General features: G+C 73.3%; 99 protein-coding genes, 2 pseudogenes and 1 riboswitch (1 of these 102 cut by a window edge). Of the genes and pseudogenes, 40 read left to right on the top strand and 61 right to left on the bottom strand.

Annotated elements, in window-relative coordinates:
• Positions 1–419: 419 nt before the first annotated feature.
• From TK50_RS04960 to TK50_RS04945, 3 genes and pseudogenes are all read right to left on the bottom strand, one after another.
• Positions 420–884: pseudogene (locus tag TK50_RS04960) on the bottom strand (transposase); the annotation flags it as partial.
• A 431-nt stretch (positions 885–1,315) separates the two neighbouring features.
• Positions 1,316–1,666 carry a DUF190 domain-containing protein gene (locus tag TK50_RS04950; protein WP_043961671.1) on the bottom strand — a complete coding sequence of 117 codons (351 nt, stop codon included), beginning with the start codon at positions 1,664–1,666 and terminating at the stop codon, positions 1,316–1,318.
• Positions 1,663–5,883, bottom strand: a complete 4,221-nt coding sequence (locus tag TK50_RS04945; RefSeq protein ID WP_063838546.1) for a putative inorganic carbon transporter subunit DabA — start codon at positions 5,881–5,883, stop codon at positions 1,663–1,665. Before TK50_RS04945 ends, TK50_RS04950 begins: the two co-directional genes overlap by 4 nt.
• Positions 5,884–5,978: 95 nt before the next feature.
• On the opposite strand from TK50_RS04945, the gene TK50_RS04940 reads away from it, so the two are divergent.
• The gene (locus tag TK50_RS04940; protein WP_043961670.1) at positions 5,979–6,509 is read left to right on the top strand and encodes a carbonic anhydrase; all 531 of its coding nucleotides are present in this window, start codon (positions 5,979–5,981) and stop codon (positions 6,507–6,509) included.
• A gap of 13 nt (positions 6,510–6,522) precedes the next feature.
• Here TK50_RS04940 and TK50_RS31990 read toward each other — a convergent pair whose 3' ends face one another.
• Positions 6,523–6,975 carry a DUF6671 family protein gene (locus tag TK50_RS31990; protein ID WP_338390901.1) on the bottom strand — a complete coding sequence of 151 codons (453 nt, stop codon included), beginning with the start codon at positions 6,973–6,975 and terminating at the stop codon, positions 6,523–6,525.
• Between the two features lie 22 nt (positions 6,976–6,997).
• Here TK50_RS31990 and TK50_RS04930 point away from each other — a divergent pair, with 22 nt between their 5' ends.
• Positions 6,998–7,393: a hypothetical protein gene (locus TK50_RS04930; protein ID WP_082106371.1), complete on the top strand. Its 396-nt coding sequence runs from the start codon at positions 6,998–7,000 to the stop codon at positions 7,391–7,393.
• Between the two features lie 348 nt (positions 7,394–7,741).
• Here the strand turns inward: TK50_RS04930 and TK50_RS04925 are convergent, their stop codons facing one another.
• The 3 genes from TK50_RS04925 to TK50_RS04915 all read right to left on the bottom strand — a co-directional run bounded on the left by TK50_RS04925 (position 7,742) and on the right by TK50_RS04915 (position 10,291).
• Entirely contained in the window at positions 7,742–8,347 is a 606-nt protein-coding gene (locus TK50_RS04925) for a TetR/AcrR family transcriptional regulator (RefSeq protein WP_043961669.1), read from the bottom strand.
• A gap of 77 nt (positions 8,348–8,424) precedes the next feature.
• A complete protein-coding gene (locus tag TK50_RS04920; RefSeq protein ID WP_043961668.1) occupies positions 8,425–9,249 on the bottom strand; it encodes an enoyl-CoA hydratase/isomerase family protein in 825 nt (274 codons plus the stop codon).
• A 40-nt stretch (positions 9,250–9,289) separates the two neighbouring features.
• Positions 9,290–10,291: an NAD-dependent epimerase/dehydratase family protein gene (locus tag TK50_RS04915; RefSeq protein WP_043961667.1), complete on the bottom strand. Its 1,002-nt coding sequence runs from the start codon at positions 10,289–10,291 to the stop codon at positions 9,290–9,292.
• Between the two features lie 341 nt (positions 10,292–10,632).
• Here TK50_RS04915 and TK50_RS04910 point away from each other — a divergent pair, with 341 nt between their 5' ends.
• Positions 10,633–11,892, top strand: a complete 1,260-nt coding sequence (locus TK50_RS04910) for a barstar family protein (RefSeq protein ID WP_241773924.1) — start codon at positions 10,633–10,635, stop codon at positions 11,890–11,892.
• Positions 11,893–12,046: 154 nt separating this feature from the next.
• Here TK50_RS04910 and TK50_RS04905 read toward each other — a convergent pair whose 3' ends face one another.
• The 4 genes from TK50_RS04905 to TK50_RS04895 all read right to left on the bottom strand — a co-directional run bounded on the left by TK50_RS04905 (position 12,047) and on the right by TK50_RS04895 (position 15,482).
• A complete protein-coding gene (locus TK50_RS04905) occupies positions 12,047–12,751 on the bottom strand; it encodes a pentapeptide repeat-containing protein (RefSeq protein ID WP_043961666.1) in 705 nt (234 codons plus the stop codon).
• Between the two features lie 10 nt (positions 12,752–12,761).
• Positions 12,762–13,343, bottom strand: coding sequence for a helix-turn-helix transcriptional regulator (locus tag TK50_RS32770; protein WP_241773923.1), 582 nt, complete (start codon positions 13,341–13,343; stop codon positions 12,762–12,764).
• A gap of 47 nt (positions 13,344–13,390) precedes the next feature.
• Positions 13,391–14,566, bottom strand: coding sequence for a metallophosphoesterase (locus TK50_RS04900; RefSeq protein WP_043961665.1), 1,176 nt, complete (start codon positions 14,564–14,566; stop codon positions 13,391–13,393).
• 307 nt (positions 14,567–14,873) lie between these two features.
• Complete coding sequence (locus TK50_RS04895) at positions 14,874–15,482, bottom strand: TetR/AcrR family transcriptional regulator (RefSeq protein WP_043961664.1); 609 nt, start codon at positions 15,480–15,482, stop codon at positions 14,874–14,876.
• 98 nt (positions 15,483–15,580) lie between these two features.
• Here TK50_RS04895 and TK50_RS32765 point away from each other — a divergent pair, with 98 nt between their 5' ends.
• The 3 genes from TK50_RS32765 to TK50_RS04880 all read left to right on the top strand — a co-directional run bounded on the left by TK50_RS32765 (position 15,581) and on the right by TK50_RS04880 (position 18,448).
• On the top strand, positions 15,581–16,189 hold the full coding sequence (locus TK50_RS32765; RefSeq protein ID WP_241773922.1) for a hypothetical protein: 609 nt from the start codon (positions 15,581–15,583) through the stop codon (positions 16,187–16,189).
• Positions 16,186–17,163 carry a CPBP family intramembrane glutamic endopeptidase gene (locus tag TK50_RS04885; RefSeq protein ID WP_043961662.1) on the top strand — a complete coding sequence of 326 codons (978 nt, stop codon included), beginning with the start codon at positions 16,186–16,188 and terminating at the stop codon, positions 17,161–17,163. The genes TK50_RS32765 and TK50_RS04885 overlap by 4 nt, the downstream gene beginning before the upstream one ends.
• Positions 17,164–17,272: 109 nt before the next feature.
• Positions 17,273–18,448, top strand: a complete 1,176-nt coding sequence (locus TK50_RS04880; RefSeq protein ID WP_043961661.1) for an SGNH/GDSL hydrolase family protein — start codon at positions 17,273–17,275, stop codon at positions 18,446–18,448.
• A 24-nt stretch (positions 18,449–18,472) separates the two neighbouring features.
• Here TK50_RS04880 and TK50_RS04875 read toward each other — a convergent pair whose 3' ends face one another.
• Together TK50_RS04875 and TK50_RS04870 are read right to left on the bottom strand one after the other, a co-directional pair.
• Positions 18,473–18,940 carry a DUF6326 family protein gene (locus TK50_RS04875; RefSeq protein ID WP_043961660.1) on the bottom strand — a complete coding sequence of 156 codons (468 nt, stop codon included), beginning with the start codon at positions 18,938–18,940 and terminating at the stop codon, positions 18,473–18,475.
• Positions 18,941–19,033: 93 nt separating this feature from the next.
• Positions 19,034–20,002: an NAD(P)-dependent alcohol dehydrogenase gene (locus TK50_RS04870; RefSeq protein ID WP_043963840.1), complete on the bottom strand. Its 969-nt coding sequence runs from the start codon at positions 20,000–20,002 to the stop codon at positions 19,034–19,036.
• Between the two features lie 188 nt (positions 20,003–20,190).
• Between TK50_RS04870 and TK50_RS04865 the strand changes: the two genes are divergently transcribed.
• Positions 20,191–20,865 carry a TetR/AcrR family transcriptional regulator gene (locus TK50_RS04865; RefSeq protein WP_043961659.1) on the top strand — a complete coding sequence of 225 codons (675 nt, stop codon included), beginning with the start codon at positions 20,191–20,193 and terminating at the stop codon, positions 20,863–20,865.
• Positions 20,866–21,016: 151 nt separating this feature from the next.
• Here TK50_RS04865 and TK50_RS04860 read toward each other — a convergent pair whose 3' ends face one another.
• From TK50_RS04860 to TK50_RS04825, 8 genes are all read right to left on the bottom strand, one after another.
• Positions 21,017–21,385, bottom strand: a complete 369-nt coding sequence (locus tag TK50_RS04860; protein ID WP_043961658.1) for an MmcQ/YjbR family DNA-binding protein — start codon at positions 21,383–21,385, stop codon at positions 21,017–21,019.
• An 88-nt stretch (positions 21,386–21,473) separates the two neighbouring features.
• Positions 21,474–22,739, bottom strand: coding sequence for a glycosyltransferase family 4 protein (locus tag TK50_RS04855; RefSeq protein WP_043961657.1), 1,266 nt, complete (start codon positions 22,737–22,739; stop codon positions 21,474–21,476).
• Positions 22,740–22,786: 47 nt separating this feature from the next.
• Positions 22,787–23,590, bottom strand: coding sequence for a phytanoyl-CoA dioxygenase family protein (locus TK50_RS04850; RefSeq protein ID WP_043961656.1), 804 nt, complete (start codon positions 23,588–23,590; stop codon positions 22,787–22,789).
• A gap of 195 nt (positions 23,591–23,785) precedes the next feature.
• Positions 23,786–24,601, bottom strand: a complete 816-nt coding sequence (locus tag TK50_RS31985; protein WP_144420160.1) for a response regulator transcription factor — start codon at positions 24,599–24,601, stop codon at positions 23,786–23,788.
• Positions 24,602–24,919: 318 nt separating this feature from the next.
• Positions 24,920–26,728, bottom strand: a complete 1,809-nt coding sequence (locus TK50_RS04840) for an ABC transporter ATP-binding protein (protein ID WP_052503610.1) — start codon at positions 26,726–26,728, stop codon at positions 24,920–24,922.
• On the bottom strand, positions 26,725–28,587 hold the full coding sequence (locus TK50_RS04835; RefSeq protein WP_052503609.1) for an ABC transporter ATP-binding protein: 1,863 nt from the start codon (positions 28,585–28,587) through the stop codon (positions 26,725–26,727). Before TK50_RS04835 ends, TK50_RS04840 begins: the two co-directional genes overlap by 4 nt.
• Positions 28,588–28,590: 3 nt before the next feature.
• Positions 28,591–29,493 (bottom strand): hypothetical protein, encoded by a 903-nt coding sequence (locus tag TK50_RS04830; protein WP_144420159.1) that lies wholly within the window; start codon positions 29,491–29,493, stop codon positions 28,591–28,593.
• 237 nt (positions 29,494–29,730) lie between these two features.
• Positions 29,731–30,327, bottom strand: a complete 597-nt coding sequence (locus tag TK50_RS04825; RefSeq protein ID WP_043961654.1) for a helix-turn-helix domain-containing protein — start codon at positions 30,325–30,327, stop codon at positions 29,731–29,733.
• A gap of 189 nt (positions 30,328–30,516) precedes the next feature.
• Between TK50_RS04825 and TK50_RS04820 the strand changes: the two genes are divergently transcribed.
• Together TK50_RS04820 and TK50_RS04815 are read left to right on the top strand one after the other, a co-directional pair.
• Positions 30,517–31,164 (top strand): class I SAM-dependent methyltransferase, encoded by a 648-nt coding sequence (locus TK50_RS04820; RefSeq protein WP_043961652.1) that lies wholly within the window; start codon positions 30,517–30,519, stop codon positions 31,162–31,164.
• A gap of 76 nt (positions 31,165–31,240) precedes the next feature.
• Complete coding sequence (locus TK50_RS04815; protein ID WP_043961651.1) at positions 31,241–32,833, top strand: MFS transporter; 1,593 nt, start codon at positions 31,241–31,243, stop codon at positions 32,831–32,833.
• A 139-nt stretch (positions 32,834–32,972) separates the two neighbouring features.
• Here the strand turns inward: TK50_RS04815 and TK50_RS04810 are convergent, their stop codons facing one another.
• Genes TK50_RS04810 through TK50_RS04790 form a run of 5 tightly spaced genes read right to left on the bottom strand, consistent with a single transcriptional unit; the run spans position 32,973 to position 38,160 of the window.
• Entirely contained in the window at positions 32,973–33,668 is a 696-nt protein-coding gene (locus TK50_RS04810) for an ABC transporter ATP-binding protein (RefSeq protein WP_043961650.1), read from the bottom strand.
• On the bottom strand, positions 33,665–34,660 hold the full coding sequence (locus TK50_RS04805) for an ABC transporter ATP-binding protein (RefSeq protein ID WP_043961649.1): 996 nt from the start codon (positions 34,658–34,660) through the stop codon (positions 33,665–33,667). Before TK50_RS04805 ends, TK50_RS04810 begins: the two co-directional genes overlap by 4 nt.
• Positions 34,657–35,544 carry an ABC transporter permease gene (locus TK50_RS04800; protein ID WP_043961648.1) on the bottom strand — a complete coding sequence of 296 codons (888 nt, stop codon included), beginning with the start codon at positions 35,542–35,544 and terminating at the stop codon, positions 34,657–34,659. The genes TK50_RS04805 and TK50_RS04800 overlap by 4 nt, the downstream gene beginning before the upstream one ends.
• A complete protein-coding gene (locus TK50_RS04795) occupies positions 35,537–36,541 on the bottom strand; it encodes an ABC transporter permease (RefSeq protein ID WP_043961647.1) in 1,005 nt (334 codons plus the stop codon). The genes TK50_RS04800 and TK50_RS04795 overlap by 8 nt, the downstream gene beginning before the upstream one ends.
• The gene (locus TK50_RS04790; RefSeq protein ID WP_241773921.1) at positions 36,538–38,160 is read right to left on the bottom strand and encodes an ABC transporter substrate-binding protein; all 1,623 of its coding nucleotides are present in this window, start codon (positions 38,158–38,160) and stop codon (positions 36,538–36,540) included. Before TK50_RS04790 ends, TK50_RS04795 begins: the two co-directional genes overlap by 4 nt.
• Positions 38,161–38,476: 316 nt before the next feature.
• Between TK50_RS04790 and TK50_RS34095 the strand changes: the two genes are divergently transcribed.
• Complete coding sequence (locus TK50_RS34095) at positions 38,477–39,715, top strand: COG1361 family protein (protein ID WP_158499155.1); 1,239 nt, start codon at positions 38,477–38,479, stop codon at positions 39,713–39,715.
• A gap of 162 nt (positions 39,716–39,877) precedes the next feature.
• On the opposite strand, the gene TK50_RS04775 is transcribed toward TK50_RS34095, so the two are convergent.
• The 3 genes from TK50_RS04775 to TK50_RS04765 form a co-directional block, all read right to left on the bottom strand.
• Positions 39,878–41,269: a poly(ethylene terephthalate) hydrolase family protein gene (locus TK50_RS04775; RefSeq protein WP_082106165.1), complete on the bottom strand. Its 1,392-nt coding sequence runs from the start codon at positions 41,267–41,269 to the stop codon at positions 39,878–39,880.
• A 319-nt stretch (positions 41,270–41,588) separates the two neighbouring features.
• Positions 41,589–42,815 (bottom strand): hypothetical protein, encoded by a 1,227-nt coding sequence (locus TK50_RS04770; RefSeq protein ID WP_043961643.1) that lies wholly within the window; start codon positions 42,813–42,815, stop codon positions 41,589–41,591.
• Entirely contained in the window at positions 42,802–43,335 is a 534-nt protein-coding gene (locus TK50_RS04765; protein WP_043963830.1) for a SigE family RNA polymerase sigma factor, read from the bottom strand. Before TK50_RS04765 ends, TK50_RS04770 begins: the two co-directional genes overlap by 14 nt.
• Before the next feature lie 448 nt (positions 43,336–43,783).
• Here TK50_RS04765 and TK50_RS04760 point away from each other — a divergent pair, with 448 nt between their 5' ends.
• The gene (locus tag TK50_RS04760) at positions 43,784–45,094 is read left to right on the top strand and encodes a CE1 family esterase (RefSeq protein ID WP_043961642.1); all 1,311 of its coding nucleotides are present in this window, start codon (positions 43,784–43,786) and stop codon (positions 45,092–45,094) included.
• A gap of 48 nt (positions 45,095–45,142) precedes the next feature.
• Here the strand turns inward: TK50_RS04760 and TK50_RS04755 are convergent, their stop codons facing one another.
• The gene (locus tag TK50_RS04755) at positions 45,143–46,732 is read right to left on the bottom strand and encodes a glycoside hydrolase family 43 protein (protein WP_043961641.1); all 1,590 of its coding nucleotides are present in this window, start codon (positions 46,730–46,732) and stop codon (positions 45,143–45,145) included.
• A gap of 531 nt (positions 46,733–47,263) precedes the next feature.
• Here TK50_RS04755 and TK50_RS04750 point away from each other — a divergent pair.
• The 6 genes from TK50_RS04750 (at position 47,264) to TK50_RS04725 (ending at position 56,001) form a co-directional block, all read left to right on the top strand.
• Positions 47,264–50,140 (top strand): family 43 glycosylhydrolase, encoded by a 2,877-nt coding sequence (locus TK50_RS04750; RefSeq protein ID WP_043961640.1) that lies wholly within the window; start codon positions 47,264–47,266, stop codon positions 50,138–50,140.
• A 100-nt stretch (positions 50,141–50,240) separates the two neighbouring features.
• Positions 50,241–52,631, top strand: a complete 2,391-nt coding sequence (locus TK50_RS31980; protein ID WP_241773920.1) for a family 43 glycosylhydrolase — start codon at positions 50,241–50,243, stop codon at positions 52,629–52,631.
• 40 nt (positions 52,632–52,671) lie between these two features.
• On the top strand, positions 52,672–53,298 hold the full coding sequence (locus TK50_RS04740) for a hypothetical protein (protein WP_043961639.1): 627 nt from the start codon (positions 52,672–52,674) through the stop codon (positions 53,296–53,298).
• A 60-nt stretch (positions 53,299–53,358) separates the two neighbouring features.
• Positions 53,359–54,402: a hypothetical protein gene (locus tag TK50_RS04735; protein WP_043961638.1), complete on the top strand. Its 1,044-nt coding sequence runs from the start codon at positions 53,359–53,361 to the stop codon at positions 54,400–54,402.
• 187 nt (positions 54,403–54,589) lie between these two features.
• Positions 54,590–54,784 carry a hypothetical protein gene (locus tag TK50_RS04730; RefSeq protein ID WP_043961637.1) on the top strand — a complete coding sequence of 65 codons (195 nt, stop codon included), beginning with the start codon at positions 54,590–54,592 and terminating at the stop codon, positions 54,782–54,784.
• Between the two features lie 89 nt (positions 54,785–54,873).
• Positions 54,874–56,001, top strand: a complete 1,128-nt coding sequence (locus TK50_RS04725) for a glycoside hydrolase family 53 protein (protein WP_043963826.1) — start codon at positions 54,874–54,876, stop codon at positions 55,999–56,001.
• 65 nt (positions 56,002–56,066) lie between these two features.
• Here TK50_RS04725 and TK50_RS04720 read toward each other — a convergent pair whose 3' ends face one another.
• The gene (locus TK50_RS04720) at positions 56,067–57,437 is read right to left on the bottom strand and encodes a permease prefix domain 1-containing protein (RefSeq protein ID WP_043961636.1); all 1,371 of its coding nucleotides are present in this window, start codon (positions 57,435–57,437) and stop codon (positions 56,067–56,069) included.
• Complete coding sequence (locus TK50_RS04715; RefSeq protein WP_043961635.1) at positions 57,434–57,808, bottom strand: PadR family transcriptional regulator; 375 nt, start codon at positions 57,806–57,808, stop codon at positions 57,434–57,436. Before TK50_RS04715 ends, TK50_RS04720 begins: the two co-directional genes overlap by 4 nt.
• A 173-nt stretch (positions 57,809–57,981) precedes the next feature.
• Between TK50_RS04715 and TK50_RS04710 the strand changes: the two genes are divergently transcribed.
• On the top strand, positions 57,982–59,562 hold the full coding sequence (locus TK50_RS04710) for a bifunctional NAD(P)/FAD-dependent oxidoreductase/class I SAM-dependent methyltransferase (RefSeq protein WP_043961634.1): 1,581 nt from the start codon (positions 57,982–57,984) through the stop codon (positions 59,560–59,562).
• Between the two features lie 49 nt (positions 59,563–59,611).
• Here the strand turns inward: TK50_RS04710 and TK50_RS04705 are convergent, their stop codons facing one another.
• Entirely contained in the window at positions 59,612–61,258 is a 1,647-nt protein-coding gene (locus tag TK50_RS04705; RefSeq protein WP_052503607.1) for a cellulose binding domain-containing protein, read from the bottom strand.
• Positions 61,259–61,468: 210 nt separating this feature from the next.
• On the opposite strand from TK50_RS04705, the gene TK50_RS04700 reads away from it, so the two are divergent.
• From TK50_RS04700 to TK50_RS04680, 5 genes are all read left to right on the top strand, one after another.
• On the top strand, positions 61,469–62,020 hold the full coding sequence (locus TK50_RS04700; RefSeq protein WP_043961633.1) for an RNA polymerase sigma factor: 552 nt from the start codon (positions 61,469–61,471) through the stop codon (positions 62,018–62,020).
• Entirely contained in the window at positions 62,017–62,811 is a 795-nt protein-coding gene (locus TK50_RS04695; protein WP_043961632.1) for a zf-HC2 domain-containing protein, read from the top strand. Before TK50_RS04700 ends, TK50_RS04695 begins: the two co-directional genes overlap by 4 nt.
• A gap of 95 nt (positions 62,812–62,906) precedes the next feature.
• The gene (locus tag TK50_RS04690; protein ID WP_043961631.1) at positions 62,907–63,710 is read left to right on the top strand and encodes an ABC transporter ATP-binding protein; all 804 of its coding nucleotides are present in this window, start codon (positions 62,907–62,909) and stop codon (positions 63,708–63,710) included.
• On the top strand, positions 63,707–65,083 hold the full coding sequence (locus TK50_RS04685) for a hypothetical protein (protein ID WP_144420158.1): 1,377 nt from the start codon (positions 63,707–63,709) through the stop codon (positions 65,081–65,083). The genes TK50_RS04690 and TK50_RS04685 overlap by 4 nt, the downstream gene beginning before the upstream one ends.
• On the top strand, positions 65,080–65,694 hold the full coding sequence (locus tag TK50_RS04680) for a hypothetical protein (RefSeq protein ID WP_043961630.1): 615 nt from the start codon (positions 65,080–65,082) through the stop codon (positions 65,692–65,694). Before TK50_RS04685 ends, TK50_RS04680 begins: the two co-directional genes overlap by 4 nt.
• Before the next feature lie 92 nt (positions 65,695–65,786).
• Here the strand turns inward: TK50_RS04680 and TK50_RS04675 are convergent, their stop codons facing one another.
• The 3 genes from TK50_RS04675 to TK50_RS04665 form a co-directional block, all read right to left on the bottom strand.
• Positions 65,787–68,798: an Ig-like domain-containing protein gene (locus tag TK50_RS04675; protein ID WP_241773919.1), complete on the bottom strand. Its 3,012-nt coding sequence runs from the start codon at positions 68,796–68,798 to the stop codon at positions 65,787–65,789.
• 380 nt (positions 68,799–69,178) lie between these two features.
• Complete coding sequence (locus TK50_RS04670; RefSeq protein WP_043961628.1) at positions 69,179–69,964, bottom strand: FkbM family methyltransferase; 786 nt, start codon at positions 69,962–69,964, stop codon at positions 69,179–69,181.
• Between the two features lie 227 nt (positions 69,965–70,191).
• Positions 70,192–71,733 carry a glycosyltransferase family 2 protein gene (locus TK50_RS04665; RefSeq protein WP_043963821.1) on the bottom strand — a complete coding sequence of 514 codons (1,542 nt, stop codon included), beginning with the start codon at positions 71,731–71,733 and terminating at the stop codon, positions 70,192–70,194.
• A gap of 494 nt (positions 71,734–72,227) precedes the next feature.
• Here TK50_RS04665 and TK50_RS04660 point away from each other — a divergent pair, with 494 nt between their 5' ends.
• Both TK50_RS04660 and TK50_RS04655 read left to right on the top strand, forming a co-directional pair.
• Positions 72,228–72,683 carry an ATP-binding protein gene (locus TK50_RS04660; protein WP_043961627.1) on the top strand — a complete coding sequence of 152 codons (456 nt, stop codon included), beginning with the start codon at positions 72,228–72,230 and terminating at the stop codon, positions 72,681–72,683.
• Between the two features lie 169 nt (positions 72,684–72,852).
• Entirely contained in the window at positions 72,853–73,620 is a 768-nt protein-coding gene (locus TK50_RS04655; RefSeq protein ID WP_082106164.1) for a GAF and ANTAR domain-containing protein, read from the top strand.
• 72 nt (positions 73,621–73,692) lie between these two features.
• On the opposite strand, the gene TK50_RS34090 is transcribed toward TK50_RS04655, so the two are convergent.
• Entirely contained in the window at positions 73,693–74,088 is a 396-nt protein-coding gene (locus TK50_RS34090; protein ID WP_052503605.1) for an STAS domain-containing protein, read from the bottom strand.
• 152 nt (positions 74,089–74,240) lie between these two features.
• The gene (locus TK50_RS04645; RefSeq protein WP_338390895.1) at positions 74,241–75,101 is read right to left on the bottom strand and encodes a DUF3152 domain-containing protein; all 861 of its coding nucleotides are present in this window, start codon (positions 75,099–75,101) and stop codon (positions 74,241–74,243) included.
• Positions 75,102–75,336: 235 nt separating this feature from the next.
• Between TK50_RS04645 and TK50_RS04640 the strand changes: the two genes are divergently transcribed.
• The 3 genes and pseudogenes from TK50_RS04640 to TK50_RS04630 form a co-directional block, all read left to right on the top strand.
• A complete protein-coding gene (locus TK50_RS04640) occupies positions 75,337–76,626 on the top strand; it encodes a DUF2786 domain-containing protein (protein WP_043961626.1) in 1,290 nt (429 codons plus the stop codon).
• A 19-nt stretch (positions 76,627–76,645) separates the two neighbouring features.
• The gene (locus TK50_RS04635) at positions 76,646–77,005 is read left to right on the top strand and encodes a YciI family protein (protein WP_229406629.1); all 360 of its coding nucleotides are present in this window, start codon (positions 76,646–76,648) and stop codon (positions 77,003–77,005) included.
• Between the two features lie 155 nt (positions 77,006–77,160).
• Positions 77,161–78,366, top strand: a pseudogene (locus TK50_RS04630) (RNA polymerase sigma factor); the annotation flags it as partial.
• Positions 78,367–78,524: 158 nt separating this feature from the next.
• Here the strand turns inward: TK50_RS04630 and TK50_RS04625 are convergent.
• From TK50_RS04625 to TK50_RS04590, 8 genes are all read right to left on the bottom strand, one after another.
• Entirely contained in the window at positions 78,525–80,051 is a 1,527-nt protein-coding gene (locus TK50_RS04625) for an alpha/beta fold hydrolase (RefSeq protein ID WP_082106162.1), read from the bottom strand.
• A gap of 125 nt (positions 80,052–80,176) precedes the next feature.
• On the bottom strand, positions 80,177–80,455 hold the full coding sequence (locus TK50_RS04620; protein ID WP_052503604.1) for a hypothetical protein: 279 nt from the start codon (positions 80,453–80,455) through the stop codon (positions 80,177–80,179).
• Complete coding sequence (locus TK50_RS04615) at positions 80,452–80,790, bottom strand: ArsR/SmtB family transcription factor (protein ID WP_043961624.1); 339 nt, start codon at positions 80,788–80,790, stop codon at positions 80,452–80,454. The genes TK50_RS04620 and TK50_RS04615 overlap by 4 nt, the downstream gene beginning before the upstream one ends.
• A gap of 145 nt (positions 80,791–80,935) precedes the next feature.
• Entirely contained in the window at positions 80,936–81,460 is a 525-nt protein-coding gene (locus TK50_RS04610) for a hypothetical protein (RefSeq protein WP_043961623.1), read from the bottom strand.
• A gap of 168 nt (positions 81,461–81,628) precedes the next feature.
• Entirely contained in the window at positions 81,629–81,802 is a 174-nt protein-coding gene (locus TK50_RS04605; RefSeq protein ID WP_043961622.1) for a CsbD family protein, read from the bottom strand.
• Positions 81,803–81,876: 74 nt separating this feature from the next.
• A complete protein-coding gene (locus TK50_RS04600; protein WP_043961621.1) occupies positions 81,877–84,150 on the bottom strand; it encodes a heavy metal translocating P-type ATPase in 2,274 nt (757 codons plus the stop codon).
• Between the two features lie 12 nt (positions 84,151–84,162).
• A complete protein-coding gene (locus TK50_RS04595) occupies positions 84,163–85,173 on the bottom strand; it encodes a hypothetical protein (protein ID WP_043961620.1) in 1,011 nt (336 codons plus the stop codon).
• A 31-nt stretch (positions 85,174–85,204) separates the two neighbouring features.
• Complete coding sequence (locus TK50_RS04590) at positions 85,205–85,414, bottom strand: heavy-metal-associated domain-containing protein (protein WP_043961619.1); 210 nt, start codon at positions 85,412–85,414, stop codon at positions 85,205–85,207.
• 148 nt (positions 85,415–85,562) lie between these two features.
• On the opposite strand from TK50_RS04590, the gene TK50_RS04585 reads away from it, so the two are divergent.
• A complete protein-coding gene (locus TK50_RS04585) occupies positions 85,563–85,865 on the top strand; it encodes a metal-sensitive transcriptional regulator (protein ID WP_043961618.1) in 303 nt (100 codons plus the stop codon).
• A 205-nt stretch (positions 85,866–86,070) separates the two neighbouring features.
• Here TK50_RS04585 and TK50_RS04580 read toward each other — a convergent pair whose 3' ends face one another.
• The 3 genes from TK50_RS04580 to TK50_RS04570 all read right to left on the bottom strand — a co-directional run bounded on the left by TK50_RS04580 (position 86,071) and on the right by TK50_RS04570 (position 89,655).
• A complete protein-coding gene (locus TK50_RS04580) occupies positions 86,071–86,727 on the bottom strand; it encodes a DUF305 domain-containing protein (protein WP_043961617.1) in 657 nt (218 codons plus the stop codon).
• An 84-nt stretch (positions 86,728–86,811) separates the two neighbouring features.
• A complete protein-coding gene (locus tag TK50_RS04575) occupies positions 86,812–87,477 on the bottom strand; it encodes a hypothetical protein (RefSeq protein WP_144420157.1) in 666 nt (221 codons plus the stop codon).
• Between the two features lie 156 nt (positions 87,478–87,633).
• Positions 87,634–89,655: a heavy metal translocating P-type ATPase gene (locus tag TK50_RS04570; RefSeq protein WP_043961615.1), complete on the bottom strand. Its 2,022-nt coding sequence runs from the start codon at positions 89,653–89,655 to the stop codon at positions 87,634–87,636.
• Positions 89,656–90,009: 354 nt separating this feature from the next.
• On the opposite strand from TK50_RS04570, the gene TK50_RS04565 reads away from it, so the two are divergent.
• On the top strand, positions 90,010–91,449 hold the full coding sequence (locus TK50_RS04565) for a YibE/F family protein (protein WP_043961614.1): 1,440 nt from the start codon (positions 90,010–90,012) through the stop codon (positions 91,447–91,449).
• Between the two features lie 166 nt (positions 91,450–91,615).
• Positions 91,616–91,746: riboswitch (cyclic di-AMP (ydaO/yuaA leader) on the top strand.
• Between the two features lie 4 nt (positions 91,747–91,750).
• Entirely contained in the window at positions 91,751–92,776 is a 1,026-nt protein-coding gene (locus tag TK50_RS04560; RefSeq protein ID WP_043961613.1) for a coiled-coil domain-containing protein, read from the top strand.
• A gap of 117 nt (positions 92,777–92,893) precedes the next feature.
• Here TK50_RS04560 and TK50_RS04555 read toward each other — a convergent pair whose 3' ends face one another.
• Positions 92,894–93,604, bottom strand: a complete 711-nt coding sequence (locus tag TK50_RS04555; protein ID WP_082106368.1) for a carbonic anhydrase — start codon at positions 93,602–93,604, stop codon at positions 92,894–92,896.
• 193 nt (positions 93,605–93,797) lie between these two features.
• On the opposite strand from TK50_RS04555, the gene TK50_RS04550 reads away from it, so the two are divergent.
• Together TK50_RS04550 and mycP (TK50_RS04545) are read left to right on the top strand one after the other, a co-directional pair.
• Positions 93,798–94,196: a helix-turn-helix transcriptional regulator gene (locus TK50_RS04550; RefSeq protein WP_387163778.1), complete on the top strand. Its 399-nt coding sequence runs from the start codon at positions 93,798–93,800 to the stop codon at positions 94,194–94,196.
• Positions 94,193–95,389 carry a type VII secretion-associated serine protease mycosin gene (mycP, locus tag TK50_RS04545; RefSeq protein WP_241773917.1) on the top strand — a complete coding sequence of 399 codons (1,197 nt, stop codon included), beginning with the start codon at positions 94,193–94,195 and terminating at the stop codon, positions 95,387–95,389. Before TK50_RS04550 ends, mycP (TK50_RS04545) begins: the two co-directional genes overlap by 4 nt.
• Positions 95,390–95,479: 90 nt before the next feature.
• Here the strand turns inward: mycP (TK50_RS04545) and TK50_RS34085 are convergent, their stop codons facing one another.
• The 10 genes from TK50_RS34085 to TK50_RS04495 form a co-directional block, all read right to left on the bottom strand.
• Positions 95,480–96,793: a WXG100 family type VII secretion target gene (locus tag TK50_RS34085; RefSeq protein ID WP_052503603.1), complete on the bottom strand. Its 1,314-nt coding sequence runs from the start codon at positions 96,791–96,793 to the stop codon at positions 95,480–95,482.
• 17 nt (positions 96,794–96,810) lie between these two features.
• Positions 96,811–97,350 (bottom strand): hypothetical protein, encoded by a 540-nt coding sequence (locus TK50_RS04535; protein WP_043961612.1) that lies wholly within the window; start codon positions 97,348–97,350, stop codon positions 96,811–96,813.
• 37 nt (positions 97,351–97,387) lie between these two features.
• A complete protein-coding gene (mycP, locus tag TK50_RS04530; protein ID WP_052503602.1) occupies positions 97,388–98,764 on the bottom strand; it encodes a type VII secretion-associated serine protease mycosin in 1,377 nt (458 codons plus the stop codon).
• 81 nt (positions 98,765–98,845) lie between these two features.
• Entirely contained in the window at positions 98,846–99,127 is a 282-nt protein-coding gene (locus TK50_RS04525; protein ID WP_043961611.1) for a WXG100 family type VII secretion target, read from the bottom strand.
• A gap of 28 nt (positions 99,128–99,155) precedes the next feature.
• Positions 99,156–99,464, bottom strand: coding sequence for a WXG100 family type VII secretion target (locus tag TK50_RS04520; protein ID WP_043961610.1), 309 nt, complete (start codon positions 99,462–99,464; stop codon positions 99,156–99,158).
• Between the two features lie 200 nt (positions 99,465–99,664).
• On the bottom strand, positions 99,665–99,922 hold the full coding sequence (locus TK50_RS04515) for a hypothetical protein (RefSeq protein ID WP_043961609.1): 258 nt from the start codon (positions 99,920–99,922) through the stop codon (positions 99,665–99,667).
• A gap of 11 nt (positions 99,923–99,933) precedes the next feature.
• Entirely contained in the window at positions 99,934–100,659 is a 726-nt protein-coding gene (locus TK50_RS04510; RefSeq protein WP_043961608.1) for a hypothetical protein, read from the bottom strand.
• Between the two features lie 31 nt (positions 100,660–100,690).
• On the bottom strand, positions 100,691–100,984 hold the full coding sequence (locus TK50_RS04505) for a hypothetical protein (RefSeq protein WP_043961607.1): 294 nt from the start codon (positions 100,982–100,984) through the stop codon (positions 100,691–100,693).
• 18 nt (positions 100,985–101,002) lie between these two features.
• Positions 101,003–101,422 carry a YbaB/EbfC family nucleoid-associated protein gene (locus TK50_RS04500; RefSeq protein ID WP_229406532.1) on the bottom strand — a complete coding sequence of 140 codons (420 nt, stop codon included), beginning with the start codon at positions 101,420–101,422 and terminating at the stop codon, positions 101,003–101,005.
• An 84-nt stretch (positions 101,423–101,506) separates the two neighbouring features.
• Positions 101,507–105,469 carry a type VII secretion protein EccC gene (locus tag TK50_RS04495; RefSeq protein ID WP_043961606.1) on the bottom strand — a complete coding sequence of 1,321 codons (3,963 nt, stop codon included), beginning with the start codon at positions 105,467–105,469 and terminating at the stop codon, positions 101,507–101,509.
• A gap of 201 nt (positions 105,470–105,670) precedes the next feature.
• Here TK50_RS04495 and eccD point away from each other — a divergent pair, with 201 nt between their 5' ends.
• Positions 105,671–107,068 carry a type VII secretion integral membrane protein EccD gene (eccD, locus tag TK50_RS04490; protein WP_043961604.1) on the top strand — a complete coding sequence of 466 codons (1,398 nt, stop codon included), beginning with the start codon at positions 105,671–105,673 and terminating at the stop codon, positions 107,066–107,068.
• A gap of 17 nt (positions 107,069–107,085) precedes the next feature.
• Here the strand turns inward: eccD and TK50_RS04485 are convergent, their stop codons facing one another.
• A complete protein-coding gene (locus TK50_RS04485; RefSeq protein ID WP_043961603.1) occupies positions 107,086–108,279 on the bottom strand; it encodes a type VII secretion protein EccE in 1,194 nt (397 codons plus the stop codon).
• A 250-nt stretch (positions 108,280–108,529) separates the two neighbouring features.
• On the opposite strand from TK50_RS04485, the gene eccB reads away from it, so the two are divergent.
• The 6 genes from eccB to TK50_RS04455 form a co-directional block, all read left to right on the top strand.
• Positions 108,530–109,942: a type VII secretion protein EccB gene (gene eccB / locus TK50_RS04480; RefSeq protein WP_043961602.1), complete on the top strand. Its 1,413-nt coding sequence runs from the start codon at positions 108,530–108,532 to the stop codon at positions 109,940–109,942.
• Positions 109,943–110,081: 139 nt separating this feature from the next.
• On the top strand, positions 110,082–110,450 hold the full coding sequence (locus tag TK50_RS04475; RefSeq protein WP_043961601.1) for a hypothetical protein: 369 nt from the start codon (positions 110,082–110,084) through the stop codon (positions 110,448–110,450).
• Positions 110,443–111,654 (top strand): WXG100 family type VII secretion target, encoded by a 1,212-nt coding sequence (locus tag TK50_RS04470; RefSeq protein WP_043961600.1) that lies wholly within the window; start codon positions 110,443–110,445, stop codon positions 111,652–111,654. Before TK50_RS04475 ends, TK50_RS04470 begins: the two co-directional genes overlap by 8 nt.
• A gap of 104 nt (positions 111,655–111,758) precedes the next feature.
• Positions 111,759–112,283, top strand: a complete 525-nt coding sequence (locus TK50_RS04465; protein ID WP_043961599.1) for a PadR family transcriptional regulator — start codon at positions 111,759–111,761, stop codon at positions 112,281–112,283.
• Entirely contained in the window at positions 112,280–113,050 is a 771-nt protein-coding gene (locus TK50_RS04460; RefSeq protein ID WP_241773916.1) for an ABC transporter ATP-binding protein, read from the top strand. Before TK50_RS04465 ends, TK50_RS04460 begins: the two co-directional genes overlap by 4 nt.
• Positions 113,047–114,515: the 5' portion of an FtsX-like permease family protein gene (locus TK50_RS04455; protein WP_199485967.1), read on the top strand. Its footprint extends 826 nt past the window's final position; 1,469 of the gene's 2,295 nt are visible here — the first part of the coding sequence; its start codon is at positions 113,047–113,049; the stop codon falls past the right edge of the window. Before TK50_RS04460 ends, TK50_RS04455 begins: the two co-directional genes overlap by 4 nt.

Raw genomic sequence — 114,515 nt, 5'->3', positions numbered from 1 at the left:
CTTCGCTAGACCCAGAAAAGACAGATCGAAACGATCGGAGGACGGCTTGAGCAGTGCTTACGTCCGCTCTACTGATCTTCAGCAAGCGGGCACAACATTGCCCGAGCGCGACCCCACTGAAATAGAGAAGTAATAGATACCCGCAGGTCATTGCCCTGCGGAAAGAGATAGAGCACCGCCTTAGGAAACCGATGCTCTATCCCCTGAGCTACGGGGACGCGAGGGCCTAGTCTCGCGACCTGGGGGTTCACCTGGGGTGGCAGGGAGTGGCCCACGTCCACCCACGGCACCCGGACCCCCCGTTCACCCAGCCCAGGACCACAGCTCAAGCACACGAAACCCCCGTTTGCGACCACGATCGGCTGTGGTGACCCGCGTTGGCGTCGGTTGACCCGGGCTGGCATCCGCTGGCGGAGTCTCTACGCGACTTCGCACAGCGCCAGCTCAGCTAATCTTGGTTGTCTGGGCTGGTAGGGGGTCTTGTCGCGGATGCAGGCCCAGAGGACGTTGAGGCGTTGTCCGGACAGGGCGGCGAAGCTGGACATACTGAACACCCGGCGCAGGCCGCGATGGTAGCGGTGGGGTCGGATCTGGTGGCCCTGCCGTCGTCCGGAATCACGGGAGATCGGGGCGAGGCCGGCGTGGGCGGCAAGTGCCGCGGGGCTGGCGTAGGTGGTGAGGGTCCTGGCGTGGGCGAGGAACTCGGCGGCGAGGGTGGTGCCGATGCCGGGCAGACTTGTGACGATCTCCCCCGGGTCGGCGAGGGCGGCGAACGCGGCGAGGAAGAAGGCCCGTTTGAGCTGCTTGTTGCCTCCGCGAGGTGGGTGTTCGCCGCGGATGCTGCTGCCGGATCGTCGGGTCACTGGGGCGAGGCCGGCGTAGGTCAGCGCCTCACCGCCGACGACCACCCGCGGCACCGCGGCCAGTGCCTGCGGCTTGGCGACGTCGGCGAGCAGGTGCGCCGGGGTCAGCTTGACGAAGCCGAGCCGGCCACCAGCCAGCGTGGCGGGCGGCGCGCCGCGCTGGTCCGCACCTGCCCGACGGCCGGCTCTACGTCGATCTCAGGGCATGGCCACCACGTCGTACTGATCACGAGCAGCGCCCACCTGCCGGAGCCGAACCCGCACCACCAGTTCGACGTCTGTCCGGTCACCCGCGCCGACTCCACGGCCTATCTGCGGTGCACCGCACGGCCAGCCCGGATGGCCGCCGAGGCCCAGGCTCTTGCGGCACCGTAATCAGCGGCCGGCTGGGTCGCCGCGGCCCTGATCCGGCCCGGTGGCGGGCGGCTCCCCGCCACCGGGCCGGATGCGGGTCAGCCCGCCGTACCGGCCGGCTCGGCGGCGCCGAAGTAGTCGGGCCGGCTCACCCAGGCCTCGCTGACGAACATGACGCCCGGACGGTGGGCGAGGATGTCGCGCAGGCCGGTCACGACGGCGGTGGCCCGGTCGTACGGCAGCACGACGATGACCATCACCAGCCCGGCCCGGTCGTTGAAGAGCAACCGGCCCTCGTGGGTGCCGTGGTGGCCGAAGCCGGAGACGCCGCTGAGGCTGGTCCAGCCGCTGACGCCGGAGGCGTGCAGCAGCGTCCGGACGGCGTCGGCGTCGTCGGCGCGGGTCACCACCTCGACCTTGACCATGCGGGTCAGTCCCAGCTCGTTCATGCGGTCGGCTCCTTCTCTGCGATGGGGGACGTGGATCGGACCTGGACCGGCTCGACGGTCCGGGGACGGGTGGCGGGGAACGCGGGCACGGCCTGCCAGGTGCCCGCCGGTCCGGGTTCCCACCAGCGGTCGCCGTGCGGGTCGCGGACGGTCAGCGAGATCCAGCTGCCGTCGACCAGCTGGCGCAGGGCGGGATTGCGGTTCAGCACGGCGTCCACCAGTGCGGTCGGGGCGTACACCACGCCGAGCAGGCGCAGTGGCTCGTGGACCAGCTCCTCGCCGGCGCCGACGGACTGCCAGGGCAGGCCGGTACGCAGGTCGCCGCCGGTGCCGGAGAGGACGCCCAGCCCGTCGCCGAGCACGGTGTGCACGGTCTTGGTGCCCGCGCCGAGCCGCTGCGGCTCCACGCTGGAGAAGTAGTACTGGAGATTGATCCAGGCGGCGACCACCAGCGGCCCGGTCATGATCGCCTCCAGCGCGGCGGCGTCAGGGTCGGTGGACCAGTCGTACGAGTGCAGGAACGTCCGGCAGCCGAGGTCGAGTCCGGCGGTACGGTCCCGGGGCGCGGCGACGAAGGCGGCATTGCCGGCGAGCGCCCACTCCGGCCGGACCTGCGCCCAGTCCAGCGCCCGGCCGGGCAGCCGGGTCGGGCCGGGGCGGTCGGGCAGCCGGGTGGCCCGTTCGGCCCGCAGCCCGGCGCTCGCACCCGCGAGGTAGGTCGACAGCGCGTCGACGACCGGCCGGTGGGTGGCCGGGACGGCGTCCGCGTCGAGCAGGCGTACCTCGTCGGTGACGGTGTCGTGTTCGCCGGCCAGGACCAGCGTGTGGTCGGGGATCTCGATGCCCCGGGCGGTGAGCGCCGCGCGTACCCGGGGGTTGTTGAGCAGGGTGGCGGCGAGGCGGGCGCTGACCCCACCACGGTTGCCGCCGCAGGCGCCACAGTCGATGGCGGCGGCGTACGGGTTGTTGCTGCTGGTCGCGCCGTGGCCGCAGAGCAGCAGCAGCGGGGCGAAGTCGGCGGTGAGGCCGATCGTGCGCAGGGTCGCCTCGGCGTAGTAGACCTGCTCGTCCAGGGTCAGCGCGGCGTCCAGCTCGGCCGTGGTGGCCGCGGTGTCCTCGACCGCGGGGGCCAGTCGGCGGGGTGTCGCCAGCCGCAGCAGCAGGGCGGCGGTGGCGAGCAACCCGGCCACCTCGACGAAGGCGAACGCGCCGGCCGGGCTGGCCTTGGCCCCGCCGAACGCCCGTCGCCAGGCCTGCCGTACCCGTCGGGGTTCGGTGCCGGCCGACGGTTCGGTGACCGTGGCGACCGGCGCCATCAGCACTGGGCAGCGGTCCCGGCCGCGGCGGGCGCCGTCGGCCAGGGTGCGGACCGGCAGGCCGAAGAAGCCGGCGAAGCCGAAGGTCCACACCGGTCCGGCCGCCTCCATGTGCCGGCGCAGCCCCTCGCTGCGCACGTCGATGCAGAACACCGCCTGGGCCAGCGGCGCGCCCGGCGATGCCGGGGCGGACCCGGCGCGGCTGAGGCGGTGCCGCAGCCGCCGCCGGTAGGCGTGTTCGGCGGCGGCCAGCCAGACCTCCGCCTGCCGCTGCGGGGACAGCTCGGTCAGCGTGTCGTGCAGCGCCGACAGGACGTCCTGCGGGAGGGCGGCCACGGTGGCGGCGTCCAGGCCGAGCAGCGCCGCCAGCCGGGCCAGCGCGGCGGCGTCGGCGGCGTCCGGTTCGACCGCCACCGGGGCACGCGTCGCCGCGGCGACCAGGTCGACGGCCGGGCCGACCCCGAGCCGCCGCCGGGCGGCGGCGCCACCCAGGGTGAGCTCGTAGCCGAGGCGTACGGCGAGCAGGTCGGTGACGGTCAGTGCGGGCCGCTGGCCCGGGTGGCCCTGGGACCAGCGGGCGTAGCCGGCCCAGCCGGGCAGCCGCAGCAGCGACCGGGACAGGTAGGCCGCCCACCGCTCCGCCGGCACGCCGAGGGCGCGCAGCAGAACGGCGAGGGCCCGCTCCGGGGCGGCGGGCAGGGCGTCGACCAGGTCGCCCAGGCCGGGGACGCCGGACCGGTCAGCCGCCGCGACCTGCCGCCACCGCGACCAGCAACCCTGCTCCTCGGTGCCGGGGACCGGCCAGGACGCGGCCGGCCGACCGCAGTGCGCGGCGCACCAGCCGGCCACCAGGTCGTCGACGTCGGCCCCGATCCGGGTGCCCAGGGCGTCGTCGAGCAGCTCGGCGAGGGTGCGCTCGCCCACCAGGTCGGGGGACGACGGGGTGCCGGTGGGTCGGGTGGCGAGGCGGCGCCGGGCCGCGTCGAGCAGGTCGGCTTGGGGCAGCGGCCCGTCCAGCACCGGGTGGCGCAGCACCAGCATCCGCAGCTCGGCGCCGTCGACCAGCCGGCCGTCGAGCGGCACCGCACCGGTCGCGGTCGCCGCCGGCAGGGTGGCCAGCGCGGCGGCCAGGTCCGCCTCGCCGATCTCACCGTCGCGGAGCCGCTGCCGCCACTGCGCGGCCGGCAGGTGGGTGCGTACCCCGCCGAGCTCGCGCAGCCGGGCGGTGGCCGCCTCGAACGGCGTGCGCTCCAGGCCGGCGAGCGGGTTGACGGCGATGAAGCTGTCCAGCGGCCAGGTCGCGGCGACGTGGTCGGCGGCGACGGTCACGGCGGCGGCGGCGCGCGCGGCGTCGGACGGGCCGGCCCCGGCCAGCCCCGGTCCGCTCACCGCTTCGGCCGCCCGGGCCGGGAGGGCCGGGCGGCGAGTCGGCAGCCGGCCGTCCCGCCACGCCCACCACCACAGCCCTGCGGCCCGGCGGCGCCGGACGACCACGCAGAGCAGGGTGACGGCGGCCAGCACCGCCGCCGCACTTGCCACGGCGCCCGGCGTCACCGCCGAGGGCAGGGCCAGCCAGTCGGTGGCCGCCCGCCCGGCGACCAGGTAGCCCCCGGCCAGGGCGACCACCGCGCCGGTGACGGCCGCTGCGGTCCGGGCCGGCAGCCGGCGGTCGGCCAGGGCGGCCCGCAGGGCGGCGATCCCGGCGGCGCCGGCGAGGGCTGCGGTGAGCAGCCCGGTCGCCGTGGCGCCGAGCAGGGTCTCGGTGAGCCCGAGGACGGCGACCAGGACGGCGGTGGCCACGATCATGCGCTGGCGGGGGGCGGGGCCGACCGGCTGTGGCGCCTCGGCCGCCTGCGATCGGGCCTGCACGGTCCCGCCGGCGGAGAGGAACGCGTACGCCTTGTAGACGCCATGCCCGACCAGGTGCACGGCGGCCAGCCCGAAGGCGCCCAGCCCGCACTGGGCCAGCATGAAGCCCATCTGCGCGACGGTGGAGCGGGCCAGGGCGCCCTTGACATCGGTGCGTACCGCGGCGAACAGCGTGCCGGCGGCGGCGGTGACCAGCCCCACCAGCAGGGCCGCCGGGAGCACCCCGGGCGCGGCGACGACGACCGGCGCGAACGTGATCATCAGGAAACCGGCCACGTTCACCATCCCGGCGTGCAGGAAGGCCGAGACCGGGGTGGGTGCATCCAGGGTGCTCGGCAGCCAGCCGTGCACCGGCACCTGGGCGGAGCGGACCATGCCGGCCACCAGCAGCAAACCGCCGGCGGTCGCCAGCAGCCAGCCGGGGGCGTCGCCGGCGACGGCCCGCACGTCGGCCAGGTCGGCGCTGCGGGCGGCCGTCGCCAGCAGGGCGAAGCCGGCCACCAGGGCGAGGTCGCCGAGAAGGAACAGCCGCCGGATCCGGCGGACGGCGGCGCGGACGCGGTGCTGGTCACGGTGGTAGCCGATCAGCCCGACGAGGAGCCAGCCGGCGCCGATCCAGCCGGCCGCGAACTGCACCAGGCTGGGTGCGGTGGCCATCACCAGGGTGGCCACCGCCGCGCCGGCGACCCGGGCCTGGAAGCCGGCCATTCCCGGCTCGCCGTCGAGGTAGCGCCGGGCGTAGCCGGCGACCACGGCGGCGATGCCGCTGACCAGCAGCATGAAGAGCGCATCGAAGCGGTCGACTCGTACCCCGATGCCGAACGGCACGCCGGCGATCTCCGGGCGGGCCGCCACCCCGGCGGCGACGGCTCCGGTGGCGACGCTGACGAGCAACCCGGTGGCCGCGACGGCGGCCAGGGCGAGCAGCAGCCCGGCCGCGCGGGCAGCCCGCCGCGAATCCGGTACGACCAGTGCGCAGACCGCTGCGGACGCGGTCGCGAACAGAACTCCTGTGGCCAGTGCGACGGACATCGCCACCTCCCTCTAATACACGCACTGTAGAACACGATTTGTAATTCGTGTATCGTGAGGCGTACGACAAGTCGGCTGACGATGCAGGAGCGGCGATGAACGTCCCCGATCCCCCCGACCGCACACCCGACCCTGGCGCCACCCTCGCCGCCCTGCGCGCGGGCCACGCGCGCTTCCGCGCCGGCCACCCACCGGCACCGGGGTCCGGACCGCTCGCGGCGGTCCTCGCCTGCGCCGACCCGCAGCCCGAGCCCGGGATGCTGTTCGGCGGCAGCGAGCTGTTCACCGTGCGCACGGCCGGACTGAGCGTCGGCCCGGCCGTGCTCGGCAGCCTGGAGTACGCGGTCACCCAGTTGCACCTGCCGCTGCTGGTCGTCCTCGGTCACCAGTCCTGTCGACTGGCCTGCGGCAACGGCGACGGCCGGGTACGCGCCGTGGTCGCCGCCCTGCGCCACCGGTCCCCGCTGCTCGACGCGGCCGTCCGGTCCGGCCGGTGCGCGATCCACGGCATGACGTGGGACGAGAACCGACAGCTGGTCAGGTCGGTCCGGCGCAACGAGCCGGCACCCGTACGCCGGCCGGCCCGGTCCCGGCCGCCGAGCCGCCGCGCCGCGGGGATCCCCTGACCGGCGGGTCGATTCAGGGGTTGCAGCGCGGGCACCACCGCGGATCCGCCGGCGCCTCCGCCGGGCTGGTCAGCCGGTGCCCGCACAGCGTGCAGCCGAGGATCCGCCCGGCGGCCAGCTCGGTCGGGGTGCGACAGTCGGCGCACGGCAGGCCGGTCTCGACCCCGGCCACGCCGAAGCCGGGCGCTCCGCAGGCCGGGCAGGGGATGGCCAACCGTTCGGCCAACCGGCCCGCCGCCTCGGCGATCACCGCCATCCGGCGCGGATTGTGGTGGGCCCGCAGGTCCGCCGCCACCCTGACGCGTCCGTCCGTGCTCGCCTCGACCGCGCCGGCCACCGCCGCCAGCAGTTCCGACACCCGGACGATCCCCTTCACCACCGGGTACGAGGCACCGTCCGGCACGGCTGCGGGTCGGACCGTCACCGCGTGCCCGGGCAGCCCGATCGTGCGGGCGAAGCCGAGCAGCGCGCTCCGGTCGGCGCCGTCGGTGACCAGCTCCCCGTGGTTGGCGACGCGGGCGCAGGCATTGACCGAGCGGGACGAGCAGCTACGGGCGTTTCACGCCGCCGGCTGGCGGCCGGTGGATCTGCAGCGCGTCACCGGGTACAGCCGGGAGACGATCCGTCAGGCGCTCCGACCCGAAGTCCGGCGTCACCTCGACCGGTCCGGGCACGCCGAGCACGACCTGAACCGCCCCGCACACCTGGCCAGCATGTACAAGGTGGTACTCACCGAAGCCAGCACGGTCGAGGACCTGAACACCTGGCTCGACGCCGACCTCCTCCGGCGAGTCTGGCCCACCCTCTGGCTGCCACCCCAACTCCGCCGGCGATGGGAGGAGGCCTTTCCCGAACTCGCCGCGACCCGAAGCAACGCGGCATAGCGGTGGACCCCTTCCACGAACGACTCGCCCGTACCGGGCTCGCTCGAAGCCGACCGTGAGCGAGTCGACCATGCGAGCGGGCAGCGGGCTGCGGTCGACGGGGCGGTGGCATGCAACGAGAGGCGTACCTCGACGGCGACGAGTACTTCGGCGGCTTCTACGACACCAGCCTCGCCGACCTGGAGGTGCCCTACGACGACCACAGGTACCTCGTCGTCGACAGCTACCCCCGACGCATCGATCTTGGTCGACTGCTGTCTTACCCGGAGCCTCACCCTCATCGATCTCCGAGCCTGCCGCACCCCCTCCGACCTGCAAGGTCAGCTTGGAAGAGGCTCAGGGAACGTGTCAGGAACTGCCCGCCGCTTCCGTGGCGCTTCCGCGGGTTTGAGCGGCGACCATGGTGACGAGGGTGTCGATCAGCTCTTCGGCGGTGGTGTGCCATTTGTCGCCTTCGAGCTGGCCGGTGAGTTCCATGCCGGCGATGCCGTCGGCGCTGGCGAGGAGTAGGGCGGCGTATCGGCGGGCGTGGTGTTCGCCGGTCACGGCGGCGACTACTTGAAGGGATTCGTCCTGCGTTGGCTGGGCAGCCCGGGCGAACGCGGTGGGATCGCTGGCGGGGCTGCTGAACATCAGACGGTAGAGATGGGGTTGGCGGCGGGCGAGGTTGATGAAAGCGGCGAGGAGGGCCCGCAGCTTTGCGGCCGGTGTAAGGCTGGGGTCTCGGTGGATGGCGCCGATTCGTTGACCGAGTTCGTCCCAGGCATGGCTGCCGACCGCGATCATGAGGTGTTCTTTGTCCGGGAAGTGCCGGTAGGGGGCTCCACGGGTGACCCCTGCCCGCGCTCCAACGGCACGGAGGGTCACGGCTTCGAGGCCGCCCTGGTCAAGCAGCTCGGCCGCCGCTTCGAGCAGGGCCTGGCGTGTCGCAGCGGCGGTTTCAGCCCGGATCATCCGTTCATCCTATGGCCGGGTTAGGACGCCTTTGCCGACCGTAGGCGATGGGTTGTGGCTACCGGCCCCTGAGGGTGCTACGGCTGTTCGGCCAACGACTCAAGGTGGTGGCCCAGGTTTCGCTCGAGGTCGTCCATCCCGATCTGGGCGATGAGTTTGCCGACGGCCCGCCGTCGAGCCTCGACGCCAGGTCCCGTGGTGGCTCGGGCGGACTCCACGAACGACGCCAGCAGGTTCTCCTCCGGCGGCAAGGTGGAGCGGTTCACCTGGGTTTTGACCGCCGTGATGGCTTGCTTGTCGAAGCTGGCGATACGCCGGGCCACAGCGTTGACGAAGTCGTCGAGTTCGGCGTCGGGGATCGCCCGGGTGACCCAGCCGTACTGCGCGGCGCGGTCCGCGTCGTAGTCCTGGCCGGTCAGGAGTACCTCCAAAGCCCGGTCGCGGCCGAGGAGGTGCGTCAGTCGTTCGGTACCGCCGGCGCCGGGGACCAGACCGAAGCCGACCTCGGGCTGGCAGAAGATCGCCTGTTCCCGGCTGGCGTAGCGCAGGTCGAAGGCGGCGGTGTACTCCGCGCCGCCGCCACGGGTACGTCCCCGGATCGACGCGATGCTGACGAACGGTGCGGCAGCCAAGCGCATGCCGAGTTCGACGAACCCGGGCAAGGGCCCGCTGCCGGCCATGTCCGCGATGGCCGGGATCTGGTCGCTGTCGACGTGGTTGAAGAAGTATCCCGGCGTTGCGCTGTCGAAGATGACGACGCTGACCTGTTCCTCGCCGCTCAGACGGTCGACGATGTCCAACAGCTCAGCCACAGTGTCCGCGCCGATCAGGTTGAACGGTGGACTAGCGAAAGTGACTCGACGCACCTTCGACGTCTGGTCATCCACTGTGAACTGCTTCATGGAGATTCCTTCCGCTGGTCGGACGGCGTAGACGCGAGATTCAGCGGCCCATGGTGTGGGAGAGCGCCATCTGCCGGAGTCCTTCTTCCACGGTGATCGCCGGCTGATAGCCCAGTCGAAGTCGTGCTCGGGTGATGTCGTAGACGCGGTCGCGGCCCATGAACGAGATGATCCAAGGGGTGAGCGGTGGTGCGGTGGCGCTGCGACGCGCCTTCGCGGCGGTCTGCATGAGCGTGGCCAGAGGTGAGGCGACTGCCCGGGGAACGCTGTTGGCCGCGCTGACGTCGATGCCGCGGGTGGCCAGCAGAGGGGTGAAGAAGTCGCGGGCGGGGCGAGGGCTGCCGTCGGTGACGTAGCAGATCAAGCCGTGGTCCCCACGGTCGAGTGCCAGCGTGATGATGTAGGCGAGGTTGTCGACGTGGCAGAAGTCGACCATGTGCCGCCCTCCGTCGATCCAGGAGAATCGGCCGGCTTCGACGGAGTCGATGAATCCCTGCAAGGTGTGGGTCATGCCCTGGCCCCACAGGAACGGCGGCCGGATGACGACCAGGGACGTGTTCCCGTGCGGCAGGACAAGCAGTTCCTGCTCGGTGCGGAGCTTCACGCGGCTGTAGGCGATGTTCGCCTTGCCCGTGTCGGAGTTCTCGTCGACGGTGTGGTCGTGATTGGTGCCGGTGGAGACACTGGCCGCGGACACCAAGACGAATCGCTTGACCCGTGCGTCCACGGCGGCCTGGTAGAGGGCGCGGGTCGGCAGAAGGTTGCGGTCGACGAAGACCTGGTCGGGTCCCCAGAAGGCCATGAAGGCCGCCGAGTGCACCACGGCGTCGACCTCGCCGAGAATCTGTAGCCATGCAGGCCCGCTGCCGGGCTTGACCAGGTCCAACAGGTCGCCGCTGACCGGGAGCCCGCCGGCCGATGTGATCGCGTCCGCGGCGGTCGCGGACCGCGCGAGCGCGTGCACCGTGTGCCCGTCGTTGACCAGCCGCCGGAGGACTGCTCCTCCGGCGAAGCCCGATCCGCCCGTGAGAAAGACTTTCATCGATACTCCTCGACGATTGCGTAACGCCCATGGCATACGTGCGGATGTCGACCCCTGCAGACCGAGGGCCCGGCGCTGCAAGGTGACGGCGTCATCACAGCCAGCGTAAGCAATCGAGATGACACCGTCAACGCTTTGGGATGACTTTGTCATCAGCGGGATGGCTCGTTGCCGACTCACGCCTCCTCGAACGCCGACAACCCGTCGAGGAAAGCAGCCGCCAGGGCGACCCGGGTTGGCATCCGCCGGCGAGCACCCACCGCGCACTTCATCGAGGTTCATCCATAGATTTCCGCTCCAGCGGCCCCTGTCGTGCCGTTGTCAGCGGGTAGGGTCTCGGCGTGACGTCGAGCGTCGGCCCCGGGGCGGACTTGCCGCCCGAGTGGCGGCGGTGGACGTGGGAGCATCCCGTTGGTCCGCGTTGGCTGCTGCTGGGCGACGTCGACCTTGAGGGCTCCTGGGCAGACGATGCCCCGCTGGCGCTGTGCGCGGAGATCGAAGGACTGTTCGTGGACCTGCCGCCGCGGTCTCGGGAGCGGTTCACGCTCGTCGGCTGTACGCCGGTCGGCGCGCTTGCCGCCCTTCTCGATCGGCTGCCCGCCGAGGCGCTCGGCACGGATCATGCCTGGCTGGGCGGCCTCGTCGTGACAGCGTCCCCGCCACCGTACTGGTGGGGCGAGCATCTCGGCGACGTCGTCGTGCTGGCGCAGCGCCCGAACGCCACCGTGCCGGGAACCGTAGACATCGACCTCAGCGGTTTCGTCCGCGTCCACGACCGCACGGAAGCCGTGATTCGTCCCGGGCAGGTGACCGAGTTCGTGCTGCAGGGCCCGGACGAGGAGCCTTACGGCACGTGTCGGGACGTCACCGGGGTGTTCCGCGATCAGGCCGCGCCCACGGTGACGCAGGTGCGGCTGCTCGGCTGCCGGCCGGAATCTGCCCTGCTGACCAAACTCGATGCGCTCGGCCAGTCGACCAAGGCCGGTCTGCGTCGCCGTCGGATCAGCGCCGACGTGCACGCGGTCGCTGCCGACGGTTCCGCCAGCCGGGTCATCGGGGCGATGGTGTCCGGCACGATCGACACCAGCGAGCCGTCGCGGATCGGGACCGGGCTCCTCGACGTGACGGTCAACAGCGAGATCGGGGAACCGATGCCGACGGGGATCCTCGGCATCCTGGAGCGTTGGCATAACGGAAGGCCCGCTGAGAGGAATCTGTGGGCTGGCTACGGCCGGGAGTTACGCCATCATTGGGCCGGCGTGGCTCTCGCCCACCGATCTGTTGCGCCGGATCGGCCGGCAGGTGTCACGTACGACCTCGACGGTCGTTTCGTGACCGACATCGAGGGGTTCTACTGCGCGATCGGTGAGGCGATCAACGGACCGGGCGGATACTTCGGGTGGAACCTCGACGCCCTCGATGACTGCCTATCCGGAAGGTTCGGTGCTCAGACACCGTTCCGGCTGGTGTGGCACGACTCGGCCGTCGCCCGTGAACACCTCGTTACCGGCTACGATCGGCGTCTACTGGGTCCGGCGACCACCCTGGAGTACCTGCTCGACATGCTTGCGGCGCATCAGGTCGAGATCGACTTGCGGTGAGCTGACAGTCGACGCCGACAACCGCCGCGTCACCCAGCCGAGCCCGACGAGGGAGTTGGACACACGGTGGCAGGCCACCGCCACAAATCTCCCATGACCGGGCGTGCTCATGTCGCGGCCATCCTTCCGGCAGCAGGCGGGAGGCGGCTTCGGGTCAGCGGGTGCGCTCCTCGTCGGGGTTGTCGATGTGGACACCGAGCGCTGCGGCGAGGGTGTATGACAGGGCGATGAGGTCCTGGTGGGCGAGGATCGCGCCGGTCATGCTGGTCACGCCGCCGATACCGGTGAGGTCGCAGCGGGCGAAACGCGCACCGTCCATGCTCGCCTGGGAGAACTGCGCGCCGGTCAGGTCGCAGTCGGTGAAGCGGGCGCCGCGCAGGTCCGCGTTCTGGAAGTCGGCCCGGGTCAGGTTGCAGCCCTCGAACGCCACGCTCGAGAAGGTGGTGAACCGCCACGACGACAGGTCCAGCCGACTGTCCGAGATCGTGACGTCCCGCAGCGCCCCGTTGACCCACTGCAGGCCCGTCATCCGCGCCGTCGACACCCGTACGCGGAGCATCGACGACCTCTGCGTCCGTAGGTTCGCCAGGTTCGCGCTCTCGAACACGCAGTCGGCGAACCGCGCCGCCTCCAGCCGGCTGCCGCTGACGTCGGTGCGGGTGAAGCGGCATCGCGCGACCTCGATCCCGTCCGCCGTCCGGCCGGACAGGTCGAGGTCGCCCAGGTCCAGCCGCTCGAACGTCACCTCGTCCCCGATGGTCAGGTCCCCGCCTGCGGTCAGGTCCGGTGACGCCGGCAGTTTCGGTGCCGCCGGAGTCCGCCATCGGGCGGCACCACGAGCGGACGTACGCGCGACCATGCCGCGCACGCTAGCCGAGCCGGCAGCGACCCGCCGACGGCGGCACGCGGGCGGCTACGCGGTTCTGGGCCGCCGCTGCCGGATCTTCTCGTCGGCGGCTTCGGCGGCGTCGTGGCGCATCTTCCTCGTAACGCTCTGGTAGGTGTCGCGGGTGAGGGTGGTGGTGGGAGTGGCCGAGTTGTTCGGAGGTGTGTTCGTCGTTGCCGCGGATCACGACCTCGATGCGGCCGTCGGCCGTGGAGCCTCCCACCTCGAGCCGACCGCCGAATCCCATCCGGAGCACGCCTGTCCCGTGTGGCGCGCACACCGCCCGGGCCTCGATGGGCGTTCGCTTGCGGTCGACTTCGTCGGCGATCGCGCGCCAACTCTCGGCAAGGTCGAAGTCCGCGGGCCGGTGCACGGGATCGCCGGTCGGGTCGGCGGACGACACGCGGTCGATCCGGAAGGTCCGCCGACCGGCCTCGGTGTTGGCGACGAGGTACCACGACGGGCCTTTGACGACGCTGCCGCCTCGGCCTGCACCCGGAAGGGTTCCGGCAGGGCTTGGACGAGCTTGCGCAGCGCCGGCAAGCCTGCGGATGGCGCTCCACACCCTGCGGGCATCCCGGCCATGGTCAGGTGGGTGCCGGCCTGGTCGGGCTACCCCGCCCGGAGGGTGAGCAGGGTGATCTCGCTCGGCGCGAAGATCCGGAATGGCGGACCCCAGAAACCGGTCCCCCGGCTCGTGTAGAGCTGGGTCCTGCCGTGCCGGCTGAGGCCCTGCACGACCGGCTGGTCGAGCCGGACCAGGTAGTGGAAGGGCCACATCTGGCCGCCGTGGGTGTGCCCGGACAGTTGCAGATCCACGCCGGCCGCGACCGCGTCGTCGATCTGCTTCGGCTGGTGCGCCAGCAGCAGCACGGGCAGCAGCGGGTCGGTGCCGGCGAGCGCCGCGGCGTGGTCGGCGCGGTGACCGGCGACGCCGGACGAGGCGGCGGTCACGTCGTCCACCCCGGCGACGACGAGCCGGGCGCCACCGCGCTCCACCACGAGGTGCCGGTTGTGCAGGGGCTCCCAGCCGAGTGTCCGCATGTGGTCGACCCAGCCCTGCGCCTGGCCGTAGTACTCGTGGTTGCCCGTCACGTACACCCGGGCCAGCCGGGCCTGCACAGTGCCCAGCGGCGCCGCCTGCTCCCGGCGCTGGTCGACCGTTCCGTCAGCGATGTCGCCGGTGTGGCAGACGATGTCGGGGGCCAAGCCGTTGACCACCTCGATCGTGCGGGCGGACCAGCGGGCCCGGTCGATCGGGCCGTAGTGGGTGTCGGTCAACAGCACCACCCGGACCCCGTCGAGACCGGCCCCCAGCCGGTCGATGGTGACGTCCACCCGCCGGACCCGGGGCACCCGCATCGCCTCGGCGTAGCCCCAGACGGCCAGGACGACCGAGACGACCGCCGCACCGGCCGCCACGTATCGGGACCGCACCGGATCGGCGACCCCCGCCGCGGCCAGCGGGAGCCGGGCCACATTGCCGATCAGCGCCCAGACGAACAGGATCCACACCAGGCCAAGCAGTGTGTCCCCCGCGCGGGCCGCCGCGTCCAGCCGCCGGCGGCCGTGCCCGAGATACATCAGAACGGGGAACGCGACCAGCGCGACGACGAACACGCTCGTGCCGGCGGCCACCACCGCCGTCGGCCACCGCGCCGCCACCGTCAACGTCCACCATGGCAGCCCGAACAGCAACGCCAGGACCGCGATCAGCGTCGCCCCGGACACCAGCGGTCGCAGCGACCCTCGCGTCGGCCGAACCTGTACGGCATCGCCAGCAGCCATCGCCGTCCTCCCGTCGGGTCCGTGCAGCATGACACGGTCCGGGCCGGATCGACCACGCCCGAGAACCGGGACGGATCCGGCCCGTGGGTGCCGATCCGCGACCCGGGGGCGCCTCGACTCGGGTACGTCAGCGGATGGCGTACGACGCCCGGGCAGAGAGCCTGCGCCTGATCGTCTACTGCCAGGTCCAACCCGACGAGGACGTGCTACCACCAGGGCTGGTCCGCGAGTGACGGCCCACAGCTGACCAGTTCGGGAACGTTGCCGGGGGCGCATCTCAGGATGCGGAGGATCGACACGGGAGGCCTCATGTGTGCGGGGCGTCGAGGACGCAGTCCACGGCCGTGTAGAGGGTTTCGGTTTCGGACCTCAGGATCGAGTCCTCGGCGGGCAGGGCTCGTTCGACGGAGAGCCCTTGGAGGAGGGTGAGCAGAAACCTTACTCGGCGTGCGTGGTCTTCCCGGGGGATCGCGCCTTCGTCGGCGAGAACAGTCAGCCAGTACTCGACACGGCGCCCCCCTTCCCGCTCCAAGGCGAGATACGCCGCGCGTACCTCCTCGGTCGGTTCGGGTGCGATGAACATCTGGTACGCCTTGCCCCACGCCTCACGCGCCTGCTTCCCGACGCCGGTGGGAGCGAGCACCTGCCGGAGGCAGTTGACCAGTCGATCCCGGGCGGGTAGCGACCGGTCGTGGATCGGGTCATCGGGGAAGACGTGGTCGTAGATCCTGGCGAGCACCGCGTCCTGCAGCGCCCGCTGGGTCGGAAAGTGGAACCTGAGCGAGCCCGTGCTCACCCCGGCCCGTGCCGCGACCGCACGCACGCTCAACCGCGCAGTCAAGTCTTCCGCGAGCATCGCCGCCGCAGCCGCGAGGATCCGTTCCCGTGAGCCGGTGCTCCCGTCGTCCCGTGCCATCTGCCACCTCCTAGTACATCGTACTAGCACGCCGTGCTAGCGTTGCCACTAGTACAGCGTATTAGTGGGAAGCGGCGATCGACGGCGAGTGAGGAAACATGATCGAGGAGTGGCGGCGACAGCGGGCAGTCAAGCGCATCACCGGCGGAGACGGGCGGGCGTTGAAATGCCTCCGATGGTGGCAGCTGCCCTTCCGCGCGCTGTTCCACCTACCGCTGCCGCACGGGGGCGGCCGGCAGGCGGTCTACGCCGTCGACATCCCACGCCGGACCGACCCGGAAGGCGGCAAGGCAAGAGCGCACCTCTATCTCGACGGCAGGCACCACGCCGAGTCCGTACTCCCGGCCGCCTTCCCCGTCCAGGGCGGCACCATCGAGGTGGCGATCAGTGCATTCGGGCTCAAGCGCTGCCTCTACGTCACCACCGCCGGCGCGGAGCACCAGCTCATCCCTGATCCGAAATCCGCCGAAGGTCGCCGCGCCCGCATCGAACGCGAGCACCCGACGCTGAGCCGCTCGATCAGTTACCTCTCCGTGCTGTCGCCGAGAACATCGGAACTTTCGAATCGCCCGTCCGGCTACCGGTCTGGCTCAACTTCGCCCTCGCTGTCGGGGCCGTCCTGGGGAGCACCGAGCGGGCACTCCGCCTGCGTCACAGCGTGCTCGACCAAGCCGGGAAGTAACCACATCCACCAGAGGAAGCCATGACCACGATGAACAAGCCGACCTCGCTACTCACTTCGGCCGAGCCCCGAAACGGGCCGTCAGTCCCCACCGGAGTGGAGTACCACCGGGTCCTCGCCGGCGACAAACGCCGGATCGGTCGCGGCGTTCTCGCCATCATCCTCCTGCTGGCAGGGCTCGTCATCTTCCCGACGGTCCTCGGCAGGGCGGCTGCGCTGATCGACGTACGGATGGGCAACACCCCGCCGATCCTGGGCGGCACCGACTACACGCCGCTCTACCATGCCAGCTCGATGCTCTCCCTCGGCCTGCTGATTCCGTGGAGCATGCTCATCCAGCGGTGGCTCTACGGGGTGCCCGGCGCGTCCCTGCACTCCGTGACGTCGCGGTTCCGCTTCGGCCTGCTCGGCAGGTCGCTGCTCATCTTCGGTCCCGCCTGGCTGGTGGTCAACGCCCTCGGAGCCCTTACGCCCGTCGAGGAGTTCCCCTGGTCGCAGACCGACCTCATCGCCATCCTCCTCGCCACGATGCTCCTCACCCCGCTGCAGTCAGCCGGCGAGGAGTACGGCGTGCGTGGGCTGATCTTCCGCGTGATCGGAAGCTGGACCCGCAGCCCACGGGCGGGACTGGTCGCCGGGGTGCTGCTCTCGAGCGTGCTGTTCACGGCGGCACACGGCGCGACGGATCCGTACATCATCGTCTGGTACTTCGTACTCTGGACCGGACTGGCCATCATCACCTGGCGCACCGGCGGGCTGGAGATCGCGGTCATGCTCCACGCCGTCCTCAACACGTTCACGTTCGTCCTGGCCACAATCCTGCGGGTGGACCTCGGTAGTGCACTGCAGGACCGCTCAGCCGGAGTCGGCACGCCGTATCAGCTCGTACCCACCTTCACTGTCATCGTCATCACCGCAATCATCTGGTGGCGCACCCGCGAAACAGGGCCAGCGGTTGCCTCAGACCGCAGTCGAACGCCAGGTCACGCGCGGTCGTGACGTGGGATCGCCGACGGGTGGTTCCGAAAGCGGCTGTCGTCGAACTGTGTCCACCACGCCAACAAGCAGCCGGAGTGCAACCACACCTCGACTCTGGATTGAGAGCACGATGTCCTCCTGGATCACCACCCCGATCACCGCCGACCTGCTGCGCGGAGCGCTCGACGTGCAGCGCACAGCCTGCGGTGTGCTGCCGCACCGGCTGCCCGCCTGGGCGCGCGCCCAGAACACCGACGGCCAGCTCGCCATGGTGGAGGCTCAGCCCGCCGGCGTGCGGCTGGCCCTGCGCACCCGCGCGACCGTGGTCGAGGTGGACACGCTGCCCACCCGATGGACCTACATCGGCCTGCCGTCCCGCCCGGACGGCGTGTACGACCTGCTCGTCGACGGCCAGCTGACCGACCAGGCCAGCGTGACCGGCGGGGACACGGTGACCATCGACATGACCAACGGGACCATGGAGCGCCGCTCCGGTCCTCCCGGCACCGTCCGCTTCACCGGGCTGCCCGACCGGGTGAAGGACCTGGAGATCTGGCTGCCGCACCATGAGACCACCGAACTGGTCGCCCTGCGTACCGACGCCCCGGTAGCGCCCGTACCGGCATCGGGCCGCCGGGTGTGGCTGCACCACGGCAGCTCGATCAGTCAGGGTTCCAACGCCACCAGTCCCACCGCCACCTGGCCGGTTGCCGCCGCGCGCCTCGGCGGCGTGGACCTGGTGAACCTCGGCTTCGGCGGCAGCGCGCTGCTCGACCCGTTCACCGCCCGCACGATGCGGGACGCCCCGGCTGATCTGATCAGCGTGAAGATCGGCATCAACCTGGTCAACGCCGACGTGATGCGGCTGCATGCCTTCACCCCGGCGGTGCACGGCTTCCTCGACACCATCCGGGAGGGCCATCCCACCACGCCGCTGCTGGTGGTCTCCCCGATCTATTGCCCGATCCACGAGGACACCCCCGGCCCAGGCACGTTCGACCTCGCAGCCCTCGCCACCGGCGAGGCGCGGTTCCGGGCCACCGGCGACCCGGCCGAGAAGGCGAGCGGCAAGCTCACGCTCAGCGTCATCCGGGAGGAACTGGCCCGGATCACCGCGCAGCGGTCGTCGGACGACCCGAACCTGCACCACCTCGACGGCCTCGACCTCTACGGTGAGGCCGACTTCGCCGCGCTGCCGCTGCCCGACCAGCTCCACCCGGACACCGCCACCCACCGGCGCATCGCCGAACGCTTCGCGAAGCGGGTGTTCAGCGCCGACGGCCCCTTCGCGGGACCCACCTCCTGAGCGTGCTCGTCGTTCAGGTCGGCGCTACACGCCGGCTGCCGTGGTCACCGGCGATGCGACGCGGCGGGGCCAGGTCCAGGCGGAGCGCAGGATGAAGGCCAGGAGCACCACCTCGATTCCGATGGAGAGGCCGTAGAAGGAGGCCCAGTCCCAGGACTCCCCCACCGCGTTGAACACCGTGACGGGGATGTACAGCGATGCCACGACGAGGTTCGTGGTGCGGTTCGCCCGGGCGGGTAGCGTCATGGAGAGCATCACCATCAGGGCCGGGATCGAGATCAGCGCGAGGAACACGGTCATCAACGCCGGGCTGATGTCGAACTCGAAGACGACGCCAACCAGGATGCCGTCGATGGTCCCGGGCTTGTAGAGGTGGAAGTAGTCGACGTAGATGTAGAGGAACATGAAGCTGGTCCATGCGGCGGCGAGCTTGGCCTGCACGGGGACCGGCGGGTTGTCGAGCAGGTTCGGGGTTGTCGTTCGGATGGTCATCGGTTCTTCCTCCGAGAGGAGTGGTCCGTCCGCCCGAGTGGCGGCAGGTCTGGGTCGTACGCACGGGGTGAGTCGTGCTCGCCGGTCCGGTCGTCAGACGGTGACGACGACCTTCCCTCGGGTGTGGCCGGCCCCGACGTACCGGAGGGCGTCGGCTGCTTCGTCGAGGGGGTAGGTGCGGTCGATGACGGGCGTGATCTGCCCGGTCGCGAGCAGGTCGGCCAGGGTGAGCAGGTCCTGGCGCTTCCCGACGGACGTGAAGGGCTTCAGCCGCTGACGGGTGAACCCGGACAGCAGGCGCGCCTTGGCGATCCGGCCGAGGGGGCCGAGCCAGCGGCCGCCGCGTCCGCTGTTGGGGATGAGGGTGCCGGTGGGCGTCAGCGCGCGGCGGACAGCCGCCAGGGGCTGTGCTTCGACGTTGTCGAGGATGACGTCCCAGCGCTTCTCGGTGCGGGTGAAGTCGGTCCTCGTGTAGTCGACGACGTGGTCGGCGCCGAGCGACCGAACCAGGTCGACGTTGCGGGGGCTGCATACACCCGTCACCTCGGCGCCGAACGCCTTGGCGATCTGCACGGCGAAGGAGCCCACGCCGCCCGACGCGCCCGTGACCAGCACCGTCTGGCCCGGTCGAACGTTCGCGATGTCGCGCAGTGCCTGCAACGCCGTCATGGCCGACGTGGGCACCGCTGCCGCGTCCACGGCCGACAGGTTGGCGGGCACGGGCACGAGGTTGTCCGCCGGGACGCACGCGTACTCCGCGAGCGCTCCAGCGGTGCTCCAGCCGAACACCTCGTCGCCGGGGCGGAGAGCGGCGACGTCCTTTCCGACCGCTGCCACGACGCCGGCGAGGTCCCTGCCAGGGATCCCGTTACGCGGCCGGCGGAACCCGAACACCAGGCGCACCACGTACGGCTTTCCGGTCATGACGAAGTAGTCGCCAGGATGCACTGAGGCCGCGCCCACCTGGACGAGCACATCGTTTCGACCGGGCAGCGGAAGCCCGACCTCGGACGACTCGAGCACCGAGGGCGGGCCGTAGCGGTGCTGGACGGCGGCCCGCATCGTCGCCGCCTCGGCCGGACCGGCCCCTGGCACCAGGCGTGCTGAGGCGTTCGATCGCTGTTCGTTTCCCACAGGACCTCCTCGCGTCCGAGCTGCGGCCCGCGCCGACTCGTACACCGTACGTCGTACACCGTACTATCCTCGTACGGTGTACGATTGTCAAGCCGTCCGAGGGAGCGAGGAGACCCGTGTCTGCCAGGAAGCAACGCCAGGTCGCGTCAGACGCGGGGCTCAGCAAGCAGCGGGTGGTGGTCGAGGCGATCCGGCTCGCCGACCGCGAGGGGGTCAACGGGCTGAGCATGCGCCGGCTGGCTGGCGCGCTCGGCGCGGGAGCGATGTCGCTCTACCACTACGTGGCGAACAAGGAGGAACTGCTCGACGCGATGATCGACGTCGTGTTCGAGGAGATCGAGCTCCCGCCCGAGGAAACCGACTGGCAGTCGGCGATGCGACGGCGGGCGGTATCCGCCCGACAGGTTCTCGCACGCCATCCGTGGGCGATCGGCCTGATGGAGTCCCGGACATCCCCGGGGCCCGCGCACCTGCGCCACCGCGAAGCGGTCACCGCCTGCCTGCGGAGGGCCGGCTTTTCGGTTCTGATGGCGACACACGCCAACTGGCTGCTCGACGTCTACGTCTACGGGTTCGCCCTGCAGGAAGCCAGCCTGCCGTTCGACACCGCCAACGAATTCGCGGACATGGCCAAGGACGTCTTCCTCCCCCAGCTTCCTCCCGACGAGTTCCCCTACCTCAACGAGTCCGCCGCGGCGCTCGTCGCCGCCGGCTACGACCCGGCAGAGGAGTTCATGTTCGGGCTCGACCTCGTCCTGGCCGCCCTCGAACCCCTGAGAGCCTCCGCATAGCGACGCCGACGGACCGTCGCGCGCCCTCTTGTGGGCGGAGCTCCGCCAGCGACAGGGTCGGGCCGCTACAGGAGTTCATCCCGTCGCCCGAGCGTTCGGGATGAAGACCCATCAGATTGCCGCCCGCACCAGGATGCCCCGCCCCGCGCGGTCACCCGCCCTGCAGGGTCCCCTGCAGCTCAGCTGGCGCCCGCATCCGCCACGCATCGGTGATCAGTTCGGCCAGCCGCTCGACCGACACCTCGGTGAGGCGCAACATCACCAAGGGAAAGCCGTCGTAGCCGGTCGCCGTGAAGAACAGGTCGGGCTCGCCGAGGAGCAGCGCCTGCTTCTCCGCCTCATCGCCGACGTAGAGCACCGCGATGTCGGTGCGGATGACCCGCGGTCTCCCCGGCAGGCGTTCCGGATAGGACCAGACGAATCCCTTGTTCTCCACCCGGAAGTCGAAGCCGTCGCTGTCGATCTCCACCACGTGGGGCAGCGCGAGCGCCAGACGGCGCACATCGTCGGCATCAGCCATCCGCAGAGGCTACAACGACGCCTGAGGACGAACGTCCTTCCCCAAGCATCCAACACTGGCGATCCCGGGGTCGCCCGGTGCCGCGAGGTCACCTGTCGCCTCCGGTGTCGGTCGGACGTACCGCATCCACCGCCGCCACGGCGTCCAGGTCGGCGACAGGCCGGCGGGGCTGCCCTGCCGCAGCGAAGGTTTCCCGAGCCACCTGGTACTGCCGCAGGGTCGCCTCCGCGATACGGTCCCAGGAGTACGCCGCCCGCGCGTGGGAGCCGGCTCGTTCGCCCAGGGTGCGGGCGCGGTCGGGATCTGCCAGCACCCAACGGATCCATCCGGCCAGCGCGATGTGGTCCTCGGGCGGAGTGAGGATCCCGGTCTCCAGGTGGTCGATCTGCTCGGGGATCCCGCCGATCCGCGCCCCGATGACCACCTTGCCGACGGCCTGCGCCTCGCAGACGGCGATGGGGAAGGGATCGAACCTGCTCGGCACCAGCGCGATCTGCGCGTCCGCGTACAGCGTCTCCAGCCGGCTCCTGGCCACGTAGCCGAGGAAGGTGACCCGGTCGCGCACGCCGAGCGACCGTGCGAGACCTTCCAGTTGGGGCCGGGCCGGGCCGTCGCCCGCGACCACGAGACGGACGGGAAGATCGCGCAGCAGGCTCAACGCCGCGATCGACAGGTCACAGCCCTTCTGGTGGACCAGTCGTCCCACCTGGAGAAGTTCGACCTGTCGGGTTCGCGGCCCGCCGAGCGACGACGCCGGGGCGTCCCGGGCGGTGTCGTGGAACTCGGTCCCGTTGGGGATGACGACGAGGTTCTCGACCGCCCGGCCGACGGACGTACGGACCCCCCGCGCGAGGGACTGGCTGACCGCGATGACGACGGTGCTGCGCTCCAACCCCCACCGTTCGAGCCGTTGTTCGTAGTCGAGCATGACCCGGTCGGAGGTGTCCTCGTCGAGGTGGGTGCCGCCCGCCGAACGGTCGTAGTGTTTCGTCATGACCAGCGGGAGATCCCACAGGTCGGCGACGGCACGTGCCGCCAGGACGGCTCGCGAGTCGTGGCAGTGGACCAGGTCGAAGCCGGCGGGCAGCTTTCCGGCGGCCGCCGCCATGCCCACGTTGCGGTGCAACATGCTCAACGTGGCCGACGCCTCACCGGGGAGGGACAGGATCTCCGCGCCGAGCGTCCCGCAGTAGTGGTCGTCACCGTCGCGGCCGCTCTCCGGTTTCGACCCCGTCGTGATGACCGTTACCGAGACGCCCAGCCTGCGCAGAGCCCCGGCGAGGGCTGCGGCATGCACTCCGATGCCGCTGCGGGGCCGGGGAGGGTAGTCACTGCTGATCATCAGTACACGCATGCCGTCAACCGCCGGGGAAGGAGACGAGGGCTCTTGAGGGGGCGAAGCTAGTAGTGACCCAGCCGCTGGATGTCGTCCGACCGGGGATCGAGGCGCTTCCAGTCCGTCACGAACGACGGGGCGAAGCCCAGTGCGGTCAGGATCCGTTCGCCCCCGGACGCCTTCTGGAGCGAGCCGTGCAACAGCGCCTCGTTGATCACCAGAGCGTCCCCGGCCCTCGCCCGGACGAATTCCAGCGACGGGAAGTTCTCCCTCGTGAGGGCCGCCCTTGGGTTGCCTGTCTCCGAGACCCACGCATTCGGCGAACCCGAGTCACCGTCCGGAAACCAGGCGAAGTTGGCCTTGTGCGATCCCTGCAGGTAGCAGAAGGGTCCATCGTCGTCACTCAGGACGTCGCTCAGATAGATCAGAACCTTGACGAACATGCAGTAGAGCTTCCCGTCATGGAACGTGTGCATATAGCTCATGTTCCGTCGGGCAACCCGGTCCCCCGCGTAATGCAGCACCTCGCCGCTGCCGTTGTGGAGATAGAAGACGCTCTGCCGGGTGCGCCGCAGCGCATAGCTCTCGATGAGCCGGTACGGCTGGTTGACGAGCGGTTCCACCAGCGCCCGCACCGCCTCACTGGCCGCCAACTCGGCGAAGTGGGCGCTGTTCCCCACCAGGTCTTCGACCTTCTCCTTCTCACCGTCGCCGAGTGCCGCCGTCGACGACAGACGCCGCACTTCGGCCCGGCACACCTCGACGGCGTCAGGGGAGAGGAACCCGGGTATCCGCAACAGCCCCATGGTGTCGAACAGGTACAGCTCGCGAGTGGACATCGGCTGCGTCTGCGACGGAGGGATGAGCATAGGGCCTCCTGAGGTCACGACCTCGGTACGGTCACCCGGCAATTCGCCGCGCCGCTGGACAAGGGCCTCGTGGAACTCTGGGTGTGGTCCGGCGACCCCGGACCAACTCCGAGCGTAGGAGGGGGCAAAGTCCGGACGGCGACACTGGCAGGTTCATGCCAGCCCGCCCGCCCAGCTCGGCGTGGACGCAAAGGGCTAACCGGCGAATTCCCCGGGCACCGCCGCGCCCTCGTTCGGTCCACCGTCTCGACGCGTCCGGCTGAAGAGGAGGCCCTGAACAGCCGCCTCGTATCCCGCCTGGAAGCGGCTCTGCGCGCCGAGACGGGTCATCCACCGCGCCAGGCTCCGGCGATAGGTGCGCAGGGACATGCCGACCCTGCGTGCGGCGGCCTCGTCCTTGAAACCGCTGACGAGCTGGTGCAGCACCTCCCGGCTCAGCGACTCGGTGGACTCGTCGCCCGGGAACTCGGCGGGCAGGGCCAAGGCATGCGCGTGCATCGACCGAAGCATGAGCCCCAGGAAGGGAAGTTCCCGGCCGGCGAGGCCGCCACTGTCATACCCGCGCTGGTTCAGGGCGGACATCAGCAGTCTTCCATCCACCACACTGAGTCGCGGCAACGATTCCGAAGTCGTGAAGACGGATGCGCCGGAACGGATGAGCCGCCGGACCGCCCCGTCGATGGTCGTCTCACCGACCCGGCACTCGGCACTGACGTATGCCTTGACCCGAATTCCCGCCCGCGCCAGCCGGCACCCGGCGATAACATCCAGCGCCGGCCCCGTTCGCTTCCACTCGACGGGCAACGCCAGCAGAAGCTCGTGCCTGCTGCCGGCAATGGCCCGGTAGACGACCTCGGGACCGACCATCCTCATTTCCAGCGGACCAATGACGTCGCCGAGAACGGACCGCCCTCCAGGCGGCGCAGGAAGAAAGTCGGCAGACCCGCCATCGTCGCGACGGCGACCTCTCGGAAGTGCGGAATCGTTGATCAGATTGCCGTCAGCGCGCACTTCTCCTCTTTTCATCCATGCCGCGACTCATCATGGATCCCACTGCGACCTCGGCAACGGCGCCCAACGCGCCGAGCCGCGGATCGGCTTTATCGCCCAGCACCGACAGTCAGCCAGCGGCAAGCGTTCTTCCCGGCCACCCGCATAGCGGATATACCTTAGACGCAGTGACGAACACCGATCTTTCCATACGTCGACGCGTGATGTCCACAGTCCTTGTCGGAAGGTCATTCCACGCTGGCTGGATGCCCGACGTCACGGGTGGTGAGTTCGGAAGACGTCTGCGGCCCGCACCGGGCGTCTCCGGCGACGACGGTGCTATGCGGGGCGGCGACGAGGGCGGGCCCGGTGCCCATATGCCTCCGCCTGGAGGCGGTAGAGGCTCGCGTACTCGCCCCCGGCCGCCAACAGCTCCGGATGCGTGCCCTGCTCGATGATCCTGCCGCCGGAGACGACGACGATGCGGTCGGCCAGGTGGACCGTCGAGAAGCGGTGGGACACCAGCACCGTGATCGCCCCGTCACCGCCGTACTCGCGAGCCTGCCTGGTGAAGAGTTCGAACAGGTCGTGCTCGGACTGCGCATCGAGGGCCGCGGTCGGCTCGTCCAAAACGAGGAGCAACGGGCTCGTGCGCATCAGCCCTCGCGCGACGGCGAGTCGCTGCCACTGCCCGTGCGACAGCTCGATCCCGCCGAAGATCCTGCCGAGGAGGGTCTCGATGCCCTCGGGAAGTTCGTGGACGAACTGCGCGGCGGCGGCACGCCGCAGGGCACCGTCGACGGCGACGACGTCCCCGATCTTCCGCAGGTCGCCCGCGCCGACCGATTCCCGCACCGGGACCTGGAGCTTCAGGAAGTCCTGGAGCGTACCGGTGCTCGCCGCCGCCCATCCGGACGCGTCCAGTCGCGTGAGGTCGACCCCGTCGACGGTGATGGTGCCTCCGGTCGGACGAAGCACCCCCATGAGGAGCTTGATGAGGGTGCTCTTGCCCGCCCCGTTCTCCCCCACGACAGCGATCGAGCAGCCTGCGGGAACGACGAGGTCCACCCCGTCCAACACGCGCTCCTCGGTGCCGGGATAGGTGAAGGAGACCCGATCCAGGACGATTCCCCGGGTCAACCGCGTTGGCGGCGGCAGCACCCCGGCACGGGACGCCGACGCGTATCTCGTGAGCCAGAGATGATGTTCGGCGATCCGCCCACCGGCAGCGACCTGGGTGATCGCATCGACCACCGCCTGCTGCTGGGTGCGCAGTTGACCGGCGAGCGAGATGAGCAGGACGGCACCACCCGCGGTGGTCCGCCCGGACGCCATCAGGTGCCCGACGAGGACGAGGGTGACGGCCAGGGCTCCGTAGTAGAGCGCCCAGCCGGCTGCCTCGATGCCCAGGCCCCGGAGCCGCGCCGCCCCCTCTTCGCGGGCGGCCCTCGTCCACAACTGCTGCGCGAGCCGGTTCAGCCTCTCGGCGTTCCCGCTGATCCGCACTTCCTTCGCAGGGCCGGGTCGCAGGCACAGCTCATGCAGCGCGGCCTCCTGCCGCAGCGGCTCCGCAGTCGCGTCGAACGCCTGCTGCTGGATCTTCCGGGCCCGGTTGGTCAGGACGAGGATCGGCAGGGCGCACGGCGCCAGAATGGTGAGCAGCGGGTGGAGATCCGCCAACAGCCAGACGCTCAGGCACAGTCCGACTCCGGCGGACACGGCGTAGGCCGCCGCCCAGCCGGTGGTGGTCAGGGCAACCGTTCCACGCCGCAGCATCGTGATCTGGTTGAGGAACTCGGCGCGCTCCAGGTGCTCGATCGTCGGGATCCGGGCCGCTGTCTCCGTGATCTCCTGCTCCATGGCCATCTGGACGCGGTTGACGAGGTCGTTGCGAAAGTTGAGGGCCAGCCGCTGGCCCACGACCTGCATGACGTAGGCGAGGATGCCGACCACGACGGCCTCGACGAGCCCGGCGAGCATGCGGGTGCCCGCCGCATCGACCAGCCACCGTTGGGCGCTCGCAGTGGCGGCGACGAGGCCGGCCTGGAGAAGGACGAGGACCCCGACGAAGCAGGTCACCCGGGGATCCGCGCGGTAGCTGAGCCGCAGGGTGTGGAGCGCCATCCGCAGGCTCGCCGGCACGGTCACCCCGGGGACTCCCGATGCGGGTGCCGGGCCGTGAACCTCGACGCCTGGAGCGTGAAGAGCCTGGCGTACGTCCCGCCGTCGGCCATCAGGGAGTCGTGATCACCTTCTTCGGTGATCCGCCCACCGTCGAGGAGCACGATCCGGTCGGCCGCCCGGACGGTGGAGAACCGGTGTGAGATCACCACCACCGAGGCGGCCGGTATCGACCCCAGGATCCGCTGGTGGAACTCCGCCTCCGCCCTGACGTCGAGGTGCGCCGTCGGCTCGTCGAGCAGCACCACCTGCCGCCCCTTGTCGACCGCGTGGAGCGTTCGTACCATCGCGAGCTTCTGCCACTGCCCGCCCGAGAGGTCGGTGCCGGCGGTCCCCGTACGCCACAGCGACGTGTCCAGGCCGCGGGGCCGGCCCGCCAGCAGAGCCCCCGCCCCGGCACGCCGGATCAACTCGTCGAGCTCGGCGTCGTCGGTCTCCACCTCCGGGGCGGCCAGGGTGATGTTGTCGCGGAGGGTCAGCGGATAGTGGACGAAGTCCTGGAACAGCGCGGTGACCCTGCGCCGCCACGCCTCGGGGTCGAGGTCGCGCAGGTCGACCCCGTCCACCGTGATCCGTCCCCCCGTCGGCTCGTACAGGCCCGCGAGGAGCTTGATCAGGGTCGTCTTCCCCACCCCGTTCACCCCCACCAGGGCCAGCCGCTCCCCCGCCCGGATGGTCAGGTCGAGTCCGTTCATGACAGGGCGGGGCTGACCGGGATACGAGAAGAACACCTCCTCGAACCTGATGGTCGGGATCGTCGCGGGCGGCGGCTGCAGCTTCCGCCGCGGTTCGACCTGCACGCGCTCAAGGACGGCCAGCGCCCGCATCGGATCCTTGCCGTACTCGATGTCGTGTGCCTCGGCACCGAGGGCGGCGACGGCGAAGATGCCCCAGGCAGCGACCAGACACGACGCCAACGCCCCCACGCTGATCCGACCGTCGAAGGCCGCACGGCCGGGGACCCCGAGTGCCAGACCGGCACAGACCACGGCCAGCACGGCCGCCGTCTTCTGGCTACGGAGAACCCTCCGCCGCAACTTCCAGTAGTCGGCCAGCCAGGCGAGGTGGGCAGCGGCCCGGCGTTCGACCACCCACCCGGCGAGACCGAACAGGCGGACCTCCTTCGCGGCCTCGGGCCCGGCCGCCAACTCCGCCCAGTAGTCGACCTTGCGCCGCTCCGGCATCGCCGCGTCCTTGACCGACTCGAGGTGCATCCACTGCCGGACGGCGATCCACCGCGAGGTGACGGAGAGCAGGAACAGCACTGCCGCCAGGACCGGGAAGTAGGCGCCGAGCGCCACGGCCATGGCCGCCGCGGAGAGGATCCGGCCGGTCAGCGACAACTGGCCCACGGCCGCCAGACCGGCGGACCTGTCGCGCCACGCCACGCCCTGGTCCGCGGCGCGCAGCGCCACGTCCTGGAAGGCGGGATCCTCCAGGTGGGCCATACCGGGCGGCCGGGAGGCGATACGTCGAAGCTCGGCGCGCACGGCACCGTCGACCTGCCTGGCGATCGAGGCCCGCAGGGTCGATCCGGCGATCTCCGCGAACTGCCGGACGAACATCAGGAGGGCGACGGCGACGGCCAGCCGGACGAACTCTCCCGACCTCGAGAGCATGGCGTCGACGAGTCCGCGGGTGGCCGCGACGGTGATCGGGCCGACCGCCACGACGACGACGAGGGACGCGACCAGGGCAGCCAGCCACCGTCGGTCCGCGTGGCGTAGCAACCCGAGCAGCCTGCGCCGTTCGACGTACACCGCCCGCACACCGGACGGGTTCACGTTCTCCCACAACGGCGGCGTGCGCAGGGCCGCGCCGCTCATGGGTCAACCACGCTGTTCCGCGCCTTCGAGCTGCTGGAGCGCACGCCGGAACAGCTCGGGGAGCCGGCGGATGTTGTCCTCGGCCTCCGCCGACTCGATGGATGCGAAGTAGTGGCACAGGACGCGGTTCTCCGCAGGCGGCAGCCTGCTCCACGGCCCCGAGCGATAGGGCTCACCGAGCGGCTGGGCCGCGTCACCGAGCCGCCCGCCCAGCACCGAGTAGAACATCTGGGTGACATGGCGGGGGCGGAAGAGGATCTCCCGGGGCGTCCGATCCATCATGACCTCCAGGTAGTCGAGGTCGAGGAAGCGGCGACGGTGCGCGCAGACGAAACCGCAGCACATGTGCGGCACGTACGGCACGTCGGGTAACGCCTCGGGAATCCACCGCACACCGCCCGGCAGTCGCCCCGACGCGAACCGCTCCTGCGAGTACATGAAGGCCGGCTGCCGCTCGGTGGCGGCGGCCCACCGCACCACCTCCAGCGGTTCGCCGAAGAAGAGGATGTCGCTGTCCATGCCGATGACCAGGTCGGCGTCGCCGAGCAGGAAGTAGTCGACGAGTTGCAGGATGCGGACGTTCCTCCGCCGGACCTCCGCGAGGAGTGGATGGTCCCCGAGCATGGCCTGGACCATGTCGTCGGCGTCGGGCCGCCGGATGACGCGGACGCCCAGGACCTGTTCCTCCAGCAGCGCCCGGTCGGCGTCGGTCAACGAGCCGTCGTCGTGCACGACCGCCCCCACCTGGCGCCAGTAGCCGGCGAGTGACTTGATGGCGAACAGGTACAACGGAACGTGCTTGTGGGAGACCAGGGAGTGGACCTGCACCGGAGCGGCACCGTCGAGTTCGGCCGGAGGTGCCTGGAGCATCCGACGGTGCAGTTCGTCAGGCGAGGAATGCGGCATCAGCGTCACCTTCGCCGGAGACGGATCTGCCGGGCCACCCGCTACCGGCGTCGCGCCCATCAGACCTCCTCGACACGATGTCGCAAACGGTCTCGTCGTCCGACGACGGTAACGCGAGGACGGCCGGCCGCCGGCTCGTCGGCCACATCCTGCCAACCCGGGCTCAGCCGGCGGAGCCCCGACCGACATGATCAGCCGGCGTCGACGGGTCGGAGGTCGGTCAGCGGTTCCCGCCGCTCAGTGCGGCGTCCCCGGTTTCGGCGTGACGCGTACGTGTGCGCGTTCTCCCTGCCTGCCGACGAGGCTGAGGAACTCGACGGGCCCGGCGCTGGTGGCGCCGAACCAGTGGGGGGTGCGGGTGTCGAACTCGGCGGCTTCCCCGGGTTGCAGGGTGAGGTCGTCGTCGCCGAGGACCAGGCGCAGGGTGCCGTTGAGGACGTAGACCCAGTCGTAGCCCTCATGGGTGCGCAGCTCGGGTACGCGGTTGTCGTCGCCTGCGGGCAGGACGAACTTGTAGGCCTGGATGCCGCCGGGCCGGCGGGTCAGCGGCAGGATGGTGGAGCCGTCGCCGGTGGCGATCGGACGCAGGTTGATGCGGGGATCGCCGGTCAGCGGGGCGTCGACGAGTTCGTCGATGGTGACGTTGTGGGCGCGGGCGAGCGGGAGCATCTGCTCGAGCGTGGGGCGCCGTAGGCCGGCTTCGAGGCGCGAGAGGGTGCTGGCCGAGATGCCGGTCTCCTCGGCCAGATCGGTGAGGGTGATGTTGCGGCGCTGCCGCAGCTGCTTCAGCCGCGGGCCGACCGCGTCGAGGGTGCGGTCCAGGTTCTCGTCCATGCACCCACTTTGCCATTCGGCAAGAAACTTTGCGCATCTTCGCCGGGGCGCCCAGGATCGGGTCACGACCGGAGTAGACCGCGAAAGGGCAGGTCACATGCTAGATCAGACAGAGCTGGTGCGGGACGAGATCGTCGGCGAGGACACCGACCGGGCCGTCGCCCGGCTGACGAACGCGCAGGCCGTCCGATGACGCACAGCTTCGACAAGGCCTACTGGCAACAGCACTGGCAGCAGACCCACGCCGGTCGGCCCGGCTCCATGGCCGGCAACCCACCCAACCCGTACCTCGCCCGAGAGACCGCCGGCCTGGCACCGGGCACCGCCCTGGACGCCGGATGCGGCGCCGGTGCCGAGGCGATCTGGCTCGCCTCCCGTGGCTGGCAGGTCACCGCCGCCGACATCTCCGCCGACGCCCTCGCCCACGCTGCCGTCCGCGCCGCCGCCAGCGGGCCGACGGGGCCCATCCGGTGGGTCGAGGCGGACCTGACCGGCTGGGAACCGGGCCGGCGCTTCGACCTGGTCACCACCCACTATGCGCATCCCGCGATGCCGCAACTGGCGTTCTACCAGCGCATCTGCGACTGGGTGGCACCCGGCGGCACCCTGCTGATCGTCGGGCACCTGCACACCTCGCAAGGCAACGGCCACGACCACGGTCACGGCCACGGTCATCCCGCCGAGGCGACGGTCACCCTCACCGACATCACGACCGGCCTCGACGAAGCCGACTGGGAGGTCGTCACCGCCGAGGAGCACCAGCGCCCGATCCCCGGGCCCGGCGGCCAACCGGTCACGCTGCACGACGTCGTCGTACGCGCCACCCGCCGCCGCTGACCCCACCCTCTCCCGACGCCGGGGACCGAGGTCCCTCCCGGCGTACCCCATCGCGCCCCTTGGAAGGAACCCGCGCATGCCCGCCCCCGACAGATCCCCGAGCGTGAGCGTCCCCGACGCGACGATCCGCGACCCGCGCCAGCGCCGCGCCATCCTGATCGCGGTGTGTATCGCCCTGATGGCGGTCATCGCCTCGGTCTCCGGGCTCAACGTCGCTCAGCCGCAGATCGCTGTCGCGTTCGACGCCTCCCAGAGCACCGTCCTCTGGATGATCAACATCTACACCCTCAGCCTGGCCGCGCTGCTGCTCCCACTCGGCGCCCTCGGCGACCGGGTGGGCCGCAAACCGATCCTGCTCGCCGGGCTGGCCCTGTTCGGCGTCGCCAGCGCGGCGGCGGGGCTGGCCACGTCCTCCGAGATGATGATCGCCGCCCGGCTGCTCGCCGGCGTCGGGGCCGCCATGATCATGCCGGTCACCCTGGCCGTGATCACCTCGACGTTCCCCGACGGGGAACGCTCCAAGGCGATCGGCGTCTGGACCGGCGTCGCCGGCGGCGGCGGCATCCTCGGCATGTACCTGTCCGCGGTCCTCGTCGACTGGGCGAACTGGCGGTGGCTGTTCCTGCTGCCGGTCGTGCTCGTCGCCGCAGCCACCGTCGCGGCCCTGCGAGCTGTCCCGAACTCCCGCGAGAGGTCGCAGCACGGTTTCGACCTGGTCGGGTCACTGACCTCGGTGATCGCCGTGGTCGCGCTCATCTACGTCCTGCACGAGGGCCCGGTCCACGGTTGGACCGCACCCGTCACCCTGGCCAGCCTGCTCGTCGGCGTGGTCGCCGCCCTCGGGTTCGTGGCCTGGGAACTACGCCGGGTGGCACCCCTGCTCGACGTGCGCCTGTTCCGCGACCGGCGCCTCGCCAGCGGCTCACTGGCACTGCTGGCCCTCTTCGGCGTCCAGGCCGGGATCTTCGTCGTGCTGTTCCCCTACTTCCAGGCCGTTCTCGGCTGGTCCGGACTGCGCTCCACCCTCGCGCTCATGCCCATGGCAGCGATGATGATGCTCGCCTCCGGACTCGCCCCGCGCGTGGCCGCCCGGGCCGGAGCCCGCGCGACGATGGCGGCCGGGATCCTGCTCGGCGGCACCGGCCTGGCGCTGATGGCCGCCCTCGTCTCCGTCGACGGCGGCTACCTGACGATCCTGCCCGGCATGCTCGCCATGGGACTCGGCATGGGCCTGACCCAGACCCCCTCCACCGAGGCCATCACCTCCGCTCTGCCCCGCGAACGCCAAGGCGTCGCGTCCGCCCTCAACGACGTCACCCGCGAGTTCGGCACCGCTCTCGGCGTCGCCCTCCTCGGGGCGGTCCTGACCGCCGGCTACCGCGACGCCATCACCCCTCGCCTCGCCACGGTCCCCACCGACACCGCCGACACCGCCCGCGAGGGCATCGCCAACGCCATCGACACCGCCGACACCGCCGGCGCCCAGGCACCTGCCCTCATCCGCGCCGCCCAGGAGTCGTTCGTCGACGGCTGGCGTCAGGCCATGTGGGCGGGAGTCGCCGTCATGACGATCCTCTTCGTCTACGTCCTGGCCCGGGGCCCGCGACGGACCATGCCCACCACGCCGGCCACCCCGTCGCACTCGACCAGCGACGCCATCGCCGCGTAACGCCCGATCCACCCCCGGCGAACGCCGGGCCCGCCAGGCGGCCGGCGGGCCCGGCCGTGACGCCGACAAGCGTTCGGGTGCGCCGGCGTCCGCGGCCGGGACGCCGCGTCCGACTCCATCGTGGCGCAGGACGCCCTCGTCATGGCGGCGGGAGCTCCACCACCCGCGTCGCCCAGCGGCTCATCAGGGCGGGGTCGTGGGTGATGAGCAGGACCCCCGCCGAACTGCGGCGCTGGTAGTCGGTGACGACGGCGGCGACGTGGGCCTGGGTGGAGGCGTCGAGCATGGCGGTGGCCTCGTCGCAGAGCAGGTAGTCGGGCCGGTGCACGAGGGCGCGGGCGAGGCAGGCGCGTTGCAGTTGCCCGTCGCTGACCGCGTGGGGGCGGCGGGCGAGCAGGTCGGGCGTGAGGCCGACCAGGTCGGCCAGGTCAGCGGTACGGGCGGAAGCCTGGTCGCGGGACGCGCCGGTGGCGCGGAGCGGTTCGGCGATGAGGTCGGCGAGGCTCAGCCGGGGGTCGGTGGCGGAGCGGGGGCTCTGGAACAGGATCGCGACGCGGGTCCGCAGGGCGACAGGCAGCCGGTGCCGGGCACCGCCCACGGGGCGCCCGTCGATGGTGACGTGCCCGCTGTCGGGGGCGTGCAGGAGGGCGAGCACGCGGGCGAGGGTGGACTTGCCGCTGCCGGAGGGCCCGCGCAGTCCGACCGTCTCGCCGGGGGCGATGTGCAGGTCGACCCGGTCGAGGACGCGCTGCCGGCCGTACGCGACGGTGACCCGCTGCGCGGCGAGCCCGCCGGCTGCGGCCCCGTGCACGGTGTCGTCGGTGGTGACGGTCATGCGGGCGCTCCGGGGGTGAGCCGGTGGTGGCAGGCGACCTGCCCCGCACCGTCGGGCAGGAGGCGGGGTGGGATGTGGCAGGCGTCGGTGGCGCGGGGGCAGCGTGGGGCGAAGGCGCAGCCGTCGGGCAGGTCGGTGAGCATGGGCGGATGACCGGGCACGGGCGTGAAGGCCCGGTCGGGCAGGGCGTCGAGCAGTCCGGCGGTGTACGGGTGGGCGGGTGCGTCGAACAGGGCGGCGGTGGGACGGTGTTCGACGATGCGGCTGGCGTACATGACGGCGACGGTGTCAGCGACGCGGCGGGCGGCGGTGAGGTCGTGGGTGATGAGCAGCACGGCCGCTCCGGTGTCGCAGCGGCGGCGCAGCAGGTCGAGGGTGTGGTCGACCAGGGGCCGGTCGAGGCCGGTGGTCGGTTCGTCGGCGAGGAGCAGCGGCGGATCGGGGGCGAGGGCCAGGGCGGTGGCCAGCCGCTGGGCCATGCCGCCGGACAGCTCGTGGGGGTAGCGGTCCAGGTCGCCGGGGTCGAGTCCGACGTCGGCGGCGATCCGGTCGGCGGCGGCGGGGGCGGTGCGGCGGGTGTGTCCGTGGGCGCGCAGGGTTTCCTCCAACAGCCGCCGGCCGCTGCGGACCGGGGTGAGCGCGGTGGCGGGGCTCTGCGGGACGAGGCCGACGGCGCGGCCGCGTACGTGGCGGGTGAGGTGTCGTTCACCGGCTTCGACCAGGTCGACCGGATGGCCGTCCGGCGGGTGCAGGTGGGCGCGTCCGGTGACGGTGGCGTTGCGGGGCAGCAGACCGAGCAGGGCGTGGGCCAGGACGGACTTTCCGCAGCCGGATTCGCCGACGACGGCCAGCAGTTCGCCCGGGTGCAGGGTGAGGCTCAGGTCGGTGACGGCGTGCACGACGGCGCCCCGGAGGTGGAAGCGGACGGTGAGCCCGTCGACGCCCAGCAGGGCGTGAGCGCGGCGGGTGTCGGTGGGGACGGTGGTGGTCACAGGTGCAGCTCCGCTCGGACGCGGGGGTCGAGGCGGTCGCGCCAGCGGCCGGTGAGCACGGCGAGGGCGAGGGTGACCGCGACGAGGAGGAGGCCGGGGACGATGCTGGCCCACCAGGCTCCGGTGAGCAGGGACCGCTGCCCGTCGTTGATCATGTTGCCGATGGAGGCGAGGTGCGGGGGCAGGCCGAGGCCGAGGAAGGACAGGGCGGTCTCGTGCCAGACGGCGTGCGGCACCATCAGGGTGGTGGCCAGGGCCAGTCGCGGCAGGACGTGCGGCAGCAGGTGCCGGGTGAGCACGCGGGTGCGGGAGGCCCCGCCGGAGATGGCGGCGTCGACGAACGGGCGGGTGCGCAGGCTGAGCAGCTCGGAGCGGACGATGCGGGCGGTGGACAGCCAGTGCGTCAGCCCGATGGAGGCGATGACGGCGCCGAGGCCGGGGCGCAGCATCGCGACGACGAAGATGCCCAGCAGCAGGTGCGGCAGGGCGGCGACGGTGTCGACGACGCGCATGAGGGTCCGGTCGACCCGGCCGCCGAGGGTGCCGGCGACCGCGCCGACGAGGCCACCGACGACGGTGGCGACTCCGGCGGCGACCGCGCCGACCAGCAGCGACACCCGCAGGCCGTAGAGGCTGCGCAGCGCCACGTCGCGGCCGAGGTCGTCGGTGCCGGCCAGGTGGTCGGGCGAGGGCGCGAGGCGGGTACGGGCGAGGTCGACCGCGCTCTGGTCGAGTGGCCACAGCAGCGGCGCGAGCAGGCACACGGCGACGGCGGCGGCGAGGACGCCGACGGCCACCCCCGCGCCCAGGCGACCGGTGCGGAACCGGGTCGGCGGGTGGGTGCGGGCCGGGGTGGTGGCCGGGGGCCGGGCGAGGTCAGTCATCGAGGCGTACCCGGGGGTCGGCGGCGGCGTAGGCGAGGTCGGTGGCGAGGCTCGCGGCCAGGACCACGACGGTGGTGGTCAGGGTGGTGGCCGCCAGCAGCGGGAAGTCGGCGCCCAGCGCGGCCGCGACGGTGACCGCGCCGAGGCCGGGCAGGGAGAACACGGTCTCCACCAGGACCGCGCCGCCGACCAGTTCGGGCAGGTGCGTGCCGACCAGGGTGAGGAACGGCAGCAGCGCGGTGCGCAGCGCGTGGCCGAACAGGACGGTGCGACCCGGCAGGCCGCGGGCGCGGGCGGCCAGGACGTGGTCGTCGCGCAGGCTCTCGGCGACGGCGTCGCGGACGAACAGCACGAACCACGGGGCCTGGGAGATGGCCAGCACCGTCACGGGCAGGATCAGGTGCCGGGCCACGTCGGCGGGGTCGGTGCCGGTCGCGGTGATGTCGGTGAGCCCACCGGCGGGCAACCAGCCCAGGGCGAGGGCGAACACGGCGATCGCCGCGAGGCCGATCCAGAACACCGGCATCGACTGCACGGCGTACGCGGCGGCGCGCAGCGCCCGGTCGAACCAGCCTCCGCGCCGGTACGCGGCGAGGGTGCCCAGCAGCACGCTGGCCACGAGGACCAAAGCGAGGGCGGTGCCGACGAGCAGCAGGGTCCAGCCGGCACGGGCGGCCAGCACGGAGGTGACCGGCTCGTGCCGGCTGGTCGACCAGCCCAGGTCGCCGCGCAGCAGGTTGCCGATCCAGCGGGCGTACTGCACGGGCAGCGGGTCGTCGACGCCCCAGTTCGCGCGGATCTGCGCGAGGTTCTCCTCGCTGGCGGTGAACGCCGCCGCGCCCGCGTACTGCTGCGCGGGGTCGATCGGGGAGGCCGCGCCGAGGGCGAACATGCCCATGCTGGTCGCGGCCAGCACGGGTACGGCCACCAGCAGCCGCCGCCGGACCACCGCCCCGGCCCCGGCCAGCCGCCGACGCCCGGTCGTCGCCGCGGTCACGGCTGCTTCGTCCAGGTGTACACGTTCCACCAGAGGCTGTTGGCGACGTCGTGCTCGTGCGGCTCCACCCGCGGCGTCACACCCGCGACGGTGTCCCTGACGACGTAGGTGTGCTGCAGGTAGGTGAGGAACACCCACGGCACGTCGGCGGCGAGCTGCTTCTGGAAGGTGGCGTAGGCGGCCTTGCGGACGGCCGGGTCGGCGCTGTCGCGCCCCTGCTGCAACGCGCCGTCGGCGACGGCGGACCGGTAGGAGCCGGGGTTGAAGAAGCCCTGCCCGGCGAGGGCCGAGCCGAACAGCTTGTAGGAGACGAAATCCGGGTCGTACGGGGTGCCGTAGCCCATCACCAGCGCGTCGGTCTTCATCCGTGGGGTGATCGCGTCCCAGGTCAGCCCTTCCGGGGTGACCCTGATGCCGACCTTCTTCGCGTCGGCGGTGACGGCGAGGGCCAGCTCCTTGCGCAGGCTGTCGGTGGCCGGGTACATCAGCGTGAACGCGGCCTGCCGGCCGCCCCTGGCCCGGATGCCGTCCGGGCCCGGCCTCCAGCCGGCGGCGTCCAGGGTCGCGGTCGCGGCGGCCGGGTCGGCGGCAGCCCTGCCGACGATCGACGGCTCGGCGAACTCCGAGGAGGGCGGCACCGGCCCGAACGCCGGCTCACCCGCCCCGCCGAGGACGCCGGTCACCATGGCCTGCCGGTCCACCGCCGTGTTCAGGGCCCGCCGGATCGCCAGGTCGCCGGTGACCGGGTTGCCCATGGGCAGCATGACGCCCCGGTAGTCGGCGGTCGGGACCCGCTGCACCCGGTAGCCGCCCTGCCCGTCGAAGCCGGTGGCCAGCTTGGGTGCCAGCTCGGCCGCGTCGAACTCCCCGGCCCGCATCCGCTGGGCGCGCACGTTGTCGTCGGCGACGAACGCGACCACGACACCCGGGTTCTTCGGCCGGCCGCCCCAGTGCTTGTCGTAGGCCGCGAGCACGAGCCGGTCCCCCGGCGTCCACGCCGTCACCCGGTACGGGCCGGTGCCGACCGGCCTGCGGTTGAACTCGGCCTTGTTGACGTCCTGCCCGGCGAACGCCTTCGCCGGGACGATCCCCAGCGCCAGCCGCTGCAGGAACGGCGCGTACGGGTGTTTCAGGGTGAAGACCACGGTGGCCGGGTCGGGCGCGGTCACGGAGGCGAGCATGTCCAGGTCGGAGCGCAGCGTGGAGTCGACCTTCGGGTCGAGCACCGCCCGGTAGGTGAAGACGACGTCCTGGGCGGTGAGCGGGGTGCCGTCGTGGAACAGCACGCCCTCGCGCAGCCTGGCCGTCACGGTCCTGCCGTCCGCCGACACGGTCGGCAGGTCGCGGGCCAGGGCGGGCACCAGCCGGTTGCCGGCGTCCCGGGCGACCAGCCCGTCGAAGATCAGTGACGCGCCGTCGACGCCGTAGTTCAGCACCGGGTTGAGGGTGTCCGGTTCACCCGCGGTGGCCACCACCAGCGTGCCGGCGTCGCCCGCCCCGCCGGACGACGCCGTCGGCGACGAGCAGCCGGCGACGGCGAGCAGGGCGGCGACGGCCGCCGCCGTCACGCGCGCGGGCAGGGGCTTGACCATGACGTACTCCAGGCATCGTGCGGCCACGGGCGGCGGCTCCTCGAACGTTCGTCGTCGCATGCGCTGGGCGGGCACCCCGGCACTGGTTCGGATCATCGCGCCGCCGGAGCACCCGCCCACTGATGCCACTATCGCGCAGTTGCCAACGATTGGCAATAAGCCCCCATCGGGGTGCCGGTGACACCGCTCCTCGCCGGTGTCACCCCCGGCCTCGCACGGGCGCGATCCTCCGCCACGCGACTCCAGCGCCTCCCCGGTTTCGCTGGCGCGACGGGCGCTCACGGAAGCCGATTGCCGATAGTGTTCTCAACCACCCTGTCCGCTCGTCCTGAAGGGTTCTGCCATGAGCTTTGGTCGTCGGCGGCTATCGCGAACTGTCGCCGCCGCGCTGCTCCTCGTCGCCGGGGTGGCTGTCCCCGCCGGCCCCGCCGAGGCGGCGAAGAGGGGCCCGGACCTCGCGGTCGCCGCATCCGGGACAAGAGTCCCGCTGGGGGTCGAGAGGAAGGTCGTCCATCTGAAGGTCAGCAACCTGGGGGACGAGACCCCGACCGACGTCGTCGTCAGGGTCCGCCAGCCGCAGGAGGGCCCCGGCCCCCTGCCGGTCGCCCTGATCTGGCACTCAGAGGGTGGTGTGGGCGAGTGCGACGGCGATTTCGGCGGGTTCTACTGCCGACTGTTGCCGGAGCTGATCCCGGGGCCGGGTGAGACAGTCGACGTTCCCGTCGACGCGACCGTCTACGGGGCTGCGGGGCCCTACGAGGGCAAGTTCGAGGCTTCGGTCACCATCGGGCCGGAGAAGGACGCGAACCCGGCCGACAACACCGGATGGTTCCCGCTGGAGCTGGTCGACCAGTCCAGTGCCGACCTCTCGGTGGTCGCCCCGGACGTGAAGCAGTCGGTGCGGGTCGGGGCCGACGACACGCCCGAGCCCGCCGGGACGCTGCACCCGGGCGAGACGGGTGCGGTCCGGCACACCGTCGCCAACCAGGGCCGGAAGGCCGTCAGCGGAGTGCGGGTCACGCTGCGCCTGCCGGAGGGGGCGACCTTCACCAGCCAGCCGACCGAGTGTGTGCTCGCCGACGCCGGGCGGTCGGCGGTCTGCACCTACGAGAGCCTCACCCTCGTCCCGGCCGTCGAGGACACCGATCCGAACGACACGACCTACTCGGCGGTCGAGCTGTTCAACCTGGTGAAGACCGCGGCCTCCGCCACCGCCCCGGCGACGTTGCGGGGCGGAACCGTGCAGGTGGAGGGCCTCGCCGAGCGGTCGACGGACGACCGCTCCAAGCCTGCGCGCACCGCGCTGCCCGCGAACGCCGTCGCCGTACGGGTGGCCGACACGGACGACAGCGACAACGAGGACGGGTTCGCCGTGGTGCTGGCCGCGAAGAGCGGCGGCGACGATGGTGGCGAGAATGGTGGCGGCGGCGGTGACGGCGGGTTGCCGGTCACCGGGCCGCAGGCCGGTCTGATCGGCGGGATCGGCGTCGCGGCGCTGGCGGTCGGAGCCGCGTTGTTCCTCGCTGCCCGGCGTCGCCGGATGATCCTGGTGAGCCCCGGGGACGAGAGGTCGGCAGGCTGATCCGCCCCGCCGGCCGGTGCGGCCGGACTGGCCCCGCTCGGGGGACGAGCGGGGCCGGTCGGCGATCGCCACCGCGTCAGGCGGTGTGGCCGGGTCGGGCGGTGTGGCCGGGTCGGGCTGCGACGGCCTCCGAGGCCGCCCGGGGCCCGTCGGCCGTGAGCATCACGCGAGGGGCGTGAGGTTGAACCGCTGGTTGGTCTGTCCGTGGCAGTCGTAGAGCTGGATCTGCGCCCCGTTGGCCGTGCTCCAGACGTCCAGGCAGCGCCCGGACTGCACGTTGCTGATGGTGCCGTTGGAGTTGACGTTCCACTGCTGGTTGGCCTGGCCGTGGCAGCCGTAGATCTGGACCGCCGCGCCGTTGCCCGTGCCCGCCGCGTCCAGGCACATGTCGCCGTACACCTGTAGTTGCTTGGTCGAGGTGTACGTCCACGACTGGTTGGACTGCCGGTTGCAGTCCCAGAGCTGCACCCGGGTGCCGTTGGCGCGGGAGGCGTTGGGCACGTCGACGCACCGGCCCGACTGCGCGCCGACGAGCTGGCTGGCGGTGCCCGGCGGGCTGGTGGGCGGAGGGGTGGTCGGGGTGGTGGTCGGGGTCGCCGTCGGGCTGGTCGGCGGGGTGGGCAGCAGCGGGCACGTGCTGCGGTAGGTGACCACGCCGCTGGTGTCGAGCAGCGGGCAGAGGAACTGGCTGTAGCGGGCGTCGTTGTCGACGAAGATCTTGAGGAACGGCAGCATGGTCCGGATCAACACGGGGTTCGACCGGCCGACCATGAACCCGTGGTCGGCGCCCGCGACCTCCAGGTAGGCGCTCTCCGTGGTGGTCGGGAGGCTGTTGTAGAGGCCGGTGGCGTAGGACGGGGTGACCACCGTGTCGGCCTGCCCGGAGAAGACCATCGTGGGCACCCGGTCGGTGGCCAGGTTCGACGACGGCGAGTACGGCGCGATGCCGACCGCCGCCTTCAGCGACGAGCGCCGCATGGCCGCGCTCAACGCCCCACCGCCGCCCATGGAGTGACCGGCGACGGCCAGCCGGCTGGAGTCGACGCGGTCGCGTACCGGGCTCTGCTGGGTCAGGTAGTCCAGCGCGGCGAGCAACTGGGTGCCCCGGGCCGTGTCGAAGTCGTTGCGGCTGTTGGTCTCGATGCCGATCACGACGAAGCCGTGGGAGGCCAGCCACGGCCCCATCCAGGCCAGCTCGACGGAGAACAGCGCGGTGTAGCCGGGCGAGATCGCGATCGCGCCGAAGGTGCCCTGGCTGGTGTCGGTCGGGTAGTAGATCCGGCCGCCGTTGAAGCCGTAGCCGGTCGGGACGGCGACCGACGTGTTGGCGAAGGGGCCGTTCTCGGACGCGACGCTGGCCCGGGTGGGGTCCGGGCCCCGCTGGTACGGGTTGTCGGCGGCCGACGCCGACCCCGTCGCCACCGCGATGGTGAACAGCCCGACGGCGGCGGCGATGCCGGCTGCGGCCAGCTTGGCCAGTCGTCCCCGCAGGCCGGGGGCCACCCGGCCGGCGCTGGTGTTCCCCGGGGGCGGGGGGTGCGCGTGTCCTCGCACTGTCGGTTCCTCCTGGTGGTGGGGTGGGTGTGGTGGGTCCGGCCGGGCCGGGACGGGGCCAGGTCTACGTTCACATCGATCGATGGTTACCAAGGCTGACAGACAACCCCGGGCGTTTCAACCGGTAGTTTCGAACGAAGTGCCCGAAAGTTTCGACCACGGCCGACCGCTGACCTGGACCCGAAACGGCGACAACGGCACTGCCGGTGACGCGCAGTGCCGTTGTCGCCGTGGCGATCAGGCCAGCCTCAGCTCCCCGCCCCGCCCCCGGGAGCCGGCCCCGCCGAGCGGGGCGCCGCCACCTCCAGGTGCCGATTCCTCACGGACGCAGGGCCTTCGCGGCGGGGGTCCAGGTCGACTCGTCCGCGACGTCGGCGACCGTGATCCCCTTCGCGACCTTCTCCACCTCGGCCAGCGGCAGCCTGTTGCCGAGGCCCTGGCTGCTGACCTGGAGGACGACGCTGCCGTCGGCGCTCCAGACGTTGCAGAAGCCACCCCGCGCGGGGCCGTCGGTGGTGCGGTAGCACTTCGTCGTGCCGGGCTCCGGCGACTGGTTCGAGCTGGTGTTCGGCGTGACGAAGATGTGGAAGCCGTCCTTGATGGCACCCTCGCCCTGGTCGTACGGCGCGGTGAGGCCCGAGGTCGGCATGGCCGGCCTGGTGTACGTCGCGCCGCCGTAGTCGCCGGCGCGGGCCGAGGCGACGCCGTCGAGGCCGGGCATGGCGTGCGTGCCGCTCTGCAGCGGCACGTAGCCCGCCGGGACGTAGCCCACCGTGAACGGCACCGGGGCCGGCTTCGGCTTGCTGGGCTTGAGGCCCTCGACCAGGCCCCCGAGGTCCTGGAAGCTCGGCGTGGCCTCGTCGCCGGAGATCGACGTGACGGCCGCCCAGGCGTCGCGGGCGTACTCCCAGGCGAAGAGCTTGTTGCCCGCGACCGCTGGGCCCTGCGGGTCGAGGCCGACCGGCAGCGTCGCCTGGACGGCCTTGCGACCGGCCACGGTGACCTTCTTGCCGTCCTTGATGCGGGCGGGGTCGAAGGCACCCGGCCGGTAGACGGTCAGGTACGCCCACAGGCTCGGCTTCCCCTTGGCCGCCCTCTTCTTCCACTCGATGATGTCGCCCCGCGTTCCCGCCTCCTCCTCGGCCGTGACGGGCTTGTCGTTCGAGGTGTGGCGGTCGGAGTAGACGGGGGCGATCTGGTAGGTGGTGGACGCGACGATCGGGTCTTGCACGTGCAGCGTGCCGGCGTCGTACCCCTGGAAGGTGAAGGTGAACGGCGCGGCGTCGGGCCACGTGGCCTCGGCGGGCCCGGCCGCCGCCGCGCCGGCCCGTGCCGGCGCGGCCGGGGTGTTCCGCTCGGTGCCGGAGGTCGGCAGCAGGAACGCGCCGGTGACCGCGACCACGACGAGACCGGCCGCGCCCGCCGACGCGAAGCCGGCCCGGCGGCGCCGCTCGGCCCGCCGCCCGGCCGCGACGATGTCGTCGACGGTGCGGGCCATCGGCGGCTCCTCGCCCGTCACGGCATCCACGAATTCACGCAACTGCACTGGTCCACTCCTCCATCTGCTTCCCGGTGAGACCGATGTGTTCGCCGGCGAGGGCCTCGCGCAGCTTCGCCAGGCCACGGGAGACCTGGCTCTTGGCCGTGCCCACCGTGCAGTCGAGCACGCCGGCCGTGTCCTCCAGGCTCAGGCCCAGGTAGTGCCGGAGCACGACTGCGGCCCGCTGCCGGGCCGGCACGGCGTCGAGCGCCGCCCGCAGGCGCATCCGCTCGTCGGCCGCGGCGGTCGGGTCCCGCAGCGCCACGTCCGGCATGGCGTCGCCGGCCGACCGCTCGCGTCGCCAGGGCCGGCGGGTCTCGTCGATCGCGGCCCGGTAGACCATGGTCTTGGCGTAGAGATCGGGCCGTTCCAGCTTCCGCCAGCGGGGGTAGAGCTTGACCAGCGCGTTGGCCACGGCGTCCTCCGCCGTGTGCCAGTCGCCGCAGGTCATGTACGCCAGCTTGCGCAGCGACGCCATCTCTGACGTCACGAACTCGCGGAACGCCTGCTCGTCTTCGGCTCTCAAGTCGACTGCCTCCTCGTGACGGAGGTAGAACGGAGCCACCCGTCCGGGGAGTTGCACCGCCCGGGGAAGTAGTCGTCCGAGGACTCTGCGCGACCGCGCCGCATGCCCGAGGGGACGGGGAGCGCCGCCACCGCAGCGCGGCGACCCAAGATCGAAACTATCGCTTGATGAATCCGCAACTTTCTGAAAACATATGACCATCAATACGTGAGCGTTAACACGGGCTGGTGGCAACCCCACGACTCCGGGAGGTGCTTCCGTCGACCACGCGGAGGAAGCCCGGACGCCCGTGGCCGCCACCACCCCGTGGCCCGGTCGGGCAGCCGGGCCGCTCACCCCTAGCGGCAACCCGCCGGCCGCACGCTCCGACACCCCTCCTGCCGGGCCGGCCGACGGGCGGCAACACGACCCCACCACGCACATGACGACCGATGAAAGGAACCAGGCAATGGTGAGGCAGTGGAAACACAGATACGTCCTCTCGTCCGTCGCGGCCGCGGCGGCGCTCGTCGTCGCCACCGCCGGCGGCGTGCTGACCGGCAGCCTCGGCCAAGCGGCGGAGGCCGCGACGAACGGCACGCTCGCGGCGACCGCCGGCTGTGGGAAGGCCCCCACGCTGACCAGCGGCACCCGCACGATCTCCAGCAGCGGGCAGAACCGCAGCTACATCCTGCGGATCCCCGACGGGTACGACAGGAACCGCCCCTACCGGCTGATCTTCGGCTTCCACTGGCTGAACGGCTCGGCCAACAACGTCGCCTCGGCCGGCTACTACGGACTGCTGCCGCTGTCGAACAACAGCACGATCTTCGTCGCGCCGCAGGGCATCGACAACGGCTGGGCCAACACCAACGGCCGTGACCTGACCCTGTTCGACGACATCTCCCGGGTGATCGAGAACGACCTCTGCGTCGACACGACGCAGCGCTTCGCGCTCGGCTGGAGCTACGGCGGGGCCATGAGTTACGCGGTGGCCTGCGCCCGGCCCACCGTCATCCGGGCGGTCACCGTCCTGTCCGGGGCCAACCTCAGCGGCTGCAACCCCGGCACCCAGCCGGTGGCGTACTTCGGCATCCACGGCATCTACGACAGCGTGCTGAACATCTCGATGGGCCGGTCGCTGCGCGACACGTTCGTCAGGAACAACGGCTGCACCGCGCAGAGCCCGCGCGAGCCGAGCCGCGGCAGCCTCACCCACATCACCACGCTCTACTCGGGCTGCCGGGCCGGCTACCCCGTGCAGTGGGCCGCCTTCGACGGCGACCACACCCCCAGCCCGGTGGACGGCTCCTCCAGCCCCAACGACTCCCGGACCTGGACCTCGGGCGAGATCTGGAAGTTCTTCAGCCAGTTCGCGTCGACCACGCCCCCGACCACCGCTCCCCCCACCAGCACGCCGCCGACCACCCCGCCCCCGACCACCCCGCCGCCGACGACTCCGCCGCCGACCGGCGAGCCCGGCACCTGCACCGCCACGTACCGCGCGGTCAACAGCTGGCCCGGCGGGTTCCAGGGCGAGGTCACCGTGGCCAACAACACCACGGCCACGCTGAACGGCTGGACCGTACGCCTGACGCTGGGCAGCGGCCAGGCCATCAGCAGCGTCTGGAACGGCGTCAACACGGGCACCACCGGCAACGTCACCGTCAAGAACGCCGCCTACAACGGCACCTTGGCCGCGAACGGCTCGACGACGTTCGGGTTCACCGCCACCGGCGACGGGCCCGCGCCCAGCAACGTCTCCTGCACCAGCCCCTGAGCACGGCACGACCAGGGCCCGGAGCCACCCGGCTCCGGGCCCTGGTCGTCAGCGCCCCGGCTCGGTCCCGGACAACACCGTCCCGTCCGCGCGCACGGCGTCGCCGGGCTCGTAGTCGAACCAGTCGAAGCTAACGCTGCCGGCCCCGGCGTACATGCCGATGACCCGGCCGGTGAAGCCGCCGGCGACCTCCGTGGACAGGTAACGGCCGTCGAGCGTGCCCAGCACGTCGTACGTGCCGTCCGCCGCCTCGATGCCGAACCGGAGCACGTCGGGTTCCTTGGCCGGGTGCCAGTCGCCCGGCGACGGGGCGACCACGTCGACGCGCAGACACACCGGGCCGGCACCGACGGGCCGGGTGGCCACCGTGGACAGCACCGAACCGATCCGCGCGAGCACCCGCACCTCGCCGTCGCCCGCCTCGATCTCGTAGTGGTGCCGCTCGTCGAGGCGTACGGCGAGGCCGCCGCGCCCACCGGTCGCGTCGACCAGCGTCCGCACCCGGCACGACAGGTGCTGCTGGCGGCGGCCGACGAACGTGACGTCGGGCTCGTTCAGCGACGCGCCGCGCGCCCGCAGCGTGAGCCAGCCGGGCCGCTCGGTCAGCGACCAGCTTTCGGCGGGTCGGGACCGCACCGACACCCAGCGCGGGTGCAGCCCGTCGGCGTCGAAGTCGTCCCGCACGGCCGACGCCGGCACCGGGTGCGCGGGCCACGGCGGCGCTTGCATGACCGGCTCGACCGCGCCCACCACCGGCCAGTCGTCGACCCAGGTCACCGGGGCCAGGAACGTCTCCCGCCCGAGCACGTGCCAGCCGGGGGTGCCGCCGCCGGGGCGTACGCCGAGCAGCACCATCCACCACGTTCCGTCGGCCGCCTCGACGAGGTCGGCGTGGCCGGTGTTCTGGATCGGACGGTTGGTGCCCCGGTGGGTCAGGATCGGGTTGGCCGGGCACGGCTCGTAGGGGCCGTCGGGCGCGGGGGCGCGGGCGATCGAGACGGCGTGCCCGCGTTCGGTGCCGCCCTCGGCGATCAGGAGATACCAGTGGTCGCCGATCCGGTACAGGTGGGGGGCCTCCGGCGCCTGGGCACCGGGCGCGCCGGACCACAGGCGGCGGGGCGGGCCGAGCGTCCGGCCGGTGTGCGGGTCGATGCGCACCTGCTCGATGCCGGCGTAGGTGCACCAGCAGGTGCCGTCGTCGTCCCAGGCGAGGTCCGGGTCGATGCCGGCGATGCCGGGCAGCCGGACGGGATCCGACCAGTCGCCGGCGGGGTCGGTGGCGGTGCAGATCAGGTTGCCGCCGCCGTCGGCGCAGTTGGTGACGATCAGCCAGAAGCGGCCGTCGTGGTGGCGCAGCGTCGGCGCGTAGATGCCGGCGGACGACGGCATCGTCGCGGGCAGCACCAGTTGGCCGGGCCGGTCCAGCACGTTGCCGATCTGTTCCCAGTGGACGAGGTCGCGGCTGTGGAAGATGGGCACCCCGGGGAAGTACTCGAAGCTGGAGCAGGCCAGGTAGTAGTCGTCGCCGACCCGGCAGACGCTCGGGTCCGGGTGCAGACCGGCGAGCACCGGGTTGGTGAACGCGCCGTCGCTCCAGCCGGCGGCGCCGGGGGTGGGGTGGGCCTGGGCCGGAGTCATCTGCTGCCTCCCGGGGTCGAGGTGGCCCGCGCGGTGCGGGCCGTACCGCAGTCTCCCCGGCGGCCGGGTTCCGGGTCAGCCCCGGGCAGCGTTCGACCGGCGACCCGGAACACCACGAACAATGTATCGGCATCGACATGACTCATTCAGAATTGCGCCTGCCGAGCGATTGTGAGCGGCCCTCACCGCCAATTCGGTTCCCCCTCGGGGCAGGGACGTGTTAGCGCAAACATGGTGACCCGGTATTCGGCACTCGCGGGCCCTTGCCCCATAGGTCGCGCTCACGTGATTCGCCGCGAACTGGGCGACTTGCACCTGATCGGAGCGCGCCTGATCTGCCGCTACGGGAGCGCTTCCACGCCGGGCGGCGACTGTTTCACGAAGATTTCCGGCAAGTCTCGGGAACGCCTTGACAGCTCATGTGAGCGATAACACTATGAACTTCCCGTTACGTTGGCGGCAGGAGTTCGCATGAAAGTAACCGTGGGTCGTGGTGCCTCCGGAGGGCTACGACGGGTCTCACTGGCGGCCGTGGGGGCACTCCTCCTGTGCGCCGGCGTCGTGACGATCGGCACAGCGGCGCAGGCGGCCGACGAGTGGTCCCCGGAGTCGTCGCACACGTCGACCGACCGGGGCGACGGCACGTACACCGTGCCGCTGCTGCGCTCCGACGTGCCGGACATCAGCGTCGAGCGGGTCCCGGCCGCCGAGAACGACGAGGGCCGCGACATCTACTACATGATCAGCACGACGATGCACCTGAGCCCGGGTGCGCCGATCATGAAGTCGTACGACCTCGTCAACTGGGAGACGGTCAACTACGTCTTCGACCGGGCCAGCATCGGCGACTCGTTCTCCCTGCGCAACGGCCAGAACTCGTACGGGCAGGGGCAGTGGGCGTCGTCGCTGCGCTACCACGACGGCATGTACTACGTCGCGTTCAACACCAACAACCTCAACGGCGCGTACATCTACCGCACCGACGACATCGAGAACGGCGCGTGGCAGCGCACCGCCCTCGGCCGTGGCCTGCACGACCCGTCGCTCTTCTTCGACGTCGACGGCACGCCGTACATCTTCTACGGCTCCGGCGGCACCAGCGCCGTACGCCTCAACGCCGGCCTGACCGCGATCGAGCAGGACTACCCGAACATCTTCACGGCGGCCGACTACGCCGGCCAGCCGTTCATCGGCGGCCTGTTCGAGGGCGCGCAGTTCTACCACATCGACGGCTGGTACTACGCCGTCATCATCACCTGGCCCTCCGGCCAGGGGCGTCAGGTCGTCATGTTCCGCTCGAAGGACCTGCTCGGGCGGTACACCTCGGCCGGCGGGGTCAACACGTACGAGGCGCGCGGCGTGCTCAACTCCAACGGCTTCGCCCAGGGCAGCCTCGTGCCGGTCGCGCGCGCCGGCGGCGGGACCGACTGGCACGGAATGTTCTTCCGCGACACGTTCCCGATCGGCCGCATCCCCGCCCTCATCCCCGCCACCTGGTCGGGCGGGTGGCCGACGTTCGGCAACAACGGCGTCGTGCCGGTCGACGGCGCGTTCGCCAAGCCGATCCGGCTCAGCCCGGCCGAGGAGGCCCTCGAACGGCAGAAGAGCATCGTCGCCTCGGACGACTTCGCCAACGACGCGCCGCACAAGGCGTACCAGGACGAGGAGTGGACGATCCCGACGCCGCCCGACCTCGACGAGTCGCTCCTCGGCGTCGAGCTGCTCGGCAACGCCGGCTTCGAAGCCGGCAGCGTCTCGCCGTGGGCCGCGCAGTTCGGTGCGACCCTCGCCCTGGAGCCGGCCGACGCCGCCTCGGGCTCGGCGGCGCTGCGGGTCGGCAACCGCACGCTCAACGGCTCCGGCCCCAACCAGAATCTCGCCGGCAAGCTCCAGCACGGTGTGACCTACACGGTGTCGGCGAAGATCAAGTACACCTCGGGCCCGGCCAGCGTCCGGTTCAACCTGGCCGCCGACTGGGGCTCCGGCGTGCAGGTGATGACCTTCGGCACCGTCCCCGTCGGCCAGTGGACGACGGTCACCGGCCAGTACACGTTCCCGGCGACGGCGAACCTCGCCAACGTCAAGTTCGCGGTGGAGACGCCGTGGGGCAACCCGCAGCCGGCGTCGTCCACGGTGGAATACCTGATCGACGACGTCTCGGTCGTCGGGCAACCCGTCACCACCGAACACCCGACCGAGGCGGAGATCGCCCCGAACGGCTCGCGGCTGGACCTGGCCTGGGAGTGGAACCACGCCCCGGACAACCGGTACTGGTCGCTCACCGACCGGGAGGGCTGGCTGCGGCTGACCACCGGCAAGGTGGTCACCGGCCAGTACGTCTACACGAAGCTGTCGAACCGGGCGGAACTCGCCTGGTTCGAGGAGGCGCGCAACACCCTGTCGCAGCGCACCTTCGGCCCGCGCCAGTCGGCCGAGACCCGGATGGACATCTCCGGCATGCGCAACGGCGACGTCGCCGGCCTGGCCGCCTACAACCGGGGCTTCTCGTACGTGGCGGTCAAGCGCGTCGACGGCCAGAACACCCTCGGCGTGGTCAACCGGGGGCAGCCGTTCGCGGTCGACCTCGACCAGGCCGCGCTGGAGAGCTTCCTGCCGGGCACGACGGTGCCGCTGGGCGACGCGACCGTGGTGCACGTGAAGGCCGACCTCGACTTCGCCTCGCCGGTCGGTCAGCTCTGGACCACGTTCTACTACAGCCTCGACGGGCTCACCTGGACGCAGCTCGGCAACCGGGTCGGCCCGCAGACGCTCGACGGCAGCCTCGCGCACTTCATGGGCCACCGGGTCGGCCTGTTCAACTACGCCACACAGGCCACGGGCGGGCGGGTCGACTTCGACCACTACCTGCTCAGCGACACGCTGACCGCGCAGGGCCAGCCGCTGGACACCGGCGCGCTCGACGCGGCCATCGCGCACGCCGAGACGCTCGACAGCCGGCACTACCCGGCGGACGCCTGGACGGCGATGCGGGCCGCACTCGCCAGCGCCAAGGCGGCCCGGGCCGGCCGGTTCGGCACCCAGAACCAGATCGACGCGCCGCAGCGGTCGCTCAGCTTCCAGTTGGCGCGGCTCGGCGTGCTCCGGGCCGAACCCGAGCTGCCGGTGACGGCGAGCGCGCAGGCACGGTGCGTCGGCGGCCGGGCCTACGTCGCCGTACAGGCCACCAACGGCCACACCGCACCCGTCGACATCACCCTCGAAACCGCGTACGGCACCCGCACCGTCACCGGCGTCGCACCCGGCGCCAACGCCTACCAGTCCTTCACCACCCGCGCCACCTCCATCCCCGCCGGCACCGCCACCATCCGCGCCACCGGCACCATCGACGGCACCACCGTCACCACCGTCACCACCGCCAACCACCCCGCCCTCAGCTGCGGCGCATAGCCGACCGGCCCGAGAGGGGCCGGCGACCCACCACCGTGCACGTCCGAACGAAGGAGCACACCGAGTGAGACAACGCTTGCGAGGGGCTACCCGGCGACGGGTGACCGCGATCGCGGCAGTCGGCGCCATGCTGGCCGCGGGGCTGGTCGCCACGTCGGCGCCGGCCCAGGCCGCCGAGGAGAACCTCATCGTGAACGGGGGGTTCGAGGCCGGCGTCGCCAACTGGTTCGTGAACAACGGCAACTCGACCGACGGCGCGACGCTGTCGGCGACGCCGGACGCCTACGCCGGGTCGGGCGCGGCGCTCGTCACCGGCCGGGCGACGACCGGTTCCGGGCCGATGCAGGATCTCAGCGGCAAGGTGCAGGCCGGGCAGACCTACGCCCTGACGGCCCGGATCAAGTACGAGAACGCCGCCGGGCCGGCGACGAAGCAGTTCTTCGCCACCATGCACTACGGCGGGTCCACCTACACCAACCTGGTGAGCGTGGTCGCGACGAAGGGGCAGTGGGCGCAGTTCAACGGGACGTTCACCATTCCGGCGGCCCAGAACGTGTCGACGGCCCGGATCTTCTTCGAGACGCCGTGGACGAGCACGCCGTCCACGGACCCGGCCCTGCACCTCATGGACTTCAAGCTCGACGACGTGTCGGTGATCGGCGCGCCGCCGCCCCCGCCGCCGTCGAAGACCATCGAGGTCGTCGGTAAGCTGCCCGGCGAGCACAACCCGTTGATCGGGCACAAGTTCGGCGCCGACGGCTTCGGCTTCGTGCACAACGGCCGGGTCTACCTGTACCTGACCAACGACACCCAGGGCTACGCGCCCGACCCGGTCACGGGCATCTCGCCGAGCATCAACTACGGCAACATCAACCAGATCACGCTGATCTCCTCCGAGGACCTCGTGAACTGGACGGACCACGGCGAGATCCAGGTCGCGGGCCCGAACGGCGTCGCGCCGTTCACCGGCAACTCGTGGGCGCCCGGCATGGCGAAGAAGACGGTGAACGGGAAGGAGAAGTTCTTCCTCTACTACGCCAACGGCGGCGGTTCGAGCAACGTGCTCACGGGTGAGTCGCCGCTCGGCCCGTGGACCAGCGAGCGGACGAGCACGCTGATCAACGGCAGCACCCCCGGCGCCGAGGACGTCGCGTGGAAGTTCGACCCGGCCCCGCTGGTGGACGACGACGGCCAGGCCTACCTCTACTTCGGTGGCGGCCCCGCGTCGACGAGCATGCCGGCCGCCGAGCGCTTCAACAACCCGAAGAACATCCGGGCGATCAGGCTCGGCGACGACATGGTCTCGACCCAGGGGTCGGCCGTGGTGGTCGACACCCCGGTCTCGTTCGAGGCGGCCCAGGTCTTCAAGCGCCAGGGCAAGTACTACCTGTCGTACTCGTCGCACTTCGGCGGGGCGGACTTCGGCGGCAACCAGACCCCGCTGCCCGGCTACCCCGGCGGCGGCCAGATCGGCTACCTGATCTCGGACGACCCGATGTCCTGGCCGAAGGAGACCTACGCGGGCGTGCTGTTCCCGAACCAGTCGCAGTTCTTCGGCGCCGGCACGGGCGGCAACAACCACCAGTCGGTGTTCGAGTTCGGGGGCAAGTACTACTTCACCTACCACGCCCCGACGCTCAACAAGCGCATCAACGGCAACACCACGCAGGGCTACCGCAGCCCGCACATCCAGGAGCTGACGTTCAACCCGGACGGCACGATCCAGCAGGTCGTGGGCACCTACGCGGGCGTGGACCAGGTCCGCGACTTCGACCCGTACCGGGTGTTCGAGGCGGAGACCTTCGGCTGGAGCAAGGGCATCGCGACCGCGAAGGTCGACGGCGGCTCCGCCCAGTTCGGCACCTCCGCGCCGAACCTGGTGGTGCGTGACGTCGACAACGGCGACTGGACGGCGCTGTCGTCCGTCGACTTCGGCACGGCCGGCGCGGCGAGCGTGACGGCGAAGGTGCGGGCGCTGGCCGCCGGCGGCCGGATCCAGGTGCGCCTGGACGACGTGGCGGGCCCCGTGGTCGGCACGGTCGAGGTCGACACGCCCGTCGGCGAGTGGGCCGAGGTGACCGCCGCGCTCCAGGGCGTCAGCGGCGTGCACGACGTCTACTTCACCTACTCCGGCCCCGCCGGGGCGGACCTCTTCGAACTCGACTCCTGGAAGTTCGCGGCCGCGACCGGTCAGCCGGAGCTGTCGGTGACGGCGAGCGCGCAGGCGCGCTGCGTCGGCGGCCGGGCGTACGTCGCCGTACAGGCCACCAACGGCCACACCGCACCCGTCGACATCACCCTGGAGACCGCGTACGGCACCCGCACCGTCACCGCCGTCGCACCCGGCGCCAACGCCTACCAGTCCTTCACCACCCGCGCCACCTCCGTCGCCGCAGGCACCGCCACCATCCGCGCCACCGGCACCATCGACGGCACCACCGTGACCACCACCGTCACCACCAACCACCCCGCCCTTAGCTGCGGCGGATGACCATCAACCCCCACCAACCACGGACGTCAACGGAGATCGCATGAACACATGGAAGCGTAAGCGGCTGTACGCGGCGGGCGCCGCGGCCGCCATCCTGGCCGGGACGGCGGCGCTGCCGGCACCGGCGCTGGCCGAGGACGGCGCCGACGTCCGGGTGACGGTCGACATCGAGGAGATCCGGGAGCCGGGCGTGCTCGCCCTGTCGGTCGCGGGCGACTCGGTGGCGCTGGCCGAGGACGGCTCGACCCTGCTGGTACGCCAGTTCGTCGGCACCCTGCCGACGGTGACGGTCACCGACACCCGCACCGCCGACGAGGTGCCGGCCGGCGCGGCCTGGGCCGTGGTCGGCAGCGCGAGCGACTTCGTCGGCAGCTCCGGGCAGGCCCCGATCAGCGCCGGTCACCTCGGCTGGAAGCCGCGGCTGATCGACGGCGGCACCACCGGCTCGGTGACCGAGGGCGAGGAGGTCGTGACCGTCCTGGACGAGCCGACCCAGCCCGGCAACAATGTCGGCCTGGCCGACCAGGAGCTGCTGATGTCGACGTACGACTCCGGGGCGGTCGCCGGTGACTCGTACTCGGTCAACGCCGACCTGTACCTGCGCACCCCGGCGGACGTCGCCGCGGGCGCGTACACCTCGACGTTGACCCTGTCCCTGTTCGAATGATCACGCGCGGGGGCGGGGCCGGCAGCGGTCCCGCCCCCGCACCCCGCCGGAGGACGCCCGATGATCCGTTCCGTGCCGCAGGCGCTGCCGAGGCTGCTCGCCGTGCTGGCGGCGGTGCTCGTCACCGTGCCGGTCGCGCCCACCGGCGCCGGCGCGGAACCCGCCGCGCCGAAGCTGACCTGGGCGGTGCAGCCGGCCGGCCCGGACGGCCCGGACGGCCGGCGGTGGATCGAGCGCACCCTCGACCCCGGCCAGGTGGTGACGGAACACCTGGCCGTGCGCAACTTCAGCGCCACCAGGGCGGTCTTCCGCCTCCAGGCCGCCGACGGCTACCTCACCGACAAGGGCCGCTTCAACATGCTGCCCTCGACCGAGACGTCGAAGGACGGCGGCACCTGGATCTCGGTGCGCGACACGGTCACCGTCGGCGCGAACGAGACGAAGGTGGTGCCCTTCACGATCACCGTGCCCGCCGACGCCGCGCCCGGCGACCACCCGGCGGGCATCGCGGCGTCGGTCACCAGCACCGGCGGCACGGTCGCCGTCGAGAGCCGGGTCGGCTTCCGGGTCATGCTGCGCGCCAGCGGCACGGCCACGGCGGCCCTGGCCGTCGACGACGTGACCGCCACGTACGCCCGGTCCTGGAACCCGTTCGCGCCGGGCACCCTCCGCCTGCGGTACGCGGTGGCCAACGGCGGCAACGTCTGGGCCTCCGGCAAGGGCCGGGTGACCGTCTCGGAGGCGTTCGGCCTCGCCAGGCGGGACACCACCGTCGAGGTGGAGGAGCTGCTGCCCGGCGGCAGCCGCGTGGCCCGGGCCAGCGTCGGCGGCGTCTGGGGGCTGGGCCCGCTGCGGACGACCGTGACGGTGACCCCGGCGGCGCTCGGCGACGGGACCGTCGCCGACGTCCGGCAGGCCACGGCCACCGTGACGGTCTGGGCGGTGCCGTGGCCACAGCTCGGCCTGCTGGTCGTTCTCGTCGCGGTCGCCCTGCTGCTGCGGGCCGTTTGTCGGCGGCGGCAGCGGCGGCTCGCCCTGCTGCTCGACCGGGCCCGGCAGGAGGGCCGGGCGTCCGCGACCACGGTGGGGCCTTCGACGGACTGAGGCCGGCGACGTCCGGCCGGCGTGGACGGGGGCGTCGCCGGGTATGGTGCGGGGTGACGGTGTCGGCAGGAGGTCCCTCCGCCGTCGGGCATCGTGATCGGGCGCCGGTGTGAGCGCCGACTGGGACCATGCGGCAACACCACCCGCAGCCGCCCAGGTTCTTCCTCTCCAGAAACGGGATCCCCGCATGACTTTCCACGACGACGATCGATCGGCCCTGTTCCTCGTCACGCCGACCGCCGACGACCTCGACGACCGGGGCGTGACCTTCGACGGCAGCGAGGAGGCGATGCGGCGGCTGCGCCATCCGTTCGCGGTGAGCCCGGTCGACCAGGCAGCCGCCCCGACGGAGGCGGGCGACCGCCCGGGGCGGAACGCCTGACGGGCCCGCCACCTGTGGTATATATGGACATCGATTGATGTCCGGCGGTGCCGCGCCCCGGCCCCGCGCCCGCCACCGAGGAGGTCGGGATGACTCGGCACCGCTCCCGCCCGCACGCCTGGATCGCCGCGTTCCTCGCGCTGGTCGCCCTGCCGGCCGCCCTGCTCGTGCCGCCCGCGCCGGCCTCCGCCGCGAACACGCTCACCATGCTGGGCGCGGACGTCTCCAGCGTGCAGCGCAGCCTGGACCTCGGCGCGCGATACTACGACGCCGCCGGCACGGCGCGGGACCCGCTCGACATCCTCAAGGGCCTCGGCGTCAACTACGTCCGGCTCCGGGTCTGGAACAACCCCGCCAGCGGCTGGAACAACAAGGCCCGGGTGCTGGCGTACGCGCGGACGGTCAAGGCCAAGGGCCTCAAGCTGATGATCGACTTCCACTACTCGGACACCTGGGCCGACCCGGGCAAGCAGTACAAGCCCGCCGCCTGGGCCAGCCACGGCATCGGCCAGTTGCAGACGGACGTCTACAACTACACCTACGACGTCTGCTCCAGCCTGAAGGCGCAGGGCACCACGCCGGACAGCGTGCAGATCGGCAACGAGATCAACGTCGGCATGCTGTGGAACGACGGCAAGGTCGTCAACAACGACTTCACCAACCTCAGCTTGCTGCTCAAGGCCGGCTACCAGGCGACGAAGCAGTGCAACGGCGGCACGCAGGTGATCATCCACACCGCCAACGCGGACAGCATGGCCAACGCGCGCTGGTTCTACGACGGCATCCGGGCCAAGGGCGTCCAGTGGGACCTGACGGCCCTGTCCTACTACTGCATGTGGCACGGCAGCCTGGCCAACCTCTACAACGTCATCACCGACGTGCGGTCCCGCTACGGCAGGCCCGTCGTGCTCACCGAGACGGCGTACCCGTTCACCGCCGCGAACGCCGACGGCGAGCCGAACTCGATCAACGGTGGTGAGCCCTGCGCCGGCCACCCCGCGAGCTGGAGCGGGCAGGCCACCGAGTTCGCCTGGGTGCAGAACACCGCCCGCGACGCCGGTGCCGTCGGCGTCTTCTACTGGGAGCCGACCTGGTACGCCGTCCCCGGCAACGGGTGGGACCCGGCGAACATCAACGGCACCGGCAACCAGTGGGACAACATGGCCATCTTCAACTGGACCGGCCAGGTGAACCCCAACATCCGCTGGACGCCGTAGCCGGCCCGGCCACCGCGCGGACGGCGACCGGACCGGCTCAGGGCTCAGGGCTCAGGGCTCAGGGCTCAGGCGAAGTCGAACACGAGGGGGAAGGCGAGGACGACGACCCAGGCCCAGCCGGCGTACACGGCGAGGTAGCGGGTCTGCCAGCGTTCCAGGCGGGCGAAGGGTGCGCGGCCCCGGACGAAGCCGAGGAACAGCCACGCCGACCAGGCCAGGTTGGTCAGCAGGACGATGTTCTCCCCCAACGCCGCCGTCTTGTTGGGGCTGAAGCCCCACTCGCCGATCCGGCTGGTGATCGCCACCAGCACCAGGACGTCGATGACCAGGGCGCTGACGACGAGCGCCAACTGGAGGCGGTCGAACAGCCCGGGCCGGGCGGCGGGGTCGCGGGCGGAGATGGCGTACAGCAGCAGGCCCAGCACGACGACGAGCAGCAGGTCGAACAGGATGAGCACGTCGCGCTTGACGTCGATGCCGCTGTTGGTCCAGACGACGGCGACCAGGAACGCCAGCAGGGTCGCCGCGAACAGCGGCGTGAAGACGCGGGTCAGCACCGGGGCCATGTTCTCGATGACGCTCTGCTTCGCCTCGACCAGCCACGCCGACACGACGACGGCCGCCATCGCGCCGCACGGCAGCAGCCACGAGCTGATGAACCTCTCGGCGTCGATGCCGATGGCCTGGAAGGTGCCGGCGGTGAAGGCCGTGAGCACGCCGCCGCCCAGGGCGAGGAGGCTGAAGTAGATGACCCACTCGCCGGTGAACCGGATGAAGTCCATCCGGCGCCGCTCGGAGCGCCAGTCGCCGCCCACGTAGGCGACGCCGACGACCAGCCACAACGCCAGCGGCAGGTGGATCGCCGTGAGCCCGAAGGACTGCGAGTCCCCGGCGAGCGGGTACGCGTTCGCGGCGACCCCGCCGAGGGCGAACAGCGCCACGAGCGCCCCGACGACGCGGACGCCGACCCGGCGCTGCCAGGCGAAGTACGCGGCCAGCGCCGGCAGCGCGAACAGGCTCAGGTTGCGGGCGTAGAAGGCGGCGTCCTCGTCGGCCAGGTCGAGCCCGAACCAGCTCGGCACCTTGATCGCGAGCGCCGCGAGGGCCGCGCAGAGCACCATGACGGGCAGCTCGCGGCGGGTGCGGGCGGCGGCGGGCGCGTCCGGCTCCCCCGGCAGCACGAGTTGCTTCCACAACCGCTCGGAGTGCTCGCGGGCGAACTCCCGCGACAGCTCGTCGAGGCTGCCCATGCGCTTGACGGCGATGAGGAACGCCTCGTCGCTGCGCAGGCCCGCCTCGGTCAGCTCGGTGATCCGGCTGCGCAGGTGGTCCTCCAGCTCCTCGGTGTCGGCGTGGTGCAGCTCCCGGCGGCGGCGCGTGTAGGCCCGCCACTGGGCGATCTGGCCTTCCAGGTCGCTGTCGCTGTCGAGGGTCATCGTCCCGCCTCCCAGGCCGGTGCCGCGATCGGGTTGATGGACCGGGTCGTGTTCCAGACGCCGCGCAGGGCGTCGACGACCGCGGCCCACTGGCGGTGCTGCTCGACCAGCTCGGCCCGGCCCTGGTCGGTGATGCGGTAGTACTTGCGGCGGCGCCCCCCGGGCGGGGTCTGCCAGTACGACTCGACGTGCCCGAGTCGCTCCAGGCGGTGCAGCAGCGGGTAGAGCAGACCCTCGGTCCACTCCAGCCGGCCGCCCGATAGCTCGTTGACCTGCTTGAGGATCGCGTAGCCGTAGCTCTCGCCCTCGGCGAGGATCCCCAGCACGAGCGGCGTCGCCGAGGCGGCGACGAGGTCCTTGGTGATGTGCATCCGACCGCCTATCCCTAGAACTGCAATGCATAGTAGTTCTAGGTAACACGCCCCGCAATCCCCTCCGGCGGGGCCACCCGGCCAGCCGGCCTTTTGCCGTTCCGGCAACTTCTCTTGTCGGATCGGCGGGCCGCGCGGCACGGTGGGCGCACGACGAGCGGAGGAGGCGCGCGGTGGACGAGGCGTACGACGTGTTGGTGGTCGGCGGGGGCGCCGCCGGGCTGAGCGGGGCCCTGGCCCTCGCCCGGGCGCGGCGGTCGGTGCTGGTGGTGGACGCCGGGCAGCCGCGCAACGCCCCGGCCGGGCACGTGCACAACTACCTGGGCCGGGAGGGCACCCCGCCGGCCGAGCTGGTGGCGGCCGGGCGCGACGAGGTGACCCGCTACGGCGGCGAGATCGTCGCCGGCCGGGTCGAGGCGGCAGCCCGGGAGGACACCGGCTTCGTGGTCACGCTGGACGGCGGGCGGGAGGTGCGGGCGCGGCGGCTGCTGGTGGCGACCGGGCTCGCCGACGAGCTGCCCGACCTGCCGGGGCTGGCCGAGCGGTGGGGGCGCGACGTGCTGCACTGCCCGTACTGCCACGGGTGGGAGGTCCGGGACCGGCGCATCGGCGTCCTGGCCACCGGGCCGACGGCCGTGCACCAGGCGGAGCTGTGGCGACAGTGGAGCCCGCACGTGCTGCTCCTGCTGCACGACACGACGCTCGCCGTCGAGGACGCCGAGCGGCTCGCCGCGCGGGAGATCACCGTCGTGGCGGACCGGGTCGCGGCGGTCGAGGTCACCGACGACACCCTGACCGGGGTACGCCTGGCCTCCGGCGAGGTCGTCGCGCTCGACGCGGTGGTCGTCGCGCCCCGGTTCACCGCCCGCGCCGAGGTGCTGGAGTCGCTGGGGTGCAAGCCGGTCGACGTCGAGTTCGGCGGGCAGGTGATCGGCAGCCAGGTGCCCGCCGACCCGACCGGGGCCACCGCCGTGCCCGGCGTGTGGGTCGCGGGCAACGTGGCCGACGTACGCGCCCAGGTCGTCTCCTCCGCCGCGGCGGGCCTGGCCGCCGGCGCGGCGATCAACGCCGACCTCGTCGCCGAGGAGGGTCGCGCCGCCGTGGACGCGTACCGGGAGCGGACGCGGACGATGTTCGAGGAGGCCGCCTGGGAGGAGCGCTACCGCGCCCGGCCGGCGGTGTGGAGCGGCCGACCCAACCCCCAGCTCGTCGCGGAGGCGACCGGGCTGCCGGCGGGCCGGGCGCTCGACGTCGGCTGCGGGGAGGGCGCCGACGCCGGCTGGCTCGCCGGGCGGGGCTGGCGGGTCACGGCGGTCGACATCTCCGCCACCGCCCTGGAGCGGGCCGCCGCCCACGCCGCGGCGGCGGGCCCCGAGGTCGCCGACCGCATCGAGTGGCTGCACGCCGACCTGCGCGTCCGGCCGCCGGCCGAGGGCGCGTACGACCTGGTGTCGGCGCAGTTCATGCATCTGCCGGGCGCGGCGCGGCGGGAGCTGTTCGCGCGGCTCGCCGCGGCGGTCGCGCCGGGCGGGACGCTGCTGATCGTCGGGCACCACCCGCGCGACCTGCGCACCACCGCCCACCGGATGCACTTCCCGGACGCGATGTACACCGCCGAGGAGGTCGCCGCCGCCCTCGACCCCGCCGCCTGGCAGGTGCTGACCACCGAGACCCGGGCCCGGGCCACGGTCGACCCGGAGGGCCGCGAGGTCACCATCCACGACGCCGTGCTGGTCGCCCGCCGCCGGGCGTGACCGGCCCCGCCCGGTGCGCCGCACGCGCGCACCGGGCCGGGCCAGGGCGTCAGGCGCGGGAGCAGGGGCTGCCGTTGAGGGTGAAGGCCGCCGGTGCGGCCGAGTCGCCGGTGTGGTTGGCCTGGAAGCCGATGGAGACCGAGCCGCCGGGCGGGATCGCCGCGTTGTAGCTGACGTTGGTGGCGCTGACCTGCCCGCTGGTCGGGGCGTAGGTGGCGTTCCAGCCGCCGGTGATGCTCTGCCCGGCCGGCAGGGTGAACGCCAGGGACCAGCCGTTGATCGCCGAGCTGCCCGTGTTGGTGATCGTGATGTCCTCGGTCAGGCCCGTGCTCCACGCGTTGACGGTCGCGCCGACCCGGCACCCGGCCGCCGGCGGGCCCGTCGTGGGCGGCGGAGAGGGCGAGGGCGGGGTGGGCGGCGGGGTCGTGGTGGGGGGCGGGGTGCTGCCCGGGCCGCTGACCCGGTAGACGACCGTGCCGTGGCTCGGGACGCTGGCCGAGATCGTCCCGGTGGTGGTGGTGCTGGTGCCGTTGGTCCACGCGTCGCGCAGGGTGAGGGTGCCGGGGCTCATGCCGATCGCGGGGGCCGTGATCGAGACCGTCGTGGTCGCGCTGCCCTGGTTGAACAGCGCCACCGCCACGTCGCCGTCGGCCAGCTTCTTCGCCAGCACCCGGCGGGTGCCGTCGTTGGACACCTGCACCCCCTGGAGGCCGAGGGGGTCCTGGTTGATGGCGATCAGGTTCTGGTTCTTGAGGATGGTCTGCGTCGCCGCGTCCATCGACCGGATGTCGTTGCCCGCGATGAGCGGCGACGCCATCATCGCCCACATCGCGAAGTGGCTACGCATCTCCGTGTCGGTCATCCCGCCCCGACCGACCTCCATCATGTCCGGGTCGTTGAACGCGCCCGGCCGGGCGTACGACGCCAGCGGCACCGTCACGTTGATGATGTTCTGGATCCCCATCGGGTAGCCGTTGGTCTGCCCGGTGTTCCACGCGTTGGTGATGTCCTCCGTGGTCCGCCACATGTTCGCCACGTCGCCCCAGTTGCGCTGGGGACCCGTCTTCGCGTGGATGCTGTTCGGGTTGATGCTGAACACGATCGGCCGACCCGTCGCCGCCAGCGCGTCGCGCATCTTCGCGAACGTCGCCACCTGGTCGTTGATCGTGCCCTCCGGGGAGCACCAGTCGTACTTGAGGAAGTCGACCCCCCAGGCGGCGAACTGCCGCGCGTCCTGGACCTCGTGCCCCCGGCTGCCGGTCGCCCCCGGGTACCCGCCGAAGTACTGCGCGCAGGTCTTGTCCACCGGCACCTGGTAGATGCCGAACTTAAGGCCCTTGCCGTGGATGTAGTCGCCGAGGGCCTTCATCCCGCTGGGGAACCGGGTCGGATCGCCCTGGAGGTTGCCGGCGGAGTCCCGGTTGGGGTTGAACCAGCAGTCGTCCACCACCACGTACTGGTAGCCCAGGTCCCGCATGCCGCTGCTGACGATCGCGTCCGCCATCTGCCGGATCAGCGCCTCGTTGATGTTGCAGCCGAACGTGTTCCAGCTGTTCCAGCCCATCGGCGGGGTGCGGGCGACCCCGTTCTCCAATGCCTGGCCCGCCGGGGCGTGCAGGCCCACGGCGGCGCCGACCAGCAGGAACCCGGCCGCCAGGGCGGTCACCCACCGGCGGCGGGAAGCGGTACGTCTCATCGTTGTCTCCTCTTCGGCGGCGGAGCCGACGCCGCGGACGCTGGGCCGGGGCTACTCCGGCCAGGAAACTATAAGCGTCGATGTTATCGGTAACGACGGCCACCGCCGGCCCCGTCGACCGAGACCACCCCGGCAACGACCCCCGCCAGCTGTGACGTGGATCACCACAGATGGGAAACCGGGGCGGGCCCGGGGATCGTCTTGCCTGTTGTGAGACAGAGCCTGGAGACCCTCGACGAGGGTGCGCTGCTGCGCCGCGTCGCCCGGGGCGACCGGCGGGCCTTCGACGAGCTGTACCGCCGCACGTCGCCCTGGTTGACCGCCCGGCTGCGGCGGCGCTGCGCCGACGACGACGTGGTCGCCGAGGTGCTCCAGGACACCTACCTGGCGGTGTGGCGGTCGGCCGGCAGCCAGGCCCGGCACTCGGGCAGCGGCAGCGCGGTCGGCTGGCTGTGGACGATCGCCGCCCACCGGCTGGTCGACGCGTTCCGCGCCCGCGCCCGCGCCGAGCGGGTCCCGGCGGTGCGGACCTTCGCCACCGTCGCCCCCGCCGCCGAGGAGGAGGCGCTGGCCGGCGGGATGGACGCCGACCTGGAGCAGGCGCTGCTGGCGCTGCCGCCCAACCTGCGCCGGGTCCTGCGCGCGATGGTGCTCGACGGGCTGACCACGCGGGAGACCTCGGTGCTGCTCGGCATGCCGGAGGGAACCGTGAAGACGTACGCGCGGCGGGCCCGCATCGCGCTACGGGAGGCGCTGTCATGACCGACCACCCCACCCCCGCCCTCATCTCCCGGTACGCCACCGGCGACGACGGCGTCGACGACGTCACCGTCTGGGCCGTCGAGGCGCACCTGGAGTCCTGCGCCGGGTGCCGGGCGCTGCTGGCCGACGCGGCCGACCCGGCCGCCCGGCAGCTGCTGGACCGGGTGGCCGTCGGGATCGCCGCCGGCCTCGACGCCGGGCCCGGGCCGGTGCGTCGCCGCCGGCTGCGGCGCACCGGTGTCGCCGCGCGGCTCCTGCCCTGGCTGGCCACGACCACCGCGCTGGTGGTCGTCGCGGTCCTGCTGGAGATGGTGTCGGGCCGGATGCCGTCGCCGGTGCTGCTGGTCGCGCCGTTGGTGCCGCTGCTGCTGGTGGCCGCCGCGTGGAGCCGACGCACCGATCCGGCCTGGGAACTGATCGCCACCGTGCCCCGCGCGGGGCTGCCGCTGCTGCTGCGCCGGACCCTGGCGATCCTGACGGCGGTCGTCCCGGTGCTGGCCGTGGCGGGCTGGTGGACCGGGCACTCGCCGGCGCTGTGGCTGCTGCCGTGCCTGGCCTTCACCGCCGGCGCCCTGGCGCTGGGCGGGCTGGTCGGGGTGGACCGGGCGGCGCTCGGGTTGGCGATCGCCTGGTCCGTCGGCGTGATCACGCCGAGCCTGGTCGGCCAGGAACTGCCGGTCGTCCTCCAGACCCGTAGCTGGCCCGGCTGGGCGCTGGCCACCGTTGCGCTGAGCGCGGTGGTGCTCCTGCGGGCCACCGACCACCGCCGGCTGCGCGCCGACCGGAGCTGACCGGCCCGGTCGTCACCGGCGACCCCGGTCGTCCGGCCGGCACATCCCCTTCTCCGTCGGCGGGCACCGCCGACGACACGACGAACGGAGAGATCATGATGCGTGCCGTCAGCGCGGCGGAGACCGCACCGACCACATACGCGTGGACGGTGCACGCCGAGAACCTGGCTGTCCGCGCCGGCCGACGCCTCGCGGTCAACGGGCTCGACCTGGCGCTGGGCACCGGTGTGCACGGGCTGCTCGGCCCGAACGGCGCCGGCAAGACCACCCTGATGCGGGCGCTCGCCACCGTGGTGAGGCCCGCCGGTGGGCGGCTCGACCTGCTGGGCGAGAACATCAGCGGGCGCGCCGACCTGCGTCGGGTCCGCCGCAGGCTGGGCTACCTGCCGCAGCACTTCGGCTTCTATCCACGCTTCACCGTCCGGGAGTTCGTCGAGTACATGGCCTGGCTCAAGGAGATGCCGAAGGCCGACATCCCCGGCGCGGTCCAGCGGGCCGTCGACCGGGTGGGCCTGACCGACCGGGCCGACGCCCGGATGAAGACGCTCTCCGGCGGCATGGTGCGCCGCGCCGGGATCGCCCAGGCGATCGTCAACGACCCGGAGCTGCTGCTGCTCGACGAGCCGACCGTCGGCCTCGACCCCGAGCAGCGGCTCGACTTCCGCGAGCTGCTCCGCGACATCGGGTCGGACAGCTGCGTGCTGGTCTCCACCCACCTGGTCGAGGACGTCGCCGTGGCCTGCACCGACGTGGTGCTGGTGCACGAGGGCCGGCTGGTGTGGCAGGGCACCACGGCGCAGCTCGCCGCGCAGGGCGGCACCGGCGACGCCGGGGACAGCGCCGCCGAGCGCGGCTACTCGGCGCTGCTGCGCTCCCACCGGGAGCGGGTGGCGGCATGATCGGGAGGATCATGCGGACCGAGGTGCGCCGGTCGGCGGTCCCCGGCATCGTCCTGCTGTTGGTGATCGTCGGCGCCGCGCTCATGCTGACCGTCACCGGGGGGTACGCGGGGCGGTGGACGCAGTTGGCGGTGTACGCCCGGTCCACGCTGATGATGCTGATGCCACTGGCGCTGGCCGGCGGCGCATGGTTGGGACGCCGCGACCGGCGGCACCGGGTCGACGAGCTGTTCGGCACCACCGTCCGCCCCCGGTGGCAGCGGAGCGTCCCGCTCGCCGCCGGCTACGCGGTCGCGCTGGCCACCGTGTACCTGCTGACGTTCCTCCTCGGGATCCCCTGGGTGGCGCCGACCGCCGGCTACTTCCCCGTCGCGACGATCCCGATCACCGCGGTCGGCGTGCTCGCGCTGGTCGCCGCCGGCTGGCTGGGCATGGCCGCCGGCCGGGCGGTGCCCCGGGTGGCCACCGCCCCGATCCTCGCGGTGGTCGCGTTCGCCGTGCTGACCTTCGTGCCCGACTACGTCTCGATGTCGGGCTACGACGAGAACTTCACGAAGGTCCGGCCCGACCCGGCGGCGCTGCTGCTGGCCCCTGCCATCAGTTCGTTGAACGACTTCAAGACGATCCCGTCGTCGGTCAGCCTGCTCCAGGCGCTGTGGCTGGCGGCCCTCGCCGCGACCGGGCTGCTGCTGCTCGGGGCGGCCGGCCGCCGCACCGTCGCACTGGCCGCGCTTCCGGCCGTGGTCGGTGCCGCCGTGGCGGTGCCGTTGCTGCCCACCGGCGGATACTCCGGGTCGGCCGTGCTCGATCCGGCCGCCGTCGAGCTGGTCTGCGACGACGACGGCCCCCAGGTCTGTGTGACCCGGGCGCACGCCGCGCTGCTGCCCAAGGTCGTCGGCCCGGCCCGGAAGACGCTGGCCCTCATCGACGCGAAGTTGCCCGGCGCCGCCCCCACCCGCGTGGAGGAGAGCCGGCAACTGCTCGACAACACGGTCCGGTCGGACGCGAACCATGTCCGCGACGACGGAACCCTGGTCTTCGACGCCCTGTCGGTCGGCTGGACCGGCTTCGCCGACGTCTCGCCCGACGAACTGTCGGCAGCGCTGCTCGACGCCGCCTGGTGGCGGGAGTGCGGGACCGAGCACACGACCTACCTGGCCCGTGCGGTCGCCGTCGCCTGGCTCACCGGCGGGCAGCCGGACCTCGGTCGGGGGTCGGCCCCCGAGGAGCAGCAGAAGGTGGACGCCGCCCTCCGGGAGCTGCGGAACCTGCCCTCCGACGAGCAGCGGAAGCGGGTGCAGGCGGCCCGTGCCGCCGCGCTCGGCTGCGAGATCGACCGGTTCCACTCGCTGCTGTTCCTGGCGCAGCCGTGAGGTGGCTCCGCCTGTACCTGCGGGCCCGCCGGGTTCCCCTGGCGCTGGCCGGCACGGTCTGCGCGGTCGGGTCGCTCTGGGCGAGCTGGCCGTACTTCTCCGCCGGGCAGACCGTCAACGCCCGGGTGGTCAGCGTCGCCGCCCTGGTCGCGGCGGTCGCCGTCGGCACCACGCTCGGCGGCGCCGACGACGCCCTCGACCACACGGCGTCGGTCAACTGGCCCGCCCGCCGGGCCGGGCACGTCCTGCTGGCCGCCGCCGCGATCGTCGCGCTGCTCCTGGCCAGCACGCTCACCGACGTGCGGTTCGAGCCGCTGGGTGTGGTGGCGCGCAACACGGCCGGCCTGCTCGGGCTCACCGCGCTCGGTGCCGCGCTGCTGGGTGCCGCGCTATCCTGGATCGCCCCGCTGACCTGGACCCTCGTCGCGATGCTGCCGTGGCTGGGGCCGAGCGACCAACTGCGGCTGCAGGTCGGTGCCTGGCTGGTCCAGCCGGCCGGCACCACCGCCGCGACGGCCTGCGCGACGGTCCTCGCGGTGGTCGGGCTCGTCGCGTACGCCCTGCGGGGCTGCCCCCGTCGCCCGGCCGCGGAGACGGCTCCCGACCGGTGACGTGGCCCGCATCGGGCCGGCGGCCGGATACGGGCCGGGCCGCGTCGGGGCGGAAGTAGCCCCGACGCGGCCCGGGTTGGGCTGCCGTCAGCTCAGCTGACGGTCACCGAGATGGTGGTGGGCGGCTGCTGGAGCTGCCCGTAGTTGTCGACCGCCCGCACCGAGATCGTGTACGCGCCCGCCGGCACCACCGGCGACGTGTACGCGAAGTTCGACCCCGGCGACCCCGGGCTGGTGAGGAACGTGGCGATCCACGGGGCGGAGCCGCCGCCGAACGCGCCGGAGGAGTTCATCCCCTGACCCGCGCCGTTGACGATCTGCACCTCCACCTTCGACATGCCGACGTCGTCCACCGCGCGCCCGGTCACCACGATCCGCGAGTCGCCGAAGACCGCGCCGTTGGTCGGGCTGAGGCTCGGCTCCAGCCGCGGGTCGAGGTCGCCCGGGTAGACGAGGTACTTGGCGGTGGCCCCGGAGGTCGAGCTGTCCTGCTGGCCCGCCGTGTCGACGGCCCACGCCTCGACGCTGTACTCGCCCTTGGTCGGCAGGTCGACCGACAGGGTGAAGGCGGTGCTCGTCGCGCCGGGCGAGGCGAGCGTGGCGTTCACCGTGGCGAAGCTCGCCGCCATCGTGCCGTTGGGCTGCACGTACCGGCCGGTGTCCAGGTCGCGCAGCGCCACCCGGACGCCCTGCACGCCCTTGTCGTCGGTCGCGGTGCCGGCCAGGTTCAGGTGCAACTGCTCCACGTTCTGGTCGGTGCCGGTGAAGTTCAGCTTGCCGTTCGGGAAGGCGTCGCCGGGCACCTGGGCGGTGACGCTCAGCTTGCCCAGGTTGGCGTTCGTCGTGACCAGACCCAGGTTGTCGGTGGCGCGTACCCGGAAGTCGTAGATGCCCGGGGTGAGCGCCGCGGTGGTGAACGACCAGTTGTACGACGCGGCGTTGAGGTTCGTCGGCGACACCCGGTGGTAGGCCGCGACCGCGTCGGGGCCCCACGTCCCGTCGGCGGCCAGCGACTCGCGGGTGGTGGTGTTGCGCAGGTAGACCTCGACCGACTTCAGGGTGCCGTCGTCGCTGGCCGTGCCGGAGAAGGTGAGCGGGCTGCCGGGGGCCACGGTGACCGGGCCGGCGGCGGTGGGCGGGGTCATCGCGGCGGGCGCGGTGATGGCCACCGTCGGCGCCACGCCGTCCTCCGCGATGATCCAGTCCCGGTTCTCGCCGCGCAGGTCGCTCTGGCCGGCGGTGTCGATGGCGGTGGCGGTCATCCGCCACTCACCCTCGGTCGGCAGGGTCACCTCGACCTGCCAGGTCGTCGACACCGCGCCGATCACGTCCGGCTCGGTGCGGAACGTGTTGTAGACGGGCGCGACCGTGCCGTCGTCCTGGAGGTAGCGGTTGTCCGGGGTGCGGAACGAGTAGGTCAGCGCGTTGACGCCCTTGTCGTCGGTGGCGGTGCCGGTGGCCACGAAGGTCTTCGTGGCGAGCAGGCCGGCGGCCGGCGCGCTGAACTTCGTCGTCGGGGGCAGGTCGTCGAAGCTGAACGTCTCGATCTTCTTGACGGCCTTCGTCGCGTCGGTCTCGCTGCTGGTGCGACCGAACGTCTTCGCCTGGATCTGGTATTCGCCGACGGGCAGCGAGACGGCCAGCGACCACATGGTCGAGGTGGCGTTCGGGCTGGCCAGGGTCGACACGATGACGGCGGACGAGCCCCACGTCTTCAGGTCCGGCTGGAGGTACTTCTTGGAGCCGCGGTTCTGGATCTCGACCTGCACCTTCTTGACGCCGGACGGCGCGGTCGCCTGGCCCTCGATCGTGAACGAGCCGTTGGCGGGCTTCACGCGTCCCTCGATGGGCGTGTCGATCGTCGTCTCCACCGCCGAGGGCGCCGGCACCCGGCCCAGGTCGAAGAAGCCGACCCGACCCACCGTGAGGCCGCCCTTGGTGTTGCCGTCGCCGCCGACGAAGAGGCCGCGCGGGGTGGCCAGCATCGCCTTCTCGCCCTCGTACGAGCTGGAACCCGGGTTCCACTCCAGGGCGGTGCCCGTCGCCGGGTCGAGCGCGCCGAGGTGGTCGCGGCGGACCACCTGGTCGCCGAGGCCGTAGCCGCTGAGGCCCTGGCCCGTGCCGTACCCGACGTTGTCCAGGCCCGGCCACGGGACGTTGGCGGTCGGCGACTCCTGCCAGCTGAAGTGGCCGCCGACGTAGACTGCCGCCTCGGTGACGGCGACCGAGTAGATGCTGTCGAAGTGCCGGGAGATCCAGATCGGCTCGACGTGGTCGCCGCCGGCCATCGGGAACGCCATCGCGGTGTCGTTGATCGGCGGCCGGTCGCCGCCCGAGCCGCTGGTGACGACGAAGTACGAGTCGTCCGGCGAGATGTCGCCGCCGAAGGCCCGCTGGATGCCGCCGACGAAGGAGAGGTTGTCCTCCCACAGGCGGGTGCGCCACGGCAGGAGCGCCTTGGTGGCGGTGTCGATCAGGCCGACGCCGTAGCGGTCCTGGCCGGCGATCTGCCGGCCGGTGTGGACGACCATCAGCTTCGCGCCGTCGTGGGTCAGCTTGAGCTGCTGCACGGTGAGCATGCCGCCGACGCCGATGCCACCGGACAACTGCAGGTCGAAGCCGGCGTCCACCGCCCCCGTGGTCGGGTTGAGCGCCGCCAGGCCCGTGCGGTTCGTGCTGTTGATCTTGGTGAACTGGCCGCCCACGTACACCGCGTTGTTGGTCACGGCCAGGGCGGTCCCACGGCCGTTGCCCTGCGCGGTGAAGCCGGCGACCGGGGCACCGGTCACCGGGTCGAGCCGCGCGACCTTGCGCTTGGTGAGCCCGCCGACGGTGTTGAACGTGCCGGCCACGTAGAGCGCCGAGCCGTCCGGCGACGCCTCGACGGCCTCGACGGCCCCGTCGAACGTCGGCCGGAAGTCGGTGTCGACCTTGCCCGTGTCGATGTTGTACGACGCCAGCCACCGCTGCGCGAGCGCGGTCTGCCCGACGTTGGCGATCCCGGTGAACGAGCCGGCGATGAACACCCGGTTCCCGATCACCTCGATGTCGGTGACCTCACCGTCGGTGATCCTCGGGACATCGTTGCGCGGTGTGCTGGGCACCAGGCCGGTGTGCCCCGGCCTTTCCACGACGAGCGCCTTGGCGGCAGGACCCGCCTGCCAGGCAGACACCGCCGCGATGACCGGTTGACCGATCAACACGACAGTCCCGGCCACCAGACCCGCGATGACGCGGCTCCGAACACGCATCGAGACAAACCCCCTGTTAGCGCCCGCATCGCGCCGCCGGGTCGGCCCCGGCAGCGTCCACCCGCCGGCATGCCGAGGACACCGTAAGAGGCGAAACCGCCTCACCACCCCGTGCCTCGCCGGAATCCGGCCGATCGCCATCAGACATGATCCCGGCGACGGAACGCACCACCATCGGAGCGAATCTCACTCCACCGAACGGATCGGGCTCGGCGGCTGCGCCGGGGCCGGCCTCAGGCCCCGCGCAGGCGGGCGTAGACGTCGCCGGACCGGCCCGCCGGGCGGAACCGCTCCAGCAGCCGCACCAGCCCGGCCGCGTCGAGCCACTCGTCAGCGGCGTAGCGCATCGTCTCCACCGGCGAATAGTTGTAGCGGTACCCGCCGGCCGGGCCGCCCAGCCGGTCCACGATGTCGAGCGCGGCGAGGGCCGCGTCATGGGCCGGGGGGAGGTACTCGAAGGACAGCGCGGGCAGGGGCCGGCTGAGCCCCGACAGCACGTCCACCTCGAAGCCCTCGACGTCGATCTTGCAGAACGCGGGCACGCCGTGCGCGGCGACGAGGTCGTCGAGGGTCACCACGTCGACCTCGACGGACCGGTCCCAGCGGACCCCGGAGAAGCTGCTGTCCGCCGTGACCGACTCGATCCACTCGGTAGACATCGTCGAGACCGTCGGGGTGGCGGTGGACAGGGCGAGCCGCGCCCGGCCGGCGTCCGCGCCGACGGCCTCGGGCACGATCGTCACGTTCGGGTCCCGGCCGAAGAACAGGCGCAGGGCCCGCAGACAGTCGGGTTGCGGCTCCACCGCCACCACCCGCGCGCCCAGCCGCCGCCAGGTGCGTACCCGGCCGCCGACGTGGGCGCCGATGTCGAAGCCGACGTCCCCGGGCTTGAGGAACTCCCGGTAGAGCTCCAGCGCCCGGCGGTGCTTGTGGGGTTGGCCGTGGTAGATGGCCAGGGAACGGGTGAGTCCCCAGGCCCGGCGCAACGTCCGCTGTCCGGGCCGCGGGTCGCTGGTCATGGTGGTCCTCCCGTCGCCCCGCCACCGGGACACCTCGGATCGTCGGCGCCGCCGCACCGCCCCGCCGTCCGGCTGTCCGGCCGGCCGGTTGGACGCCGCGCGGCGCTGACGATGACTACGCGGGCAGCGGCGAAACGGTTCATCCGCCCGGGATGCCCGCCGATTCCTGGACAGTTCCCGTTCCTGGTGAACAACAGCTGTCCAAGGTCCGGGGCGGCGGCGGGCCCCTACCGGCCCAGCAGGCGGTTGGCCACCCGGCGCAGGCGGTTGCGGACGCGCCGGTGCAGGGCGGGCTTCTTCTTCGCGGCGGGCACGACCCGCACCGGGGCGGCACCGTCGGCGGCGCACCGGAAGGTCAGCGGGAGCCGCGCGTCCTCGGTCCACCCGTTCTCGGTGAGCCGGGCCTTGAGCAGCCAGGTGCCCTCGGTCCGGCCCGAGTTCAGGGTGGCGAAGTCCACCGTGGCGGTGGCGTGGTGCACGAGATGCACCCGCCCCTGCCCGGCGCCCTGGAGCGGCTCGTCCTCGACCCGGAACTCGACCGGCAGGAAGCACTCCTCGCCGCCCTCCTTGCGCCGGGCCACCACGTCGAGCCGGGCCATGGCCCGGCGGGCCGTGACGTCGAGGATCTCCGGGTCGAGGTCGACGGGCAGGACGATCTGGTAGCGCCCGTCGGAGGCGGTGAGGGCCACCGGCTGGTCGCCGGACGCGAGGTGCGCGGTGACGTCGACGGTGAGCACCGTCCCGTCCACCCGGTGGTCGTCGACCCGGGCCTGGACGCGGACGCCCGCCTCCCACTCGGCCAGCTCGCGCAGCCCGGCGACGTCGTCGGCCGCGGTGAGGGCCGTGATCGCCCGTTGCAGCGGCGGGAGCCCGGCGGTCACGCCCGGCGCGAAGCGCTCCCGGACGATCTTGCCGCACTCCAGCGCCACCTGCTCCACCCAGTCGGCCGGCTCCCGGAGGAACCGCTTGCCGCGCAGCCGGCTGACCATCTCGTTGCGCAGCCAGCGCCGGTGCAGCTTGTCGCGCAGCGGCCCCGGCTCGGTGTGCGCGTCGACGACGTCCAGCACGTCGCGCAGGTTGGCGTAGTAGCCCGCCGGGTCCAGCCCCTGCGCCGTCACGTTGCCGGCGTCCTCGCGGCGGATGTGGTGGTAGCAGACGTAGTTCGACAGCACGGAGGTGCGCTTGGACAGCAGGAAGGCCCGGACCACGAAGAGGTGGTCCTCCAGCCGGCGCTTCTCCTCCACGAAGCGGATCTCGTGCTCTTCGAGGAAGGACCGGCGGAACAGTTTGTGTGCCGTCAAGCTGTCGATCAGCGGCGCGTTGTCCAGCGTGGCGTCCGGGCGGTCCCGGCGGAACAGCTCGCGCGGCACCGAGCGCCCGTGGCCGGCCATCTTGCCGATCACGATGTCCGCGTCGTTCTCCACGGCGTACGCGTAGAGGCGTTCCAGGGCCTCGTCGCCGAACCAGTCGTCGTCGTCGGAGAAGAAGACGTACTCGCCGCGGGCGTTGGCGACGCCGACGTTGCGCGGCCGGGACGGCCAACCGGAGTTCTCGATGTGCACCACCCGGATGTGCGGGTGCGCGGCGGCCAGCTCGTCCAGCCGGGCCCCGGTCGAGTCGGTGGAGCCGTCGTCGACGAAGACCGCCTCGAACTCCCCCGGCTGCAGCGACTGGCGCAACAGAGAGGCGATCAGCCTCTCGATGTGCGGGCCGGAATTGTAGGCCGGCACCACCACGCTGACTTTGGGAACATTCGTACTGGCCGTCATCGTCTTCTTCCCCGTCAGGTCCGTGAACCGGTATGCGAACAACCGACGAACATCATGGACCGGAACGGGCACCCTGCGGTGCCCCACGTGTGTCCATGCCGTTACGTCGGCCGGCCCGTCCCGCTCCACCTGGACTGCCTCGCCCCGGTCCGGAACACGGAACACGGTAGCGGTCCGGGCCACGGCGGGTGAGCACCCCCCTGCCGCCCGCCTGTCGCCGCGACACGCGCCGGGATGGGCGATTGTCACCATGTGACGCGATTGGGCACGTCCGACCGGGGAAGTTCACTGTCGTACCACCGGCCCCCAGGAAAGGGATGCGGCCGTGACCCACGACCAGTACGACAGGCGGGACCCCCAGCAGCAGTTCCCCACCCCCGACGAGCTCGGGGTGACCGGCGGCAAGCCGCTGGCCTGACCGCGGCCCCGGCCACCCCGGTGGGCCCGGTCGCGCGGGTCGTGTGAACGGCGGGCGCGCAGGGTACTGCCCGCTCATGGGATCGTTGCGGACGTCGCCGCCACCGCCCCGCGCCGTCGAGATGCGGACCTGGGCCCTGTCCAGCGGGGCGGAGCTGCGCGGCCTGCGCGCCTCCCTGCACGAGGCGTTGACCGGGCACGCGCTCGCCGAGGGCGAGGAGCTCGACGACATCCCCGAACGGATCGTGCTCGTCGCCACCGAGCTGGCCACCAACGCCCTGCTGCACGGGCTGCCGCCGACCACCGTCCGGCTGCTGCGCGACGACGACCTGTTCATCCTCGACGTCGCCGACCACGACCTGACCACCGTGCCCGAGCTGGCCGACACCCGACCGCTGGGGGCCGGCGGTCGTGGCCTCCAGCTCGCCCGTGCCTTCTCGCTGGACGTCGGCTGGTACGCCACCGAGGGCACGAAGCACATCTGGGCGTCCTTCCCCCGGCGGGAGGCCGACGAGGCGGGCGGCACCCGCTGACGCCAGGAGGCGGCACCCGTCGACGCCGGGAGGCGGCACCCGCTGACGCGGGGGCGCTCGCAGGCAGTGGGGCCGCCGAGGTCGGCGGGGATTGGCCGGACGGCCACCCGGGTATCGGTCCACGGCCGTCGGCGAGAGGGGAAGGGGCCGGCGGCGGAAGGGGGCCGTCATGGACGTCGAGAGCCGCCCGGACCCGGTCCGGTCACGCCGGATCAGGGCCACGTCGAGCCGCCGGCCGCGCGCCGCCGGGCCGGACGACGACCTCGCCGCCCGCCTCGCCGAGATCGCCCGCGCGCTCCAGGACGAACCCGGCCTCGACGCCACCCTCCACGGGATCGTCCGGTGCGCCGTCGGCACCGTGCCGGGCGCCTGGCACGCCGCGATCACCGAGGTCGAGGGCCGGCACCGGGTGGTGACCAGCGCGGCGACGGGCGATCTGGTACGCCGGGTCGACCAGGCGCAGTACGACACGGGTCAGGGCCCCTGCCTGACGGCGCTCTTCGAGCACCACACCGTGCGGATGCCCGACGTCGCCGCGGAGACCCGCTGGCCGGACTTCGTCCGCCGGATCGACGGGCTGGGCGTACGCAGCATGCTGTCGTTCCAGCTCTACCTGGCCCGGGACAACCTCGGCGCGCTGAACCTCTACGCGCGTGAGCCGGGGGCGTTCACCGACGAGTCGGAGCGGATCGGGGTGCTCTTCGCCGCGCACGCGGCCGTGGCGATGGGGGACGCCCGGAGGCTGGCGCAGCTCTCCCAGGCGCTGGACGTGCGGGACCTGATCGGTCAGGCGAAGGGGATCCTGATGGAGCGGCACCGGCTGACCGGGGAGCAGGCGTTCGAGCTGCTCGTCCGGGCCAGCCAGCGGCTCAACGTGAAACTGCTCGACGTCGCCCGCGACCTGATCGAGACCGGCGAGCTGGTCGACCGGCCCTGACCGGGAGCGCCGACCCGGGCGGCCGGCGTCATCGAATCGGCGGTGCGTCGTCAGCGGGTCTGCGGTGCCTCGTCAGCGAATCGGCGGTGCGTCGTCGGCGGCTTCGGCCGAGGTCCCCAGGCCGAGCAGCTCCAGCACGCCGGTGATCTCCAGGACCCGGCGGACCGTGGGCTGCACGTCGGCGACGGTGAGACGGCAGCCCCGGTCGGCGGCCCGGCCCTGGGCACGCAGCAGCACCAGGATGCCGGAGGAGTCGAGGAACCGGACGCCGCCGAAGTCGAGTTCCAGGGCGGCCGGCGGTGCGCCGTCGAGCAGGTCGGCGAGGACCGAGGCCAGCTCACCCGAGGTGGCGATGTCGATCTCCCCGGTCACGACGAGTCGCCCCCGACCCTCGGCGACCGTGAACGGGCCGATCGACAGGCCACCGGGGGGTGGCAGCGAAACGGACAGCGGCGTGGCGGGGCCCAACGGGAACTCCCCTGATCGGCACCGGCAGCGATCCCTCGTAGCAGAAGGCGGGTGCCGGTCGTCCCCAGGGTAGCCGTCATCCCCGTCGATCGCACTCACCCAGCGTGCCGGCAGCGCACCACCCCGTCCGAACGGGCCGCCGGGGCCGGACCTCACCAGCCGTCCGGCACCGGGTCGTCGTACTGGCCGGGCGGGCCGGTGAACACGGCACCGTCCACCTCGGGCCAGGCGTTCGGGAGGCAGCCGTGCAGGCCCAGGGTCTGCTGCTGCATGACCGGGGCGGGTCCCCCGGCGCGCGGGCACAGCTCGTGTCCCCGGCCGAGCCGGTGGCCCACCTCGTGGTTGAGCAGATACCGACGGTAGGTGGCAAGGTCGCCGGTGAACTGCGGCACACCGCCCGCCCAGCGGGCCACGTTGATCACCACCCGGTCGCCGTTGCGGCAGGACGTGTAGTGGTCGGTGACGTCCCCGCAGAGGACGCCCCGGGTCACCGGAGTGGTGAGCGCGACGGTGAAGTCGGCCGGGTCGTCCGGGCCGACGCGTTGCAGCCGCCACCGGCCCGCCCCGGTCCAGCCCCGGGGGTCGGCGAGGATCGCGCCCACCTCCCGGCCGAACCGTTCCACGTCGACGCCGTCGATCCCCTCCTCCACGGTGACCCGGTACCGCAGCAGTTCACCGGAGCGCCCGGCGACGGCGCCCCGGAGGGTGGCGGCGCGGAAGTCGCCCGTACCCCGGGGTGGGAAGGTGATGTCGGCGGGCGCCTGCGCGGTCGGGGTCGCGGACCGGGCCGGGGCCCGGGTGGTCGGCGAGGCGAGGGTGGGCGCGGCGACCCCCGCGGCCGCGACCGGCCGGGTCGCCTGGTCCGGCCCGCCCCGGCGGACGGCCCCGGCGCCGGCCGTGGCCAGGGCGACCACGGCCAGGGCGACGCACGCGACCACCGGCCCGTTCCGGGTGGCGGCGCGCCGCCGGCGGTGGCCACCCGGGCCGGACCTGGCATGGGTACGACTCGACAACTCGCGCTCCGTCCCGTCGATCCGCTGTCGGTGCACGAGGGATTCCGCACCCGTGCACGGATGGATACGGACGGCGACCCGGAGCGGATGAGGCGTCCGGGGGTCATTTCGTCGGCGGTGGCGGCGCTCACGCCCGGCCGGCGCTGCTCCGGCGGTACGGTTTCCGGCGGAACCTGGCCGACCGGCTCCGCCCCGGCCAGCGGACGTTGCGCCACCCGACCCTGAGGAGCAGCTCGTGCCGGACGCCGACGCGCTGGTCGCCGACGCCCTCGCGGCGGCGCGCGGCACCGACGTACGCGCCGCCGAGCGGCAGTTGGACCGCCTGGTGGTCGGTGCCGGCGTGCCCGACGGGCCGGCGACGGTCGACGCCGCCCTGACCGCGCGCCTGGTGCGCGGCGTGGGCCGGCTCTGGCCCCGGGGCTGGCAGCCCGTCGACCTGGTCCGCATCGCGACCCGCCGGCTCGGCCCGGCGGCCGGGCGGCTCGTGGCCGACCTGGCCGCCGCCCAGCGCAGGGTCCAGCCCGATCCGGTGCCGCTCTGGTGGGACGACCAGCTCGCCGGCCTCGACGCGGCCGTGTGGTGGGACGACGACCGGCGGCACCTGACGGCCTGGGCGGCCCGGGAGGGCACCGACCGGATCGCCGCCCTGCGCGACGCCGTCGACGTGCTGGCGCTGGTGGAGGGGCTCCCGCCGATCGCGGTGCTGCGCCCGCCGCCCGGCGTGGCCGCCCCGGCCACGGCCGTCGGGCGCGGCGGCAGCGGGTCGCGGATGCTCGACCGGGTGCGGGCGCTGCTGGCCAAGGCCGAGTCGACGACCTTCCCGGCGGAGGCGGAGGCGCTGACCGGCAAGGCGCAGGAGCTGATGGCCCGGCACAGCATCGACGCGGCCCTGGTCGAGGCGACGGCCGAGCGGGGCGACGCGCCCGGCGGGGTGCGGCTGGGCACCGAGCCGCCGTACCCGGGGGCGAAGGCGCTGCTGGTGCAGGAGGTGGCGGCGGCGAACCGCTGCGAGTCGGTGTGGTCCGACGACCTGGGCTTCGCCACGGTGCTCGGCTTCCCGGCCGACCTGGCCGCCGTCGAGCTGCTCTACACGTCGCTGCTGGTGCAGGCCACCGCCGCGATGCTGCGGGGGCGCACCGAGCGCCGGGCGCGCGGCGGCAGCAGGCGCACGAAGGCGTACGACGAGTCGTTTCTCAACGCGTTCGCGCTGCGCATCGGCGAGCGGCTGCGGGCCGCCGCCGACGAGGCGGGCCGGGAGGCGGCCCGGGAAGCGGGCGGGGAGCGGCTGCTGCCGGTGCTCGCGTCCCGTGCGACCGCCGTGCGGGAGCGGCTGGACGACCTGTTCCCCGGCGTGACCAGCAAGCGGCTCACCGTCGCCGACGAGGAGGGCTGGGCCTCCGGCACCTCCGCCGCCGACCGGGCGGCGCTGGACCCGAGCGGATCCGCCCCGGCCCGGGTGTCGGGTTCGGCGCACCGGCTCCGACCCCCTGCCGGGACGCGCCGACGGGGCGCGGCCGACACGTGAGGAGTACGCCGTGAAGTACATGCTGCTGATCTGGAACCGCCCCGGCTTCGTCGACGGCATGTCGGAGCAGGACCGGGCCGCCCTCTTCGGCGAGGTCGACGAGATCATGCGGGAGCTGACGGCCTCCGGCGAGCTGGTCGGCGGGCAGGCGCTGGCCGACCCGTCGCAGACCCGCACGGCCCGGCTGGCCGGCGACCGGGTCGAGGTCACCGACGGGCCGTTCATGGAGAGCAAGGAGCAGTTCGCCGGCTATCTCACCGTGGACTGCGAGTCGGTCGAGCGGGCCGCCGAGATCGCCGCCGGCTGGCCGGACGTGGTGCGGGGGTTCGGCGTGCTGGAGGTGCGGCCCATCATGGACGAGGCCGGGGCGGAGATGTGATCCCCGCCGGGCCGGGCCTCTCCGGCGGGACCGGCTCCGGCGAGCCGGCCGGTGCGGGTATCTCCCGTGCGGGTGCCTCCGGTGCGGATCCCTCCCGTGCGGGGTGCTTCGGTGCGGGGGGCTTCGCCGGCCGGGACGGTGCGGGCGTCGGTGACCTGCTGCGCGGGCTCGCGCCGCAGGTCCTCGGCCTGCTCGTGCGCCGGCACGGCCAGTTCGACGCCTGCGAGGACGCCGTGCAGGAGGCGCTGCTGGCCGCCGCGACCCGGTGGCCCGCCGACGGGGTGCCCGACAACCCCCGGGCGTGGCTGCTCACCGTGGCGACCCGCCGGCTCACCGACGCCTGGCGCAGCGAGCGCGCCCGCCGGGACCGCGAGGTCGCGGTGGCCCTCCGGGAGCCGGCGTACGCCGCGGCGGCCCCGCCGCCCGACGAGCAGCCGCCGACCGGCGACGACACCCTGCTGCTGCTCCTGCTCTGCTGCCACCCGGCGCTGAACCGGTCGGCGCAGGTCGCGCTGACCCTGCGCGCGGTCGGCGGGCTGACCACCGCCCAGATCGCCCGCGCCCACCTGGTGCCCGAGGCGACGATGAGCCAGCGCATCCGCCGGGCCAAACAGCGGATCGAGGCGGCCGGGGCCCGGTTCGTCCTGCCCTCGCCCGCCGAACGCGACGAGCGGATGCGCGCCGTGCTCCAGGTGCTCTACCTCGTGTTCAACGAGGGCTACACCGCGTCCAGCGGGCCGGACCTCCAGCGCGCCGAGCTGACCGCCGAGGCGATCCGGCTGACCCGGGAGCTGCGCCGGCTGCTGCCCGACGACGGCGAGGTCGCCGGGCTGCTGGCGCTGATGCTGCTCACCGACGCGCACCGGGATGCGCGCACCGGCCCCGACGGCGAGCTGGTGCCGCTGGCCGAGCAGGACCGCAGCCGATGGAACCGGGCCGCGATCACCGAGGGCACCGCCCTGGTGACCGAGGCGCTGACCTGGTCGCCGCCCGGGCCGTACCAGCTCCAGGCGGCCATCGCGGCGGTGCACGCCGAGGCCCCGACCGCCGCCGAGACGGACTGGCGGCAGATCGTGGCGCTCTACCGGCTGCTGGGCCGGCTCGCCCCGAACCCGATGGTCACCCTCAACGAGGCGGCGGCGGTGGCCATGGTGGACGGTCCGCGCGCCGGCCTGGCCCTGCTCGCCACGCTCGACGGCGACGGGCGCGTCGCCGGGCACCACCGGCTCGCCGCCGTGCGGGGTCACCTGCTGGAGCTGGCCGGGGACCCGGCCGCCGCCCGGGACGCGTACCGAGCGGCGGCCCGCGCCACCACCAGCCGCCCCGAACGCCGCTACCTGGAATCCCGCGCCACCCGCCTGCCCCACCCCCTCCCCACCCCCGCGCCCCCTCGCCCGCCTCGCCCGCCTCGCCCGCCTCGCCCCCCTCGCCCGCCTCGCCCCGGTGATCAAGAGAAAAGCGTCAAAGTTGATCTCCACGATGACGCAAACCTCTTGATCACCGAGCCGGGGTGGGTGGGTCAGCGGGGTTCTAGCGGTGGGCAGTGGGTGTTGGGGGCGGGAGACTTCAGCTCGGCCAGGTAGCGGTCGATCGTGGCGCCCATGCAGGGGCTGGTGGTGTAGCTGCCGTGCCCCCACCCCTCGTACGCGAGCAGGACGCCGCGCAGCTGGCGGGCGACGGCGGCGGCCCGGTCGAACTCGCTCACCGGGTCGTGCCGGGTGGCCGCCACCAGCACCGGCACGTCGGTGCGACCCCGGGGCCGGTGCTGCGGGTTGCCGACGGGTGCGCCGAGGCACAGGGCGAGCGCCTGCACCACCAGCGGATACCGGACGTCGGGGGCGAGCGCGGCGAGTCGGCGCAGGTGCCGGGCGTACTCGGCGTAGTCGTCGACGGGCAGGCTCCAGTCCTGGCAGAAGATGGCGAGCGGGTTCGCTGCGGTCGCTGATGTTCCTGGGCCGGCGGTGGCGGCGGCAGCGGCGGACGCCGGAGTCGCCGACCAGGAGGCGATGCGGCCGGCGAGCACCGCCCAGTCGGGGCCGTAGAGGTCGCGCTGGGCGCGGGCGGTCAGCGCGAACGGAGTCAGCGTCGCACCGGGTCGGGTCGGGTCGGGCAGCTCGCCCCGCTCGGCCCGGTCGAGCAGCTCCGCCCAGCGGGCCCGGACGTCCTGGCCGTGCAGGGCACACTCGGCGGCGCGGTCGCACCAGGCCACGAACTCGTCGAACGAGTCCTGCGCGGCGGCGGCCTGGCTGGCCAGGAACGGCCGCATCGGCAGGCTGTGGTCGATCACGCTCTCCAGCACCATGGCCCGCACCCGGTGCGGATACTCGTCGGCGTACTGCGCGCCGAGCAGCGTGCCGTAGGAGCTGCCGTGGAAGGTCAGCCGCTCCTCGCCGAAGGCGGCCCGGACGGCGTCGAGGTCGCGTACCGCGCTGCGGGTGTCGAGGTGGTCGAAGACGGGGCCGGTGCGGGCCCGGCAGTCGGCGCGCAGGGCCGCGTTGTCGCGTACGGTGGCGTCGAACTGCGCCTGGTCGGTGATCACCTGTGGGACCCGGGCGAGCAGGTCCGCCGCGCAGACCACCGGGTTGCTGCGGCCGACGCCGCGCGGGTCGAAGCTGACGATGTCGAAGCGGCGGCGCTGCTCGGCGCTGAACCGCACGCTCTCCACCACCTTCTGCACACCGGAGTCCCCCGGGCCGCCGGGCCCGAAGAACAGCACGCCGACCCGGGCGGCGGGGTCGGTCGCGGGCCGGCGGGCCAGGGCAAGATCGAACCTCGGGCCGGCCGGGTCGGCCCAGTCCACCGGCAGCGACAGGGTGCCGCACTCGGCGGAGCCGTCGGCGGGGCAGGGCACCCACCGGATCGGCCCGAACGCCGTCGACCCTGACGTCGGCCGTACCGTCGGCTCTGCTGCCGGATCGGCGCGGGCCGTGCCGGGCGTGCCGGCGAGGAAGGTGCCGACGACGGCCGCCGCCAGTGTCGCGCCGACGGCCCGCCGGAAGCCGGCGAGCGCTGGCCCGCCGGCTGCGGATTTGCGGGTACGCAGCATGAGATGCTGTCCTCTCCTCGAAGGAGCGTTGCGCTGAGAACTCGCCCACGGGCGAGGTGATGCTGCTTCACCTGGGTCGCCGAGTTGCCGCTCGGCGGCCCAGGGCCATCGCTGGTTGCCGCCGCTCAGTCGACGTCCCGCAGGACGCGCTCCAGCGCAGCCGTCCGGGTCGCCAGTTCGCCGAGCCGGGCGTCGATCGTGGCCAGGAGCCGCTCGTTGGTCTCCTGGGCCCGCGCCGACGCCTCGGCGAGCCGGCGGTAGTCGTCCTCGCGCCCGCCGGACAGCCTGGCCCGGCGGTTCTTGGACAGCTGCACGACCAGCACCGTGAAGACGGTGACGAGCAGGGTGAAGATGCCGGCCGCCCCGATCACCTCGGTCCAGTCGTGGCCGCTCATCCCGGTCATTCCCCCTCCTGTCCGGCCGCGTCCGGCGGGCTCAGCGTCTCGGCCGCCCGCCGGATGGCCTCGGGGGTGAGGGTGAACACGAACGGATTCACCTCGTAGAACTTCATTGCCCTCCCGTCCTCGGAAAGCTCCAGGCGCGCGGAGACCAGCCCGGCCGCCGCCAGCTTGCGCAGGTGGACCTGGAGCAGGGCCCGGCTGATGCCCAGCTCGCGTGCCAGCCGGCTGACGTAGGCGCGTTCCCTGGCCAGCGCGGCGACCACCCGGAGGCGGTGCGGGTTGGCCAGGGTCGCCAGCACCCGCAGGAGGTCGTCCCCGGTGGGCGGCTTGTCGCTCATAACCAACCCTTGCACATGCAAAGGAAAGTTAGCAGGGCTGGTCGCACGGTCACAAGTGGACAGCGGGAACCGGGGTGGATCTTGGAAGATCTCGGCCCCCAGAGGGGCCGTTCACTTCCCAGATCGCTCATGGCACGTCGCGGCGTCAGGCGTGGCAGTCCCGGGCCAGCTTCGGCGGGATGTCGACAAACGTCTCCCCCAGCCACTTCGCCGGGCTGGCCGCCTTCGCGCCCCCGTCGAGCTGCTTCGCGACGTCCGTGATCAGCTTCTCGATCTCCGGGTCCTCGGCGCGCGCCGCCTGCTTGCGTACGTCGCCGGCCAGCCCCGCGATGGTCCGCTTGAGCCGGTCGTTGAGCTCGTCGGGGGTGGTCTCCTTGTCCCGCGTGGCCTCGGCCGAGTCGGCGGCGAGCTTCTTGCTGCCGGCGAGGATCAGCCGGTCGACCTCCCCGCACACCTCGGCGGTGTTGGCGGCGGTCACGGCGGGCGTCGACGCGGACGGCGTCGAGCTGGCGGCGAACGGCTCGACGGAACCGGTCGGCCCGGTCGAGGCGTCGGCGGCGGGCGCGGTGGTGGCGGGCGCGGCTGCCGGGTCGTCGGTGGTGTCGTCGGACTGGCAGCCGGCGGCGAGTGCGAGCACGGCCACCAGGGCGGCGGCGCGGAGCGCGGTCACGGCAGGACGAGACATGTTCTCCCCGTTCGGTGGTGGACCGTCCCAGCATGCCGGCCGCCGTCGACCCCGGCACGTCGGCCCGCCGAGGTCACAGACGCAAGCGGGCACGAACGCGCGCGCCGGGCCGGCAACAGGGGCCGGCCCGGCGCGCGCGACGGGACGTACGACTCAGCTCTTGAATGCGTCCTTGATCTTCTCGCCGGCCTGCTTGAGGCTGGCCTTGGCCTGGTCGTTGCGGCCCTCGGCCTCCAGGCGCTCGTCGTCGGTGGCCCGGCCGGCGCCTTCCTTCAGCTTGCCGGCGGCGTCCTCGGACGCGTTGGCGATCTTGTCATCGAAACCCATCATGAACCTCCAACGTCCTGGTCACTGGGGTGGTGCGACACCCATCCAGTACCCCGACGCGGGCCGCCAAACCCTCAACTGACGCGGGCCGGCCGGAAGCGGCGCAGGCGGAGGCTGTTGGCGACGACGAAGACCGAGGAGAAGGCCATCGCCGCGCCCGCGATCATCGGGTTGAGCAGGCCGGCGGCGGCCAGCGGGAGGGCGGCCACGTTGTAGGCGAACGCCCAGAACAGGTTGCCCTTGATGATCGCCAACGTGCGGCGGGACAGCCGGATCGCGTCCACGGCGGCCGTCAGGTCGCCCCGGACGAGGGTCAGGTCGCTGGCCTCGATCGCCGCGTCGGTGCCGGTGCCCATGGCCAGGCCCAGGTCGGCCTGGGCGAGGGCGGCGGCGTCGTTGATCCCGTCGCCGATCATCGCCACGGTGCGGCCGTCGGCCTGGAGCTGCTTCACCACGTCGACCTTGTCGGCGGGCAGCACCTCGGCGGTCACCTCGTCGATGCCGACCTCGGCGGCCACCGCCCGCGCCACCGTGGCGTTGTCGCCGGTGAGCAGGATCGGCGTGAGGCCGAGGGCGCGCAGCCCGGCGACGGCCGCCGCGCTTGTCGGTTTCACCACGTCGGCCACCGCGAGGACCCCCCGGGCCCGGCCGTCCCAGCCGGCCAGCACCGCCGTCCGGCCGGCGGCCTCCGCGTCGGTCACCGCCCGCTCGACCTCATCCGGTACGTCGAGTCCGCGCTCCCGCAGCAGCCGGGGCCGCCCGACGGTCAGCTCGCGGCCGTCGACCGTGCCGGTGACGCCCAGCCCCTCCACGTTGGCGAAGCCGGTGACCGGGGCGAGCGGCCCCGCGTCGGCGGCACCGGCGGCCACGGCGCGGGCGATGGGGTGCTCGCTCGCGGCCTCCAGCGCCCCGGCGAGCCGGAGCACCTCTCCGGCGTCCTCGCCGTCGGCGGGCAGCGCGGCGACCAGGGTCATCCGGCCGGTGGTGACGGTGCCGGTCTTGTCCAGCACCACCGTGTCGACCTGCCGGGTGGATTCCAGCATCTCCGGGCCCTTGATCAGGATGCCGAGCTGCGCGCCGCGCCCGGTGCCGACCAGCAGGGCGGTCGGGGTGGCCAGGCCGAGGGCGCACGGGCAGGCGATGATCAGCACCGCCACGGCGGCGGTGAACGCGGCCGTCGGGCCCGCCCCCGCGCCGAGCCACCAGCCGAGGGTGCCGGCGGCGAGCGCGATCACGATCGGCACGAACACCCCGGAGATCCGGTCGGCCAGCCGCTGCACGGCCGCCTTGCCGGTCTGGGCCTGCTCGACGAGCCGCGCCATCTGGGCGAGCTGGGTGTCGCCGCCGACCCGGGTGGCGGTGACCACCAGCCGGCCCCCGGCGTTCACGGTCGCGCCGACGACGGTGTCGCCGGGGCCGACCTCGACCGGCACGGACTCGCCGGTGAGCATGCTGGCATCGACGGCCGAGGTGCCCTCGTCGACCACCCCGTCGGTGGCGATCTTCTCGCCGGGGCGGACCACGAACCGGTCCCCCACGGCGAGCCGGTCCACCGGGACCCGGGTCTCCACGCCGTCGCGCAGCACGGCGACGTCCCGCGCGCCCAGCTCCAGCAGGGCGCGCAGCGCGGCACCGGCGGTCCGCTTGGAGCGCGCCTCGAAGTAGCGGCCGGCGAGGATGAACACGGTCACCCCGGCCGCCGTCTCCAGGTAGATGTTGCCGGCCCCGTCGGTGCGGGTGATGTCGAACCGGAACGGGTGGGTCATCCCCGGCATGCCGGCGTCGCCGAGGAACAGCGCCCACAGCGACCAGGCGAACGCGGCCAGGGTGCCCAGCGACACGAGGGTGTCCATGGTGGCCGCGCCGTGCCGCAGGTTGATCAGGGCGGCCCGGTGGATCGGCAGGCCGCCGTAGACCACGACCGGGGCGGCCAGGGTCAGCGACAGCCACTGCCAGTAGTCGAACTGCCAGGCCGGGACCATGGCGAGGACGACCACCGGCACGGCCAGGGCCACGGACACCCACAGCCGGGTACGCAGCCCGCGCAGCTCGTCCACCGGCTCGGCAGCGGCCATGGCCGACTCGGGCGATGGCGAGGGCGACGGTGGGGGCGGCAGGGCGGCCGTGTAGCCGGTCTTGGTGACGGTGGCGATCAGGTCGTCGGGGGTGACGTCGTCGGCGTACGAGACGGTGGCCTTCTCGGTGGCGTAGTTGACCGTGGCGGTCACGCCGTCCATCCGGTTGAGCTTCTTCTCGATCCTCGCGGCGCAGGACGCGCAGGTCATGCCGCCGATCGCCAGCTCGATGCGGTTCGGTGCGACCGGTAGCGGTCGCGTGGGCGAGCTCATCGCTGCCTCCCGTCAGTCGTGCCCGTGCCCGGGGGCGCCGTGGTCGGCGTCGACGGTCGGGGTGCTGGTGGCGGCCGGTGTGCCGGTCGTCGTAGGTGTGCCGGTCGTCGTCGGTGCACCCGACGCGCCGGGACCGGCTCCGGCGGGGGTGCCGGCGACGACGGTGAACTCGGCGGTGCGCACCGTGTCGCCGTGCCGGAAGTCGAGGTAGAGCCGGTAGGTCCCGGCCGACGGGAACTCGGCGGAGAACGTGACCGCCGGCCCGGCCAGGGTCGCCCCGTCGCCTGGCGCGCCCTCCGGGTGCACGTGCAGGTACGCCAGGTCGCCCTGCCGCAGGGCCACCAGGTGCCCGTACGCGCCGAGGTAGGGCTGGAGGTCGGTGACCGGCGTGCCGTCCCGGCTGACGGTCAGGGTGAGCCGGCTGGCCCGGCCGGGCTGGGCCGTGCCGGCCAGGGTGACGGTGTAGCCGTCGACGGTCGTGGCGGCGGCGGGCGGTGGCAGCGGCCGGGCGTCGAGCGCGCCGGGGACGGTGACGTCGACGCCGAGGGTCAACGCCGGCCCGCCGGCCGGGGTGAAGTCGGCGAACGCCCGCCAGACGCCGGGGCCGGCGAGCGGGGACGCCACCCGCCAGGTGCCGTCCGGCCCCGCCTCGGGGTGGACGTGCCGGAAGCCGGAGAGGTCCCGCCGGGCGACGATCAGGTGCATCCGCTTGTCGTGCGCGACCTCGTAGCGGGTGACCGGCCGCCCGTCGGGGCCGGTGATCCGGAAGGCGAACTCGCCGGCCGGTGCGGCCAGCGGGGCGAGGGTGTAGCCCCGGTCGGAGACGAGCAGCCCGCCGGGCAGGTGGGCGGCCGGCGCGTCCCCGGCGTCGGCGTGGGTGGTGCCGTGGGCGGGGTCGTCGGCGTCGTGGCGGGTGTCGGCGGCCGGGGCGACGGGGCCGACCACCTGGCCGACCCCGTACGCCGCGCCGAACACCGCCGCCAGGCCGAGGGCGAAGCCGCTCAGCTTCGTCGCCGTGTTCATCGTGTGCCTCGGTTTCTCCGCAGGGGCGGCGTCACGCGTCGACGAGGGTGTATCCGGCCTCGTCGACGGCGGCGCGCACGGTTTCGGTGTCCAGCGGGTTGTCGCTGGTGACGGTGACCCGGCCGCCCTCCAGGTCCACCTTGACGTTGGTGACGCCGTCGATCGCGCCGACCTCGGTGACGACCGAGCCGGCGCAGTGCCCGCAGCTCATCCCCCGCACCTCGTACGTCGTGCTGACCATCGCTCTCTCCTTCCGCTGCACCTCACGTTACCCCCGGGGGGTAAACGCGAGGCGGACCACCGTCTCAGGAACGCCAGGAATACCGGGTGGGGGTATCCGACGCAGGGAACCGTACCATACCCCCGAGGGGTATGCTAATCTCGGTCGCATGACCGGACCCATGCCCGCCCCGACCCGGGGGTACACCGCCAGCAAGGACCAGTTGCTCGCGCGGCTCCGCCGCGTGGAGGGTCAGGTCCGCGGCATCGAGAAGATGGTCGACGAGGACCGCTACTGCATCGACGTGCTCACCCAGATCTCCGCGATCCAGGCGGCCCTGGACAAGGTCGCCCTCGGCCTGCTCGACGGGCACGCTCGGCACTGCCTGCACGAGGGCGCCGTCGAGGGCCGGGCCGACGAGATGGCCACCGAGATGATGGCCGCCGTCGGCCGCCTCATGAAACGCGGCTGACGCCCGCCCGGCCCACTGACGCCGCCCGCGCGGGGCGACTCGCGCCTGTCGGCTCGCGACTCGCCCCGCGCCGCTCGCGGCTCGCCCCGCGCGCCGACAGGCGCTTGATCGACTTCATGTCGGCGACATGGGGGCATCCCGAGCTGCGGACACCCCCACCTCGCCGGCATGACGCGTGGCGCGGCCCCGCCGTCCGATCCGGCCGTCAGAGCCGGCCGACGATCTTCCTCATCTGGTCGATCTCGCCCTGCTGGCTGGTGGCGATCTGCTGGGCCAGCGCCTTGGCCTCGGGGTTCGCCCCCGCGGCCAACTCCTCCCTCGCCATGGTGATCGCGCCCTCGTGGTGGGCGATCATCATGGTCAGGAACTGCCGGTCGAAGCCGACGCCGCGCGCGCCGGCCAGCTTCGTCATGTCCGCCTCGGACATCATCCCCGGCATCTCGTGGCCCATCTCCGGCATGCCGTGCCCGTGCCCCGGGGCAGGCGACGGGACCGGCCGGCCCCACCCCGTCAGCCAGCCGGTCATGGTGGCGATCTCCGGTGCCTGGGCGGCCTTGATCGCGGCGGCGAGCCGCTTGACCTCCGGGTCCGCGGCGCGGGTCTCGGCCAGCTCGGCCATCTCCACGGCCTGCCGGTGGTGCGGGATCATCATCTGGGCGAACATCACGTCGGCGTCGCCGAACGCGGCCGGCCCGCGCGTCGGAGTCCCGGCGGCGCTGGCACCGGCAGCGGTGGTGCCGGCGGCCGGCTGGTCGTGGCTGGGCGAGCCGTGGTCGGCGGAGCCGCAGGCGGCCAGGCCGAGGACGGCGGTCAGGGCCACGCCGGCAAGGGCGGCGCGGCGCGCGGTCGTACGAGTGGTCATGGCGAATCCTTCGGTCTCGGTCACGTACGAGGGCAGGACGGAGACACGGGTCACCGGCAGAGCCGGGCACCGCGCCGGGGCGTCCTACGTACGCGACACCGAGACCTCGGCCAGCCGAAGGCCGAGCGGGCGGGATGGCGGGGCGCGCGGCCCGGCGGACACGCCACCGGCCTGCCAGCCGGGCGGGCCGGGTGCCCGGGCACGGGTCAGCAGGAGCACGGCGACGAGCAGGGCCACCCCGAGCGCGCCGAGCACCGCCAGGCAGACGCTCCAACCGGACGGCCCGTCGGCGCGACCACCGTCCGGCAGCAGCCGGGCGGGCGCACACCCACCAGCCGGACAGCCGGCGCGGCCACCCAGGGTGACGGCGGCGACCATGCCGCCGACGGGGACGGCCATTCCACCGGCGAACGCCCAGAGCGCATCCGCGCCGCCGGCAAGCACCACGGGGACAGCGGGCGCCACGGAGCCGCCCATGCCGCCGGCAAGCGCCACGGGACCGCCCGTGCCGCCGACGAGTGCCACGGGACCGCCCGTGCCGTCGGCGAGCGCCACGGGGACAGCCGCGCCGTCGGCGAGCGTCGCTGGGGCCGGGTGGCCGTCGCGCGGTGTTGCCCCGTCGTGGCCGGCGTGGGTGCCGCCGGAGTGTGCGCCGTGGCCGAGGGTGTGCATGGCGGCGAGGCCGATCAGGGTGCAGAGCAGCAGCGCGAGGCGACCCCACCGCCCGCCCGTCACCGCCGTCGTCCCCACACCACCACGCTAGAGCCTCGCCCGGGGTCGACTCACCTCGCCTCGCGGATGCGGGCGCGGAATGTGACCCGGCACCGCAGGCGCGGAATGTGACCCGGCACCGCGGGCGCGGAATGTGACCCGGCACCGCGAGCCGGGCCGCGGCCCCGACCGCGATCAGCCGGGGGTGAGGCGGACCCGGCGGAGCAGTTGGGCGTTCAGCGCCACCACAATCGTGGACGCCGACATCAGGATCGCCCCGACCGCCGGGCTCAGCGCCACCCCCGCCCAGGCCAGCACCCCGGCGGCCAGCGGCAGGGCCACCACGTTGTAGCCGGCCGCCCAGGCCAGGTTCTGCACCATCTTGCGGTAGGACGCCCGGGAGAGCCGGGCCACCGCCGCCACCCCGCGCGGGTCGGACGAGGCGAGCACCACCCCGGCGGACTCGATCGCCACGTCCGTGCCGGCCCCGATGGCGATGCCCACGTCGGCGCGGGCCAGCGCCGGGGCGTCGTTGACCCCGTCGCCGACCATCGCCACCGTCAGCCCACGTCGTTGCAGCTCGGTGACCTTCCCGTCCTTGTCGGCCGGCAGCACCTCCGCGAAGACCTCGTCCACACCGGCACGGAAGCCGAGGTCGGCGGCGACCGCGTCCGCCACCGCCCGGGCGTCCCCGGTGATCATCGCGATGGTCCGGATGCCCTGGGCACGCAGCTCGGCGATCGCCTCGCGGGCCTCGGGGCGTACTTCGTCGGCGAGGGCGAGCGCGCCGAGCACCGTGCCGGGAAGGCGGACCAGGTGCAGCACGGCGGCCCCTCGCCCCGCCCAGTCGGCGGCGGCCTGCTCCAGCTCGGTGGGGAGGCCCACGCCCAGCTCGCGCAGCAGGGCCGGCCCGCCCACGGCGTACTCCGTGCCGTCGATCGTGGCCCGCACCCCACGGCCCGGCAGGGCGCGGAAGCCGGTGGCCGGTGCGGGGCCGCCGCGCTGTTCGGCGGCGGCGACGATCGCGCGGGCCAGCGGGTGCTCGCTGTCCGCCTCGACGCCGGCGGCCAGCCGCAGCAGCTCGTCCTCGCCGGTGCCCGCGACGGCCGCGACGCCGGTCACGGCGTGCTCGCCCCGGGTGAGGGTGCCGGTCTTGTCGAACAGCACCGCGTCGACGGTGCGCATCCGCTCCAGCGCGAGACGGTTCTTCACCAGGATGCCGGAGCGCGCCGCCACCGCCGTAGACAGCGCGATGACCAGCGGGATCGCGAGCCCCAGCGCGTGCGGGCAGGCGATGACCAGCACCGTGACGGTCCGCACGACGGCCTCGTCGGTGTCGCCGAGGAGGGACCAGACCACGACCGTCACCACGGCGGTGGCGGTGGCGACGTAGAACAGCCAGGCCGCGAAGCGGTCCGCGAGCACCTGGGCCCGGCCGCTGGAGCGCTGGGCCTCGGCGACCATGCGCTGGATGCCGGCGAGGGTGGTCTCCTCGCCGGTGGCCTGCACCTCGACCCGGAGCGCGGAGTCCGTGGCCACCGTGCCCGCCACCACCCGGTCGCCGACCGACCGGGCGACCGGGCGGGACTCGCCCGTGATCATGGATTCGTCCAGCTCGGCGGCTCCGTCGACGACCCGGCCGTCGGCCGGCACCCGACCGCCGGGCCGGACCAGCAGCACGTCGCCGACGTGCAGCGCGGCCACGGGGACCCGCTCGGTGCCGCCGTCGGGCCCGACCCGCTCCGCGTCGTCGGGCAGCAGCGCGGCCAGCGCCGCGAGGGCGCCCCGGGCCTGGCCGATCGCCTTCATCTCCTGCCAGTGCCCGAGCAGCATGATGGTGACCAGCGCCGCCAGCTCCCACCAGAAGTCCAGGTCGAACGCGCCGGCGCTGGTGGCCAGCGACGCGGCGTACGCCACGCTGATCGCCATCGCGATGAGCAGCATCATCCCGGGTGCCCGGTCGCGCAGCTCCCGGACCGCGCCGACCAGGAACGGCCACCCGCCCCACCAGAAGACGGCCGAGCCGAGCACCGGGCCGACCAGGGCCCGGCCGGGAAACTCCAGCGAGTAGCCGAACCAGTCCATCACCATGTGGCTGGTGACGACGATCGGCAGGGTCAGCGCGAGGCAGACCCAGAACCGGCGGCGGAACATCTCCGGGTCGTGCCCGGCGTGCTTGTCGTGCCCGCCGTGTCCGGCGTGCTCGTCGTGGGCCATGTCTCCAACATGCCCTGCCGGCCGTCGAATCGGCAGGATGTCGGCCAGATGGCGGTATCAGGGCGGCCGGAACACCGCCATGTCGCCGACATGGTGTCGGCCGACCTGCGTTCGCAGGTGAGGGTGGCTACGATTCCGGGCGATGGGACGTGGGATCCCGCTCCGGGCGGTCCGCAGGGCGGAGACCGGGCCGCCGGTGGGGCGGGGCTTCGGGCGACCCGCGGGACGGGCAGGTCCTCCGGCGGCCGGCCCGGTGCGGTCGTCCGGGCAGCCGGCCCGGATCGATCGCCCGCGACGCTGAACCGTCCGGGCCGCCGAGCCGTATCCCGCGCTGACACCGTTTGGAGATCGTCGATGGGCGCCGACCACAACCGACCCGCTCCGCCCACCCCACCGGGGGTGCGGCGGGTCCTCGTCGCGACCGTGGTGCCCCTCTTCGTGCTCACCGTGATCGCGGCGGTCGTCCTGTGGCCCCGCGACGGCGGTCCCGAGGTCGACGGCGGTTCGCCGGTGCCCCGCTATCACGGCACGGTGACCCGGGTGGTCACCGAGGAGTGCCCGCCGCAGCCGGAGACGCCGGAGGGCGGCGGGCCGGGCGTCGCGGACGGCCCGTGCGGCACGGTGACCGTCCGGGTGGAGCAGGGGCCCGACGCCGGGCAGCAGGTCGAGACGCCGATCCCGACCGGCCCCGGCGCGCCCACCGTAGCCGTCGACGACCGGATCGTGCTGGTGAAGCTGACCGACCCGGCCGACCCGGCGGCGAGCACCTACAACATCGCCGAGCACCAGCGCGGCGCCCCGCTGATCTGGCTGGCGGTGGTGTTCGCGCTGGCGATCGTCGCGTTCGGCCGCTGGCGGGGGGTGGCCGCCCTGGCCGGGCTCGCCGCCACCTTCGCCATCCTGCTGACCTTCGTGCTGCCCGGCATCGGCGCGGGCGGGTCGCCGCTGCCGATCGCCGTCGTCGGCTCCGCGTTGATCATGTTCGTGGTGTTGTACCTCACCCACGGGGTCACCGCGCAGACGTCGGTGGCCGTCCTCGGCACCCTGGGCAGCCTGGTGCTCACCGGCCTGCTGGGCACCCTGGCCACGGCGGCCACCCACCTCACCGGGTACGGCAGCGAGGACGCCACCACCCTGTCGATGTTCCGGGGCGACGTGGACCTGCACGGCCTGCTCCTGGCCGGCATCATCATCGGTTCGCTCGGGGTGCTCGACGACGTCACCGTGACCCAGGCGGCCACGGTCACCGAGCTGGCGCACGCCAACCCGGGGCTGTCCCGGTTGCAGCTCTACCGGGCGGCCACCCGCGTCGGCCGGGCGCACATCGCCTCCACGGTCAACACGATCGTGCTGGCGTACGCGGGCGCGTCGCTGCCGCTGCTGCTCCTGCTCACCGCCGACTCCCGCCCCGTGACCGAGATCCTGACCAGCGAGTTCCTCGCCCAGGAGATCGTCCGCAGCGCGGTCGCCACGCTGGGCCTGATCGCCGCCGTGCCGCTCACCACCGGGCTGGCCGCCGTGGTCACCGCAGCGGGGCGCACGGCGGCGGGACACACGGCTGAGGGGCACACCGCTGAGGGGCACACCGCCGCGTCCCGGCCCGGCCCGGCGGACGGCGGGGACGTGCCGGCGGCGCGTACCCCCGGGGGCGGGCGGCGGACCGCGGACCGCAATCTCGCGCTGGAGGCGCTCGGCGGCGGCCGGGCGGCCGAGGGGTTCCCCGACGACCACGCCCCCACCCACCCCCCGGCCGGACGGCCGCACCGAGAAGGAGGCACGGACACCGCATGGTGACACTTCACAGCGTGACCGGTGGCGGCATCCGCCCTGAGAAGCGCATCACTGATTACCGATGGCGATTACGAAATGACGCTTTTAGTCGGCATCCGGACGTAGCTCCCCGCATGGGCTCTCGGGTAACCTCGCTGCCGGTCACCGCCGAAGGCGCGAAGCGGCGCCTGCGGTGCCGCCGCCCAATCGCCGCAAGGCGAGCCGGGGAACCAGGTGCCCGGGGTGAATCCGCGCGAGCGGTAGGGGCCGCTTCCGCCCCGAACCCGTCAGCTAACCCGGTCGGCGGTCGATGGAAGGGAACATTGTGACGGCACCCCTGCACCGCTGGTTGACACCCGTGGTGGCCGTGCTCGCTGCCCTGGCGGTCGTCGCCGGGCCGGCCGCCCCGGCGCTCGCCCTGCCCGCCGCCGCCCCCCAACCCTCGGGGCACGAGGAGGACGACGAGCCCCAGCTCATCACCGACGTCATCGAGGCGACGAACCGGGACTACGCCCAGGCGAAGTCGAAGCTCGAGAAGTCCAAGAAGCGCCAGGCCCAGCTCGCCGACGAGGTGCGCAAGGCCCAGGAGGAGCTGGACGCGCTCGCGCCGCAGGTCGGCGAGATGGCCGCGCAGTCGTACCGGACCGGCCGGGTCGGCGCGATGGCGATGCTGCTGGAGAGCAACACACCGGACTCGTTCGTCAAGCGCGCCTCGGCCCTCGACGAGCTGAACATGGTCAACGCCAACAAGCTGGCCGAGGTCAGCGCGGCGAAGAACCGCGCCGAGCAGGCCAAGCTCGCGCTCGACGCCGAGGTGCGCGAGCAGCAGAAGCAGGCGTCGGTCATGGCGAAGAAGAAGTTCGACGCCGAGAAGGCACTCGCCCTGGTCGGCGGCAAGGGCTTCACCGGCGGCCTGGTCAACGCCACCTCCCCGGTCGCGAGGATCGGGCCGGGCCGGACGTCGGACGGCGACTGGCGGCCCGAGTCGTGCAGCGAGAACGACCCCACCACCTCCGGCTGCATCACGCCCCGCACCCTGCACGCCTACAAGGAGACCAAGCGGGCCGGCTTCAACCGGTTCGTGGGCTGCTACCGGCCGGGCGGGCCGTGGGAACACCCCAAGGGCCGGGCCTGCGACTGGTCGCTCCAGAACAGCGGGTTCTCCCCCTGGCACAACAACGACACCCGGATGTACGGCAACAACCTCGCCGCGTTCCTCATCCGCAACGCCGACCGGCTCGGCATCTACTACGTCATCTGGAACCGGCAGATCTGGTTCCCGGCGACCGGCTGGAAGTCCTACAGCGGGCCGTCCAACCACACGGACCACGTGCACATGTCGCTGCTCTGACGCGGCGCGCCGCGCACGACGAGAGGGGCCGTCCCGCTGTGGGGGCGGCCCCTCTCGTCGTGTCTCGGGCGGCGGTGCGCGTCAGGGCCGGGGTGAGCGCCGGGCGGCGGGGGTGCGTCAGGCGGCGGCGCGGGCCGGGGTGGCGTCCGCCGCCATGGCGGCCGGCACGGCGGCCACCGTCCGCACCCCGCCGGCACTGAGCCGGTACGACATCCCGACGACCGCGCAGCGGCCCGCGTCGACCTCGGCGGCCAGCACGGGCGACCGGTCGAGCATCGCCTCGACCGTGCACGCGATGTGGATGTCGATGATCTCGTCGATGCCCTCGACGCCCCGCTCGGCGGCCCGGTGCAGGCTGGGCACCACGGCGTCCACCACGGCCCGCAGGTTGCCGGCGGGCTCGCTGCCGGTGCCGGCCGCCGCCTTGGCCGCCTGCACCGCCCCGCAGGAGTCGTGGCCGAGCACCACCACCAGGGGGGTGCCCAGCACGGTCACGGCGTACTCGACGCTGCCCAGCACCTCGGGGCCGACGGTGTGCCCGGCGGTGCGGACCACGAAGAGGTCCCCCAGGCCACGGTCGAAGATGATCTCGGCGGCGAGGCGGGAGTCGGAGCAGCCGACGATCACCGCGAACGGGTGCTGCCCGTCGGCGACGGCCGCCCGGTGGTCGGCGTCCTGGTTGGGGTGGCGCGGCGTTCCGCTGACGAAGCGGTGGTTGCCGGCGTGCAGCTCGGCGAGGGCCCGGGCCGGGGTGCAGGCAGCGCCCGGCTCGCCCGGTCGCCCGACGGACGAGAGGGGGTCTAGCTGCCCGGAGCCCGCCTGAGCCATCGACATGCTGGAATGCTCCATGCCCCATCACCTCGTCATTCACGCGCACGACCAGTTCCCCCACGGTCACACGCAGCGAAAGGCACGTCAAGCGTTACGTGATACACATTTCCTGCTTTGGGAAGGGGTTGCGCAGGCCCGCGCTCCGGCCCGCGTCGGCCCAGGGGCGTGGGCGTCGTCGCCGAGCCCTAACATGTCCGACATGGCGACGACAGCAGGCGGGAACGGGAACACCCGGAACTGGACGTTCCTCACCAACCACGGCCACGTCCTGCTCGCCATCGCCCGCAACCCGACCGCCAGGCTGCGCGACGTCGCGGACGAGGTGGGCGTGACCGAGCGCGCGGCGCAGGCGATCGTGGCCGACCTGGAGGCCGGCGGCTACCTGCGGCGGACCCGGGTCGGCCGGCGCAACGAATACACGGTCAACCCCAGCGGCCACTTCCGCCACCCGGCCGAGGCGGACCGCCAGGTCGGCGACCTCCTCGCCCTCTTCACCACCGACCAGCCCGAACGGGACGCCCCGGACCAGACCGGACGGAGCGCCCCGGGTGGGCACGCCCCGGACCGGGCCGAAGGGGACGCCGGGTGACCGGGCGGGCCGGGCTGCGGCGGGCCGCGCTGCCCGCGCTGGCGGCCCTGCTCGCCACCGCCGTCGTGCCGCCCGCCCCGGCGTCGGCCGCCCCCAGCTGCGGGCCGACCGGCAGCACCGCGCCCACCGCGGCGCCCTGGGCGCTGACCCGGCTCGACCCGGGCGCGGCCTGGCCGGTCACCCGGGGCGAGGGCGTCACCGTGGCGGTCGTCGACTCCGGCGTGTCGGCCACCCACCCGCTGCTGCGGGGCCAGGTGCGACCCGGCCGGGACTTCAACGCGCTGCCCCCCAACGAGGGTCAGTGCGACGCGGCCGGGCACGGCACGATCGTCGCCGGCATCATCGCCGGCCGGGAGGGCACCGGCTCGCCGTTCACCGGCGTCGCGCCGGCCGCCCGGATCCTGCCCGTACGCGTGCTGCCGGACACCCGGCGCACCAACGACGAGGGCCTGCCGGCGCAGATCGGCCTCGCCATCCGCTGGGCCGTCGACCAGGGCGCCGACGTGATCAACCTGTCCCTGGTCACCCTGCCCCGGCCCGAGCTGGCCGCCGCCGTCGAGTACGCCCTCGCCAAGGGCGTCGTCGTGGTGGCCGCCGCCGGCAACCGCCAGGAGCAGCAGCAGGACCTGCCGGCGTACCCGGCGGCGTATCCCGGGGTCATCGCCGTGGCCGGCGTCGACGCGCAGGGCGGCCACGTGGGCAGCTCGGTCAGCGGCGACTACGTGGACATCGCCGCCCCGGGGCTGGACATCGTCGGCCCCGCGCCCCGGGGACAGGGGTACCTCGCCGAGCCGCAGGGCGGCACGAGCTTCGCCGCCGCGTACGTCTCGGGGGTGGCCGCGCTGGTCCGCGCCGCGCATCCCGACCTCACGCCGGACGGGGTGGCCTACCGGCTCACCCGCACGGCGGACAACCCCCCGGACGGGCACAACGCCGAGGTCGGCTACGGGGTGGTGAACCCGTACCGGGCGGTGACGAGCGTGCTCGGCACGCGCAGCGACCCGCCGCCCGGGGCGTTGGCCGCGCCCGCCCCGCCGCGGGACCCGCTGGGCTGGCAGCGGGCCGTGGCGGTCTGGGTGGCGGCGGCCGGCGCGGTGCTGGCCGGCGTGCTGCTGGCCGCCAGGCCGATCCTGGCCCGGGGACGGCGCCGGGGCTGGCGGCCGGGCCGCCGCCCCACCCCGGCCGGGGGATGACCTCGGCCGGACCGCCGCCCCACCTCCGCCCGGGGATGACCACGGTCGGGCCCGCCCCGGGCCGGTGACGGCGACCGGCCAGCCTCACAGTCAGCGCAGGATGCCGGGGGTGGTGTCGCCGCCCGCGCCCCAGACGTCCTCGTCCTCCTCCAGCCAGGTGTTGCGCACCTGCTCCTCCTCGGCGTAGCCGGCCCCGCCGCCCGCGCCGGCCACGCCGCCCCGGCCCGCCGTCGCGCCACCCGGCCGACCGGCACCGGCAGCCCGGCCGCCCGCGCCCCGGGCACCGGCGGCACCGCCGCCCATGCCGGGGGCCATCATGCCGCCCATGCCCGGCTTGCCCGCGCCGAGCCGGCCGCCCGCGCCCCTGCCGGCGCCCCGGCCCGCGCCGGCGGCACCGCCGCCGAGCATCGGCGGCAGCCCGGGGCTGACCGTCTTGCCGAGCGCGCCGCCGCCGGGGATGCCGCCGCCCGCGCCGCCACCGGACAGGCCCGCGCCGCTGCCGCCGCCCAGCCCGCCCGGGCCGAGGCCGGTGGTGGTCGGCGCGCCGGCACCGGCCAGGCCGGTCCCGTAGCCGTCGTCCAGCCCGCCCGGATCCACGGACCCGGTGTCGGGGAGGTCGGTGACCGGGGTGAGGTCCGGGTGGGTCGTCGACCCGAAGTCGGGCTTACCGTCGCCGACGTCCGGCAGCTTGCCGAGGCCCGTCGGGGACGCGCCGCCGACGCCGCCGGTGGAGGGCATGCCGCCCACCGAGGGGACCCCGCCGGCACCCCCGCCGCCCGGGCCGCCGCCGAGGTTCGGCACCTCCGTCGGGCCGGTCCCCAGGTTGTTGGAGGTCACCGTGCCCGGCGCCTCCATGGTGCGGTCCTTGAAGTTGCCGTTGACCTCGTCGTAGACCTTGCGGGCGTCGCCCTCCTGGTCGGAGAACCAGCCGGTCACCCAGTCGCCCACCTTGCCGAGCTGCTCGGCCGGCCAGCTGCCCATGACCTCCGCCGTGACCCGGGTCTCGAAGAGCCCGACCCCGAGGGTGATCTCGCCGTTGCGGGCGGCCAGGACGTCACCGACACAGGCCGCCGGGATCGGCATCTTGTTCTGGGCGTCCTCCAGCTGGCGGGCGGCCGTCTCCAGGGTGGTCACGATGCTGACCTTGCCCCGCCCCGGGTTGTCGATGTCGTCGACGATCGACTTGGCGTTCTTGGCGAGCCCCTCGATGTGCGTCTTGAACGACTCGTACGCCGGGCCCTTCCAGACCGCGCCCAGGTCCTTGACGTTCTTCTCCAGGCTCTCCCGGACCTGATCGACGTTCTTGATCAGCTCCTGCCAGCCCAGCGCGGCGCTCTGCACGTCGGCCGGGCGGCCCTCGACGAGGACCTCCCGGGCCATGTCCTCCCAGCTCTTGTCCCCCATGCTCCGCTCCCGTCGATCTAGCTGCCGCCGCGGGCGGCGTCGGTGAAGGCCTGCTGCATCTCCTGCGCGGTCATCTCGTTGGCCCCCTCGGCGGTCTCGTAGTTGCGCTTGACCGTGCGCAGCGCCTCGGCCGCCGAGTAGAGGTTCTCCGAGAGGGTGCGCAGCCCGCCCTCCGTGCCGGTGTAGACCTGCTGGTGCCGCTGGGCGAGCTGGAGGGCGTACGGGAAGCCGCCGAGCGGCCCCTTGCCGGCGACGGCCTGGCCGCCGCCGAGCTTCTCGGAGATGTCGGCCATGTCGTAGGAGAGCCGGTGGAGGTAGCTGGCGTGCGTCTCCAGCCAGGTGATGGCCGAGTCGAGGTTGCCGGCGTCCCACTCCGTCTGGACGCCCTTCTCGCCCTTGCCGGCGACCAACCCGCTCGGCGTCTCGGCCTGGTCCACGCCGGTCCGGTCGAAGCTGATCCCCCGGATGTCGCCCATCCCCGGGTACAGCGGGTTGATCGGCAACGGCACGGGCAGGTCGACCTCCACCCGGTCCGGGTCGTTCCGTTCGTCGCTCATGGTGCCCTCCCCTGGCCCCGTATCTCAGGTGTCGGTGTCAGCGCGGCTGCGGGCCCGGCGGGCCCGCCGGGTCGTGCGGGTACCCGCCGGCCGGGCCCGGCGGCGGCCCGTGCGGGTGCGGGCCGGGCGGCGGGGCGTACCCGTGCGGGCCCGGCGGGTTGTGCGGATACGCGCCCGGCGGGCTCTGCGGCTGTGGGCCCGGCGGGCCGGACGGGACCCGGCGGCGGGCCGCCCGGCGGTTGACCACGACCAGCACCACGATCACCGCGCCGGCCAGGAGCACCGCCAGCAGGCAGAGCGCGAGCTGGATCGGGGCGTTGTCCGCCAGGCCGACGGAGACCGCCGGCCGACCGTCGTCGGAGTCGTCGGCCGGGGAGTCGGCGTCGGGGTCGCCCGGCTTCGGGGAAGCGCCGGTCAGCAGCGGATTGCCGTCCACCTCGGGCACGGTGGCGGTCAGCGCGGCCAGCACGTCGACGCCGCCGAAGCCGTACTCCGGGTCGCGGCCGGGTGCGCCCCGGTCGCGCGCGGTGCGGATCAGCCGGTTGACCACGTTCGCGGCGTCGAGCCGGGGATAGCGGGACCGCACCAACGCGGCGACCCCGGAGACGATCGCCGCCGCGTCGCTGGTCCCGTCGCCCACGCCGTACCCATTCGGCGACACCGGCGGCGGCACCGAGCTGATGATCCGCTCACCGGGCGCGGCGAGCCCCAGCTCCGGGCCGGTGACCGACCCGCTCCACCGCGAGCCGTTCTTCGCGGTGCCCCCGACCGCGAGCACGCCGGGCACGTTGGCCGGAGTCGGCACGGCCTGGTTGGTGCTGCGGTTGCCGGCGGCGGCCACCAGCACCGCGCCCTTGCCGAGCGCGTACCGGACGGCCTCGGTGACCTGCGGATCGTCGCCGGGGGTGCCGACGGACAGGTTGATCACGTCGGCTCCGGCGTCGGCCGCCCAGCGGATGCCACCCGCGATGTCGTATTCGCGGGGCTGGCCCAGCGCGACCGGCAGGATCCTCGCCTCCGGGGCGATGCCGAGCAGGCGCATGGGCCCGCCGCCCCGGCCGGCGATGATGCCGGCCATCGCGGTGCCGTGGCCATGCTCGCGATCCGGGTCGGCGTGGCCGTCGGCCCGTACCGCGCTGGACAGCGAGGTGCCCTTCAGGACCTGACCGCGCAGGTCGGGGTGGGCGGCGTAGACCCCACCGTCGATCACCGCGACCGTGACGCCCCTGCCCCGGGACAGCTTGTGCGCCTCGGGAATGCGCAACGAGTCGAGGTGCCACTGGAGGCCGCGCACCGTGTCGGCGGCGCGCGCCGGGGCGGGCGCGGTGAGCAGGCCGCCACCGGCGAGGGTGACCAGCGCCAGCGTGGCGGCGGCGGACCGCAGCAGCGGTCGGCGGTGTCCCCCCGTGTGCATCGTTCCCCCCGGCTCTCGTCGGCCCTCACGCAGAACGGCTCCGGTCCGGTCGAGCCGGACCGGAGCCGTTCCCGCGTCAGCTCAGCTGTTCCACACCTTGGAGTTGCTCATCTCCGTGGTGACGTAGTTCTCGCGGGCGATGCCGACCGCGCCGCCGATGTCGTTCAGGATCTTGTTGATGTCCCGGACGGCGGCGTCCCACTGCGCCTGGTGCTGCTCGTAGGCGGTGCGGTCCTCGCCCTCCCAGTGCAGCTTGCTCAGCATGGACCGCAGCGTGTCGAGCTTCTCGTCGATGGTCCGCGAGATGGCGGTCATCTGCTGGTTGCTGCTCTCGAGAACCGCGTAGTCGACCTTGATGCTCATGATTTCCTCCCCTACGCCTGGCTGCCGGTCACGGGTTCAGCGCAGCGTGGAACTTGTCCAGCATCTGCTGCTGCTCCTCGTCGTTGACCTGGTGGGTCGTGCCGGACTTGTCGAGCAGGTCGGCGATGTTGTCCATCGCGGTCAGCAGCTTGGCCGTGTCCTCGTTCCAGCGCAGCATGAGCTGCTGGAAGCCCGAGGACGCCTGCCCCTTCCAGGCCATCGCCAGGTCGTCGACCACGTTCCACAGCTTCTTGAGCTCACCGTCGACATCGCCGCGCGTGGACCGCACGTCATTCGCCGCGGTATGCAGAGTCGATGCGTCGACCTCGAACGCCATGCTTCACACCCTTCCGTCATCGTTGTGGCGGCGGAACTCTGCCGCGCCCCTCCCCCGTGGCGAGGCGACCAACCCCACCGACGGACATTCAGGATGCACCGTAACCGACCCCGTCCAACCCGCGCAGCCCTGCCGCGGTGTCACCGGTGCAGGGGCGCCCTCGCGTGGACCGTCCCGATCGGACCCGGGCCGCATCCGGGTCAGGAGGGCTTGCGGTAGGACCGCACGTGCATCACCACGCCAAACACCAGCAGTACGGCCAGCAGCACCACGCCGGGCCAGAGCACCGGCTTCTCGAAGGCCCGCTCGAACACCACCGGCAGCAGCGCGGCGACGCCCGCGAGGACCGCCACCTCGCTGCCCCGCTTGGCCCAGGTCACCCGCCAGATCTGGGCGACCAGCCCCAGCACGAGGAAGACCGGGATGGTGAGCAGGGAGAACACGAAGAGCGCCACCATGTCGCCGCCTCTCACTGGTAGAACTTGGAATCCTTGACCCAGTCGATCTTGATGTCCTTGATGTCGGGGTCGGTGCCGGTGGCCGCCCAGCCGGGGCGGGAGTCCGACACGAAGGCGAACCGGTTGTTGTGCTGGAACCCCGCCATCACGCTGGTGAACAACGCGCTGATGTCCCCGAAGACCAGGGCGAGGATCGCCACGCTCACGGTCAGCCCGGTGATCCCGATCGCCTCGGCGATGGGCGCGGTCGCCGGGAACGCCTGGAGGGCGACCGACGCGATCACCGCGACCAGGACCGGAATGAGCGCCTCGACCAGCGCGTTGACCGCGTCGTTGAAGGCGTCCCGGGCGGCGGTGAGGCTCTCCTTGTTGGCGTTGAACGCCTCGGCCAGCGAGTTGATTTCCGCACCCAGCTTCCGGAGGAAGAGCTCGAACGCGTCCCGGTCGTCGAAGTCCCACTCCTCGTCGGACGGCGGCACCTGCCCGAGGGCCGCGCCGAACTGGTCCGCGCCGAGCAGCCGGGCGGCGTCGCCCCACTCCTTGATGGACTTGTTGACCTCGTCGTTGTCGAACGTCTCCAGGTAGGCGATGCCCATCGCGAGGAGGCTCGCCCCCACAAGCCACACCCAGTTGGCCCGGGCCGCCGGGAGCAGCCCTCGCACCGGTGCCGTCGTCGCGGCGACCGTGTGCGTGCCGGTCACCGCGCCGGACGCGTTGGCGATCAGGATCTCCGTCATCGGTGCTGCCCCCCGTCGCGCTCCCGGCCGGTCACTTGACCACCCAGGGCTGATCCGACTTCTCCCAGTTCTTGGCGGTCTGTTCGAGCTGCTCGGCCGCCCGGTGCAGGTGCTCGATGCCCGTCTTCACGTTTTCCAGGTGGCCGTCGACCGAGGCGTTGTGCGCGTCGACGGTCGCGCCACCGAAGAGGGTCAGCGACCCTTCCGGCAGCCTCACGCTCTCCAGCAGCGACTGCACGTTGCGCAGGTACTGGATCGGACCGTCCGGGGCGTCGAGCTTCTGGCCCGCCTTGCGGATCGCGTCGACGTCGACCTTGTTCGCCATCGTGTCCCCCTGCCGGGCTCAGCGGCGCAGGCCGCGGAACGGGTCGTCCAGGTCCACCCCGAACCGGCGGAACCAGTCCTGGGGGGTCAGGGTGCCGTCCTGGGCCTTCCTGACCAGCTCGGAGCCGCCGAGCATCTCGGTGAGCAGTTCCTGCTGGTGCTCGCCGTAGGCCGCGTACGCCGCGTCGATCGCGGCCTGGAGCGACTCCGCGAGGGAGAAGCTGTCCAGCCGCATCGCCCGCGCGTTGATCTCGATGTCGCCGATCTTCATCTCGCCGTCGACCGTGACCCGGACCAGGCCGTCCGGGCTCTCCCCCGGCACCCGCAGCTCGGCGCGCCGCCGCTGCAACTCGGCCAACCGGCGCTGCTGCTCCTGCGCCTGACGCAACATGTTCTCGACGGCGCCGCCGCCCCCGTATCCCCCCGAGGTGCTCACCACGGTCCCTTCTGCACGATCGACGATCGGCCCGACGCTACCGGACCGGGTCACCCCGCGTCCGTCCCCGGCCCCGACGGAACGCGGCTAGGCCGGATCGGACCAGGCCGTCTGGATGAGCTGCTGGCCGTCGCGCCGCCGCACCAGCGTGCCCCGGCCCGGCGGCTGCGGGCTCGGGCGCAGCGTGCCGAAGACCGGCCCTTCCTCCCGGGCGCCGGACATCAGCAGGCCGGGCGAGTCCAGCTCGCGCAGGCGTTGCAGCACCGGCTCGTACAGCGCCCGCGCCACCCCGCCGACGCGGCGGGTGACGATCAGGTGCAGGCCGATGTCGCGGGCCTGCGGCAGCAGCTCGTGCAGGGCGCTGAGCGGGTTGCTGCCGCCGGAGGCGACCAGGTCGTAGTCGTCCACCAGGATGTAGAGGTCCGGCCCCTTCCACCAGCTCCGGTCGCGGAGCTGGGCGGTGGTGACGTCCGGGCCGGGCAGCCGGTTGGACAGGGCGCTGCGGATCGACGCGAGCCCCTGGGCGAAGACCTGGTTGGACGGGGCGTAGTCGAGCAGGTGCTCGCCCTCGACCGCGCCGAGCAGGCCGCGCCGGTAGTCGGCGATGACCAGGCGGGCCTGGGCCGGGGTGTAGCGCTCGACGATCCCCCGGGCGATCACCCGCAGCAGGTTGGTCTTGCCGCACTCGGCGTCGCCGAACACCGTGAGGTGCGGCTCGCTGGCCAGGTCCAGGTGGACCGGGGCGAGCGCCGACTCGTTCACCCCGATCGGCAGGCCCGGCGCCGACCGGTCGGCCACCCGGGCCAGCTCGGCCAGGGGCAGCCGGCGCGGCAGCAGCCGTACCTTCGGGGCGGGGGCGCCCGGCCACGCCCGCGCCACGTGCCCGGCCAGGGCGACCGACGCCTCCGTCAGGTCGTCGACGTCGCGGCGGCCGTCGATCCGCGATACCGCCGCCAGGAAGTGCAGCTTGTCGCGGGTCAGGCCGCGACCGGGGGTCTTCTCCGGCACGTTCTGCGCGGCCCGTCGGTCGATCTCCGACTCGGCCGCGTCGCCGAGCCGCAGCTCCAGCTTCGTGCCGAGCAGGTCACGCAGGTTGATCCGGATCTCCGCCCAGCGCACCGCCGTGATCACCACGTGGATGCCGAAGCCCAGCCCCCGGTTGGCCAGGTTGGTGATCGTCTGCTCCAGCTCCTCGTACTCCTGGCGCAGCGTGTTCCAGCCGTCCACCACGAGGAACACGTCGCCGAACGGGTCGTCGGCGAACTCGCCGGCCGCCCGGCGACGCCGGTACGCCGCCACCGAGTCGATGCCGTGCTGGGCGAACCGCTGCTCCCGCTCGTCGATGATCCCGACCACCTCGGCGACCGTGCGGCGGACCGCCTCGGTGTCCCGCCGGCCGGCCACCCCCGCCGTGTGCGGCAGCCCCTCCAGGCTGCGCAGCGCCCCGCCGCCGAAGTCGAGGCAGAAGAACTGCGCCTCGCGCGGGGTGTGGGTGAGCGCCAGCGAGGCGAGCAGCGACCGCAGCAGGGTGCTCTTGCCGGACAGCGACGCGCCGACGATCACCACGTTGCCGCCCGCGCCGGCCAGCTCCACCATCATCGGGTCGCGCCGCTGCTCGTACGGGCGGTCGACCACCCCGACCGGGACGGTGAGCCGGCCCCGGCCCGCCCAGCCGGCGGTGGTCAGGCCGTACGTCGGGTCGACGGCGAGCTGGCCGAGCAGGTCCGCAAGGCTCGGCGGCTCCGACAGCGGCGGCAGCCACACCTGGTGGGCGGGGCGACCCTGGCCGGCGAGCCGACCGATCAGCACGTCGAGCATGGCCACGGCCTTGCCCTCGGCCGGCTGCTCCGGCTCGGCCACCGGCTCCGCCGTCAGGTCCGGGGCGGGCACCGGCAGGAACTCCGTGCCGTACGGCACGATGCGGCGGCGCACCAGCGCCTGCGCCGAGCGCGCCTGCTCCCCCGGGGCCCGGTACGGGCCGGACACGTACGCGGCGCGGAACCGCAGCATGGTGGCGGTGTCGGTCTTGAGGTAGCCGTGGCCGGGGGCGCTGGGCAGCTCGTACGCGTCGGGCACGCCGAGCACGATCCGGCTCTCCACCGCCGAGAAGGTGCGCAGGCCGATCCGGTACGACAGGTGCGTGTCGAGGCCGCGCAGCTTGCCCTCCTCCAGCCGCTGCGAGGCGAGCAACAGGTGCACGCCCAGCGACCGGCCCAGCCGGCCGATCATCACGAACAGGTCGATGAAGTCGGGCTTCGCGGCGAGCAGCTCGCTGAACTCGTCGCAGATGATGAGCAGGCTCGGCATCGGCTCCAGCGCCTCGCCGGCGGCCCGTGCCTTCTCGTACTCGTAACGGGAGACGTAGTTGCCGGCGGCCCGCAGCACCTCCTGGCGGCGGTTCATCTCGCCGGCCAGGGCGTCGCGCATCCGGTCGACCAGCGGCAGCTCGTCGGAGAGGTTGGTGATCACCGCGCTGGTGTGCGGCAGCGCGTCCAGGGAGGCGAACGTCGCGCCGCCCTTGAAGTCGACCAGGACGAAGTTCAGCTCCTCCGAGGAGTGGGTGACGGCGAGGGCGGCGACCACCGTACGCAGCAGTTCGCTCTTGCCGGAGCCGGTCGCGCCGATGACCAGGCCGTGCGGGCCCATGCCCTCGTGCGCGGACTCCTTGAAGTCCAGCTCGACGACGTTGCCGTCGGGGCCGACGCCGAGCGGGATGCGCAGCCGGTCGCGGTGGCTGCGCGGTCGCCACGTCTGCCGCACGTCGACGGTGGCGGCGTCGCCGACGCCGAGCAGGTCCGGCAGCTCGGTGCTGCGGGCCAGCGGCTCCTCCGCGCCGGCCTGCTGCTGGGAGAGGCGGTAGGGGGCGAGTTGCCGGGCCAGTCCCTCGGCCGCGGCGAAGGTGAGCCGGTCGGGGCGGCCCAGCCGGGTGGTGGTCGCGCCCCGGACCAGGTCGACGGCGCTGCCGTCGCCGACGTCGAGGCAGAGCAGCCAGCGGCCGGCGTCGCGGGGGACGGCCCCGGAGAGGTCGACGACGGTGGTGCCGAGCAGGCTCGGCCCGGTGAGCTGGCAGGTGGCGGCGACCTCGCCGCCGTCGATGACCACCACCAGATGCGGCGCGGTGGTCAGCGGCTTGGCGTCCGGGCTGAACCGGGCCCGGCCGGCCAGCTCGTCGGCGAGGGACTCCTCGGCCTCGGCGAGGGTGGCGAAGACGAGGCGGCGGGCCCCGGCGGCGTCGGTGCGGCCGGGGTGCTGGGCGTGCGGCAGCCACTTCACCCAGTCCCAGGCCGGCTGCCGGTCGTCGGCGGCGACCACGACGACGACCAGGTCGTCCGGGGCGTGGAAGGTGGCGAGCTGGCCGATCGTGGCCCGGGCCAGGTCGAGCACCGGCTCCCGCTCGCCGCGCAACACCACCCGGGAGAACGCCCGCACCGACAGCGCGGTGGGCAGGTCCGGCACCGTGGAGTGGGCGCGGACGAACCGGCGCAGCGCGATCGCGCTCATCGGCTCCAGGTCCTCCACCGGCTTCGTCTCCGGCGGCACGATCTCCACCGCCAGCCGCTGCGGGCCGATGGCGATCCGCGCCTCGCCGAAGTCGTCCTCGGTGACCCGGCGTTCCCACAGCCGGCGGGACGCGGCGATCGACCAGAGCGCGTCGGGCTCCGGGTGCCGCCAGGTCATGGCGGCCCGCTGCTGCTCGGCCGCGCGCCGGGTGCGCTTGCGCATCTGGGCCAGGTAGCGCATGTAGTCGCGGCGCTCGGCGTTCAGCTCGGCCTTGTCGTTGCCGCCGTTGCTCAGCGAGCCGATCGCCATGCCGAGCATGGAGACCCCGAAGAGCCCACCCGCGACGTACGTCATCATGCCGCCGCCCCGGCCGGCGTAGAGGAACGCCATCGCGCCGACGCCGCAGACCATCGGCAGGATCATCAGCAGCTGGCCCATGCCCCGGGGGGTCGGCTCGGGCAGCTCCGGCGGGGACTCCAGCAGCACCTCGCCGCGCGGCAGGGCCGGCCCCGGTTGACGCGGAAGCCGACGGAACACGACGGTGCTCACGGCGTTCTCCTCCCCCAGAAGCGGCCCGGACGCCGGCCGGCGCGGCGTGACGTGCGGCCGGGGTGGCGCGACGACCGGGCGCGGGCCGTCGGGTGGGCATCGTACGTGGGGGCCATCGTAGGTAATCTCCCGTGGGCGTCGGGGACCCACTTCGGCGGCGGCCCGGGCGGGTGGAGCGCAGGCGAACGCGAGGAGGCCACAGTGGCGACGAGGACGGCGACCGGCGGCCTGAGCCGGGTCACCATCGTGGCGCCCCGGACCAGGATGGACCTCGCCCTCCCCGCCGACGTGCCGCTGGCGGACCTGCTGCCGACCCTGCTGCGGTACGCCGGTGAGGACCTCGCCGACGAGGGGGTGCGGCACGGCGGCTGGAGCCTCGCCCGGCTCGGCGGGCAGCCGCTCGACGGTGGACGTACGGCCGCGCAGCTCGGCGTCCGCGACGGCGAGGTGCTCTACTTCAACCCCCGCGCGGCGGCGGCCCCGGAGATCGTCTTCGACGACGTGGTGGACGCGGTGGCCACCGCGACGAACCAGCGCCCCGGCAGCTGGCAGGTGAGCACGACCCGGTCGTTCGCGGTGCTGTTCGCGGCGGCGGCGCTGTCGGCCGGCGCGCTGGCGGCGCTGTTCGCGGGCCCGCCGCAGCTCCCCGGGGCGATCGCCGCCCTGCTGATGGCGGTCGCCCTGCTGGTCGGCGCGGCCGTGCTGTCCCGGGCGGCCGGCGACAGCCGCACCGGCGCGGTGCTGGCCCTGGTCGGCCTCGGGTACGCCGCCGTCGGCGGCCTGCTGGTGCTGGCCGGCGACCGGGGCCTGGGCGAGCTGGCCGCCCCGGACGTGCTGCTCGCCGCGACCGCCGTGGTGGTGTTCGGCGCGGTCGCCGCGCTGGCCGTCGGCGACCGGCTGCCGCTGTTCTTCGGCGCGGTCGCCGTCGGCGGGGCGGTCGGCTTCGGCGCGGTGGTGAGCCTGGCGTTCTCGGTGGGCGCGCCGGCCGCCGCCGCGGTGGTCGCCACGGTCGCGTTCGCCACCCTGCCGGCCCTGCCGATGGCGGCGTACCGGCTGGCCCGGCTGCCCGTGCCGTCCATCCCGACCGGCCCGGACGACCTCAAGACCGACACGGAGACCATCGACGGCCGCAGCGTGCTGCGGCGCAGCGAGCGGGCCGACGAGTTCCTCACCGGTCTGCTGTGGACGGTCGCCCTGCTGGTGCTGGGCGGGGAGTTCGTGCTCGCCCTCGACGGCCGGCTGCCGGCGGTGCTGCTCTGCCTGGTGCTGGCCCTGCTGTCGCTGCTGCGCGCCCGGCCGTTCCTCGGGCGCGCCCAGCGCGTTCCGGTGCTGCTGGCCGGGGGCCTCGGGCTGGGCCTCACGGCGGCGGCCACGTTCGCCGCGGGCGGGGCGGCCGTCCGGCTCGGCGTGGTCCTCGGCGGGCTGGTGGTGGCGGCCGTGGTCAGCCTGATCTACGGGCTGACCGTGGCGGGCAAGCGGATCTCGCCGGTCTGGGGACGGCTGCTGGACATCGTCGAGGTCCTGCTGATCATCTCCCTGGTGCCCCTGGCGGTCTGGGTCTGCGGCCTCTACGGCTGGATCGTCAACCTCCGCCCCTGACCGCCCCTGCGGGGGGCTCAGTCGGGTCGGTGGTCGACGACGCGGCGGGCCGTCGGGGCGGCGGCCCAGGCGGCGGGGCCGTGCTCGCCGTCGAGGGGCCGGGCCGGGGCGCCCGCCCGGCGGGCGACGTCCCGGACCACCTTGACCAGCGCCTCGACGTGGTCGGCCGGGGCGGCGACGCGCAGCAGCGGCGGGCCGGGCCGGTCGCCGGGGCGGACCACGGCCGCGAACGTGTGCGACGGCGCGGAGGTGGCGGTGACGGCGTCCACCAGCGGCCCCCAGGTGGCGCCGGCGCGGGCGCGCAGGGCCAGGCAGCGCTGGGTCCAGCCGCCGCCGCGCAGCCCGGTCCAGGTCTCCGCCTGCGGCTCGGGCGTCAGGTCCAGGCCGGCCCCGGAGACCAGCGCGGCGCGCAGCTCGTCCCGGCCCAGGACCCGGTGGCCCAGGCCGGCGGCGTGCAGCGCCTTGCCGAGCCGGCCGACCGCCGCGGCGACGGTGCGGTGCACGCCGAGCGTCCCGCCGCCCCGGGTCACCGCCTCGGTGCGGGCGTCGCGCACGGACAGCCGTACGGCCACCCAGACGGTGCGGTGGGCGGCCGGGGGCGCGCCCGGCGCCGGATACCAGACGAGGGTGTGCGAGACGACCTGGGCCAGCGACACCGGCGCGGTGAACTCGGTGAGCACGGCCAGCGCCCGGTCCACCACCGTCGCGTCGACCGAGCCGGCGGGAGCGCCCGGGGGCGGGTCCAGCGCCACGGCGGCGAACCAGCCCCGGACGTCCTGGCCGACGCCGAGGCGGGTGCCGCGCTCGGTCAGCTCGATCATGGTCAGCTCGGGGGCGACGACGGCCAGCCGGGCCTCGCCCGTGTCGCCGCCCGCCGCCGCCCGCGCCTCCTCCCGGCGCAGCCGCAGCCGGCGGCGCAGCAGCAGGTCCTCGTACCACCAGCGGCCGCCCCGGCGGGCGAAGGCGGCGGCGACGGCCGCCACCGCGACGACCCCGACGACGCCGACCAGCCACGGGGGTCCGCCGAGCGCGGCGTAGCCGGCCAGCGCGGCCAGCTCCGCCACGACGAGCTGGCCGACGACGACCGGGCCGAGCCGGCCCCGACTGCGCCGGTCGGCGGGGACCACCGCGCGGTCGGGCGGGGCGGGCCGGGCGGGCGGATCGGCCGGGCCGGCGGCCGTACGACCGGGTGGCGCCTGGACCTGCGTCATCGGTGGCGTCCCTTCTCGACAGCGGCTCTCCTGGCGGCCGGCCCGGCGGGCGGCGACCCCCGCCCCGCGTGGACGGCGGCCCCGGTCCCGCCGGACGGTGGCCCCACCCCCGGACGGGCGGTGGCCCCGGTGACCGGCCGGCGGCCCCTTATCGTAGGGAAGCCCGTGGCGGCGCTCGGACCTGATCGCCACGGCCCACCCCGTCGTCGGGCTCGATCGTCGCGGCCCGACCCGCCGCCGGAGGTAGCTCATGCGGACCCGCCGCGACCAGGTGCAGGCGTACCGCTTCGTCACCCGCCGGATCGTCTCCGCGCTGCTCTCCGGCGACCCCGAGACGACGAACCTGCCGATGCGGCGGCTCGGGCTGGCCGTGGTCGGCAGCGTGGTCGCCGCGGCGGTGGTGCTCGGCGGCGTCGGCGCGTACGGCCAGCTCACCGGCAACGCCGCGCCGCTGGAGGCGAACACGCTGGTGATCGAGCGGGAGACCGGCGCGACGTACGTCTACGTGGACGGCCTGCTGCACCCGACCCTGAACTACACCTCGGCCCGGCTCGTCCTCGACGAGGCGGACCCGACGGTGCGGACCATGTCACGGGCGTCCATCGCGGACCGGCCGCGCGGGCGCACCATCGGGATCGTCGGCGCGCCGGACGCGCTGCCCGACCGCAAGGCGCTGGTCGGTCTGCCCTGGTCGGTCTGCGACGTGCCGGACCCGGCCGCTCCCGACCGGTCGACCACGCACGTGGTGATCGACCGGCCGCTCGCCGGCGGCACGCCGCTGGGCGACCGCGCGGTGCTGGCCACCGTGGACGGCCGGCGCTATCTGCTCACCGGCGACGCCCGGCTGCGGATCGCCGGCGGGGACCCGGCGACCGCCGCGCTGCGGATGGCCGGGGCCACCACGCTCACGGTCGGCGAGCAGCTGCTCAACGCCGTGCCGGCAGGGCCGGTGCTCCGCGAGCCGCAGCTGCCCGGCGACGGCGAGACCGGCCGGCAGAGCGTGGGCGACGGGCCGGCCCGGGTCGGCGACGTGTTCCGGGCCGCCGGCCAGCACTACGTGCTGACCCGGGAGGGGCTGGCGTCGATCGGCGAGGTCAGCGCCCTGCTGTTGTTGCGCGACGGCGGCCGGATCACCGACATCACCCCGGACGAGGCCGGCCGGCTGCTGACCCGGCAGCGGGTGGAGCCGGAGGGCACGCCGCGCACCCTGCCGACGCTGCACCCGGTGCAGGCGGGCCGGACGGTGCTCTGCGCCACCTACCGCAGGTCGGCGGCCGACGCGCCGCCCACCACCACCCTGGAGGTCTTCGACCGGGTGCCGACCGAGCTGACCGGCCCGGCCGCGACCCCGGTCCGGCAGGGGGCCCGCGACGCGGTCCGCACCGCCGAGCAGGTGCTGCTGCCGGGCGGCAGGGGCGTGCTGGTCCAGGCCGCGCCGGGCGCCGGGGAGGGCGGCGCGGCCGCGCCGGGCTCGACGGTCTACCTGGTCACCGCCCAGGGGGTACGCCACCCGCTGGGCACCCGGTCGGGCGACGCGCTGACCGCCCTCGGCTACGGCGGGGTGCAGCCGCTGGCGGTGCCCGCGTCGCTGCTGGCCCTCATCCCGACGGGTCCCGCCCTGGAACGTCAGGACGCGCTCGCCTACTTCGCCCCGGGCACGTAGCCGCTGCTGCCGGGCACGTCGGCGCTGCCGCACGGGCACGCAGCCGCTGCCGTGGGGCGTCGTCACGGGTCGCCCGGTCTGGTCGCCGTCCACTAACCTGATCCTCGCCAACGGTTATCGACGACGTACGGGGAATGCCATGACCGGGCGCACGACAGTCGACGTACTGTCCCTGGAGGACTTCCAGCGACGGTTGGCCGCGCGGCTCACCGAGGCCGAGGCCGTGCTCAGGAAGCTCACCACCGAGTTGCAGTGCCGGCCGCCGGATCTGGGCACGTTCGCCGACGCGACCAGCAACGCCCGCCGCTACTCGGCCCTGCAGACGAGCTACGCGCAGCGGGTCGGGCGGCTGCGCGACGCGGTGCGGGCGGCGCAGAGCGCGACCGGCACGATCCTGACCAACTACCGCACCACGGAGGCGCGCAACGCGGCCAACGCCGCCGACATCGCCGCCGCGCTCACCGGGGTCGACGACGCGCTGAACGGGAGGGACGACCCTCGTGTCTGAATACACGGCGCGCTACGAGAACGTCAGCCACCAGCGGCTCTACGACGCCGTGCGGGCCGGCGACCCCGAGCAGATCGACGGTCTCGCCAGCAGCTGGAGCTCCATGAAGGGCACCCTCGACGACCTCGCCCGCGACCTGCGCGCCGACCTGGAGAAGCTGGCCAACGGCTGGACGGGCGACGCCGGCCGGGAGTTCCAGCGGCGGGTGTCGCTGATCGTCGACTACTCGACGACCCTCTCCGAGGGGATGGCCGACGTGCGGCAGGGGCTGACGCTGATGGCCACCGACCTGCGCGCCGCGCAGAAGCAGGCGGAGAGCCCGGCCGAGACCGACGACCACGACAAGACGGTCTCCGGGGCGATCACGGGCGGCCTCACCGGTGGCCTGCCGGGCGCGATCGTCGGCGGCTTCCTCGGGCACGAGCAGGACAAGGCCGAGCAGGAGAAGGCGCACCGGCGGATGGTCCAGGTGGTCGCCGAGCTGGCGGCCGGCTACGACCTGTCGGCGTACGGCCGGCTGGTCGACCCGCCGCCGCCGGACGGCGACCTGCCGTACGACCCGAGCACCAGCACGTCGACGCCGTCGGCCGGTCCCGGGGCCCACGCCCCGAGGAGCGCGCCGGGCGGCGGCTTCGGCACCCCGACCACGGGTCACGCGACGGTGGACGCCCCGGGCGGCCTGTCGGACGGGCCGGACGCGCAGCCGCCGGGCGGGGGCGACGGCGGCTCGGCGTCGCCGGGCGGCACGGCCGGGGCCGGCGGCACCGACCTCGACACCGGCACGTCCCTGGCCGGCGCTGCGCCGCTCGGCGGCGGCGTGCCGGCTGGCCCGGTGGGCACGGCGGGTGGCGTGACGGCCGCCGCGTCGGCCGGGGCCGGGGCGGGGCTGCTCTTCGGCGCGCCCGCCGGGGCGCCGGTCGGCGTGCTCGGCGGCGGCACCGGCTCCCTGGCCGGGTCGGCCCGCACGGGCGCGACGGTGGCGGCCCGGCCGGCGGGTGGCCTGGCGGGGGCCGAGCACCGGGCCGCCACGGGCGTGGGCCGGGTGGGCGCGAACGGCACCGGCGGCGGCCGGGCGGGCGTGCTCGGCGGGCGCGGGCGGGCCGACGACGACGAGTCCGACGAGCGGCTGACCTGGCTGACGGAGGACGACATGGTCTGGCGGGACGGCGACCCGGGGGTCCCTCCGGTGCTCGACGCCGGCTGACCCTTCTTCCGCCGCGCACGCTGCGGGGCCCTCCCCGACGGGGAGGGCCCCTTTTCCGACCTGCCTATCCACCATGTGTATACATGATGTGTATAGTCGCGGCCATGTCGATCGGTCAGACCTTCCTCGGGCTCCTGGAGTCCAGCCCTCGCCACGGCTACGACCTGAAACGCGCCTACGACGAGCGCTTCGGCCAGGCCCGCCCGCTGCACTTCGGCCAGGTCTACGCCACCCTGTCCCGGCTGCTGCGCAACGGCCTCGTCGAGGTCGACTCGGTCGAGGCCGGCGAGGGCCCCGACCGCAAGCGGTACGCGATCACCGAGGCCGGGGTGACCGACGTGCGGCGCTGGCTGTCCCAGCCGGAGAAGCCCGAGCCGTACCTGCACAGCGTCCTCTACACCAAGGTGGTGCTGGCGCTGCTCACCGGCCGCTCCGCCGCCGACCTGCTCGACACGCAGCGCGCCGAGCACCTGCGGCTGATGCGCGAGCTGACCCGGCGTCGGGACTCCGGCGACCTGGCCGAGCGGCTCATCTGCGACCACGCCCTGTTCCACCTGGAGGCCGACCTGCGCTGGCTGGAGCTGACGGCGGCCCGGCTGGACGAGCTGGCCGAGGCGGTGCGGCGATGACGGGCACCCACGCCGACGGCGGTACGGCGATGACGGGCGCACGCGCCGACGGCGGGACGACGGTGGACGGCCACGACCGGACGACCCCGGCGGAGCAGCTGCTCGTCGCCGAGGAGCTGCACCGGGCCTTCGGCCCCACCCCGGCGCTCGCCGGGGCGTCGCTGACCGTCCGGGCCGGCGAGGTGCTGGCGGTGCTGGGCCCGTCCGGCTCCGGCAAGTCGACCCTGCTGCACTGCCTCGCCGGCATCGTCCGTCCCGACTCGGGGCGGGTGACCTACCGGGGCGCGGACCTGACCGCCATGTCGGACCGGGAGCGCAGCGCCCTGCGGCGGGGGCAGTTCGGCTTCGTGTTCCAGTTCGGTCAGCTCGTGCCCGAGCTGACCTGCCTGGAGAACGTGGCCCTGCCGCTGCGGCTGGAACGGGTCGGGCGGCGGGAGGCGGAGCGGCGTGCCGCCGAGTGGCTCGGCCGGCTGGAGGTCGACGACGTGGCCGGCAAGCGCCCCGGCGAGGTCTCCGGCGGGCAGGGCCAGCGGGTCGCCGTGGCCCGGGCGCTGGTCACCGGCCCCCGGGTCGTCTTCGCCGACGAGCCGACCGGCGCGCTGGACTCGCTGCACGGCGAGCGCGTCATGCGGCTGCTGACCGGGGCGGCCCGGGACACCGGTGCCGCCGTGGTGCTGGTGACCCACGAGGCGCGGGTGGCCGCGTACTCGGATCGGGAGGTCGTGGTGCGCGACGGTCGCACCCGCAGCCTGGAGCCGGCCGCGTGACCGGGCCGCGTAGGCCGGGCCGGGTGCTGGCCGACCTGTGGCTGGGCGCGCGGATGGCCGTCACCGGCGGCCGGGACGGGTGGACGCGGGCGGCGCTGACCGCGCTCGGCGTCGGCATCGGGGTGGCCATGCTGCTGCTGGCCGCCGCCGTGCCGGGCGCGCTCGACGCCCGGGCGGTCCGCAATGAGGCCCGCAACGACACCGGGTGGCGTCCCGAGAAGGTCGCCGCAGCCAACACCCTGCTCGTCGCCCTTGCCGACACCGAGTTCCGGGACCGCTCGGTGCGCGGCCGGATCGTGCGCGCCGAGGGGCCGGCCGCGCCGGTGCCGCCGGGGCTGACCCGCCTGCCCGGGGCCGGCGAGGTGGTCGTCTCCCCGGCGCTGCGGGACCTGCTCGACTCGCCCGACGGCCCGCTGTTCGCGCCCCGGCTCGGCGGCGCGCGGGTCGCCGGCACGATCGGCGCGCAGGGCCTCGCCGGCCCCGGTGAGCTGGCCTTCTATCTCGGCAGCGCGGACCTGACCGACGAGTGGGCCGTGCGGCGCGACCAGTTCGGCGGCGGGGAGCCCGGCGAGGAGTTCTCGCCGGTGCTGATGGTCCTCGTCGTGGTCGTCGTCGTGGTGCTGCTGTTGCCGATCGTCGTCTTCGTCGGCGCGGCGGTCCGCTTCGGCGGGGACCGCCGGGACCGCCGGCTAGCCGCCCTGCGCCTGCTCGGTGCCGACACCGCGATGGTCCGGCGGATCGCCGCGGGCGAGGCGGCGGCCGGCGCGGTGTTCGGCCTCGCCGTCGGCGGCGTCCTCTTCGCCGCCGGCCGCCAGCTCGCCCCGCTGGTCACCCTCCGCGACATCAGCGTGTACGCGTCGGACCTGCGCCCCGCCCCGACCCTGGTGGCGGCGGTCGCGGTGGCGGTGCCGGTGCTCGCCGTGCTGGTGGCGCTCGTCGCGCTGCGCCGGGTCGTCGTCGAGCCCCTCGGGGTGAGCCGCCAGGGCCCGGCCGTGCGTCGCCGCCTGTGGTGGCGGCTGCTGCTGCCGGCCGCCGGGCTGGCCCTGCTCTACCCGCTGACCGGCGTCGGCGAGGGCCGCTCCGACACCCCCGACTACCAGGTGGCGGCCGGGGCGGTGCTGCTGCTGGTCGGCACGGTCACCATGCTGCCCTGGCTGGTCGACCTCGCCGTACGCCGGCTGCGCGGCGGCCCGGTCCCGTGGCAGCTCGCGGTGCGCCGGTTGCAACTGGACAGCGCCACCTCCGCGCGCCTGGTCAGCGGCGTGGCGGTGGCGGTGGCGGGCAGCATCGGCCTGCAGATGCTCGTCGCCGGGGTGGAGGCGCAGTTCACCACCCGCACCGGCCAGGACACCTCCCGGGCCCAGGCGTTCGTCACCTTCGACGACGTGCCCGACCCCGACGCGGCGCTGGCCCGGCTGGCCGCCGCCCCCGGCGTGGCCCGCAGCGCGGGCACGTCGACCACCGT

The sequence above is a fragment of the Micromonospora haikouensis genome (assembly GCF_000876225.1).
GTDB classification, from domain to species: Bacteria; Actinomycetota; Actinomycetes; order Mycobacteriales; family Micromonosporaceae; genus Micromonospora; species Micromonospora haikouensis.
The sequence above is the reverse complement of the archived record's forward strand: the minus strand, read 5'-3'. Positions and strand labels throughout refer to the sequence as shown.

Excerpts from the sequence above, each read along its gene's own strand:
- TK50_RS04945 (WP_063838546.1), bottom strand. The coding sequence starts at position 5,883 with ATGTCCGTCGCACTGGCCACAGGAGTTCTGTTCGCGACCGCGTCCGCA.
- TK50_RS04695 (WP_043961632.1), top strand. The coding sequence starts at position 62,017 with ATGACCGACCACCCCACCCCCGCCCTCATCTCCCGGTACGCCACCGGC.
- TK50_RS04475 (WP_043961601.1), top strand. The coding sequence starts at position 110,082 with ATGACCGGGCGCACGACAGTCGACGTACTGTCCCTGGAGGACTTCCAG.
- TK50_RS04880 (WP_043961661.1), top strand. The coding sequence starts at position 17,273 with ATGTCCTCCTGGATCACCACCCCGATCACCGCCGACCTGCTGCGCGGA.
- TK50_RS04870 (WP_043963840.1), bottom strand. The coding sequence starts at position 20,002 with ATGCGGGCCGCCGTCCAGCACCGCTACGGCCCGCCCTCGGTGCTCGAG.
- TK50_RS04505 (WP_043961607.1), bottom strand. The coding sequence starts at position 100,984 with ATGGCGAACAAGGTCGACGTCGACGCGATCCGCAAGGCGGGCCAGAAG.
- TK50_RS04660 (WP_043961627.1), top strand. The coding sequence starts at position 72,228 with ATGGGATCGTTGCGGACGTCGCCGCCACCGCCCCGCGCCGTCGAGATG.
- TK50_RS04615 (WP_043961624.1), bottom strand. The coding sequence starts at position 80,790 with ATGAGCGACAAGCCGCCCACCGGGGACGACCTCCTGCGGGTGCTGGCG.
- TK50_RS04685 (WP_144420158.1), top strand. The coding sequence starts at position 63,707 with ATGATCGGGAGGATCATGCGGACCGAGGTGCGCCGGTCGGCGGTCCCC.
- TK50_RS04555 (WP_082106368.1), bottom strand. The coding sequence starts at position 93,604 with ATGGCTCAGGCGGGCTCCGGGCAGCTAGACCCCCTCTCGTCCGTCGGG.
- TK50_RS34095 (WP_158499155.1), top strand. The coding sequence starts at position 38,477 with ATGAGCTTTGGTCGTCGGCGGCTATCGCGAACTGTCGCCGCCGCGCTG.
- TK50_RS04830 (WP_144420159.1), bottom strand. The coding sequence starts at position 29,493 with ATGCCGCATTCCTCGCCTGACGAACTGCACCGTCGGATGCTCCAGGCA.
- TK50_RS04725 (WP_043963826.1), top strand. The coding sequence starts at position 54,874 with ATGACTCGGCACCGCTCCCGCCCGCACGCCTGGATCGCCGCGTTCCTC.
- TK50_RS04655 (WP_082106164.1), top strand. The coding sequence starts at position 72,853 with ATGGACGTCGAGAGCCGCCCGGACCCGGTCCGGTCACGCCGGATCAGG.
- TK50_RS04810 (WP_043961650.1), bottom strand. The coding sequence starts at position 33,668 with ATGACCGTCACCACCGACGACACCGTGCACGGGGCCGCAGCCGGCGGG.
- TK50_RS04635 (WP_229406629.1), top strand. The coding sequence starts at position 76,646 with ATGCTGCTGATCTGGAACCGCCCCGGCTTCGTCGACGGCATGTCGGAG.
- TK50_RS04670 (WP_043961628.1), bottom strand. The coding sequence starts at position 69,964 with ATGACCAGCGACCCGCGGCCCGGACAGCGGACGTTGCGCCGGGCCTGG.
- TK50_RS04515 (WP_043961609.1), bottom strand. The coding sequence starts at position 99,922 with ATGGTGGCGCTCTTCGTGTTCTCCCTGCTCACCATCCCGGTCTTCCTC.
- TK50_RS04620 (WP_052503604.1), bottom strand. The coding sequence starts at position 80,455 with ATGACCGGGATGAGCGGCCACGACTGGACCGAGGTGATCGGGGCGGCC.
- TK50_RS04580 (WP_043961617.1), bottom strand. The coding sequence starts at position 86,727 with ATGACCACTCGTACGACCGCGCGCCGCGCCGCCCTTGCCGGCGTGGCC.
- TK50_RS04820 (WP_043961652.1), top strand. The coding sequence starts at position 30,517 with ATGACGCACAGCTTCGACAAGGCCTACTGGCAACAGCACTGGCAGCAG.
- TK50_RS04715 (WP_043961635.1), bottom strand. The coding sequence starts at position 57,808 with ATGCACATCACCAAGGACCTCGTCGCCGCCTCGGCGACGCCGCTCGTG.
- TK50_RS04735 (WP_043961638.1), top strand. The coding sequence starts at position 53,359 with ATGATCCGTTCCGTGCCGCAGGCGCTGCCGAGGCTGCTCGCCGTGCTG.
- TK50_RS04920 (WP_043961668.1), bottom strand. The coding sequence starts at position 9,249 with ATGAAGCAGTTCACAGTGGATGACCAGACGTCGAAGGTGCGTCGAGTC.
- TK50_RS04905 (WP_043961666.1), bottom strand. The coding sequence starts at position 12,751 with ATGGTCGCGCGTACGTCCGCTCGTGGTGCCGCCCGATGGCGGACTCCG.
- TK50_RS04605 (WP_043961622.1), bottom strand. The coding sequence starts at position 81,802 with ATGGGTTTCGATGACAAGATCGCCAACGCGTCCGAGGACGCCGCCGGC.
- TK50_RS34085 (WP_052503603.1), bottom strand. The coding sequence starts at position 96,793 with ATGGGGGACAAGAGCTGGGAGGACATGGCCCGGGAGGTCCTCGTCGAG.
- TK50_RS04485 (WP_043961603.1), bottom strand. The coding sequence starts at position 108,279 with ATGACGCAGGTCCAGGCGCCACCCGGTCGTACGGCCGCCGGCCCGGCC.
- TK50_RS04855 (WP_043961657.1), bottom strand. The coding sequence starts at position 22,739 with ATGCGTGTACTGATGATCAGCAGTGACTACCCTCCCCGGCCCCGCAGC.
- TK50_RS04465 (WP_043961599.1), top strand. The coding sequence starts at position 111,759 with ATGTCGATCGGTCAGACCTTCCTCGGGCTCCTGGAGTCCAGCCCTCGC.
- TK50_RS04860 (WP_043961658.1), bottom strand. The coding sequence starts at position 21,385 with ATGGCTGATGCCGACGATGTGCGCCGTCTGGCGCTCGCGCTGCCCCAC.
- TK50_RS04740 (WP_043961639.1), top strand. The coding sequence starts at position 52,672 with ATGAACACATGGAAGCGTAAGCGGCTGTACGCGGCGGGCGCCGCGGCC.
- TK50_RS04730 (WP_043961637.1), top strand. The coding sequence starts at position 54,590 with ATGACTTTCCACGACGACGATCGATCGGCCCTGTTCCTCGTCACGCCG.
- TK50_RS04550 (WP_387163778.1), top strand. The coding sequence starts at position 93,798 with ATGTCCGACATGGCGACGACAGCAGGCGGGAACGGGAACACCCGGAAC.
- TK50_RS04895 (WP_043961664.1), bottom strand. The coding sequence starts at position 15,482 with ATGGCACGGGACGACGGGAGCACCGGCTCACGGGAACGGATCCTCGCG.
- TK50_RS04510 (WP_043961608.1), bottom strand. The coding sequence starts at position 100,659 with ATGACGGAGATCCTGATCGCCAACGCGTCCGGCGCGGTGACCGGCACG.
- TK50_RS04520 (WP_043961610.1), bottom strand. The coding sequence starts at position 99,464 with ATGGCGTTCGAGGTCGACGCATCGACTCTGCATACCGCGGCGAATGAC.
- TK50_RS04850 (WP_043961656.1), bottom strand. The coding sequence starts at position 23,590 with ATGCTCATCCCTCCGTCGCAGACGCAGCCGATGTCCACTCGCGAGCTG.
- TK50_RS04595 (WP_043961620.1), bottom strand. The coding sequence starts at position 85,173 with ATGAACACGGCGACGAAGCTGAGCGGCTTCGCCCTCGGCCTGGCGGCG.
- TK50_RS04565 (WP_043961614.1), top strand. The coding sequence starts at position 90,010 with ATGGGCGCCGACCACAACCGACCCGCTCCGCCCACCCCACCGGGGGTG.
- TK50_RS04825 (WP_043961654.1), bottom strand. The coding sequence starts at position 30,327 with ATGGACGAGAACCTGGACCGCACCCTCGACGCGGTCGGCCCGCGGCTG.
- TK50_RS04875 (WP_043961660.1), bottom strand. The coding sequence starts at position 18,940 with ATGACCATCCGAACGACAACCCCGAACCTGCTCGACAACCCGCCGGTC.
- TK50_RS04535 (WP_043961612.1), bottom strand. The coding sequence starts at position 97,350 with ATGAGCGACGAACGGAACGACCCGGACCGGGTGGAGGTCGACCTGCCC.
- TK50_RS04755 (WP_043961641.1), bottom strand. The coding sequence starts at position 46,732 with ATGACTCCGGCCCAGGCCCACCCCACCCCCGGCGCCGCCGGCTGGAGC.
- TK50_RS04665 (WP_043963821.1), bottom strand. The coding sequence starts at position 71,733 with ATGACGGCCAGTACGAATGTTCCCAAAGTCAGCGTGGTGGTGCCGGCC.
- TK50_RS04915 (WP_043961667.1), bottom strand. The coding sequence starts at position 10,291 with ATGAAAGTCTTTCTCACGGGCGGATCGGGCTTCGCCGGAGGAGCAGTC.
- mycP (WP_052503602.1), bottom strand. The coding sequence starts at position 98,764 with ATGCACACGGGGGGACACCGCCGACCGCTGCTGCGGTCCGCCGCCGCC.
- TK50_RS04885 (WP_043961662.1), top strand. The coding sequence starts at position 16,186 with ATGACCACGATGAACAAGCCGACCTCGCTACTCACTTCGGCCGAGCCC.
- TK50_RS32765 (WP_241773922.1), top strand. The coding sequence starts at position 15,581 with ATGATCGAGGAGTGGCGGCGACAGCGGGCAGTCAAGCGCATCACCGGC.
- TK50_RS04525 (WP_043961611.1), bottom strand. The coding sequence starts at position 99,127 with ATGAGCATCAAGGTCGACTACGCGGTTCTCGAGAGCAGCAACCAGCAG.
- TK50_RS04835 (WP_052503609.1), bottom strand. The coding sequence starts at position 28,587 with ATGAGCGGCGCGGCCCTGCGCACGCCGCCGTTGTGGGAGAACGTGAAC.
- TK50_RS04760 (WP_043961642.1), top strand. The coding sequence starts at position 43,784 with ATGGTGAGGCAGTGGAAACACAGATACGTCCTCTCGTCCGTCGCGGCC.
- TK50_RS04925 (WP_043961669.1), bottom strand. The coding sequence starts at position 8,347 with ATGATCCGGGCTGAAACCGCCGCTGCGACACGCCAGGCCCTGCTCGAA.
- TK50_RS04950 (WP_043961671.1), bottom strand. The coding sequence starts at position 1,666 with ATGAACGAGCTGGGACTGACCCGCATGGTCAAGGTCGAGGTGGTGACC.
- TK50_RS04585 (WP_043961618.1), top strand. The coding sequence starts at position 85,563 with ATGACCGGACCCATGCCCGCCCCGACCCGGGGGTACACCGCCAGCAAG.
- TK50_RS04690 (WP_043961631.1), top strand. The coding sequence starts at position 62,907 with ATGATGCGTGCCGTCAGCGCGGCGGAGACCGCACCGACCACATACGCG.
- TK50_RS04625 (WP_082106162.1), bottom strand. The coding sequence starts at position 80,051 with ATGCTGCGTACCCGCAAATCCGCAGCCGGCGGGCCAGCGCTCGCCGGC.
- TK50_RS04940 (WP_043961670.1), top strand. The coding sequence starts at position 5,979 with ATGAACGTCCCCGATCCCCCCGACCGCACACCCGACCCTGGCGCCACC.
- TK50_RS04720 (WP_043961636.1), bottom strand. The coding sequence starts at position 57,437 with ATGACCCTCGACAGCGACAGCGACCTGGAAGGCCAGATCGCCCAGTGG.
- TK50_RS04460 (WP_241773916.1), top strand. The coding sequence starts at position 112,280 with ATGACGGGCACCCACGCCGACGGCGGTACGGCGATGACGGGCGCACGC.
- TK50_RS04600 (WP_043961621.1), bottom strand. The coding sequence starts at position 84,150 with ATGAGCTCGCCCACGCGACCGCTACCGGTCGCACCGAACCGCATCGAG.
- eccB (WP_043961602.1), top strand. The coding sequence starts at position 108,530 with ATGCGGACCCGCCGCGACCAGGTGCAGGCGTACCGCTTCGTCACCCGC.
- TK50_RS04570 (WP_043961615.1), bottom strand. The coding sequence starts at position 89,655 with ATGGCCCACGACGAGCACGCCGGACACGGCGGGCACGACAAGCACGCC.
- TK50_RS04800 (WP_043961648.1), bottom strand. The coding sequence starts at position 35,544 with ATGACTGACCTCGCCCGGCCCCCGGCCACCACCCCGGCCCGCACCCAC.
- TK50_RS04590 (WP_043961619.1), bottom strand. The coding sequence starts at position 85,414 with ATGGTCAGCACGACGTACGAGGTGCGGGGGATGAGCTGCGGGCACTGC.
- TK50_RS04815 (WP_043961651.1), top strand. The coding sequence starts at position 31,241 with ATGCCCGCCCCCGACAGATCCCCGAGCGTGAGCGTCCCCGACGCGACG.
- TK50_RS04900 (WP_043961665.1), bottom strand. The coding sequence starts at position 14,566 with ATGGCTGCTGGCGATGCCGTACAGGTTCGGCCGACGCGAGGGTCGCTG.
- TK50_RS04705 (WP_052503607.1), bottom strand. The coding sequence starts at position 61,258 with ATGAGACGTACCGCTTCCCGCCGCCGGTGGGTGACCGCCCTGGCGGCC.